124 protein-coding genes, 1 tRNA gene and 4 pseudogenes (1 of these 129 running past the window's edge) are annotated in these 107,436 nt (G+C 68.3%); 67 read left to right on the plus strand and 62 right to left on the minus strand.

The window, feature by feature from the left end; genetic code table 11:
* From LCY71_RS13460 to LCY71_RS13470, 3 genes are all read left to right on the plus strand, one after another.
* Positions 1-221, plus strand: the end of a protein-coding gene (locus LCY71_RS13460; RefSeq protein WP_225333663.1) for a beta-CASP ribonuclease aCPSF1. The gene continues 1,684 nt to the left of window position 1, outside the view; the window shows 221 of its 1,905 coding nt (coding positions 1,685-1,905); the start codon falls outside the window, past its left edge; it ends in the stop codon at positions 219-221.
* 348 nt (positions 222-569) lie between these two features.
* Complete coding sequence (locus tag LCY71_RS13465) at positions 570-974, plus strand: disulfide bond formation protein B (RefSeq protein ID WP_373325170.1); 405 nt, start codon at positions 570-572, stop codon at positions 972-974.
* 45 nt (positions 975-1,019) lie between these two features.
* A complete protein-coding gene (locus LCY71_RS13470; protein WP_225333665.1) occupies positions 1,020-1,997 on the plus strand; it encodes an aldo/keto reductase in 978 nt (325 codons plus the stop codon).
* A 148-nt stretch (positions 1,998-2,145) separates the two neighbouring features.
* On the opposite strand, the gene LCY71_RS13475 is transcribed toward LCY71_RS13470, so the two are convergent.
* The 6 genes from LCY71_RS13475 to LCY71_RS13500 form a co-directional block, all read right to left on the minus strand.
* Positions 2,146-2,457 carry a HalOD1 output domain-containing protein gene (locus LCY71_RS13475; RefSeq protein WP_225333666.1) on the minus strand — a complete coding sequence of 104 codons (312 nt, stop codon included), beginning with the start codon at positions 2,455-2,457 and terminating at the stop codon, positions 2,146-2,148.
* A gap of 43 nt (positions 2,458-2,500) precedes the next feature.
* Positions 2,501-3,262, minus strand: a complete 762-nt coding sequence (locus LCY71_RS13480) for a helix-turn-helix domain-containing protein (RefSeq protein ID WP_225333667.1) — start codon at positions 3,260-3,262, stop codon at positions 2,501-2,503.
* 70 nt (positions 3,263-3,332) lie between these two features.
* Complete coding sequence (locus tag LCY71_RS13485) at positions 3,333-3,854, minus strand: PAS domain-containing protein (protein ID WP_225333668.1); 522 nt, start codon at positions 3,852-3,854, stop codon at positions 3,333-3,335.
* A gap of 134 nt (positions 3,855-3,988) precedes the next feature.
* Positions 3,989-4,840 (minus strand): endonuclease III domain-containing protein, encoded by an 852-nt coding sequence (locus tag LCY71_RS13490; RefSeq protein ID WP_225333669.1) that lies wholly within the window; start codon positions 4,838-4,840, stop codon positions 3,989-3,991.
* Between the two features lie 37 nt (positions 4,841-4,877).
* Positions 4,878-5,294 carry a DUF371 domain-containing protein gene (locus tag LCY71_RS13495; RefSeq protein ID WP_225333670.1) on the minus strand — a complete coding sequence of 139 codons (417 nt, stop codon included), beginning with the start codon at positions 5,292-5,294 and terminating at the stop codon, positions 4,878-4,880.
* A gap of 26 nt (positions 5,295-5,320) precedes the next feature.
* Positions 5,321-5,488 carry a hypothetical protein gene (locus LCY71_RS13500; protein WP_225333671.1) on the minus strand — a complete coding sequence of 56 codons (168 nt, stop codon included), beginning with the start codon at positions 5,486-5,488 and terminating at the stop codon, positions 5,321-5,323.
* 104 nt (positions 5,489-5,592) lie between these two features.
* On the opposite strand from LCY71_RS13500, the gene LCY71_RS13505 reads away from it, so the two are divergent.
* The 4 genes from LCY71_RS13505 to LCY71_RS13520 all read left to right on the plus strand — a co-directional run bounded on the left by LCY71_RS13505 (position 5,593) and on the right by LCY71_RS13520 (position 9,617).
* The gene (locus LCY71_RS13505) at positions 5,593-7,422 is read left to right on the plus strand and encodes a glycoside hydrolase family 2 protein (protein ID WP_225333672.1); all 1,830 of its coding nucleotides are present in this window, start codon (positions 5,593-5,595) and stop codon (positions 7,420-7,422) included.
* A 250-nt stretch (positions 7,423-7,672) separates the two neighbouring features.
* On the plus strand, positions 7,673-8,563 hold the full coding sequence (locus LCY71_RS13510; RefSeq protein ID WP_225333673.1) for a coiled-coil protein: 891 nt from the start codon (positions 7,673-7,675) through the stop codon (positions 8,561-8,563).
* A gap of 109 nt (positions 8,564-8,672) precedes the next feature.
* Positions 8,673-8,906 (plus strand): DUF8066 domain-containing protein, encoded by a 234-nt coding sequence (locus LCY71_RS13515; protein WP_225333674.1) that lies wholly within the window; start codon positions 8,673-8,675, stop codon positions 8,904-8,906.
* Between the two features lie 39 nt (positions 8,907-8,945).
* Positions 8,946-9,617, plus strand: a complete 672-nt coding sequence (locus tag LCY71_RS13520) for a LysE family translocator (protein WP_225333675.1) — start codon at positions 8,946-8,948, stop codon at positions 9,615-9,617.
* Here LCY71_RS13520 and LCY71_RS13525 read toward each other — a convergent pair.
* Positions 9,614-10,321: an HD domain-containing protein gene (locus tag LCY71_RS13525; protein WP_225333676.1), complete on the minus strand. Its 708-nt coding sequence runs from the start codon at positions 10,319-10,321 to the stop codon at positions 9,614-9,616. The two genes, LCY71_RS13520 and LCY71_RS13525, sit on opposite strands and share 4 nt — an antisense overlap.
* A gap of 554 nt (positions 10,322-10,875) precedes the next feature.
* On the opposite strand from LCY71_RS13525, the gene LCY71_RS13530 reads away from it, so the two are divergent.
* Positions 10,876-11,598: a GNAT family N-acetyltransferase gene (locus LCY71_RS13530; RefSeq protein WP_225333677.1), complete on the plus strand. Its 723-nt coding sequence runs from the start codon at positions 10,876-10,878 to the stop codon at positions 11,596-11,598.
* Here LCY71_RS13530 and LCY71_RS13535 read toward each other — a convergent pair.
* The 9 genes from LCY71_RS13535 to LCY71_RS13575 form a co-directional block, all read right to left on the minus strand.
* Positions 11,589-11,750, minus strand: coding sequence for a hypothetical protein (locus tag LCY71_RS13535; protein ID WP_225333678.1), 162 nt, complete (start codon positions 11,748-11,750; stop codon positions 11,589-11,591). The genes LCY71_RS13530 and LCY71_RS13535 overlap by 10 nt on opposite strands.
* Before the next feature lie 189 nt (positions 11,751-11,939).
* Positions 11,940-12,056: transfer RNA gene (locus tag LCY71_RS13540), tRNA-Gln, on the minus strand.
* 29 nt (positions 12,057-12,085) lie between these two features.
* Entirely contained in the window at positions 12,086-12,268 is a 183-nt protein-coding gene (locus LCY71_RS13545) for an HNH endonuclease signature motif containing protein (RefSeq protein WP_225335918.1), read from the minus strand.
* 36 nt (positions 12,269-12,304) lie between these two features.
* A complete protein-coding gene (locus tag LCY71_RS13550) occupies positions 12,305-12,736 on the minus strand; it encodes a metal-dependent transcriptional regulator (protein ID WP_225333679.1) in 432 nt (143 codons plus the stop codon).
* A gap of 120 nt (positions 12,737-12,856) precedes the next feature.
* Positions 12,857-13,339, minus strand: coding sequence for a ferritin-like domain-containing protein (locus LCY71_RS13555; RefSeq protein WP_225333680.1), 483 nt, complete (start codon positions 13,337-13,339; stop codon positions 12,857-12,859).
* A gap of 187 nt (positions 13,340-13,526) precedes the next feature.
* A complete protein-coding gene (gene sufD, locus LCY71_RS13560; RefSeq protein ID WP_225333681.1) occupies positions 13,527-14,735 on the minus strand; it encodes a Fe-S cluster assembly protein SufD in 1,209 nt (402 codons plus the stop codon).
* A gap of 15 nt (positions 14,736-14,750) precedes the next feature.
* Positions 14,751-16,181, minus strand: coding sequence for a Fe-S cluster assembly protein SufB (sufB, locus tag LCY71_RS13565; RefSeq protein ID WP_225333682.1), 1,431 nt, complete (start codon positions 16,179-16,181; stop codon positions 14,751-14,753).
* 55 nt (positions 16,182-16,236) lie between these two features.
* On the minus strand, positions 16,237-17,151 hold the full coding sequence (locus LCY71_RS13570) for an ABC transporter ATP-binding protein (protein WP_225333683.1): 915 nt from the start codon (positions 17,149-17,151) through the stop codon (positions 16,237-16,239).
* A 123-nt stretch (positions 17,152-17,274) separates the two neighbouring features.
* The gene (locus tag LCY71_RS13575; protein ID WP_225333684.1) at positions 17,275-20,004 is read right to left on the minus strand and encodes a DNA-directed DNA polymerase; all 2,730 of its coding nucleotides are present in this window, start codon (positions 20,002-20,004) and stop codon (positions 17,275-17,277) included.
* Positions 20,005-20,112: 108 nt separating this feature from the next.
* Between LCY71_RS13575 and LCY71_RS13580 the strand changes: the two genes are divergently transcribed.
* From LCY71_RS13580 to LCY71_RS13590, 3 genes are read left to right on the plus strand one after another with little or no spacing between them, the layout of a single operon-like run.
* Positions 20,113-20,295, plus strand: coding sequence for a DUF7331 family protein (locus LCY71_RS13580; protein ID WP_225333685.1), 183 nt, complete (start codon positions 20,113-20,115; stop codon positions 20,293-20,295).
* A gap of 60 nt (positions 20,296-20,355) precedes the next feature.
* Positions 20,356-20,718 carry a DUF7322 domain-containing protein gene (locus LCY71_RS13585; RefSeq protein ID WP_225333686.1) on the plus strand — a complete coding sequence of 121 codons (363 nt, stop codon included), beginning with the start codon at positions 20,356-20,358 and terminating at the stop codon, positions 20,716-20,718.
* Between the two features lie 54 nt (positions 20,719-20,772).
* Positions 20,773-21,195 carry a DUF7346 family protein gene (locus LCY71_RS13590; protein ID WP_225333687.1) on the plus strand — a complete coding sequence of 141 codons (423 nt, stop codon included), beginning with the start codon at positions 20,773-20,775 and terminating at the stop codon, positions 21,193-21,195.
* 21 nt (positions 21,196-21,216) lie between these two features.
* Here the strand turns inward: LCY71_RS13590 and rad50 are convergent, their stop codons facing one another.
* The 4 genes from rad50 to LCY71_RS13610 form a co-directional block, all read right to left on the minus strand.
* Complete coding sequence (rad50, locus tag LCY71_RS13595; RefSeq protein WP_225333688.1) at positions 21,217-23,892, minus strand: DNA double-strand break repair ATPase Rad50; 2,676 nt, start codon at positions 23,890-23,892, stop codon at positions 21,217-21,219.
* A 13-nt stretch (positions 23,893-23,905) separates the two neighbouring features.
* A complete protein-coding gene (gene mre11, locus LCY71_RS13600; protein ID WP_225333689.1) occupies positions 23,906-25,264 on the minus strand; it encodes a DNA double-strand break repair protein Mre11 in 1,359 nt (452 codons plus the stop codon).
* Between the two features lie 133 nt (positions 25,265-25,397).
* Complete coding sequence (locus LCY71_RS13605; protein ID WP_225333690.1) at positions 25,398-25,715, minus strand: DUF7966 family protein; 318 nt, start codon at positions 25,713-25,715, stop codon at positions 25,398-25,400.
* A gap of 86 nt (positions 25,716-25,801) precedes the next feature.
* Positions 25,802-26,071, minus strand: coding sequence for a MarR family transcriptional regulator (locus LCY71_RS13610; RefSeq protein WP_225333691.1), 270 nt, complete (start codon positions 26,069-26,071; stop codon positions 25,802-25,804).
* A gap of 188 nt (positions 26,072-26,259) precedes the next feature.
* Here LCY71_RS13610 and pan1 point away from each other — a divergent pair, with 188 nt between their 5' ends.
* Complete coding sequence (gene pan1 / locus LCY71_RS13615) at positions 26,260-27,474, plus strand: proteasome-activating nucleotidase Pan1 (RefSeq protein ID WP_225333692.1); 1,215 nt, start codon at positions 26,260-26,262, stop codon at positions 27,472-27,474.
* Between the two features lie 221 nt (positions 27,475-27,695).
* Here the strand turns inward: pan1 and LCY71_RS13620 are convergent, their stop codons facing one another.
* On the minus strand, positions 27,696-28,484 hold the full coding sequence (locus tag LCY71_RS13620; protein ID WP_225333693.1) for an SIMPL domain-containing protein: 789 nt from the start codon (positions 28,482-28,484) through the stop codon (positions 27,696-27,698).
* Between the two features lie 155 nt (positions 28,485-28,639).
* Complete coding sequence (locus LCY71_RS13625) at positions 28,640-29,053, minus strand: winged helix-turn-helix domain-containing protein (RefSeq protein WP_225333694.1); 414 nt, start codon at positions 29,051-29,053, stop codon at positions 28,640-28,642.
* A gap of 139 nt (positions 29,054-29,192) precedes the next feature.
* Here LCY71_RS13625 and LCY71_RS13630 point away from each other — a divergent pair, with 139 nt between their 5' ends.
* Positions 29,193-29,741 (plus strand): DUF8170 family protein, encoded by a 549-nt coding sequence (locus LCY71_RS13630; protein WP_225333695.1) that lies wholly within the window; start codon positions 29,193-29,195, stop codon positions 29,739-29,741.
* 27 nt (positions 29,742-29,768) lie between these two features.
* On the opposite strand, the gene LCY71_RS13635 is transcribed toward LCY71_RS13630, so the two are convergent.
* Entirely contained in the window at positions 29,769-30,050 is a 282-nt protein-coding gene (locus LCY71_RS13635) for a DUF7111 family protein (protein ID WP_225333696.1), read from the minus strand.
* Between the two features lie 217 nt (positions 30,051-30,267).
* On the opposite strand from LCY71_RS13635, the gene LCY71_RS13640 reads away from it, so the two are divergent.
* From LCY71_RS13640 to LCY71_RS13690, 11 genes are all read left to right on the plus strand, one after another.
* Positions 30,268-30,741: an HTTM domain-containing protein gene (locus LCY71_RS13640; RefSeq protein WP_225333697.1), complete on the plus strand. Its 474-nt coding sequence runs from the start codon at positions 30,268-30,270 to the stop codon at positions 30,739-30,741.
* Positions 30,672-31,337 (plus strand): HTTM domain-containing protein, encoded by a 666-nt coding sequence (locus LCY71_RS13645; RefSeq protein WP_225333698.1) that lies wholly within the window; start codon positions 30,672-30,674, stop codon positions 31,335-31,337. Before LCY71_RS13640 ends, LCY71_RS13645 begins: the two co-directional genes overlap by 70 nt.
* A gap of 88 nt (positions 31,338-31,425) precedes the next feature.
* Positions 31,426-31,704 (plus strand): PadR family transcriptional regulator, encoded by a 279-nt coding sequence (locus LCY71_RS13650; protein ID WP_225333699.1) that lies wholly within the window; start codon positions 31,426-31,428, stop codon positions 31,702-31,704.
* A gap of 77 nt (positions 31,705-31,781) precedes the next feature.
* Positions 31,782-32,033, plus strand: coding sequence for a hypothetical protein (locus LCY71_RS13655; protein WP_225333700.1), 252 nt, complete (start codon positions 31,782-31,784; stop codon positions 32,031-32,033).
* A 54-nt stretch (positions 32,034-32,087) separates the two neighbouring features.
* Entirely contained in the window at positions 32,088-33,074 is a 987-nt protein-coding gene (locus tag LCY71_RS13660) for an aldo/keto reductase (RefSeq protein ID WP_225333701.1), read from the plus strand.
* Between the two features lie 273 nt (positions 33,075-33,347).
* Positions 33,348-34,136 carry a class I fructose-bisphosphate aldolase gene (locus LCY71_RS13665; protein WP_225333702.1) on the plus strand — a complete coding sequence of 263 codons (789 nt, stop codon included), beginning with the start codon at positions 33,348-33,350 and terminating at the stop codon, positions 34,134-34,136.
* Positions 34,133-35,008, plus strand: coding sequence for a class 1 fructose-bisphosphatase (locus tag LCY71_RS13670; RefSeq protein WP_225333703.1), 876 nt, complete (start codon positions 34,133-34,135; stop codon positions 35,006-35,008). The genes LCY71_RS13665 and LCY71_RS13670 overlap by 4 nt, the downstream gene beginning before the upstream one ends.
* A gap of 178 nt (positions 35,009-35,186) precedes the next feature.
* Positions 35,187-35,555, plus strand: a complete 369-nt coding sequence (locus LCY71_RS13675; RefSeq protein WP_225333704.1) for a DUF5658 family protein — start codon at positions 35,187-35,189, stop codon at positions 35,553-35,555.
* A 217-nt stretch (positions 35,556-35,772) separates the two neighbouring features.
* Positions 35,773-36,252, plus strand: a complete 480-nt coding sequence (locus LCY71_RS13680; RefSeq protein WP_225333705.1) for an SRPBCC family protein — start codon at positions 35,773-35,775, stop codon at positions 36,250-36,252.
* Positions 36,253-36,352: 100 nt separating this feature from the next.
* Complete coding sequence (locus tag LCY71_RS13685; protein WP_225333706.1) at positions 36,353-36,907, plus strand: NAD(P)/FAD-dependent oxidoreductase; 555 nt, start codon at positions 36,353-36,355, stop codon at positions 36,905-36,907.
* 48 nt (positions 36,908-36,955) lie between these two features.
* Positions 36,956-37,840, plus strand: a complete 885-nt coding sequence (locus LCY71_RS13690) for a DMT family transporter (RefSeq protein ID WP_225333707.1) — start codon at positions 36,956-36,958, stop codon at positions 37,838-37,840.
* 72 nt (positions 37,841-37,912) lie between these two features.
* Here LCY71_RS13690 and LCY71_RS13695 read toward each other — a convergent pair whose 3' ends face one another.
* Together LCY71_RS13695 and LCY71_RS13700 are read right to left on the minus strand one after the other, a co-directional pair.
* On the minus strand, positions 37,913-38,710 hold the full coding sequence (locus tag LCY71_RS13695; RefSeq protein WP_225333708.1) for an RIO1 family regulatory kinase/ATPase domain-containing protein: 798 nt from the start codon (positions 38,708-38,710) through the stop codon (positions 37,913-37,915).
* A gap of 83 nt (positions 38,711-38,793) precedes the next feature.
* Positions 38,794-40,248, minus strand: coding sequence for an RtcB family protein (locus tag LCY71_RS13700; protein ID WP_225333709.1), 1,455 nt, complete (start codon positions 40,246-40,248; stop codon positions 38,794-38,796).
* Between the two features lie 218 nt (positions 40,249-40,466).
* On the opposite strand from LCY71_RS13700, the gene LCY71_RS13705 reads away from it, so the two are divergent.
* Positions 40,467-40,991: a DoxX family membrane protein gene (locus LCY71_RS13705; protein ID WP_225333710.1), complete on the plus strand. Its 525-nt coding sequence runs from the start codon at positions 40,467-40,469 to the stop codon at positions 40,989-40,991.
* A gap of 15 nt (positions 40,992-41,006) precedes the next feature.
* Positions 41,007-41,300, plus strand: coding sequence for a hypothetical protein (locus tag LCY71_RS13710; protein ID WP_225333711.1), 294 nt, complete (start codon positions 41,007-41,009; stop codon positions 41,298-41,300).
* Between the two features lie 152 nt (positions 41,301-41,452).
* Here LCY71_RS13710 and LCY71_RS13715 read toward each other — a convergent pair whose 3' ends face one another.
* Positions 41,453-41,977 carry a GNAT family N-acetyltransferase gene (locus LCY71_RS13715; RefSeq protein ID WP_225333712.1) on the minus strand — a complete coding sequence of 175 codons (525 nt, stop codon included), beginning with the start codon at positions 41,975-41,977 and terminating at the stop codon, positions 41,453-41,455.
* Positions 41,978-42,083: 106 nt separating this feature from the next.
* Here LCY71_RS13715 and LCY71_RS13720 point away from each other — a divergent pair, with 106 nt between their 5' ends.
* Complete coding sequence (locus LCY71_RS13720; protein ID WP_225333713.1) at positions 42,084-42,551, plus strand: redoxin domain-containing protein; 468 nt, start codon at positions 42,084-42,086, stop codon at positions 42,549-42,551.
* Between the two features lie 77 nt (positions 42,552-42,628).
* Complete coding sequence (gene nth / locus LCY71_RS13725) at positions 42,629-43,315, plus strand: endonuclease III (protein ID WP_225333714.1); 687 nt, start codon at positions 42,629-42,631, stop codon at positions 43,313-43,315.
* A gap of 834 nt (positions 43,316-44,149) precedes the next feature.
* Here the strand turns inward: nth and LCY71_RS13730 are convergent.
* Complete coding sequence (locus LCY71_RS13730) at positions 44,150-44,638, minus strand: DUF7321 family protein (protein WP_225333715.1); 489 nt, start codon at positions 44,636-44,638, stop codon at positions 44,150-44,152.
* Between the two features lie 84 nt (positions 44,639-44,722).
* Positions 44,723-45,181 carry a DUF7344 domain-containing protein gene (locus LCY71_RS13735; protein ID WP_225333716.1) on the minus strand — a complete coding sequence of 153 codons (459 nt, stop codon included), beginning with the start codon at positions 45,179-45,181 and terminating at the stop codon, positions 44,723-44,725.
* Positions 45,182-45,400: 219 nt separating this feature from the next.
* Between LCY71_RS13735 and LCY71_RS13740 the strand changes: the two genes are divergently transcribed.
* The 8 genes from LCY71_RS13740 (at position 45,401) to LCY71_RS13775 (ending at position 50,530) form a co-directional block, all read left to right on the plus strand.
* Positions 45,401-46,195 (plus strand): DUF7319 domain-containing protein, encoded by a 795-nt coding sequence (locus tag LCY71_RS13740; RefSeq protein ID WP_225333717.1) that lies wholly within the window; start codon positions 45,401-45,403, stop codon positions 46,193-46,195.
* 61 nt (positions 46,196-46,256) lie between these two features.
* Positions 46,257-46,925, plus strand: coding sequence for a halocyanin domain-containing protein (locus tag LCY71_RS13745; RefSeq protein WP_225333718.1), 669 nt, complete (start codon positions 46,257-46,259; stop codon positions 46,923-46,925).
* Complete coding sequence (locus tag LCY71_RS13750) at positions 46,925-47,359, plus strand: DUF7318 family protein (protein ID WP_225333719.1); 435 nt, start codon at positions 46,925-46,927, stop codon at positions 47,357-47,359. Before LCY71_RS13745 ends, LCY71_RS13750 begins: the two co-directional genes overlap by 1 nt.
* Positions 47,360-47,361: 2 nt before the next feature.
* A complete protein-coding gene (locus tag LCY71_RS13755) occupies positions 47,362-48,213 on the plus strand; it encodes a Rieske (2Fe-2S) protein (protein ID WP_225333720.1) in 852 nt (283 codons plus the stop codon).
* Positions 48,214-48,216: 3 nt separating this feature from the next.
* Entirely contained in the window at positions 48,217-49,020 is an 804-nt protein-coding gene (locus LCY71_RS13760; RefSeq protein WP_225333721.1) for a cytochrome b, read from the plus strand.
* A 2-nt stretch (positions 49,021-49,022) separates the two neighbouring features.
* Positions 49,023-49,790, plus strand: a complete 768-nt coding sequence (locus LCY71_RS13765; protein ID WP_225333722.1) for a cytochrome b family protein — start codon at positions 49,023-49,025, stop codon at positions 49,788-49,790.
* Positions 49,791-49,968: 178 nt separating this feature from the next.
* The gene (locus LCY71_RS13770; RefSeq protein ID WP_225333723.1) at positions 49,969-50,265 is read left to right on the plus strand and encodes a DUF7315 family membrane protein; all 297 of its coding nucleotides are present in this window, start codon (positions 49,969-49,971) and stop codon (positions 50,263-50,265) included.
* Complete coding sequence (locus tag LCY71_RS13775; protein ID WP_225333724.1) at positions 50,258-50,530, plus strand: DUF7314 family protein; 273 nt, start codon at positions 50,258-50,260, stop codon at positions 50,528-50,530. Before LCY71_RS13770 ends, LCY71_RS13775 begins: the two co-directional genes overlap by 8 nt.
* Before the next feature lie 411 nt (positions 50,531-50,941).
* On the opposite strand, the gene LCY71_RS13780 is transcribed toward LCY71_RS13775, so the two are convergent.
* From LCY71_RS13780 to LCY71_RS13790, 3 genes are all read right to left on the minus strand, one after another.
* A complete protein-coding gene (locus LCY71_RS13780) occupies positions 50,942-51,403 on the minus strand; it encodes a DUF7313 family protein (protein ID WP_225333725.1) in 462 nt (153 codons plus the stop codon).
* Positions 51,404-51,445: 42 nt separating this feature from the next.
* Entirely contained in the window at positions 51,446-52,183 is a 738-nt protein-coding gene (locus LCY71_RS13785; RefSeq protein WP_225333726.1) for an NAD(+)/NADH kinase, read from the minus strand.
* Between the two features lie 127 nt (positions 52,184-52,310).
* A complete protein-coding gene (locus LCY71_RS13790; RefSeq protein WP_225333727.1) occupies positions 52,311-53,540 on the minus strand; it encodes a digeranylgeranylglycerophospholipid reductase in 1,230 nt (409 codons plus the stop codon).
* Positions 53,541-53,699: 159 nt separating this feature from the next.
* Here LCY71_RS13790 and LCY71_RS13795 point away from each other — a divergent pair, with 159 nt between their 5' ends.
* A complete protein-coding gene (locus tag LCY71_RS13795; protein WP_225333728.1) occupies positions 53,700-54,860 on the plus strand; it encodes a hypothetical protein in 1,161 nt (386 codons plus the stop codon).
* A 30-nt stretch (positions 54,861-54,890) separates the two neighbouring features.
* Here the strand turns inward: LCY71_RS13795 and LCY71_RS13800 are convergent, their stop codons facing one another.
* Positions 54,891-55,544 carry a hypothetical protein gene (locus LCY71_RS13800; protein WP_225333729.1) on the minus strand — a complete coding sequence of 218 codons (654 nt, stop codon included), beginning with the start codon at positions 55,542-55,544 and terminating at the stop codon, positions 54,891-54,893.
* Positions 55,545-55,666: 122 nt separating this feature from the next.
* Positions 55,667-56,068: a carboxymuconolactone decarboxylase family protein gene (locus LCY71_RS13805; protein ID WP_225333730.1), complete on the minus strand. Its 402-nt coding sequence runs from the start codon at positions 56,066-56,068 to the stop codon at positions 55,667-55,669.
* Positions 56,069-56,395: 327 nt separating this feature from the next.
* On the opposite strand from LCY71_RS13805, the gene LCY71_RS13810 reads away from it, so the two are divergent.
* A complete protein-coding gene (locus tag LCY71_RS13810; protein ID WP_225333731.1) occupies positions 56,396-56,671 on the plus strand; it encodes a hypothetical protein in 276 nt (91 codons plus the stop codon).
* Between the two features lie 345 nt (positions 56,672-57,016).
* On the opposite strand, the gene LCY71_RS13815 is transcribed toward LCY71_RS13810, so the two are convergent.
* Positions 57,017-57,880 (minus strand): 2-oxoacid:ferredoxin oxidoreductase subunit beta, encoded by an 864-nt coding sequence (locus LCY71_RS13815; RefSeq protein WP_225333732.1) that lies wholly within the window; start codon positions 57,878-57,880, stop codon positions 57,017-57,019.
* Positions 57,877-59,640 carry a 2-oxoacid:acceptor oxidoreductase subunit alpha gene (locus tag LCY71_RS13820; RefSeq protein WP_225333733.1) on the minus strand — a complete coding sequence of 588 codons (1,764 nt, stop codon included), beginning with the start codon at positions 59,638-59,640 and terminating at the stop codon, positions 57,877-57,879. Before LCY71_RS13820 ends, LCY71_RS13815 begins: the two co-directional genes overlap by 4 nt.
* 168 nt (positions 59,641-59,808) lie before the next feature.
* Here LCY71_RS13820 and LCY71_RS13825 point away from each other — a divergent pair, with 168 nt between their 5' ends.
* Positions 59,809-60,453: an FAD-binding oxidoreductase gene (locus LCY71_RS13825; protein WP_225333734.1), complete on the plus strand. Its 645-nt coding sequence runs from the start codon at positions 59,809-59,811 to the stop codon at positions 60,451-60,453.
* A gap of 172 nt (positions 60,454-60,625) precedes the next feature.
* Positions 60,626-60,916, plus strand: a complete 291-nt coding sequence (locus tag LCY71_RS13830) for a transcriptional regulator (RefSeq protein WP_225333735.1) — start codon at positions 60,626-60,628, stop codon at positions 60,914-60,916.
* A 26-nt stretch (positions 60,917-60,942) separates the two neighbouring features.
* Here the strand turns inward: LCY71_RS13830 and LCY71_RS13835 are convergent, their stop codons facing one another.
* The 7 genes from LCY71_RS13835 to LCY71_RS13865 form a co-directional block, all read right to left on the minus strand.
* A complete protein-coding gene (locus tag LCY71_RS13835; protein ID WP_225333736.1) occupies positions 60,943-61,392 on the minus strand; it encodes a Rieske (2Fe-2S) protein in 450 nt (149 codons plus the stop codon).
* Between the two features lie 28 nt (positions 61,393-61,420).
* Positions 61,421-62,101, minus strand: coding sequence for a DUF420 domain-containing protein (locus tag LCY71_RS13840; protein ID WP_225333737.1), 681 nt, complete (start codon positions 62,099-62,101; stop codon positions 61,421-61,423).
* 54 nt (positions 62,102-62,155) lie between these two features.
* A complete protein-coding gene (locus LCY71_RS13845; RefSeq protein ID WP_225333738.1) occupies positions 62,156-63,031 on the minus strand; it encodes an aminotransferase class IV in 876 nt (291 codons plus the stop codon).
* Positions 63,016-63,663 carry an anthranilate synthase component II gene (locus tag LCY71_RS13850; RefSeq protein ID WP_225333739.1) on the minus strand — a complete coding sequence of 216 codons (648 nt, stop codon included), beginning with the start codon at positions 63,661-63,663 and terminating at the stop codon, positions 63,016-63,018. Before LCY71_RS13850 ends, LCY71_RS13845 begins: the two co-directional genes overlap by 16 nt.
* On the minus strand, positions 63,660-65,135 hold the full coding sequence (gene pabB, locus LCY71_RS13855; RefSeq protein WP_225333740.1) for an aminodeoxychorismate synthase, component I: 1,476 nt from the start codon (positions 65,133-65,135) through the stop codon (positions 63,660-63,662). The genes LCY71_RS13850 and pabB overlap by 4 nt, the downstream gene beginning before the upstream one ends.
* Positions 65,136-65,233: 98 nt before the next feature.
* Positions 65,234-65,872 (minus strand): helix-hairpin-helix domain-containing protein, encoded by a 639-nt coding sequence (locus LCY71_RS13860; RefSeq protein WP_225333741.1) that lies wholly within the window; start codon positions 65,870-65,872, stop codon positions 65,234-65,236.
* Positions 65,873-65,897: 25 nt separating this feature from the next.
* Positions 65,898-66,704, minus strand: a complete 807-nt coding sequence (locus LCY71_RS13865) for a shikimate dehydrogenase (protein ID WP_225335919.1) — start codon at positions 66,702-66,704, stop codon at positions 65,898-65,900.
* Positions 66,705-66,844: 140 nt separating this feature from the next.
* On the opposite strand from LCY71_RS13865, the gene LCY71_RS13870 reads away from it, so the two are divergent.
* The 5 genes from LCY71_RS13870 to LCY71_RS13890 all read left to right on the plus strand — a co-directional run bounded on the left by LCY71_RS13870 (position 66,845) and on the right by LCY71_RS13890 (position 71,670).
* Positions 66,845-68,230, plus strand: coding sequence for a calcium:cation antiporter family protein (locus tag LCY71_RS13870; RefSeq protein WP_225333742.1), 1,386 nt, complete (start codon positions 66,845-66,847; stop codon positions 68,228-68,230).
* Positions 68,230-69,666, plus strand: coding sequence for a D-aminoacyl-tRNA deacylase (locus tag LCY71_RS13875; RefSeq protein ID WP_225333743.1), 1,437 nt, complete (start codon positions 68,230-68,232; stop codon positions 69,664-69,666). Before LCY71_RS13870 ends, LCY71_RS13875 begins: the two co-directional genes overlap by 1 nt.
* Before the next feature lie 108 nt (positions 69,667-69,774).
* The gene (ftsZ, locus tag LCY71_RS13880; RefSeq protein WP_225333744.1) at positions 69,775-70,941 is read left to right on the plus strand and encodes a cell division protein FtsZ; all 1,167 of its coding nucleotides are present in this window, start codon (positions 69,775-69,777) and stop codon (positions 70,939-70,941) included.
* Positions 70,942-71,049: 108 nt separating this feature from the next.
* On the plus strand, positions 71,050-71,229 hold the full coding sequence (locus LCY71_RS13885; RefSeq protein ID WP_225333745.1) for a protein translocase SEC61 complex subunit gamma: 180 nt from the start codon (positions 71,050-71,052) through the stop codon (positions 71,227-71,229).
* A 3-nt stretch (positions 71,230-71,232) separates the two neighbouring features.
* A complete protein-coding gene (locus LCY71_RS13890) occupies positions 71,233-71,670 on the plus strand; it encodes a transcription elongation factor Spt5 (RefSeq protein ID WP_225333746.1) in 438 nt (145 codons plus the stop codon).
* Positions 71,671-71,957: 287 nt separating this feature from the next.
* On the opposite strand, the gene LCY71_RS13895 is transcribed toward LCY71_RS13890, so the two are convergent.
* Positions 71,958-72,263, minus strand: a complete 306-nt coding sequence (locus tag LCY71_RS13895; protein WP_225333747.1) for a DUF7565 family protein — start codon at positions 72,261-72,263, stop codon at positions 71,958-71,960.
* A 113-nt stretch (positions 72,264-72,376) separates the two neighbouring features.
* Between LCY71_RS13895 and LCY71_RS13900 the strand changes: the two genes are divergently transcribed.
* Complete coding sequence (locus LCY71_RS13900; protein WP_225333748.1) at positions 72,377-73,156, plus strand: PHP domain-containing protein; 780 nt, start codon at positions 72,377-72,379, stop codon at positions 73,154-73,156.
* Here LCY71_RS13900 and LCY71_RS13905 read toward each other — a convergent pair.
* Complete coding sequence (locus LCY71_RS13905; RefSeq protein WP_225333749.1) at positions 73,153-73,656, minus strand: metal-dependent hydrolase; 504 nt, start codon at positions 73,654-73,656, stop codon at positions 73,153-73,155. The two genes, LCY71_RS13900 and LCY71_RS13905, sit on opposite strands and share 4 nt — an antisense overlap.
* A gap of 87 nt (positions 73,657-73,743) precedes the next feature.
* Positions 73,744-74,256, minus strand: a complete 513-nt coding sequence (locus LCY71_RS13910; protein ID WP_225333750.1) for a CinA family protein — start codon at positions 74,254-74,256, stop codon at positions 73,744-73,746.
* 134 nt (positions 74,257-74,390) lie between these two features.
* Between LCY71_RS13910 and LCY71_RS13915 the strand changes: the two genes are divergently transcribed.
* From LCY71_RS13915 to LCY71_RS13925, 3 genes are all read left to right on the plus strand, one after another.
* The gene (locus LCY71_RS13915) at positions 74,391-74,534 is read left to right on the plus strand and encodes a hypothetical protein (RefSeq protein WP_225333751.1); all 144 of its coding nucleotides are present in this window, start codon (positions 74,391-74,393) and stop codon (positions 74,532-74,534) included.
* A gap of 69 nt (positions 74,535-74,603) precedes the next feature.
* The gene (locus LCY71_RS13920; RefSeq protein WP_225333752.1) at positions 74,604-75,722 is read left to right on the plus strand and encodes a pyridoxal phosphate-dependent aminotransferase; all 1,119 of its coding nucleotides are present in this window, start codon (positions 74,604-74,606) and stop codon (positions 75,720-75,722) included.
* A gap of 202 nt (positions 75,723-75,924) precedes the next feature.
* A complete protein-coding gene (locus tag LCY71_RS13925) occupies positions 75,925-76,749 on the plus strand; it encodes a DUF4397 domain-containing protein (RefSeq protein ID WP_225333753.1) in 825 nt (274 codons plus the stop codon).
* Positions 76,750-76,951: 202 nt separating this feature from the next.
* Here the strand turns inward: LCY71_RS13925 and LCY71_RS13930 are convergent, their stop codons facing one another.
* The 3 genes and pseudogenes from LCY71_RS13930 to LCY71_RS13940 form a co-directional block, all read right to left on the minus strand.
* On the minus strand, positions 76,952-77,965 hold the full coding sequence (locus LCY71_RS13930; RefSeq protein ID WP_225333754.1) for a hypothetical protein: 1,014 nt from the start codon (positions 77,963-77,965) through the stop codon (positions 76,952-76,954).
* Between the two features lie 83 nt (positions 77,966-78,048).
* Positions 78,049-78,678: pseudogene (locus tag LCY71_RS13935) on the minus strand (IS6 family transposase).
* 115 nt (positions 78,679-78,793) lie between these two features.
* Positions 78,794-79,180: a hypothetical protein gene (locus tag LCY71_RS13940; RefSeq protein WP_225333755.1), complete on the minus strand. Its 387-nt coding sequence runs from the start codon at positions 79,178-79,180 to the stop codon at positions 78,794-78,796.
* A 161-nt stretch (positions 79,181-79,341) separates the two neighbouring features.
* Between LCY71_RS13940 and LCY71_RS13945 the strand changes: the two genes are divergently transcribed.
* From LCY71_RS13945 to LCY71_RS13955, 3 genes are all read left to right on the plus strand, one after another.
* Positions 79,342-81,759: an ATP-dependent DNA helicase gene (locus LCY71_RS13945; protein WP_225333756.1), complete on the plus strand. Its 2,418-nt coding sequence runs from the start codon at positions 79,342-79,344 to the stop codon at positions 81,757-81,759.
* Positions 81,760-82,056: 297 nt separating this feature from the next.
* A complete protein-coding gene (locus LCY71_RS13950) occupies positions 82,057-82,212 on the plus strand; it encodes a DUF7563 family protein (RefSeq protein WP_225333757.1) in 156 nt (51 codons plus the stop codon).
* Between the two features lie 58 nt (positions 82,213-82,270).
* Positions 82,271-83,332, plus strand: a complete 1,062-nt coding sequence (locus LCY71_RS13955) for an ArsA family ATPase (RefSeq protein ID WP_225333758.1) — start codon at positions 82,271-82,273, stop codon at positions 83,330-83,332.
* 7 nt (positions 83,333-83,339) lie between these two features.
* Here the strand turns inward: LCY71_RS13955 and LCY71_RS13960 are convergent, their stop codons facing one another.
* The 3 genes from LCY71_RS13960 to LCY71_RS13970 form a co-directional block, all read right to left on the minus strand.
* Positions 83,340-84,182, minus strand: a complete 843-nt coding sequence (locus LCY71_RS13960; RefSeq protein ID WP_225333759.1) for an SDR family oxidoreductase — start codon at positions 84,180-84,182, stop codon at positions 83,340-83,342.
* A gap of 161 nt (positions 84,183-84,343) precedes the next feature.
* Complete coding sequence (locus tag LCY71_RS13965; RefSeq protein ID WP_225333760.1) at positions 84,344-85,162, minus strand: endonuclease V; 819 nt, start codon at positions 85,160-85,162, stop codon at positions 84,344-84,346.
* Positions 85,163-85,246: 84 nt separating this feature from the next.
* A complete protein-coding gene (locus tag LCY71_RS13970; protein ID WP_225333761.1) occupies positions 85,247-86,206 on the minus strand; it encodes a rhomboid family intramembrane serine protease in 960 nt (319 codons plus the stop codon).
* A 171-nt stretch (positions 86,207-86,377) separates the two neighbouring features.
* On the opposite strand from LCY71_RS13970, the gene LCY71_RS13975 reads away from it, so the two are divergent.
* The 3 genes from LCY71_RS13975 to LCY71_RS13985 are packed head-to-tail and all read left to right on the plus strand — an operon-like array spanning position 86,378 to position 89,018.
* On the plus strand, positions 86,378-86,830 hold the full coding sequence (locus LCY71_RS13975) for a DUF5788 family protein (RefSeq protein WP_225333762.1): 453 nt from the start codon (positions 86,378-86,380) through the stop codon (positions 86,828-86,830).
* Positions 86,830-88,566 (plus strand): DNA polymerase/3'-5' exonuclease PolX, encoded by a 1,737-nt coding sequence (polX, locus tag LCY71_RS13980; RefSeq protein WP_225333763.1) that lies wholly within the window; start codon positions 86,830-86,832, stop codon positions 88,564-88,566. The genes LCY71_RS13975 and polX overlap by 1 nt, the downstream gene beginning before the upstream one ends.
* Positions 88,566-89,018: a Mut7-C RNAse domain-containing protein gene (locus LCY71_RS13985; RefSeq protein WP_225333764.1), complete on the plus strand. Its 453-nt coding sequence runs from the start codon at positions 88,566-88,568 to the stop codon at positions 89,016-89,018. Before polX ends, LCY71_RS13985 begins: the two co-directional genes overlap by 1 nt.
* A 43-nt stretch (positions 89,019-89,061) precedes the next feature.
* Here the strand turns inward: LCY71_RS13985 and LCY71_RS13990 are convergent, their stop codons facing one another.
* Positions 89,062-90,162 (minus strand): LolA family protein, encoded by a 1,101-nt coding sequence (locus tag LCY71_RS13990; RefSeq protein ID WP_225333765.1) that lies wholly within the window; start codon positions 90,160-90,162, stop codon positions 89,062-89,064.
* 106 nt (positions 90,163-90,268) lie between these two features.
* Here LCY71_RS13990 and LCY71_RS13995 point away from each other — a divergent pair, with 106 nt between their 5' ends.
* From LCY71_RS13995 to LCY71_RS14005, 3 genes are all read left to right on the plus strand, one after another.
* Positions 90,269-90,961 carry an ABC transporter ATP-binding protein gene (locus LCY71_RS13995; protein ID WP_225333766.1) on the plus strand — a complete coding sequence of 231 codons (693 nt, stop codon included), beginning with the start codon at positions 90,269-90,271 and terminating at the stop codon, positions 90,959-90,961.
* A 64-nt stretch (positions 90,962-91,025) separates the two neighbouring features.
* Positions 91,026-92,255, plus strand: a complete 1,230-nt coding sequence (locus LCY71_RS14000) for an ABC transporter permease (protein ID WP_225333767.1) — start codon at positions 91,026-91,028, stop codon at positions 92,253-92,255.
* 76 nt (positions 92,256-92,331) lie between these two features.
* Positions 92,332-92,805, plus strand: coding sequence for a DUF5797 family protein (locus LCY71_RS14005; RefSeq protein WP_225333768.1), 474 nt, complete (start codon positions 92,332-92,334; stop codon positions 92,803-92,805).
* A 26-nt stretch (positions 92,806-92,831) separates the two neighbouring features.
* Here the strand turns inward: LCY71_RS14005 and LCY71_RS14010 are convergent, their stop codons facing one another.
* Positions 92,832-93,887, minus strand: a complete 1,056-nt coding sequence (locus LCY71_RS14010) for a DUF5787 family protein (protein WP_225333769.1) — start codon at positions 93,885-93,887, stop codon at positions 92,832-92,834.
* A 107-nt stretch (positions 93,888-93,994) separates the two neighbouring features.
* Between LCY71_RS14010 and LCY71_RS14015 the strand changes: the two genes are divergently transcribed.
* Positions 93,995-94,450, plus strand: a complete 456-nt coding sequence (locus LCY71_RS14015; RefSeq protein ID WP_225333770.1) for an RDD family protein — start codon at positions 93,995-93,997, stop codon at positions 94,448-94,450.
* A 30-nt stretch (positions 94,451-94,480) separates the two neighbouring features.
* Here the strand turns inward: LCY71_RS14015 and LCY71_RS14020 are convergent, their stop codons facing one another.
* Positions 94,481-94,912 (minus strand): bis(5'-nucleosyl)-tetraphosphatase, encoded by a 432-nt coding sequence (locus LCY71_RS14020; protein WP_225333771.1) that lies wholly within the window; start codon positions 94,910-94,912, stop codon positions 94,481-94,483.
* 214 nt (positions 94,913-95,126) lie between these two features.
* Here LCY71_RS14020 and LCY71_RS14025 point away from each other — a divergent pair, with 214 nt between their 5' ends.
* The 4 genes from LCY71_RS14025 to LCY71_RS14040 all read left to right on the plus strand — a co-directional run bounded on the left by LCY71_RS14025 (position 95,127) and on the right by LCY71_RS14040 (position 97,906).
* Positions 95,127-95,453, plus strand: a complete 327-nt coding sequence (locus LCY71_RS14025; RefSeq protein WP_225333772.1) for an uS10/mL48 family ribosomal protein — start codon at positions 95,127-95,129, stop codon at positions 95,451-95,453.
* Between the two features lie 335 nt (positions 95,454-95,788).
* Positions 95,789-97,063, plus strand: a complete 1,275-nt coding sequence (locus tag LCY71_RS14030) for an amidohydrolase (RefSeq protein ID WP_225333773.1) — start codon at positions 95,789-95,791, stop codon at positions 97,061-97,063.
* A gap of 37 nt (positions 97,064-97,100) precedes the next feature.
* Entirely contained in the window at positions 97,101-97,460 is a 360-nt protein-coding gene (locus LCY71_RS14035; RefSeq protein ID WP_373325135.1) for a DUF7967 family protein, read from the plus strand.
* 71 nt (positions 97,461-97,531) lie between these two features.
* Positions 97,532-97,906, plus strand: a complete 375-nt coding sequence (locus LCY71_RS14040) for a CBS domain-containing protein (protein ID WP_225333774.1) — start codon at positions 97,532-97,534, stop codon at positions 97,904-97,906.
* Positions 97,907-98,025: 119 nt separating this feature from the next.
* Here LCY71_RS14040 and LCY71_RS14045 read toward each other — a convergent pair whose 3' ends face one another.
* Positions 98,026-99,435 (minus strand): geranylgeranyl reductase family protein, encoded by a 1,410-nt coding sequence (locus tag LCY71_RS14045; RefSeq protein WP_225333775.1) that lies wholly within the window; start codon positions 99,433-99,435, stop codon positions 98,026-98,028.
* Between the two features lie 121 nt (positions 99,436-99,556).
* Here LCY71_RS14045 and LCY71_RS14050 point away from each other — a divergent pair, with 121 nt between their 5' ends.
* Both LCY71_RS14050 and LCY71_RS14055 read left to right on the plus strand, forming a co-directional pair.
* The gene (locus tag LCY71_RS14050) at positions 99,557-99,892 is read left to right on the plus strand and encodes a 2Fe-2S iron-sulfur cluster-binding protein (RefSeq protein WP_225333776.1); all 336 of its coding nucleotides are present in this window, start codon (positions 99,557-99,559) and stop codon (positions 99,890-99,892) included.
* A 197-nt stretch (positions 99,893-100,089) separates the two neighbouring features.
* Complete coding sequence (locus LCY71_RS14055) at positions 100,090-100,689, plus strand: DUF7110 family protein (protein WP_225333777.1); 600 nt, start codon at positions 100,090-100,092, stop codon at positions 100,687-100,689.
* A 184-nt stretch (positions 100,690-100,873) separates the two neighbouring features.
* Here LCY71_RS14055 and LCY71_RS14060 read toward each other — a convergent pair whose 3' ends face one another.
* The gene (locus tag LCY71_RS14060) at positions 100,874-101,365 is read right to left on the minus strand and encodes an AAA family ATPase (RefSeq protein ID WP_225333778.1); all 492 of its coding nucleotides are present in this window, start codon (positions 101,363-101,365) and stop codon (positions 100,874-100,876) included.
* 39 nt (positions 101,366-101,404) lie between these two features.
* Positions 101,405-102,007 carry a stage II sporulation protein M gene (locus tag LCY71_RS14065; RefSeq protein ID WP_225333779.1) on the minus strand — a complete coding sequence of 201 codons (603 nt, stop codon included), beginning with the start codon at positions 102,005-102,007 and terminating at the stop codon, positions 101,405-101,407.
* A gap of 157 nt (positions 102,008-102,164) precedes the next feature.
* Between LCY71_RS14065 and LCY71_RS14070 the strand changes: the two genes are divergently transcribed.
* Positions 102,165-103,133 carry a phosphoadenosine phosphosulfate reductase family protein gene (locus LCY71_RS14070; RefSeq protein WP_225333780.1) on the plus strand — a complete coding sequence of 323 codons (969 nt, stop codon included), beginning with the start codon at positions 102,165-102,167 and terminating at the stop codon, positions 103,131-103,133.
* A 12-nt stretch (positions 103,134-103,145) separates the two neighbouring features.
* Here LCY71_RS14070 and LCY71_RS14075 read toward each other — a convergent pair.
* A pseudogene (locus tag LCY71_RS14075) lies at positions 103,146-103,559 on the minus strand (RNA-guided endonuclease InsQ/TnpB family protein); the annotation flags it as partial.
* Positions 103,560-103,600: 41 nt separating this feature from the next.
* Between LCY71_RS14075 and LCY71_RS14080 the strand changes: the two are divergent.
* A pseudogene (locus LCY71_RS14080) lies at positions 103,601-104,377 on the plus strand (transposase).
* Positions 104,378-104,398: 21 nt separating this feature from the next.
* Here LCY71_RS14080 and LCY71_RS14085 read toward each other — a convergent pair.
* From LCY71_RS14085 to LCY71_RS14100, 4 genes and pseudogenes are all read right to left on the minus strand, one after another.
* Positions 104,399-105,232: pseudogene (locus LCY71_RS14085) on the minus strand (RNA-guided endonuclease InsQ/TnpB family protein); the annotation flags it as partial.
* Positions 105,233-105,376, minus strand: a complete 144-nt coding sequence (locus LCY71_RS14090; protein ID WP_225333782.1) for a DUF2080 family transposase-associated protein — start codon at positions 105,374-105,376, stop codon at positions 105,233-105,235.
* Positions 105,377-105,871: 495 nt separating this feature from the next.
* Positions 105,872-106,606, minus strand: a complete 735-nt coding sequence (locus LCY71_RS14095; protein ID WP_225333783.1) for a hypothetical protein — start codon at positions 106,604-106,606, stop codon at positions 105,872-105,874.
* A 102-nt stretch (positions 106,607-106,708) separates the two neighbouring features.
* Complete coding sequence (locus LCY71_RS14100; RefSeq protein WP_225333784.1) at positions 106,709-107,236, minus strand: hypothetical protein; 528 nt, start codon at positions 107,234-107,236, stop codon at positions 106,709-106,711.
* Between the last annotated feature and the right edge of the window lie 200 nt (positions 107,237-107,436).

Genomic DNA, 107,436 nt, shown 5'->3' on the forward strand with positions numbered 1-107,436 from the left:
TCGACCTCGAGATGGACGTCCAGACGCTCGACGGCTTCTCCGGCCACGCCGACCGCCAGGGCCTGGAGAACTTCGTGCGCACGATGAATCCCCGTCCCGACAAGGTCCTCTGCGTCCACGGCGACGAGTCCGCCACGCAGGACCTCTCCTCCGGCCTCTATCACGAGTTCAACATGCGCACGTTCGCCCCGCAGAACATGGAGACGTTCCGCTTTATCTAGCTACCACCTTTTTCCTGCGTCGGGTGTCCTCGCTCGCTTCGCTCGCTGCGGGCACCATTCCTTGGAAAAACGTGGGCGAAAAACTGCTCGCGAGCGGCGACGCCGCTCGCGAGTGAACCGCGCTCGCTGCGCTCGCGCGGATGCTTGAATGCAGCCCTGCCCGTCCCCGTCCACGCGAACGAAGTGAGCGTGGGCTCGGGAGACGAGCGAAGTGAGTATCCCGGCGTCTCGCGCGATTAAACGCGCTCGCGGCCAGAACGACGTGGTTGTTATACTACCACAGCTCTGAGGGGAAAAACCAAGGCCCAGTCCGTCGAACCCGCGCCCGTGAGCGACGCGCTGAACGGGGTGGACCGGGTGACTGAGCGGCGGCTGCTGGCGTTCGGGACGGTCGTCGCCGCGGTGGCGACGGCGGGGAGCCTCTACTTCTCGGAGGTCATGGGACTACTGCCGTGCGAACTGTGCTGGTACCCGCGGATCCTGATGTACCCGCTGGTGGTCGTGCTGGGAGTGGCTGCCCTCGAGGGACGAACGAGCGCCTACCGGACGGTCCTGCCGCTGTCGGTCCTCGGCGCGGGGATCGCGGCGTATCACTCCTGGCTCCAGGCGTCCGGTGCCTCGTCCTCGTGCTCGCTCGGCGGGTGCGCGAGCGTCCAGTATCGTCTCGCCGGTCTAACCATTCCGAACCTCGCGCTGATCGCCTTCCTGCTGGCCAGCGCAGCGGCGCTGGCCGCGTGGCGGTTGGAATGGTAGCTTCGGTGACAGTGGAGTTATGTGGTCGGCGAGAGCACCGCCGGTATGGACTACGTCCGACTCGGGACGACTGGTCTGGAGGTATCGCCCATCTGCCTCGGAACCTGGCGCTTCGGCGAGGTTTCCAGTGGCGTGATGGAGACCGACCGCGAGGAGGCCCACGAACTGCTGGACGCCTTCGCCGAGCGCGGCGGGAACTTCATCGACACGGCCAACGGCTACGGCGAGGGCCGCAGCGAGCAGTGGATCGGCGAGTGGCTCGAGGACCGCGACCGGGAGGACTTCGTGATCGCCTCGAAGTGCTACTGGTCGGACGTCTCCCGCTTCCAGGAGAACCTCTCGCGGAAGAACGTCCGCGCCGAGGTCGAGGGATCGCTGGAGAAGCTCGACACAGACTACCTGGACGTTCTGTACCTGCATCGCTTCGACGACGAGACGCCGATCGAGCGGACCCTCCGCACGGTCGACGACCTCGTCAGCGAGGGGAAGGTCCACCACGTCGGCATCTCGACGTGCGACGCCTGGAAGCTCACCAAGGGCCTCTGGCAGGCCGACGTGAACAACTACGAGGCCTTCACCGTCACTCAGCCCCAGTACTCCGCGGTCCACCGCGAGCCCGTCGACGAGTACCTCGATGTCTGCGCCGACCAGGACCTCGCGGTCTGCCCGTACTCGCCGCTGCACGGCGGTCTGCTGACCGGCAAGTACGAGCGCACCGCCGAGGGCGACGTCGAGGCGCCGGACGGCTCCCGGGGCGACCTCGAGGAGCACTTCGAGGACTGGTACCTCTCGGAAGATGCCTGGGACGTCGTCGAGGAGATCGAGGCCGTCGCGGAGGAGGCCGACGCCACGCCCGCGCAGGTCGCCCTGCGCTGGCTGATGGACGAGGAACAGTTCACCTGCGTGCCCATCGTCGGCGCCCGGACGGTCGACCAGCTCGACGAGAACCTCGGCGCCGTCGACGTCGACCTCTCCGAGGACCAGCGCGCGCGGATCGACGAGGCGGGCGCGAGCGGGGACTGATACGGACTGTCGTAGCTGTTTGCCGGTACGACTGTCCATCGTCGGGCAGTCGTACCGGTACTGACCTGCAACAGTCCGTACGAGGCGGTCAGCCCGGCCGGCGGCCTGCGTGTTTACACGTCCCGGGGGAGAGCGCCGTCGGCCTCGCTCATCGTTCCAGACCGACGCTCACCTCGCCGTCGTCCGCGACTCTGACGGTACAGTCATCGAGCAGGAACGAGATCGAGACGCCGCTGTCACGCGAAGTGGACAGGAGGGTCTCGAGCGCGTCCGGGTCGAGGACCGAATACAGGGGCTCCATCGCGATCGGTTCCGTCTCGGTGACTGCAGAGACCGTCTCGATAACGGTGAGATAGAGCGGCTCGACGTCCGTCCAGTCGTGCTGGCTGACGTACGTGTCCGTCTCCGGGTCGTACCCGATGCCGTCGTGTTCGTCGGCTGGATTCGTGGTAGAACTCATCAGTCTGGGGGAGGGGCGTCGACGGGGTAAGGGGTCAGACTGACTAGTCAGCCTCTCCTTTCCCCGACGCTTCGAACAACTGCTCGAAGACGGTCTCTTCGGCCTTGCGAAGGTGCTGGTTGAACGTCTGTCGCGTGACGCCCAGCCGGGTCGCCACCTCGTCGCCGGAACTCCGTCGGGGGAGATCGAAATAGCCTCCGTAGTAAGCCGCTCGCAGGGCCGTAAGCTGTCGGTCAGTCAGTTCCTCCTCGATAACGTCGTACAGGAGCCGGGGCGTGTAGCGGAGCGCCTGGGACTGCAGTTCCACGTCCGGAAACGCTTCTCGCACCTCCCGAATCGCCGTCCGGGGATCGACGTGCCCCGGCAGTTCACCGGTAAGCCTGGGCCTGCCATCGGCCCCGTACCGGAGCAGCGATCGCACCGCTCCGCCGAGGCGATCGAACACGAGCGGCACTGTCGGGCCCGCCACGTGGACTTCGACCCGGCTGTGTTCCGCGGTCGAACTGAGCAATCGCACGCCGAGAACGCCGGACTGGCCCTCGAACGCGTCGACGAGTGCCCCGGCCGGGATGTTCGTCGCGGTGACGTACTGGAGCGCCGTCCCGTCGGGCAGCGTCACCACCTGATCGACGTCGATCCGGACGCTCCCGTCAGCGGCATCGAGAAACGGCTGGAACAGTTCTTCAGAGGACAACTCGATCGAGCGCCACTCGTCGCTGGTCAACTTGTCCTCGCGCTCCTTCAGCGGGGTCGCGTCCTCGAAGCCGACGACGACGTACTCAACACCTCCCTCCTCGTTCAGCACTGGAGCGGAATTACTCGAGAGCCACCGCTCCGTTCCGTCGGGGAGTTCGATCCAGTGTTCGAACCCGTAGTCAGGATCTCCTGTTTCCAGAACGCGAGTGACGGGGTGTTTCGACGGGTACGGGCGTCCCGTCCTCGTAAGAGATCTTCCAGTCCGGTTGGCGGTACGTCCGGCTGGTAATCTCATCACGTTCGAGGCCGAGCGTCTCTTCGGCGCGCTCGTTCGTGAAGGCTATCTCGCCGGACGGTTCGACGACGACGATACTCACGGGACTGGCCTCGAGGATCCGCTCGATCCGGTCCCGCTCCCCGCTTCTCGGCGACTTCGACGGCTCGCTCTCGTTGGGCCGCTCCGGAGCTGTCCGACCGGCGGCCGACAGCGGACGCCACCAGACCCGCGCTCGGGGGCCGATTCGCTTCCAGTCGACGTCGCCACGCTCGGCCAGTGCATCGAGGCGCTCGAACGCAGTCCGGTACTCACAGCCCACCCGCGCCGCGACCTCACTCGTCGCGAGTGGCTCGCACGGGTCGTCTACTCCGCCGAAGACGGCGAGAACGTCCTCCGGCGTCGTCCGGGGCGTAGAACCGCTCATTGACCCGATTGTTGGCGGGCAGACTACCTATGGGTGACGCCCTCGGCTCGCCCGGGGTGAGAACGCGTTGTCTGTCGCCCCTCAGCGGCGGGAGCTACCGATCCAGCGCCCGGACCTTGCGTCGGCGGCTCCAGTCAGGATCGAGCGTCGTCAGACGCCCGGTCCGCGGGATCCACGACCGAACCGGATTCGAGGTCGACGCCGACCTGGTCGCAGAGGTCCGCCATGGGACAGGCCTCCGGGTCGTCCAGGCAGGCGGGTTTGCGCGCTCTGCAGTACTCCCGTCCGAACTGGATCATCGCCGTGTGGCCGAACCCGCACTTCGCTTCGGGGACCGCCCGCTCCAGCGCGGCCCGGACGCCCTCGTGGTCGGCGTCGGCGGGCGCGACGCCCAGCCGGCGGGCGATGCGATGGACGTGGGTGTCGACGGGGAAGACGCCCTCGCGGCCGCCGGCGAACAGCAGCACGCAGTCGGCGGTCTTCGGCCCGACGCCGCTCATGTCCATCAGGGTCTCACGGACCGTCTCGGGGTCCGCCTCGCGGACGAACTCGTCGAACGCCGCGGCGGAGCCGTACTCCTCCAGCACCCGCTTCGAGAGCGCGATCAGCGTCTCGGACTTCTGGTTGTACAACCCGGCCGGCCGGATCGTCTCGGCCAGCGTGGACTGGTCCGCCTCGGCGAGCGCGGCGGCGAGGTCGCCGCCGTCGTCCTCCTCGTCGGCCTCGCCGCCGGGAGCGTACCGCTCCATCAGCGCGTCGTGGGCGGGCTGGCTCGCCTTGTCGGAGGTGTTCTGGCTGAGGACGGTCCGCACGAGACACTCGAGGGCGTCCCGGCCGCCGTAGGTCTTGGTCCAGTACAGTTCCCCTAGTCGGTCTACCACCGCCTCGGCGCGAGTGCCGGCGGTCTCCGGGTCGAACTCGGCGGCGCTCCCCCCGCCGGCCGCTCCGCCGCTGATGTTACGGGCCGGCTCCGGATCCTCGCTCATGGGCGTACCGACGCGGGGAGCGGAGGAAAAGGGCTCGCTATCGCCTGACGGCGAGCGTGAACGTGGCTTCGGCGCCGTCGGCCAGTGTGGCCACGAGGTCCCGGTCGAGGTCGGCCGCCGCGGCGTCGGCCCCGACCATGACCGTGCGGTCGTCGACGTAGTCGCTGGTCCGACAGACGTGGCTGCGCTCGCTCTCGAAGGTCAGGTCGGGATCGCCCCGGCCAGTCACGGTCGCACGCTCGCCGCCGGCCTCGATCGTGGCCGTGATGGTGGCGTCGGGGTCCCGACAGGCCGCGACGAACTCCGGATCGAAGTCGGCGGGGACGCGGTCGGCCTCGACGGCCAGGATGCAGTCCCCGGCCGGCGTCAGGTAGTCGTCTCCGGTCACCTCGAGCGTGCTCGCGTGCTCGGCGCTGACGTGTTCGTGGCCGCGCGCGCGGACGGCTTCTTCCATACCACGCCCTTTCCGACACCCGTACTTCAACGAGTCGACTCGGACGCGACGGTCACCGTGACAGCGCCGCAGGGGCACTCGTAGGCCCGGCGCTCGCCGGCCGCCGTCCGGTAGACGAGCGCCGGTTCGTCCAGGGTGCGGTCGCAGCCGGCCGCCTCGCACGTGATCGCCTCGCCGCCGAGTTTCTCGATCATGGTTCACCGTCCGTGCCGGACACACGTCAAGGCGAGCCAACCGCGCGGTGAAAGTGAAAGTGGCGGGCGCAAAGGATTTGACGACGGAGCACACCCGGGTACACATGTCGCTTTCGTGGCGGGGAGCGGCGGTCGATCCGGGGAACGGTATCCCGACGGCCGCCGAGTGGCAGCCCGTGGAACTGCCGGGCCGACCGGCGGCGTTCGCCGGCGCGGACGCGGTCGCCTACCGGACCGAATTCGCCGATCCGCGCGGGCCCAGGGAGGACCACGCCGCGATCGAACTCGACGGCGTGTACGCTCACGCGCGCGTGTGGTGTAACGGCGAGCAGGTCGCCGAGCACGACGCCTACTTCGAGCCGCTCCGCGTGGACCTCCCCGTCGAGGACGACAACGAGGTGATCGTCGAGTGCCGCCGCCCGGAGGACCGATTCGGCGGCGTCCACGCCACCGACGAGGTCCCCGATGCGGCTGCAGTTCCCGGAGTCTGGTGGGGTGCGAGCCTCGAGACGTATCCGGACCCGTACGTCGAGTCGCTGACGGCGGCTCCGCGCATCGACGACGAGGACGACGCGTCCGTGGACGTGGCCGCCACGGTCGTCACCGACGAACCGCTCGACGACCGGCTCACCCTCTCGCTCCGACCCGAGGGCGACGCCCGCGGCGGCGGTACGATGAACCGCGCGAGCGTGGAGACGGACCCGGGACGCGCCACCGTCACCGGCAGACTGGACGTCCGGAACCCCTCGCTGTGGTGGCCCCACGACCTGGGCGACCAGCCGCGGTACGCCGTCCGGGCCAAGCTGGACGACGCGGTCCGGACGACCGTGACGGGCCTGCGGTCGGTCGAGTGGGCGGACGGCCTCGCGATCAACGGACAGCGGGCCCCCGCCCGCGGCGTGAACCTCGTGGACGGGACTCCCGCGGACGTCGAGCGCGCCGTCGAGGCCAACGCGAACCTCGTCCGTGCACACGCGCACGTCCTCTCACCGGCCGTCTACGAGGCCTGCGACGAGGCGGGCGTGCTCGTCTGGCAGGACCTCCCGCTGACCGGTCCCGGCGAGTTCGACGCCGAACGCGGCCGTGAACTCGCGGAGCGCCTCGAGCGGACGCGGCGTCGTCACCCGAGCCTGGCGGCCGTGTCGGTTCACGACGACCCCGTGCCGGCCTACGCGGAGGGACTGGGGTCGGGGCTAATCGACCGGCTCCGCTTCCGGTGGCGCGCCTGGCGGGCCGGCTACGACCACGAACCGGCCGAGTCGGTGGCCGACGCCGTGAGCGAGGTGCCGACGGTGCCCGTCGTCGGTCGGCCGGGCGTCGAGCCCGACGCCGCGACGCTGTACCCCGGCTGGGAGTTCGGCGACGTCGGTGACCTCGACTGGATCCGCGACCGCTACGGACTGGGCGCGGTCGTCGCCGAGTTCGGTGCCGGCGCACCGGCCGACGAGAACCCCCCCGGGGACGCCGCCGACGGAGAACCGCGCCCGGCACGCGCCGACGGCGGGGTCGGGGCGGCACAGTCGACGCAGGCGACCGTCGTGGGGCGGACGGCGGAAGCGCTGCGCCGGCGCGACGCCGACGCGCTCGCAGCCTACGCGCTCCGCGACGTCGGCGACTCCGAGATGGGTCTCCTCGGGCCAGACCGAGCGGACAAGCCCGCTTTCGAGCGCCTTCGACGGGCATACGAACCGGTCCAGGCGGTGTTGGCCGACCCCACGCCGGGCGAGAGCGACCTCGTGGTACTCCACGACCGCCCCACCGGGTCGACGCTGACCGTCGAGTGGGACGTCGATGGCGAGCGGGAACAGACCGAAGTGGCCGTCGACGCCTACGGCCGGGCGACGGTGACGACCCTGTCGCTGTCGGCCGGCGACGACGTGACCCTCGCCGTGGCCGTCGAGGACGACGTCGCCCGCAACAGCTACGCTATTTAAGTCGCCTCGGATCCATGTTACTATCTCACGTCCCACCGTCAGGGCGTGTGACACCGATCCACGCGTTCAGGGTGACCGGAACGTTTAAAACACTCCCGCTCCAATCAGTAGTCACCAGAACGCTTCGGCGTTCGGGCAGTATCGCTTACGCCCAGCATGACAGGGAACCCTTGTTATCGGTGGCAGCCCATCATCGGTAGGCACCCGACTGTTCCGCGCCGGGGCGGCATGGCATAGAGGCTTGACAAACATGGCAGACTCGATAGACGAATCAAAGAACGTAGAACTCACCGAAGAGGACCTCGAAAACAAGTCGAAGGGCGAGCTCATCAAGCTCGCCGGGCAGCTCCGCGATCGACGAAACGAGCTGAACCAGCTCGCGTCCGAGCGGGCGTCCGATCGCGACGACCTGAACGCAAAGACTCGCGAGAAGGTCGACGAGGCCCAGGAACACCGCGAGCAGCGCGACGAGCTCAACGAGCAGGTTCAGGAGCACAAGGAGAGCCGCAACGAGCTCAACGCCGAGGCCAACGAGCTGTTCGACAAGGTCGACAAGCTCAAGAACGACCTTGAACTCGACGAGGGCAAGTCCATCGAGGAGCTCGAGGACGAAATCGAAGACCTCGAGTTCAAGCAGCAGACCGAGGTCCTCTCCAGCGAGGACGAGCGCGAGCTCATCGAGAAGATCGAGACCAAGCGCGAGAAGCTCGCCGAGAAGAAGGAGAAGCTCGATCAGACCGACGACCTCGAGGAACTCAAGGAGGAGGCCGAGGAGGTCCGCTCCGAGGCGAGCCAGCACCACCAGAAGGTGACGGAGCTGGCAGACGAGGCCCAGAAGCACCACAACCAGATGATCGAGGCCTATCGCGAGGCCGACGAGATCCGCGACGAGGCCGACGAGATGCACGAGAAGTTCGTGGAGGCCCAGGAGGCCGCCGACCGCCACCACGAGGACTTCGTCCGCGTCCAGAAGCGCCTGCGCGAACTCGACAAGAAGGAGGAGGCCGAAGAGCGCTCCCAGCGCGAGGAAGAGCAGGAGGCCGCCCGCGAGGAGGCCGAGGAGATCTACCAGAAGTTCAAGGAAGGCGAGACCCTCGACACCGAGGACCTGATGAAGCTGCAGAAAGCCGGCAAGCTCTAAGTCGGCGTCTCTTCTCCCCGTTTTCTCCGTTCTCTAGCGGCTGCACCGTCGGTTCTCGTACGTAGCGGTAACCGCAACAGCTTTGTCGCGGGACTTTCCCGCGTGTACTATGACAGGCTGGTCCCCGCCTCGCCCCTCCCCGCGAGCGGTCGCGGCCGCGGTCGCGCTGTACGCGCTCGTGCTCGCCTACGCGCTGCTCGTCGTTCAGCAGGTACTGCTCGGCGTTCTGTTCGGAGTCTTCTTCGTCGGTCTCTACTTCGCCTGGCGGCTCCTCCGCGCGGTGGAGGCCATCGCCGACGCCCAGCAGCGGATGGCCGACCGCCGGGAGTACCGCGACGGATAGCCGCGACCTATATGGCGGTCCGACACAGAGACGCCACCGATGGGACTGGTCGCGACGATAACGGGCGGTGTCGTCTTCGGACTGGCGCTGGCTGCCCCGCCGGGCCCGATGAACGCGGTCATCGCCGAGGAGAGCGCACTCCGCGGGTGGGGGGCCGGCTTCCGAGCGGGGCTCGGCGCGATGGTCGCCGACGCGTGCTTCTTCGTACTGGCGCTTCTGGGTGTCGTCGCCGTCGTGGATCGGACGCCGGCGCTGCGGACGGCGATGGTCGCCGTCGGCGGAGTGCTCATGCTGTACTTCGCGGTCGACGCGGCCCGCGCTGCGGGACCGTTCCTCGGCGACGGCGTCGATGCGACCGGCGAGTCGAAGGGATTCAGGAAGGCGTTCGCGCTGGCCATCACGAACCCCTACCAGATCGTCTTCTGGCTGGCCGTCGGCGTCAAACTGCTCGAACCGGGGCAACTCGACGTGCTGGCGCCGCTGCCGGTCGTCGGCGATCAGGTGGCGGGCGCGTTCGTCGTCGAGACGGGGAGCCCGGCGCTACTCGGCGGCCTGTTCGGCGGGATCGGGCTCTGGATCGTCGGGTTCCCGGCGACGATCGCGGTCGCCAGGCGCCGCGTCGAGGGGGCCGCACAGCTGATCGCGTGGCTCTCCGCGGCCGTCCTCGCGGCCTTCGGCGTGCTGTTCCTGTGGGACGCGCTTCCGGTCTAGGGACCGGTGGGCGCGTCGTCGAGGTCAGTGCCGGCGTCTATCTCGGCGACCTCCTCCTCGAGCCACTCCCGGAACCAGCGAACGCGCTTGAGGCGCCGGTGGACGATGGAGTGCGCCGCGTCGCTGACGATCCGCTCGCGCGCGTCCTCGCCCCGCTCGACGACGCGACCGACCATGTCGGCGGCGTCCATGTGCGAGCGAGCCTCGTAGCCCATTCGCAGGAGCATCAGAGCGGTCCCGTTCGCGCCGACCTTGTCGAGGATGTCCGCCTCGATGAGACACTGAGTCTCAAGGGGAAGGTCGCGGAGGTCGCCCTGATAGGAGTGGTCGCTGACGGCCTGGTGGACCTGCTGGACGAACGACTCGGGATAGTCGCCGTGCGTCTCGAGGTACTCGCGGGCGATGGTCGCCCCCGCCTCGGCGTGGGCGTCCTGTTCGGCCTCGAGCTTGGCGATGTCGTGAAAGAGGGCCGCAACTCTGGTGACGTCCACGTTGGCGCCCTCCTTGCGTGCGATCGTCTCGCCGAGTTCCACGACGTTCAGGATGTGGTTGAACCGGTACTCGGCGGAGTGCCAGGGGTACCACCGCATTCGACCGCCTTCGTCCTCGTTCTCGACGCTGGCCGCGAGATAGTCGTGGACGAACTCCTTCATAGCCTCGAACTCCCCGTCCGAAACCGGTGACTCACGGATCTCGACGCCCACGGAACCACCTCCATCGTCGCGATTCGATATTCATCTTACGGATAAGATGGTTCGTTCGGGCCTTTAGCGTTACGACGCACCGAACGTCGAAACTACCCGGAAAAACGATCCAGCGCGACAGACGTCCCGTCGCTGAAGCGGAGTAACGCTCGGTTCAGATACGCTAATCGTGGCTTACGATACCGTTAAACATAGTTTACGCGAATTTAATTGCGATCGATCGCGCGTCGGGAGGAGAACACGGTCGGTGATCCGGAGTGGTTGAGCGACGGATCCGACCGCGCGCCAGGGGGTAGTATGCCCGTGCGAGTGACGACCGCGTCGGGCAGCCGCTGCGGTCGCCGAGCTGTACGGACAACCGGGAATCTTCCGTGACATCCGATTCCTCGGCGATATAGTGGACGATATCGTCATTATTAAGAGTTTGTCCGAACGTCCTTAAAGAATTGATACGGTTTGGTGGATACACATCAAATGATATTCGAACTGGACGCACGTCCGATTCGTGACATTCGAGTGAAGTATTAAGGCACTGGTCGTCGTCCACTGCGCGTATGGACGTCAGACCAGCCGAACACGCTGATCGACCCGCGATCAGGGACGTGGCGCGGCGCTCGCTGCAGGCCTCCTACTCTCTGGAGCCGCGTGCGATCACCACCGCTATCGAGGAGTGGTACGACGAGGACCGGCTGGCGCAGACGCTGGAGGACGAGAACCGCTCCCTGCTCGTCGCAGAGTGGGACGGACAGGTCGTGGCATTCACGGAGAGCACCCTGACCGGTGACGACGTCGGAACCATCCTCTGGATCCACGTCGACCCCGCCCACCGCGGCCGCGGCATCGGAACCGACCTCTTCGAGGCGACCCGCGACCACCTCGCCGAACGGGGTACGACCCGACTCCAGGGTCGGGTCCTGGCCGACAACGCGGTCGGCAACGCCTTCTACCACGAGCAGGGCTTCGAGGAGGCCGGCCAGCAGGAAGTCGACATCGCCGGCCGCACGTACGTCGAGAACCGCTACGTCGAGAGCGACTCCGGCCGCGAGGCCATCCCCGTCGACGACCGTACCGTCTACGTCGACCACGACGTCACCGAGGAGGGCTCCATCGCCCCCTTCAAAGTGGTCTACGCCGACGACGACGGCGAAGGGAAGTACGGCTTCTACTGCTCGAACTGCCGGACCGTCGCTAACGCCATGGACGCCATGGGCCGCATCGAGTGCGACGAGTGCGGAAACGCCCGCAAGCCCACGCGATGGGACGCGTCCTACCTCTGAGACCCGGCCCGCCGCAGTACCAGCGCGTAGTAGAGGGCGAACAGCACCACTGCGATCGTCACTCCGACGACCGTGTCCGCCACGAGGGTCTCGATGGACGTCGCGTGCGCCAGGTAGGCACCACTCGAGAGCAGTGTGAAACCTGATTCCATCGTCACGTGTTTATTCGCCGCCTGTCACTTAAAGCGAACCGGGCGTTCCCAGCAGGTGGGAGCGGTCGAAACATGCAAGATGTTTTATATAGTCCCGGGCGGATTCGAACCTCGAAGGCTCGAATCCTCTCGCCTTCTGCTTCGAATCCGCGGGGATACCTGCTGCTCACGGATTTGTTCGCAGCAGGATAGTCCCGGGCGGATTCGAACCGCCGTCATGGGCTTTCCTCGTGGCAAACTCATTACAATTGGTGTCGAGTATGTCACTCCAAAGGCCCATATGATTGGCCACTACACCACGGGACTTCTCACTACGGCATTGCAGTCACGCTGTTTTATTGGTTTCGGGACTCGTCGGCACTCCTCGGTTTGATCTCAGAGTCCGGGATATTTCCCCACTCTGCGTTGCTGTGGCACTTCGGACATAGCGCTACCAGATTATCCATTGTGTGTGCCTCTTGCGGGTCGTCAAACTCCCGAACCAGTGTGATGTGGTGAACGTCCGGTTCTTGTCCGATGTTCCCCTTATATTATCGGCCGCTGCCGCGAAGAAATCAGTCCGAGGCTTCCAGCTCCGGTTCGAGTAGGCCGCAGACGTCGCCCTCGGCGTCGAAGCAGTCGGGACACTGAGGTTCGCGGTCGATGATGGTGTCCAGCCGCTCGGCGACCGTCTCGTCGATGACGCCCTCAAGTTGCTTGGCCTCCTCGCGGAACTCCTCGACCTCCAGGACCTCCAGCAGGAAGCGCTCGATGATGCAGTAGTTCTGGAGCGCCTCGCGGGCGCGTCGGATGCCCTCGTCGGTGAGGTCGACGCCCTTGTACTTCTCGTGATCGAGCAGCTCCTCCTCCTCGAGCTTGCCGATCATCTCGTTGGCGCTGGCCGGGCTGACCTCGAGCATGTCCGCGACGTCGCCGGTCGAGGCGGGGCCGTCGTCCTGTTCCTGCACCAGATAGATCGCCTTGAGATATTGGTCTGCCGTGTTCATGCGAGGGACCTCCCGATGACGAGCGTGGGCTCGTCGCGCGCTTTGCGCGCTACGGTGGTGAGTCGAGCGCTGCGAGACGAATCTCGTCGGAACGGTGTTTCGACGGCGTTCATGCGAGCATCACTCCCGGTCCTCCATCAGTCGCGTCACGTCCTCGGCGCCCTCGGCCTCCTCCTCGCGAATCTCGGAGAGCGTCTCGATCAGTCGGTCGCGGTCGACGCCGAACTCGACGTCCGACGCCCGGATGGCGCCGATCAGGTCGTCGTAGAACTTGTAGGCCGTCTCCTCGTTGGCCAGCTGGTCGTACAGCACGCCGTCCGTGTCGCGGTCGGTCTCGTACTGGGCTGCCACGAGCGTCTGGATCTCCTCGAAGGGCACCGTCTCGGCGTCGAGTTCGTCGATGAGCGACTCCAGACGGTCGCGGTGCTCGGCCGACTCCTCGACGGCCTCGTCCAGCAGGTCCCGCAGTTCGGGGTCGGCGACGTCGTCGGTGAGCTGGGCGTGCTGGTCGGCCCGCGCCTCGACGACTTCCTCCAGGACGACCCCGATCTGGAGCAGGCGGGCGAGCTGGTGATCCGATCCCACCGGCCGCTGGAGGCTCACCGGCGACACCCCCGACAGTCGCGGCCCGCTACAGTCATGGTGCGTTCTCGGGGAGGCGTCGACTTAAGCGGTTCCCTCCTCCTCGTCGGGTTCGTCGTATTCGTGCCGCCGGCCGGGGAAGGCGACGGGCGCCGCTCGCGCGACATCGAAGAGAGGGAGAAACTGCGAAACCGAGGCTACCGCGCTGCTACCGGAGCCGCGCGGCGATCAGCTCTTCGAGGTCCTCGCGGAGTTCGTCGACCGCGACTTCCTCGAGGACGGGGCGGAAGAAGCCTTCCACGAGCATGTTCTCGGCGCTCTCGGGGTCGACGCCGCGGGAGGTCATGTAGAACATGTCCTCCTCGGAGACCTGCCCGACCGTCGCGGAGTGGGAGGCCTCGGTGTCGTGGTTGTTGATGATCAGCTTCGGGGAGGCGTCGGCCTCGGACTCGTCTGAGAGCATCAGCGTGTTCTCCCGCTGATAGGAGTTGGTGTCCCACGCCTCGCGGCCGACGTCCTGGACGCCCTCGTAGACGGAGCGGGCCTCGTCGTCGAGGACGCCGCGGGTCACGAGGTCGGCCGTGGTGTGTTCGGCCTCGTGCCAGACGCGGCTGCCGAGGTCGAAGTGCTGATCCTCGTGGCCGAAGAAGGCGCCGACGATCTTCGATTCCGAGGAGTCGCCCAGCAGGCGTGTCTCGACGCTGGTCTTGCTCAGTCGGGAGCCGATGTTGCCCTCGATCCAGTTGATCGTCGCGTACTGGTCGGTGTGGCCGCGCTTGACCTGGAAGTTGTAGGTGTCCTCGGCCAGGTTCTGCAGCGCGCCGTACTGGACGTGGGCGTTCTCGCCGGCGACGGCCTCGACGACGCCGGAGTAGTACTGGTCGCCATCGACGTTCTCGCCGGTGGACTGGCGCTCGAGGATGGTCACCGAGGACGATTCCTCGGCGACGACCAGCGTGTAGTTGAACAGCGACCGGCTGTTCATCGTCGTCCGGATCTTCACGTCCTCGGCGTCGACGCCCTCGGGGACGTAGACGAGAGTACCGGCCGAGAACAGCGCGGTCGACAGCGCGGTGAGGTAGTCGCGCTGGGGGTCGACGACGCTACCGAAGTGCTGCTCGACGATGTCGCCGTGCTGCTCGACGGCCTCGTCCCAGGCGAGGACGTCGACGCCCTCGGCCTCGACGCGGTCCTTCTCCTGCTCCCACTCGAGGGGATCGACCAGCGCCTCGTAGTCGAGCGCGTCGAGGTTGGTCCACTGGCGCCCGGGCGTCCGGATGACCTCGGGCATGTCCAGGTCCTGGAGCGCGTCGAGCGCTTCCAGCCGGGTCTCGAGGAGCCACTCGGGCTCGTCGAGCTCGTCGCTGATCTGCTGTACCTGCTCCTCCGTGAGGTTCGCGTGTACCTGCGTGCTCATGGTAGTCACCGGGGGTTACCCGAGCGAGCCCTCCATCTCGAGTTCGATGAGGCGGTTGAGCTCGACGGCGTACTCGATGGGCAGTTCCTCGGTGATCGGCTCGATGAAGCCGGCGACGATCATCTGCTTGGCGTCGTCGTCGTCCAGGCCGCGGCTCTGGAGGTAGAAGACGTCCTCGTCGCCGATCTTGCCGACGGTCGCCTCGTGGGCGACGTCCACCTGGTTCTCCTGGATCTCCATGTACGGCATGGTGTCCGACGTCGACTCGTTGTCGAACATCAGCGCGTCGCACTCGACCGACGTCGAGGAGTCCTCGGCGCCGTCGGAGATGTGGACGAGACCGCGGTAGTTGGTGCGGCCGCCGTCCTTGGAGATGGACTTGGACTCGATGGTCGACTTCGTGTCGGGCGCGTTGTGGTAGACCTTCGCGCCGGTGTCGATGTTCTGGCCCTCGCCCGCGAACGCGATGGTGATGTGGTTGTCCGTCGCGCCGGGGCCCTTGAGGACGGTGGAGGGGTACAGCATCGTGGCCTTCGATCCCATGCTGCCGGAGACCCACTCCATCGTGCCGTCCGCCTCGACGATGGCGCGCTTGGTGTTGAGGTTGTATGTGTTCTTCGACCAGTTCTGCACCGTCGAGTACTGGACGTGCGCGCCCTCGCCGACGAACACCTCGACGCCGCCGGAGTGGAGGTTGTGGGTGGCGTACTGGGGCGCGGAGCAGCCCTCGATGTAGTGCACTTCGGAGTTCTCCTCGGCGACGATGAGCGTGTGCTCGAACTGGCCCATCCCCTCGGAGTTCATCCGGAAGTACGCCTGGATGGGCATCTCGACCGTGACGCCCTCCGGGACGTACACGAACGAGCCGCCCGACCAGACTGCGCCGTGCAGCGCGGCGAACTTGTTGTCGCTCGGAGGGACGCACTTCGTCATGAAGTGCTCCTTGACGATCTCCTCGTGCTCACGGACGGCCTCGTCCATGTCGCAGAAGATGACGCCCTTCTCCTCCCACTGCTCCTGCATGTTCTGGTAGACGATCTCCGACTCGTACTGGGCGCCGACGCCGGAGAGGGCGTTCTTCTCCGCCTCCGGGATGCCGAGCTTGTCGAAGGTGTCCTGGATCTCCTCGGGGAGATCCTCCCAGGACTCGGCCCCGCCGCGGGTCTCGATGTCCGGGCGGATGTAGGGCACGATCTGCTCGATGTCGATCTCCGAGAGGTCCGGCTGGCCGGGCCAGTCGGTCGGCATCGGCATCTGCTGGAACTGTTCGAGCGCGCGGAGGCGGCGCTCGAGCATCCAGTCGGGCTCGTCCTTGTCTTCCGAGATGACCCGGACGGTCTCCTCGGTCAGGCCGGCCTCGGTCTCGAAGGCGGAGCTCTCCTCCTTCTTGAACTCGAAGCGGGCCTCGGTGTCGGTCTCTTTGAGGTGGTCTTGATCGGAACTCATAGTTCGTTAGGTGTCGCTTGACGCTCTGTGGTTATACGGGTTGGGACGGCCGGGGTCACGCTGCCTCGTAAACCTCCTCGCGGACCCAGTCGTAGCCCTCGTCCTCGAGCTGTTCGGCCAGTTCGGCGCCGCCGGACTTGGCGATCTCGCCGTCGAGCATCACGTGGACGTGATCGGGCTCGACGTAGTCGAGGATCCGCTGGTAGTGGGTGATCTGGAGGATGCCGGCGCCCTGCTCGTCGCGCAGCGCGTTGATGCCGTTGGAGACGTCCTGCAGGCGGTCGATGTCCAGCCCGGAGTCGATCTCGTCGAGCACGGCGATCGAAGGCTCCAGGATCGCGGCCTGGAGGACCTCGTTTTGCTTCTTCTCGCCGCCGGAGAAGCCGGCGTTGAGATAGCGGTTGGCGAACTTCTCGTCCATGTCCAGCTGCTCCATCTTCTCCTGGAGGATCTGCTGGAACTCGGCGACGCCGATCTCGCCCTCGTCGGCGGGGCCCTCCATCGGGGAGGTCTCGTAGCCCTCTTCGTCGTCGGCCTCAGTCTCCTCCTCTTCCTCGTCCTCGAAGAGCTCCTCGCGCTCCTCGAGCTTGGCGTTGAGCGCCGTGCGGAGGAAGTTCACCATCGTGACGCCCTCGATCTCGGCGGGGTACTGGAAGCCGAGGAAGACGCCGAGCGCGGCACGCTCGTTCGGTTCGAGGTCCAGCAGGTCCCAGGTACGCATGTCGTCGGGGATCTCGACGTCCTCGCCGAACTCGTCGTCCTCGAGGTGGATGAGGACCTCGCCCTCGGTGACCTCGTAGGCGGGGTGACCCGCGATGACCTTCGCGGTCGTCGACTTGCCCGATCCGTTGGGACCCATCAGCGCGTGGATCTCGCCCGACTCGACCTCGAGGTCGACGCCCTGCAGGATCTGCTCACCGCCCTCTTCGGCCACTTCAGCGTGTAGATTGTTGATTTCGAGTACTGCCATGGTAGTTACTTCAGTCATGAGAAAGGAGGGTAGTTCCACCCATGAAGCTTTCGCATTCCTGTGTCAACGTTTTGCGAACCCAGAACGAAAGTTTTCGCTACCGGAACGTCCGCCGAGCGGCGGTCACGTGAACTGGCCGAGGCCGGTCTGCTCCTGGCCGGCCTTGACCTCGTCCCAGGAGACGCCCATGGCCTCGAGGATGCGAGCGATCGGGCCCTTCAGGGTCTTGTCGAGCATCTTGTCCCAGTCGACCTCGAACTCCTCCGGGATCTGGTCGGCGAACTCGAAGCAGATGACGTCCGGGTCCCGCCGGAACTCACTGTACAGCGGGTCCTCGGCGGGGTCGAGGCCCTTCTCTTCCTCGACCCGCTGGAAGAAGTCGTCGTGGACCCGCTTCAGGTAGAGCCGCTTGGGCTTCGATCCGCTCTGGAAGTTCGTCCCCAGCAGGAGGTTGGCGTACTTCGCGCCGCGGACCTGCGCGGTGTCCGTGTCGTAGTTGTCCAGTTTCTTCCCGATGCCGCCGGGGATGCCGACGTCCTCGGGGTCGACGTTGCCCGCCTGGAAGTCCTCGATGACGTCGTGGACGTAGGTCTTGACGTCGTCGATGTCCTCGCCGTGGACGATCATCTCGATGACGCGGTGCTGGACCCGCTTGGTGATCGGCGCGATGTCCGAGCGCTGGTACTCGAAGCCGGTGATGTCGATGTCGTCGACCTTCTTGCCCTCCGACCAGACGATGTGGCCGGCGTAGCGCTTCTTTTTGCCCGCCTGGAAGAACCGCCGGTAGAGCTTCTCGAACTCGATCTGGAAGCGGTGCTCCTCGGCGTTGAGCTCCTCTCGGGCGAAGTCGTCGTACGACTCGTTGATGTGTTCCTCGAGCTCGAAGGACTGCTCGATGGCCTCCTCCTTCTCGACGTCGGGGCCGAGTTCGAGCATGACGCTGTCGGTGTCGCCGTAGACGACCTCGTGGCCAACCTCGTTGGCGGCCTGCTCGGTGAACTCGATGACCTCCCGGCCCGTCGCGGTCACGGCGGCGCCCATCTCCTTGTCGTAGAGGCGGAAGCGGTCCCATCCCAAGACCCCATATAAAGAGTTCATAATTACCTTGACAGCTGCTTGCTGCCGGTCGTAGCGCTCGTACTCGTCGGAATCAGGGTCGTTATCGTTTCGGAGGGACTTCTTCTCCTCGCGCTCGGAGAGGAGTTCGTCGACCATCTCCCGGATGACGCCGTCCGGTTCCTTCCGGAAGTGGGTCCCGTTGGGCGCGCGGTAGGTCTCGCCGTCGTAGGCATCGGGGTCGACCTTGGTCTCCGGGCTGGCGTTCGTGGTCACCATGCACATCGGGTACAGGCTCTTCAGGTCGAGCACGGTGACGTTCTCCTTGACGCCGGTGATGGGGTCGAAGACGGCGCCGCCCTCGTAGTCCTCGCCCTCCTGCTGACCCTTCGAGGGGAGGGCGAACTCCCCGTGGAGCTTGTGGAGGACGTACATGTCCACCGCGTCGCCGGGCGTGGTGGCGTCCTCGAGTTTGCAGCCGACGAACGTGCGGACCTCGTCCCAGAAGGGGATGATGTTCTGGTCGCGGTCCAGTTCGACGCACAGCTCCACGTCGCGGAGGTTGTACTCCAGCAGGCGCTCGGGGTCGTCCTCCCAGAGGTCGCCGATGTCGCCGGGGTAGCGCTCCTTGCCGACGCCGAGTTCCGCCTCGCCGACGGCGTCCAGCCGGTAGGAGTCCAGTTCGCTGAACTGCGTGCGCTGGTAGGCGTACAGGAGGTCGAAGACGACCCGGCCCTTGATGTCCGGGCCGCCCCAGCCGCCGTCCCAGACCTCGTTCACGCGGGAGAGCCGGTCGGCGTCGAGGTCGTAGTCGTGGTGCGGGCCGGCCAGTTCGTCGAGGCGGTCGACGAGGTAGGGGGCGTCGAAGTCATCGAAGTTCCAGCCAGAGAGAACATCTACGTCGGTTTCTTCGATGTAATCGAGGAATGCGTCGAGCATCGCTTCCTCCTCCTCGAAGACGCGGACGTCGGCCTCGAAGTCCTCTCGAATCGGTTCGTAGCGCTCCAGTGCTTCCGGACCGTTCACGCCGTCGGGCGACTCGTAGAGCCAGGCGACGTACTCGTCGCGGTAGGAGTCGTGGGAGGTGAGACAGACGATCGGCTCCTCTCCGTCCTCGGGGAATCCGTGCCGGTCGTCGACCTCGATGTCGAAGATATTGATCCGGGGTTCGGCGCTCATCTCGACCGGTTCGACCTCGCTGTGGTGGACCCGCAGGGCGTCGCCGTCGTCGTCGTCGGCCTCGCGGACGGGCAGGCGCACGCCGCTGGTGATCCCCTTGTCGATCAGGAAGCGGTTGGGGAAGAGGATGTCAGCCTCGTAGTGGTCGAAGTCGTCGCGGATCCGGCCCACGTCGCGGGGCGTCTGCCCGAAGATCTTGACCAGGCGCTCCCCGCGGATGGACTCGTAGGGCTCGCCGTCGTCGTCGCTTTCCTCCCAGCCCGTGATGCTGTCGTACTGGCGGAGGCGGTCGGCATCCACGTTCTCGGCAGGCGCGTAGAAGTAGGGTTTGAAGTCGTACACGCGCGCGTGGACGGCCTCCTCGTCGTCGGTCCGCCCGAAGACGTGCATGACGGGGTACTCGTCGTCCCCCGAGCCCTCGATGGTGTAGTCGACCTGCGTGACTGCGATCTCGACGCTGTCGTCGACCTCCGGGAAGAGGTGGTCGCTGGCGTCGACGACGTCGGCGGCGCCGCCGCCGTCGCCGGCCACGGCACGGGCCTCCTCGGCCACGTCCCGCCCGTCGTCCCCGCCGTCGTCGACGAACGCGTCCAGGCCCTGCTGGCCCTCGTCGGTCATAACGTGGCGTCGTTCGGGATGCCCGATAAAAACAGCGACGGTCCGGCGAGCCCCGCCGAAGCCAGAAGGTATTTGGTAACTCATGTCATACCATCGGTCGACGTCCCCATGTCGAACCACGCACGAGCCGACGACGAGGCGGAGGAACTGCGCTCCGAACCCAGCCTGCCGAGCGCGGTCGAGTCGACCGAGACCTACGAGACCGACGAGGGGACAGTGTTCTACGACGCCGAGAACCCGATGGCCTGGATCCAGGCCGAGTCGCCGGTGGCGCTGGACGACGTCGCCTGACGGCGTCCGTGCGGCCGGCGGAACGTGACGCCTTTGCCGCGAGGGCACATACCGGCGGACGTGCTTCCAGATGGCGACGGGGACCGATCGCCCCACGAGCCCGAGGAGTTCGATCCGAACAGCCTGGGGCCCGACGCGCCGTCCGCGCCGGGGACCGGGTCGCCCGCCGACGACGTGGCGCCCGAGGTCCCGTCCGCGCCGGAGCTCGACCCGAGCGCCGCGGACCCCGACACCGCTCGCCTGTTCTGGTCGCTCGTCGCCCTGTTCAACGTCGCGCTGCTCGGGCTCTCGATCGGACCCATGATCGGCGTCTTCCTCGGCGACTGGGACCTCGGCCTGCGCGTGTTCCTCGTCGGCCTCCTGACAGGGGGGTACGGGGCGATCAAGTACTATCGGTTCAGGGAGGACGATGCGGCCGACTGAGCCGCCCCGGCGGCATCGGAACGGCTAACCGCCGTCGCCCGTTACCCGGACTCGATGCGAACCGTCGAGGGCCCCGACGGCGACCGATACTTGCTCGTCAAGGAGTCCGGCGAGTCCAGTCTCGTTCGCGACCCGGAGACCGGCGCGGAGCGACATCTCCCCAACGACGACCTCGAGCCCGTCGCCGGCGAGTCGCCGCTGGTCACCGCCGCGGGCGCCGTCGACGAGCCGCTCCGGCGAGTCCTGACGGCCGTCCCCGACGAGCGGGCGCTCGGACTCCTGCTCGAACTCGACGAGCGGGGGCCGCTGGACGTCCACGTGCTGCTCGACGCCTACGACCTCTGCGAGAGCGACCTGCACGGCCTCGTGGCCGAGTTCCGGGCCGCCGGGCTGGTCGCGGAGGCCGACGTCGCCGGGCGACGCGGCTACCGGACGACCGACGAGGCCAGCGAGGCGCTGGACCGGCTGCGGGAGTAGCGGCCGGGAAAATAGCCGCGGTCAGTCGGCCAGTTCCGCCAGGGCGCCGGCCCCGACGCGCTCGACCGACGAGCGGTTCGTAGTCGCGTCCTTCTCCACGCGGACCAGGGCGTCCGCCGCGCCCACGAGCTCCTCGTCGTGACTGACGACCACGATCTGCTCGACGCCGACCTCGTCGCGCATGTACTCGATCAGGTCCAGCAGCTGCGAGACGTGGCCGGAGTCGAGGAAGACCGTCGGCTCGTCGAGGATCAGCGGCGGCATCGGTGCGGACCCCTCGATCCCCTCCGCGAGCAGCCGGTAGATGGCGCACCGCAGGCTGAGGTTGAACAGGGCGCGCTCGCCCCCGGAGAGCTGCTCGGGGTCCAGCTCCTCGCCGTCCTTCTGGTAGACCGTCAGCCGGTACTCCCCGTCCAGCTCGATGCGGGCGTAGGAGTCGTTCTGGTACACCAGATCGAACGTCTCGTTGAGCATCCGCTCCAGCGTCTCGACGTTGCGCTGGCGCAGTTCGGCACGGAGGGAGCCGTACATCCGCTCTAAGTCCTCCGCCTCCTCGTACAGCGAGTCGAGGCGCTCGACGGCGTCGGCCAGCGCGTCGCGGCGCTCGCGTAGCTCCTCCAGCTCCTCGATCTCGTTCTCGACGGCGCCGTGCTGGTTCTGTAGCTCGTTGCGCCGCGCTTCGAGCTCCTCCAGCTTCTCGTCGGCCTGCGCGACGTAGTTCTCGGCGCGTTCCTTCTCCTGCCGGGCCTGGTCGATCTTGTCGTCGTCGAACTCGTCCTCGAGAGTCTGTTTCCGCTCGCGCTTGTCCGCCAGCCGCTGGCGGCGCTCGTCGTTGACCTCGCCCTTTTGCTCGCGCTGCTCGCGCAGGCGCTCGAGGGCGTCCTCCAGCGAGTCGACGGCGTCGATCAGGTCGTCGACGCGCTCCAGCCGGTCGCGGCGCTCCCGGAGGTCCTGGAGCTTCTGGTTGCACTCCGCGACGGTGCTCCGACAGTCCTCGGCCTTCTCTTCGGCCTCGGCCGCGGACTCGCGCTTCTCCTCGGCCACCGCTTCGCGCTCTTCGGCCTCCTCGCGGAGCCGCTCGATCCGCTCCTCGTCGTCCGCCAGCCCGGACTCGCGCTCCTCGATCAGCTGCTCGACGTTGTCGCGGTTGCTCTCCAGCTGGTCGAGCTTCGTCGCGGCCTCCGCGAGTTCCTCGGCGCGTTCGAGCCGCTCTTCCGCCGCCTCGACCGCCTCGCGGGCGTCCGAGAGCTCGGATTCGAGGTCCTCGATCTCGTCCGTCAGGTCGCCGATCCGATCGACGTGGGGCGACCCGTCGACGTCCTGGCCGCACTCCGGGCACCTGCCCTTCTCCCGAAGCTCCGTCGCCTCCTGCAGGCTTTCGCGCTCGTTGTCCAGCTTCGCCTCGAGTTCGGTGACGTGCTCTTTCGCCGCCTGGAGGTCCGCGGCGGCCTGCTCGCGGAACTCGGCCACGCCGTCGCGGTCGATCGGCGCGTCCTCGAAGCGTGCCTCTAGCTCCGCTATCTGTTCGTCGAGGTCGGACAGTTGCTCGCGGCGCTCTGCGAGGCTCTCGCGGGTCTCCGTCAGATCATCTTCCGTCTGTGCCGCCTCCTCGCGCTCGTCCTCGGCGCGCGACTCGAGGTCCTCGGCGCTCTCGCGGAGGTTCTCGGCCTCGCCCTCGTGTTCCTTCGCCTCGACGCTGGCCTCCCTGATCCGCTCCTGGAGCTCGTCCTCGCGCTCGTCGAGGTCGTCGATCCGCGTCGCGACGGCGTCGGGGTCGGCCTCGTCGAGGTCGCTCTCGGCGACGGCCGACTCGAGTTCCGACCGCCGCTCCGAGAGCGTCTCGCGCCTCTCGCGGACCCGTTCGTCGAGCTGGTCGCGTTCCTGCTCGGTCTCGGCGATAGTCTCGCGGAGGTCGGCGATCTCCGCGTTCAGGTCGTCGAGCTCCTCGCGCTTCTCCTCGTACTCCTCGAGGACCGACTCGGCGTCTGAGAGCGTCGAGACGGCGCGCTCGCGCTGCGCTTCGATGCGTTCGATATCGGACTCCACCTCGTTGATCTGGCCGCCGAGCGCGTTGAGGCGGTCGTGGAGGTCCTTCTCCTCTTTCTCCTCGATCTGGTCGTCCAGTTGCGAGAGGGCGCCCTGTTTGTCGTCGCGCACGCGACCGACGCCCACGCGGGCGTCGCTGGCTCGCTCGCGGTACTCCTCCAGTCTGCCCAGCTGGAGGAGGTCGTCGAGCATGTCCTGACGGTCGCCCGGCGAGGCGTTGATGAGCTTGTTCACCTCGCCCTGGCGGACGTAGGCGCAGTTGACGAACGCCTCGTGGTCCATCCGCAGCAGGTCGGTCACGTGGCTCCGGACGGCGCGTGCGCCCTCGACGGTGCCGTTGGGCGTCTCCAGGACGCACTTGGCCGTCGTGGCGCGCTCGCCCGTCGCGCGCACGCGCCGTTCGACGTGGTAGTCCGCGCCCGCGTGCGTGAACCACAGTTCCACCTCGGCGTCGTCGGCCCCGAGCGAGACGACCTCGTCGAGCGTCTCGTCGAGCGCCTTCGCACCGTAGAGGGCGAAGAAGCAGGCCTCGAGTAGCGTGGACTTGCCGCTGCCGTTCAGCCCGTGGATGACGGTCACGCCGCGGTCCAGTCGCAGGTCGGCGTCGGCGTAGCACTTGAAGTTCTCGAGCCTGACGCGCTCGAACCTCATCGTCGTCCCTCCATCAGAAGAACTCCTCCATGGTCGACTGGTCCTCCGGGTCCTCGGCCGGCGCGTCGCCGGCGCTCTCCGGGCCGCCGTCGCCGGCGACCGACTGTTCTGTCTCGTCCGGGCCGTCGTCCGTCGACTCCGTCCCGCCGTCGGCGGCCTCCGCCGCGTCGCCGCCAGCGTCGATCAGTTCGTCGCCGGTCGCCGTCGCGGCCTCGTCTCCAGCCGTGTCACCGCCCTCGTCGATCCCGTCCTCCGCCGGAGCGGGCTCGAAGGCGTCGGCGTCGCCCTCGTCGACCAGCTCCCGGACGCGGTTCTCGACGGCGTCGGCGACGTTGGCGTCGGCGACCTTGGAGGCGCGGATCGTCTCGTCGAGGTCGCGGGCGGCCTCGCTCAGGCCGAGTTCGCGGACGCGCTCGCGGACGGCGTCGTCGGGGTCGGCGAAGCTCACCTCGGTGGCGCCCTCGTCGGCGAACTCGCGGTGGTCGGTGACGCGGGCGACCAGCGCGCCCCGGTCGAGGGCGAACTCCTCGACGGCGGCGGGGGTGATCGGGTCGCCCGCGCCGTCGACGTGGACGATCACGACGGCGTCCTCGAGGTCGTATTGGCCCACGCGCTCGCGCACGCGATCGACGCCCTCGCCCTCGGCGAGGTCGGCCTCGACGTAGACGAACTCGCGGGTGTCTAGCCCGCGGCGGGCGATGGCGACGTCGCCCTCGAAGGTGACGACGTTGTACCCGCGGTCGTCGCGCTCGTCGGCGCTGGCCCGCTCGGTCGACCCGCAGTAGGTGAGCCAGGTGTCCTCGACCTGCTTCGTCTCGGCGGCGTGCTCGTCGCCCAGCAGGAGCGCGTCGAAGTCGACGGTCGCCTCCGCGACGATCGCCTCGGCGTCCCAGGTGCCGTAGTCGAAGGGCTTGAACTGGCCGTGCGTCACCAGCGCCGCGTGGTCGGCATCGTGGGGCGCGAAGTCGTACGCCAGCGCGTCCCGCTGGGAGCGGGGCACGTAGTCGAGTCCGTAGAAGGCGACGTCGCCGACGACGGTGGGCTCGTCGTCGAGTCGCGTCGCCAGCCCCATCGAGGCGAAGAGGTCGAGCCACTGGGCGTCGCGCTTGGCCTCGTGGTTGCCGACGACGGCCAGGAAGGGCACGTCGGCGTCGTCCAGCGTCCGGAGGACCTCCAGCGTGTCGAGGACGTCGGTCAGCGTCGGCCGGCGGTCGTGGAAGAGGTCGCCGGCGTGGACCACGGCGTCGACGTCCCCGTCGGCGGCGTCCGCCGCCACCTGTCGAAACGCCGCCATGAAGTCCTCGCGGCGCTCGGGGACGTGGTACTGCTGGTACCCCAGGTGCGTGTCCCCGGTGTGTATCACCCGCGTCATTTTCCTCCCGCTTGGTCACCGCCGCCTAAAGAGGTTCCGCGACCGCGGTGAAACTGTAGCGGCGGCTGAATCCGAGGTCGGATCGGATCGTTCGCGGCCCGCCGGGCGACGCGAGGCGGCGGAAACCCCGTCATCAGTCTCTGCTCGCGGCTCGCGTGTCGTTCGCGCCACCGCTGCCGGCGACCTCGCGGAACTCCCGGAACGCCGACAGGGCAGCTCTGCCGTCGCTCGCGGTCGCGCTGAGGTCCGTCTCTGCTCGCGCCACCGCTCGTTCGAGTTCGGCCAGCCCGACGTCCTCGACGAAGGCGGCCGCCGCATCCAGGTCGTCGACGGCGGCGTCGGCACGCTCGATCGTCTCCCGGTACTCGCCCCCGTCGTCGTCCGTCGACGGTTCCTCGCGGCCGCCGGCCAGAGATCGCAGGGCCCGCTTGACTGTCGCTTCGTCAGGCACGGGCGCGACTGTCGCCCGATGGGTTAAAAACGTCAGCGTCGACGGGGCGGTGGCGTGGCGGCGAGGCGACGAGAACTAGAGTCGCGCTACGACTCGATCGTTAGCGTGTAGACGCGCTTGCGGGCGTCCGCGAAGGAGAATCGCGAGTCGACGACGCCGACCTCTTCGAGGCGGTTGAGGGCGTACCGGACCGTGCGGGCCGGCAGCAGCGTCTCGTCGGCAAGCTGGCTCTGGGTCAGGGTGTCCTCGTACTCCAGCACCTTCGCGACGAGCTTCGCGCTCGGGGGCAAGTCGCTGACGGCGTCCCAGCCGTCCTCGGGCGCCTCGGACGTACCGGAGAGTTCGGTCGCGCTCATGGTACCTCCCCGTACCGGATACAGACTAATAATATTTCCCGTTCTAGAATATGCACCCCAAGAATCTCTCGGCAAAGTACGTCACCGTTTCCGTCCGATTCAGCCGACCTTTATTGCCGGTAGTTCGGTCGAGACAGAAACTGACCCCACCCGAAGCCTCATAACGACTCCCCCGCTAGCCGGGTGTAATGACTGACACCGTCGACGACGTCGATCTGCCGTACGACGACGACGCGTCGCAGCAAGAGAAAATCGAGGCGTTACAGGAACGCCTCGAGGTGCTGGAGGATCAGAACGAGGAGATGCGGGACAAGCTCCTCGACGCCAACGCCGAGAACAACAAGTACCAGCAGAAGCTCGAGCGGCTCACCCACGAGAACAAGAAGCTCAAGCAGTCGCCGCTGTTCGTCGCCACCGTCCAGGAGCTGACCGAGGACGGCGTCGTCATCAAGCAGCACGGCAACAATCAGGAGGCCCTGACGGAGGTCACCGACGAGATGCGGGACGGCCTCGAACCCGACGACCGCGTCGCGGTCAACAACTCCCTCTCCATCGTCAAGAGCCTCGACGACGAGACGGACGTCCGCGCCCGCGTGATGCAGGTCGACCGCAGCCCCGACGTCACCTACGCCGACATCGGCGGCATCGAGGAGCAGATGGAGGAGGTCCGCGAGACCGTCGAGCTCCCCCTCAAGAGCCCCGGGATGTTCGAGGAGGTCGGCATCGACCCGCCGTCGGGCGTCCTGCTGCACGGCCCGCCGGGCACGGGCAAGACGATGCTGGCCAAGGCCGTGGCCAACCAGACCGACGCCACCTTCATCAAGATGGCCGGCTCCGAGCTGGTCCACAAGTTCATCGGCGAGGGCGCCAAGCTCGTCCGCGACCTCTTCGAGCTGGCCCGCCAGCACGAGCCCGCCGTCATCTTCATCGACGAGATCGACGCCATCGCGGCCAAGCGGACCGAATCGAAGACCTCCGGCGACGCCGAGGTCCAGCGGACGATGATGCAGCTGCTGTCGGAGATGGACGGCTTCGACGAGCGCGGTGAAATCAGGATCATCGCCGCCACCAACCGCTTCGACATGCTCGACCGCGCCATCCTGCGTCCGGGCCGCTTCGACCGCCTCATCGAGGTCCCCAAGCCCGACCGCGACGGTCGCGTCCAGATCCTCAAGATCCACACCCGCGACATGAACGTCGCCGACGACGTCGACTACGAGGTCCTCGCCGACGTCGCCGAGGAGGCCTCCGGCGCGGACATCAAGGCCCTCTGCACCGAGGCCGGCATGTTCGCCATCCGCGACGACCGCACCGAGGTCGCGATGCAGGACTTCGAGGACGCCTGGGAGAAGATCCAGGACGAGGAGTCCGAGGACGAGGACGTCTCCAAGACGTTCGCCTGACCACCTTTTTACTTCGAGGGGTCGCCTGCGGCGACCCCTCTCGCAAAAACGTGGGCGAAAAACGCTCTTCTCGCTCGGCTTCGCCTCGCGAGAAGTGAACCGCGCTCGCTCCGCTCGCGCGGATGCTGGGTCACCTCATTCTTTCCTGTCCTACCGACTGAGCTATTGCGCCCTCGTTCCGCAGTAACTGGAATCGCTACAGTCCAGCAGTCACCCGACGATCACTCCTCCTCGGCCTCGTAGGTCACCTGGACGTCGGCGCGGACGGTGATCGGGCCGCTGTCGATGGTCGTGCCGGCGTCGGCCTGCTCGAGGGCGACGGCTCCGCCGCCGTCGTAGAACTGCTGGCTGGTCGAGATGGACTCGACGCCGGTGATGGTGAGGCCCTCGGTACCGGCGAGCGTCTCGGCCTCGGTGCGGGCCTGCTCCATCGCGCGCTGGAGGGCCTGCTGGCGGAGGGCCTCGCGGTCTTCGTCGGCGAGGCGGAACTGGACGCCGCCGATGGAGGTGGCGCCGTTCGCGACGGCGACGTCGACGAGTTCGCCCACGCGGCTCCTGTCGTCGACGACGAGTTCGAACGACTGGCTGGCGCGGTAGGTCACGGCCGACCGGTTCGTTCCGTTCGCCGGCTGCTGGATCACGGGTCGGTCCGGTTCGTCGGGACGGATTCGCTGGAGATTGTATCCCGTCGTCCGGAACTGGTCCTCGCTGACGTTGGCGTCAGTAAGCGCAGCGCGCAGTTCAGTGACGTTCTGCGCGAGCGCGGTCGTCGCTTCTGCGGGCGTGTCGCCGGTGGCGGCCGATTCGACGTACACCACTGCGGTCGTCGGCTCGCCGGCGGCCTGGCCCGGCGCGGAGACGGAGATGGCCGTACCGGAGACGTTGGCATCGGTACTGGCGTCGTTACCGGCGTCCTGCGCGACCGCGGGCGCCGCGGGAGCGACCGCGAGGACCGCGACGGCGACGGCGGCAAGTACGAGTCCGAGAAGTCGCTGACGGTGGACGTCCATACAGCCGTACCGGCGGCCGGGGGCTTTGTTACGCGGCGGCCGCTCGGCGGTAATCGCGACTAGTCTCGGCCGTGATCTGGTAAGCTCGTGTTACCGATCGAGTCCGGCCGAGCGAAGCGAGGCTGCCGGTGGTGCGGACGAGGACCGGGAGGGGTTCACTCGCGGGCCGGGCGAGGCGCGTTCTCGTACTTGACCATCTTGTCGGGCTTGTCGGAGATGGTGTCGTAGATCTGCCGGAGCGTCTCCTCCGCGGCGAGGAGGTTGTGGTCCTCCAGGAACGCCCGTCCCTCGTCGGTGAGGCCGTAGAACTTCCAGGGGTAGCCCTGTCGCCGGCCGTCCTCGTCGAGCGCGACCTCCTCGACGACGCCGGCGTCGATCAGCTTCTGGACGTGCTTGTAGACGGTGGCGTCGCTGACGCTCGGGTTGAGCTGTTCGAGTTCGTACATCGAGGGGAGCTGCTCGGGGTGCTGGAGGATGTTGCCCACGATGGCGAAGCGCGTCTCCTGGGTGACGAAGTGGAGCAGTTCCCGCGCCGCCGTCCCCTCGGCCGTCCGCAGGTCGGTGCTCATATCGCTCTCTATGCGACGAGGAGGCAAGTAGTTTACCTCTGAGTAAACTACTCCAGAGTGAATTACCACAGGGTAAACCGCTGGCACGAGGTGCGGTCCGGACACAAACCATTTCTTCCGGAGGGCAGATGGGAACAACATGGAAGGCGAGACGTCGCCAGTTCCGGACGAGGTGCTGACCAGCGCGAAGGAGCGACTGGAGGGGGAGGACGTCTCGCTGGCGGACAACGAGGAGATACTACACGCCCTGAGCGAACTCACGCCGGTGTACGAGAACGACCGGTCGTACTTCGTGCTCGGGAACTACGACAGGGGACCGATCCGTCGGCTGAACATCGTCGTCGACCGGTTGAACCGCCGGACGGACGCCTACGCCTTCCGGATGGTGGACGTCCGCGGCGAGTGGGACAACAGCATCCAGAAGTTCTGCCTGATCGCGGACGTCGTGACGTACCTCGTCGGAGTGGCTGAGAAGGAACCCAGCGACTTCCTCGTCGAACAGGGCCTGCTCGTCGGGACGGTCGAGTACTTCTCGAAGAGCCACGTCCTCAAGCGGGAGTACGAGGACGAGGACCACCCGTTCGGATGGATGCAGGACGGCGTCTTCGACCTCTTCGAGCGCGAGGGCCGCCTGTACCGCTGGCGGGCGGAGGCGGACCTCGTCGAGGCGACCGGCGAGTTGCCGTAGCCGGTCGCTCGCGTGCTGTCCGCCGGGCTACATCCCCATGTCTTCAGCTGGCTCCGGGACGGGGAGGTCGTACTGGCTCACCCCGAGCAGTTCGGCGGCGTGATCCATCGCCATGTCGAACCCGTAGTACCGCTCCAGTTCGTCCCCGTCAGGTTCGGGGCGGACTTTCAGCATCGCGTACCCCTCCCGGTTCTGTGCGACGGCGGCCGTCGCGCCGTCCCGTTCGAAGGCCAGCACGCGCTCGGTCTCGGTCTCGTAGTAGCGGGCCGTGATCCCGTCCTCGGTCAGCGTGACCTCCTCGTCGGTCATCGGTCGGGGTTCGGAGTGGCGACAGTCGAAGGTGTCGATATTCGCGTGAGCGGTGTCCTCCGATGAGCGTTCGCGCTCCTCGTGATGACGAGAGAGCTTTGGTCTCTCGAACCGTGAGGACGGGCTCGGTGACACGCGACGGGGGCGGTGTATCACTTGCAACTGTGGTGGGGGCTCCAAAGCTTATGCCGGCGACGACGAAACCACGACGCAACCGATGGGGCGGCGGGGGGACGAGAGCGGAGTGGGCAAGCGCCTGACGAGCGCGCTCGCGGATCGACTGGGCGTCGACATCCGCGCTCTGGCGGCGTTCCGCGTCGCGCTGGGAGCGACGCTGCTGGCCGACTACCTCCGCCGCTCGGCCGACCTGACGGCGTTCTACTCGGACGCCGGCGTCCTGCCGCGGGACGTCCTCGCGGCGCTGTATCCGTCGCTCGCCGGGCTGTCCGTCCACGCGCTGTCGGGATCGTCACTGGTCCAGGCGCTCCTGTTCGTCACCGGGGGCGCGTTCGCCGCAGCGCTGCTGGTCGGGTACCGGACGCGGCTCGCGACCGCCGGCCTCCTGCTGCAGGTCGTCCTCGTCTACGCCGCCAACGCGGCGTTCAAACTCAGGCACGACGCGTGGCTCTCGGGCGAGGCGCTCCAGTACGCCCTCTCGCTGGACCGGTACGTGACGGATTCGGGGCGCTGATCGCCGGATGGCCGGCGCTGACCGCGCTGCTGACCTGGGGGTGGCTGGGACTGGTCGTCTGCTCGCCGCTCCTGCTCGTCCTGACGGACACCCGTCGCGCGGCCCTGACGGGCGCGTTCGCGGCGGTCCGCCTCGGGATGGTCCCGGCGATGAAACTGGGCGTCTTCCCGCTGGTCTGCCTGACGGGCCTCCTCCCGTTCCTGTCGGCCGTCGTCTGGGACCGCCTCCCGGTACCGGACTCGGGGATCACCGCTCGCCTCGCGTCGCGGCTCCCGACGGCGACGTTCGGGTTCGTCGCGATCCTCCTCGTGAACGCGATGAGCCTCGGCTACGTCGACACCCCCGACGGGGTGCCCGACGCGGTGGCGGAGAAGTCCTGGAACATGTTCTCGAACCCGCCGCGCGACGACGGCTGGTTCGCCATACCGGTCACGCTGGAGTCAGGCGAGCGCGTGGACGCGCTCCGGGGGACCGCCGCTCGCTCGCGGCCTACCAGTGTCGGCGCTGGAACGGGGCGCGCGAGGACGGCGCGGTCAGCGTTCGCCTCGTCTGGGTCGAACGACCGCTCGACGCCCCGGGGACCGGTGACAGGGTGACGCTGGGGACCTACGACTGCGGCAGGGTGACCCGCTGACGTCGGCCGGCACCGAAAGCGGCAAGAGCGCCCGCCGCGCCGTCTCGGACATGGCGAAGTGGTTCCAGAGCGGCCGGCGGCGGGACCTCAGCGTGATCCTGGCCGGCGAGGGCGAGCTATCGGGTCAGAAGCTCAAGACGCGGCTGGAGCGCCGCTACGACGAGCGCATCGAGCCCCGGAGCTTCTACGGGGCGCTGTCGTCGATGAAGGACGCCGGTTTCGTCGAGACGCGGACTGAGGGCGTCGCGGACCTCTACTCGCTGACGGAGGCCGGGAAGGAGCGCGTCCGCGAGCAGTTCGAGTGGATGCGCGAGCACGTGGAGGAGTGAGGAACGGGCCGCGGACGGCCGCCCGTGGGCGTACCGGCCGGGACAGGCTTTTGTTCGCGCGCGCTGAGCGGGAACGCGTGAGCGCCCGAAGCGCCCTCATAGCCTGCCTCGATGCGCTCCCGTTCGCCGTCCTCGCGGCCGTCGCCGCGGTCGCCTCCGGTCGCGCCGGCGGTCTGGCGACGACGCTGATCGGCGCGATCGCTGCGGCCGTCGGAGTCGCGGTCCTCACGGTGCTGGCGACGATGAGCGCGAACCGGTACCGCGAGGACGGACGGGCGTTCTACTTCACGCGAGCGGTCGTCGTCGAGGGCCTCCTCTCGCTCCCCTGAGTGTGGCCTGCCGCTAGACCGACCTTTTTCGCTGTGGAGTCGCACCGGTCCAGTATGGAACAGCGACCGCTCGGTTCGACGGGGTACGACGTATCGGCCATCGGGCTGGGAACGTGGAACGTGGGGCCGGTGTGGGCCGACGCGAGCGACGAGCAGGCCCGCGAGGCCATCCGCACGGCGCTGGACGCCGGCGTGAACCTCGTGGACACGGCAGAGGTGTACGGCGAGGGCCGCGCCGAGCGACTCATCGGCGACGTGCTGGAGGGGCGCGACGAGCGGGTCTACGTGCCCACGAAGGCGGCGCCCGACGAGGACGAGCGCCACTCCGAGGAGGGGCTGCGCGAGTCCGTCGCCGGCTCGCAGGAGCGACTGGGCGTCGACTCGCTGGACCTGATCCAGCTGCACTGTCCGGAGACGGCGGCCTTCTACGAGCCGGAGACCTTCGACGTGCTGGAGGACCTGAAGGCGGAGGGGGAGATCGATCACGCCGGCGTCAGCGTCGAGAAGGTCGAGGAGGCCCGCAAGGCCATCGAGTACGACGTCGTCGAGACGGTCCAGATCATCTTCAACCCGCTGCGCCAGCGCCCGGCCGAGCGGTTCTTCGACGAGGCCGAGCGCGAGGACGTGGGGGTCATCGTCCGCGTCCCACTGGCCTCGGGACTGCTGGCCGACGCCTTCGACGGCGACGAGGAGTTCGACGACGACGACCACCGAAAGTGGGCGGTCGAGGACGGCGTCGAGGCCGGCGTCGGCCGCAAAGGTGGCGAGACGTTCGCCGGCGTCCCCTTCGAGGACGGCCTGGCCGCCGTCGACGACATGCGCCGGCTGGTCCCCGAGGACGCCACCATGGCGCAGTTCACGCTGCGGTGGATCCTGGACCACGACGCCGTCTCGACGGTCATCCCCGGCTCGACGTCGCCCGAGCACGTCGAGGAGAACGCGGCGGCCGCGGATCTGGAGCCCCTCTCGCACGAGACCCACGGGGCCGTCCGCGACGCCTACGAGGCCCACGTCGCCGACTACGTCCACCACCGCTGGTGAGCGAGGCTGCGGGGGCGTCGGGCCCCGCCAGTCGGACTCGAAGCACCTGGACCCCGTCTTCTCGCCGAAGTCGCCGACGACGGGTGCGCGACACTTTCCACATCCAACACGTCCGACAGCCCGCCAGCGGTGCCACTGGTCGCTACCTGGTACCGAACCGCGCCCCGGCTCGCCCGTTCCCGGCAAGTCCGTCCCCTTCGAGCGACGATTTACTCGGTTCGTAGTAAGTGTCAGGAATAAGATACTTATGGGTGCCACGGGTACGACAATCCGATGCGGCCCATCGACGCGACACCACTGGCGCGGGACGGCAAAGTGCTCATTCTGGCCTACGATCACGGCCTCGAGCACGGCCCGACTGACTTCACCGAACGGCCGGAGAGCGCGGACCCCGAAGAGGTCTTCCGGACAGCGACGCACGACGCGGTGACCGCGCTGGCGGTCCAGAAGGGCGTCGGTGAGGCGTACTACCCCTCCTACGAGGACGAGGTGACGCTGCTCGCGAAGGTCAACGGCACGTCGAACCTCTGGACCGGCGAGCCCGACTCGTCGGTCAACTGCTCGGTCGAGTACGCCGCGACCGAGCTGGAGGCCGACGCCGTCGGGTTCACGGTCTACCCCGGCTCGAACCACGAAGTCGAGATGGCAGAGGAGTTCCGCGAGGTCCAGGAGACCGCGCGCGAGTACGACATGCCCGTCGTCCTGTGGTCCTATCCCCGCGGCCAGGGCGTCAAGAACGACACGAAAGACGACACCATCGCCTACGCCGCCCGGCTCGGACTGGAGCTGGGCGCGGACGTGACGAAGGTGAAGTACCCCGGCAGCAAGGAGGGCATGGAGCAGGCCGTCCGGATGGCCGGCAAGTCGAAGGTGGTCATGAGCGGCGGGTCGAAGGTCTCCGACGAGGCCTTCCTCGAGAGCGTCCGCGCGGTCATGGACGCCGGCGGCGCCGGACTCGCCGTCGGACGGAACGTCTGGCAGCGCGAGCAGCCCGAACGCCTCCTCGACGCACTGGACGACGTCATCTACGACGGTGCCTCCGTCGACGCAGCACTACAATGAGCAAGACGATAGACCTCTCGGTCGGCAGCACGGACAGGACGGTCAACGAAGTCGTGGACACCGTCGCCCGGGCGACGCCGGAGATCAGGCACGCCATCGCGAACCACCGCGACGCCGTCGACGGCTACAATCCCAGCGGCGAGGAGCAGCTGGCGGCCGACGTCCGGGCGGACCAGATCCTCGAAGAGCGGCTGCTCGCCATCGACGGCGTCGCGACCTACGCCAGCGAGGAGCGGGAGACCATCGCGACGACCGACGGCCGTCTCCACGTGGCCGTCGACCCGCTGGACGGCTCGTCGAACCTCAGTCCCAACGCGCCGATGGGGACGATCTTCGGCGTGTACGACGTTCGCCCGCCGACGCCCGGGCGGAACCTCGTGGCGGCCGGGTTCGTCGTGTACGGCCCGGTCACGTCGATGATCGTCGCCCGCGGCGACACCGTCAGGGAGTACGTCATCCACGACGGCGAGTCCCGCGTGGTCGACGACGACGTGACGCTCCCGGACGACCCCACCGTGTACGGGTTCGGCGGCAGCGACGACGCCTGGCCCGACGAGTTCGCTGCGTTCGCCGACGACACCCGCGAGGACCTGAAGCTCCGGTACGGCGGCGCCATGGTCGCCGACATCAATCAGGTGCTCTCCTACGGCGGCGTCTTCTCCTATCCCGCCCTGGAGGACCGCCCGCGGGGGAAGCTCCGGATCCAGTTCGAGGGCCAGCCGATGGGGTACGTCGTCGAGGCCGCCGGCGGCCGCTCCTCCGACGGCGAGCGGTCGCTGCTCGACGTCGGAACCACCGGCCTCCACCAGCGCACGCCGATCCACCTCGGCGACGAGGACCTGATCGACCGGCTCGAAGCGCACCTCGACTGATCGACGGGCTACCGTCGCCGACTCCGATACATCGCCGGACTCCGTCGCCGAGTTTGCACAAATACCGCCGTTTCACCGCACGAAAGAATGGGTAGTTTTTTTTGACTGATACGTTCGATACGCCGCCTGGACCACGCGACACCGGGGTGGGGGCCACGGTGGCTGTGGTCCGCGACACATGGACGTGCACGACGACGGGGAGCCGTACCAGTGGGTGGAGGGTTCCCTGCACGAGTGGGTGGACTCGCTCGGCATCGACGCGACCGCGGTCGAGTGCCAACTGTGGCTGCTCGCCGCGGTGGCGTTCGTCGCCGACGTACAGTTTACGCACGCCGGACTCCAGCACGGCCTCACCGAGGGCAACCCCCTCATGCGCTGGGCCATCGGTGTGGGTGGCATCACCGCGCTCGCCCTCGCGAAGGGGGCCGTGCTCGGCATCGCCGCGCTCGTACGCGCAGCGTTCCCGCGCTACGGGCCGGTCGTCCCCCTCGGCGTGGCGGTCCCGTGGCTCGCGGCGGTCGACATCAACGCCGCGCTCCTGGTCTGACCGCCCGCCGGGTACTGGCGGACGGACGGTGCGATCCCGCTCGCCGATGGGAGCGGGCGCGCTCGTACCGGCTCTCGTCCGCCAGTAACGACTCCCTCACGGTTTCGCTCGTCGACGAGCGACGGCGTACTCGGACGCCAGACCCGGTAGATTGCGCCCGGACAGCGACGGGTCAGTTCCCGGGGGAACTTTGTTCGGTCGCCACCACTTTCCGGACGTGCCACGCTACGAGCGCTCGGTCCGGGTCGCGGCGGACTTCGAAGACGTCTGGGAGTTCCACTCGCGGGGCGAGGGGCTGGTCGCGCTGACCCCCGACTGGTTCGATCTGCGGATCGAGGCGACCTACGGGCCCGACGGCGACCCCGATCCGGAAGTGCTCGAGGAGGGCGCGGTGATCCACTCGTCGGTGCGGCCGTTCGGCGTCGGCCCGCGCCAGCGGTGGACCTCGGAGATCGTCGAGCGCCGGCGGGAGGACGGCCGGGCGCTGTTCCGCGACCGGATGGTCGACGGGCCGTTCCCCCGCTGGGAGCACACCCACCGGTTCGTCGAGGAGGGCACGGGCACGCGAGTGGAGGACCGCGTCGAGTACGAACTCCCCGGTGGCCCGGTCGGACGGGCCCTCGGCCCCCTCGGCGTCGTGGGCTTCGAGCCGATGTTCCGGTACCGCCACCGGCGGACGCGAGACCTCCTGGAGTGAGAGTCACGCGGCCACCACGACTGTTCGGACCGGCGCGTCGTCACCCGGTTCGGTGCGTGTTACCACCCTCTTTTTGATCGATGCTTTCGTACCGGATGACATGACGGACGTCCTGGTCGTCGGCGGCGGTCCCGCCGGCCTCAGCGCGGCACTGTTCACGGCGAAAAACGGTCTCGACACCGTCGTCTTCGACGCGGACGAGACCTGGATGCACAAGGCCTACCTGGTCAACTACCTCGGAATCGAGGAGATCGACGGGACGGAGTTCATGGAGGTGGCCCGCGACCAGGTTGAGGAGTTCGACCCCGAGATGCGCGACGCCGAGGTGACCGGCGTGGAGTCGACCGACGACGGGTTCCGCGTCACGACGGACGGCGACGAGACGGAGGAGGGCCGCTACCTGATCCTGGCGACCGGCGCGAACCGGGACCTCGCGGAGGACCTGGGCTGTGAGTTCGACGGCGACGTTGTCGACGTGAACGTCTCGATGGAGACCAGCGTCGACGACGCCTACGCCACCGGGGGAATGGTCCGCGACCAGGAGTGGCAGGCGATCATCTCCGCCGGCGACGGTGGGGCCGCGGCGCTGGACCTCCTCTCGAAGGAGGAGGGCGAGCACTTCCACGACTTCGACGTGCCGGACGACTTCGAGTAGACTCGCCGAATCGGCGGCCCTTTTGCCGTCGCGTCCCCGTCACCGTCCGTGACGGAGCCACGCGTCAGCCCGCGCGTCGCCCTCGGGGTCGCCGTCCTCGCCGTCTCGACGAGCGCGATTCTCGTCCGGTGGAGCGAGGCGCCCTCGGCCGTCGCCGCCTTCTACCGGGTGCTGTTCACGACGGTGCTCGTGGCGCCCGCGGCGACGCTGCGGCGGCCGGGCTGGCACCGCCGCCTCTCGGGGCGACGATTCGCCGCGGCGACGCTGGCCGGCCTGGCGCTCGCGGTCCACTTCGCGGCGTGGTTCGAGAGCCTGTCCTGGACCAGCGTCGCCGCCAGCGTCACGCTCGTTCAGGCACAGCCCCTCTTCGTCGTCGCGGGCGCCGCGCTCGTGCTCGACGAGCGGGTCACTCGGTGGACCGTCGCCGGCGTCGCCGTCGCGCTCGCCGGGACGGTCGCGATGTCGCTGGGCGACCTGCTGTCCGGTGGCGCGGTGGGCCCCCGGCCGCTGTACGGGAACGGGCTGGCGCTGCTGGGCGCCGTGGCAGCGGCGGCCTACGTCCTCGCCGGCCGCTCGCTGCGCCAGCGCCTGCCGCTGCTCCCCTACGTCACCGTCGTCTACGCGGTTGCGGCGGCCGGCCTGCTTGCCGTCGTCCTGGCGAGCGGCCACCGACTCGCGGGCTACGCCGCGCGGGAGTGGGTGCTCTTCGCGGGCATGGCCGTCGGGCCCGGGATACTGGGGCACACGCTGGTCAACTGGTCGCTCGCGCACGTCCGGTCCAGCCTCGTGAGCGTGACGCTGCTGGGCGAGCCCGTCGGGAGCGCGTTGCTGGCGCTGGTCCTGCTGTCGGAGGTGCCGGGAGTCTGGACCGTCGCCGGCGGCGCCGTCGTGCTCGTCGGCATCGTCGTGACTGCGTCCAGCCGAACTGCGTGAGGCTGGGCTCGAAAGGCGAGCGTAGCGAGCCTTTCGGCGCGGAGCCGGCCGCAGTCGGGCGGCTGAGACGGCTCAGCTCGCCCGCTTCTCGATCTCGCCGCGGAGCGTCGCGGCGTCGAAGTCGTGGTCCGGTCGGATGTTGACGAAGTCGAGGAACTCCTCGGCGGACAGCAACTCCTCGGGCGAGTAGTGCTCCGCCGCCGCGTCGACGGCCGCCTTCGCCCCGACGATCGGCGTCAGCGCCCCCAGCGCACAGGCGAGGTCGTACGAGCGGGCGTCCTCGATGCCGTCCTCGCGGACGTTGGTCGCGTCGATGAAGTACAGTTCGCCGCCGGCGACGAGGACGTTCTCGCTGCGGAAGTCGCCGTGAGCGATGCCGGCGTCGTGCATCCGCCGGAGGTAGTCGAAGACTGTCGGTGCGTGGGCGGCGACCGCGCTGGGCGGGAGGTCGTCGAGCGTCTCGAAGTCGTCCAGATACTCCAGCACGAGTACGCCCAGCTCCTCGTACTCGAAGGCCTCGACTGGCTCCGGAGTCCTGACGCCGATCTCGCGCATCGACGCCAGCGCCTCCAGTTCGTGCTCGGCCATCTGGTAGGGCGTGCCGAAGTGCTCGAAGAAGCCCTCCCGGCCGGAGGAGAAGGCCCCGAGGTTCCGCCCGGCCGTCAGCAGCGCGTGGACCAGCGAGTTCTGCGGCGTGACGACCTTGATGAACCACCGGTCGTCGACGGACATCGGCGTCGAGAGCCAGTTGTCGGCGTCGAGGAATACCACGTGGGCGCGTTCCTCGCCGTAGCGGTCCAGCACCTCCGCGACGACGCCCTCCAGCGTTTCCCAGGGTACGCGCCCACGAAGCAGTCGACGAAACGCCATCCGCTAGACGGACGAGCGGGTCACTCATAGGAGTTCGGTACCGCGGCGGAGCGGTACGGTCGGCGCAGCGACTCCCGCCCGGCCTACTCCCGCGCCTTCAGGTTGTGGACGGGCTCCAGCCAGTCGACGACCTCGGCGGTCGGTTCGACGGCCTCGGCGATGGCCTCGGCGGGCTTGTACGCCATCGGGGCCTCGTCGCGGACGGACTCGACGACGGACTCGGAGTAGACGCCGTCCATGGCGTCCTCGAAGGCGTCCATGTCGACGGTCTCGTGGGCCTCGCGGCGGCCCATGGTGCGACCGGCGCCGTGCGGGGCCGTCTCGTGGTACTCACCGTTGCCCCTCCCGCGGGCGAGCAGCGACCCCTCAGCCATGTTGAACGGGATGACCAGGCGCTGGCCCTCGCGGGCGGGCGTGGCGCCCTTCCGGATCGTCAGGTCGCGGAAGTCGACGTAGTTGTGGATCGACTGGAACCGCTCGACGGGGTCGACGCCCAGCGCCTCGCAGATCCGGTCGGCCATCACGGCGCGGTTCCAGCGGGCGTACTGCTGGGCGAACAGCATGTCGACGAGGTAGCCGTGGGCCTCCCTGCCGTCGAGGTACGCCAGGTCGTCATCGGGCGCGTGCCAGTCGCCGCCACCGGGCCCGACGCTGGACAGCGCGTCGAAGGCGTCCTCGATCTCCGCCCCCTCGAAGTCCTCGCGGACGGCGTCCTTCCGAATGTGCGACTCGCCCTTGCCGCCGGTGACCCAGGCGTACAGGTCCCCGTCGTCGACCGTCTCGGGATCGAACTTCAGGTAGTCGGCGTACTCGTCGGGGATCCCCTCGCGGATGGCGTCGGTCGCGCGGCGGTCCGCGGCCGTCGACTGCCAGTACTCGGCGACGGACTTGCCGAGGTAGCGCGAGCCGCTGTGGATCACGAGCCAGTAGTCGCCGGACTCGCTGGCGCGGGCGAACTCGACGAAGTGGTTGCCGCCGCCGAGCGTCCCGACCGAACGGATGACGTAACCCATGCTCTGGGCCTGGTCGGCGAGCACGCGGTCGCAGAGGCCCTCGAAGTACTCGCCGTCGTAGCCGTCGAAGTCGAACTCGACGGGATCGATGGGCTCGCCGAACTGCTCCTCGTGGGCGGCGGCGAACTGCTCGAAGACGTCGTTGGCGCGCTCGAAGGGGAACTCGTCGACGAGGTGGACGCTGTCGTCGTACTCGTGGACGGTCTGGCCCATCGGGACGGCGTCGCGCACGCGCCGCTCGCGCTCCGCGTCCGCGAGCGGGAGGGCGTCGCCGAGGTTCGTCGCGCACATCCCGCAGCCCACGTCCACCCCGACGACGTTCGGGACCACTCGCTCCCCCAGCGGCATCGTGAAGCCGATGGGCGCGCCGGCGCCCCAGTGCGTGTCGGGCTGAACCACCACCGGCTCGGTGAACGCCGGGTGGTCGATCAGCTCCTGGATCTGGTCCAGCGCCGACTGCTCGACCAGCGACTCGTCGTCGACCATCACGCGCGCGTCGGTGTGCGCGCCCGTCAACTCGATCATGAGTGCGTGATAGCCGGAGCCGGCTGTTGAACCTCACGGTGCCGTGAGCGCCCGTCCCACGTCGGCGGAAGCGTATAAACCGCCAGTCGAACGCAGTCCGTCCCCGATCCCCGCGATTCTCGGCGTTCTCGGGCCCGTGGAACAGTTCCCGGCTCGCGGGAACGCGCTCCCGTTTATATCGGTATCCGGCACTCAGGTTCACGTGTGAGGTGACACAGATGGCATACCGAGCCGCGGACCCCACGGCGAACGAGTTCGACCTCGCGCCGCAGGGGACCTGGACGGGGTACTGGCTGGCGATCCTGCGCGTCGTCACCGGCTGGTGGTTCTTCCACGCCGGCGTGACGAAGCTCATCGAGGACGGGCTGGCGTACAGCTACGGGCCGATGTACCTCCAGGAGATGACGGGCACGGCGCTGGGCCCCATTCCGGTGTGGATGGGCGAGAACCTGGGCTGGGCGATCCAGGCGCTGGTCCCGCTGGGCGAGACCCTCATCGGGCTGGCGCTGATGGCCGGCGCCCTCGTCAGACTCGCCGCGGCCGCCGGGGCGTTCTTCATGACCCTGTTCTGGGTCGGGAACGCCGGATTCGGTCACGGCCTGGTCAACAGCGACCTGATGGGGCTACTGCTGTTCGTGACCATGATCGTGCTGGCGACCGGCCGCTACTACGGCCTCGACGCCATCGTCGAGAAGACGGAGTTCGTGAAACAGCGTCCGCGGCTGCGGTACCTGCTGGGCTGACCGAGGTGACAAACAATGGAACACAACGCCACCGTCGACCGCATCGCCGCGGGCCTGGGCAGCGGCCTCGTGCTGCTCGGGGTCGTCGTGCTCGGGCTCGTCGAGACCCTCGCGGGCAAGCCGTACGGCGCGGCACCGCTGACCAACGACGCCGGCGAGGTCATCGCCACGCCGCTGATCGACCCGACGCTGCGGACCGGGCTGGTGATCGCCGGACTGGTCGTGCTGGGGCTGTACGCGCTCTACCGGATCGCGACGCCCGAACCGGGGACCGGGGACGACGCGGCCGCCGAAGTCGTCGCTGACTGACCAGGCCGGGTCCGGCCGCCGGTGACGCCGGCGTCGGACCGCACCGTCCGTCGCGGCGCTCTCAGTACCCGAGGCGCGCCCGAAGGGCGGGCCTCGCCACGCGACGATTCCGTCGGCGCTTTGTTCGCACTCCCGAGTGAACGCACCGCCGCCTACTTCCGCCACTCGTCGACCAGCAGTCCGAACTCCAGCAGGTCGACGTACTCGCCGTCGACGAAGGCGTGGCTCCGGCGGCGGCCCTCCTGCTCGAACCCGACCTTCTCCAGCACGCGCTGTGACCCCTCGTTGGTGGCGAAGGCGTCGGCGACGACCTTGTTGAGCCGGCGCTCCTCGAAGCCGTGGCGGACGACCGCCCGGGCGGCGTCCGTCGCGTATCCGCAGTCCCAGTGGTCGGGATGGATCGAGTATCCGAGTTCGGCGAGTCCCCACGGGTGGTCGTCGAGGACGAGGCCGACGGTCCCGACGCGATCGCCGTCGGCCCGGACAACGAACGAGAGGTCGGCCTCGTCGAGGCCCTCGTACCACTCGCGCTCGTCGGCCGTCGTGAAGGGCCGGTAGCTCCCGACGCTCTCGCGCACCCGCGGTTCGTTCATCAGGTCCCGCAGGAAGGGGAGGTCATCCTCGTCGACCGGGTGCAGCGTCACCGCGTCGCCGCGGAGGAAAGCTCCGGGTGGCATGCCCGCGAGTGGCGACGGGCGGGAAGTTCACTGTTCCCCTGGTGTGCGACGAGTTATCGTGGCCGCGCTCCGCACGCTTTTTCAGCGCCGCTGCCGACGTGCCGGTATGCTCACCGAGGGCGATCCCGCGCCCGACTTCGACCTCCCCCGGCCGGCGACCGGCGGGGACGAGACCTATCGCCTCTCCGCCGCGGCCCGCGAGGGCCCCGTCGTCGTGGCCTTCTACCCGCTCGCGGACGTCGACGGCGCGGCCGACCTGCTGACGGTGCTGGCCGAGGCGGACTGGTCGGGCGCCGCCGACCGGCTGGCCGCGTTCGGCGTCGGCGTGGGCGAGCGCGCCGACCACGAGCGCCTCGCAGCGCGGGCTGACGTGGGGTTCCCGCTGCTGCTGGACCGCGACGGGTACTTCGCCGACCGCTACGGCCTCCTCGAACCGGCCGGCGGCGACGCCGTGGCGATGACGCCCGCGCTCTACCTCGTCGACGGCGACTGCGTCGTCCGGTTCGCCCGGCGACTCGACGGCGGCGAGTCACCGCCGATTGAAGCCCTCCGGGACGCACTGGCGTCGCTGTAGACCGGCAGCTAGCTGCGGTCGCTTCCCGCGCGCCTGGAGTCGAACCGCTCAAGCCCGCCCCGTCGTAACGACGGCCCATGGGAACGCCGCTGGACTCGCGCGAGGCGCAGGCCGAGGAAGTGATCGACCGCCTCCACGAGGAGTACCCCGACTCCACGATCTCGCTGAACTTCTCGAACCGGCTGGAGCTGCTCGTCGCCGTCGTCCTCTCCGCGCAGTGCACCGACGAGCGCGTCAACGGGGTCACCGCCGACCTCTTCGAGACGTACCAGTCCGCCGCCGACTACGCCGACGCGGACGAGGAGGAGCTGGCCGAGGACATCTACGGCATCACCTTCCACAACAACAAGGCCGGCTACCTGACGGAGGCCGGCCAGATCATGGTCGACGAGTACGACGGCGAGGTCCCCGACACCATGTCCGGGCTGACCGACCTCCCCGGCGTCGGCCGCAAGACCGCCAACGTCGTCCTCCAGCACGGCCACGATGTCGTCGAGGGCATCGTCGTCGACACCCACGTCCAGCGGCTCACTCGCCGGCTCGGGATCACCGAAGAGGAGCGCCCCGGGGCCATCGAGGCGGACCTGATGCCCGTCGTTCCCGAGACGGAGTGGCAGCAGTTCACCCACCTCCTCATCGACCACGGACGCGCCGTCTGCACCGCCCGGAATCCGGAGTGCGAGGAGTGCGTGCTCGCCGATCTGTGTCCCTCCGCGAAGATGGACAGCGACGTCGACCTCGCCGCTGGCGAACCCTGGGGCTAGGAACCGTCGTCTCGACGTTTTCGGTCGTCCCTGTCGCTCTCGGCGCTGTCACTGTCTGAGGCGGTCTCAAATCGCTCTCGAGAACGGGAGACAACGCCCAGAAAGCCCTCGGCCCGCTCTCCTGAACCGCTACTGACGGCGACAGCGAGACGCCGAAAGCCCTCGGCTCGCTCGCGGGATCTGTGCGGGATATCCTCGCCTCGCTCGGATAGTGCCCGCGCACATCCCGCGACCGTGCCTCGCCCTTTCATCCACCGAAAGACTCGCTTCGCTCGTCTTTCGAGCCCTGTGCTCGAAAATCGAAGATTTTCGGCATGACGAGAGAGCGAAGCTCTCTCGAACCACCTCGCTCCGCTCGGCAGGACGCCAGGTCGCAACCGCAGCCCTGCCTTTCCCCGGGTCGCGCGATGAACGCGCTCCCGGCCGACCGCAGGCGCGCGCTGGCGCTCGTTTCATCGAGCGCCTGAGTAGTGCGAGGTCTTCGCGAGCGCAGCGAGCGAAGGCTCGTCAGAGCTTGCTCTGACGGTGGACGACGGAGCGAACGGAGTGAGCGACGGAGTCGGCTGGGGAGGACGTGGGACGGTGCGGTCCTGGCGGATGAAAGGGCGAGGGCCGCTCGCGCCGGAGGGTCGTCGCTGGGCGACCTCTATCCGAGCGCAGCGAGGATATGTCGGCCAGCGGCCGCGAGCGGGCCGAGGGCTTTCTGGTCGTTCGAAGTCGTTGCGGTCGTTCCAGAGAGCGGACCGAGGGCTTGCTGGTCGTTCTGTATTCGCCACGAACGGTATTTAATACCGTAAATGGTGCGAAATGTAATACAATGGTAGAAAATACCACCTACAGCACGTACCGAATCCCGAATCGGATCACACCCACGATATAGGCCAGCAGCCAGAAGATGACGTAGCCGAAGACGCCGATGCGCAGGCGGGAGCGCCAGTGGCCCATGCGCTCGCCGCCGATCTCGTCGAGCAGGACGTCCTGGTCGTAGTCGTTGTAGAGGTCGTGCTCGTACTTCGCGCGGAAGATGCGGACGATACCGGTCATGGCAAAGAGCAGCATGGCGTAGGCCTGGAGTCCGAGGACGGCGTGGATGGCGGAGAGGCCGCCGAACTGGTCGGGGAGGCGGGGCGCCATCCAGAACACGACGGGGACGGTCGTCAACACGAGCCCGGTGAGGACGAACTTCAGGTGGTAGACGAGCACGTCCCAGGTGACCGGCTCGGTCTCGATGATGTACCAGGCACCGTAGAGGAAGCAGGGGAGGCTGAGGGTCACGGCGACGAGCGCGATCGTAGCGACGACACCCGTCGGCAGTCCCGGCATAGCGGACGCTAGGGAAAGGCGTCGCTAAAGCGTGCCGGACGCGACCGACGAGCGGGCGTCTCAGGCTGTACGGTCGCGTCACTGTCACTCCTCCAGATCCCGCCGGCATCGGCGGAGGAACGCACCGACGTCGAGCGGTTCGCGCTCCCGGGCGAACTCGAGGTAGGGCTCCAGCCCCTCGCCCGCGTCCGTCAGCGTCACCGCGCCGGAGTCGCTGTCGTAGGTGACCAGCCCGCGCTCGGCGAGCTTCGGGACGTCGGCGTGGTGGAGGCGCGCGCGGACGCGCTCCTCCGTCTTCGGCGTGAGCGACTCGCTGGTCGTCTCGTTCTCGATGGCCGCCAGGTGCGGGGCGAGCTCGTCGAGCGTCATCGTACCGCCGCGCTCGTAAAGCACGTAGAGGAGAAAGCGTGGCCGTCTGTCGGCCAGCAACCCGAAGATCGCGCTCGGCGTCAGCGGGACGTCGGGACGCTCCGCGGGACCGGACGACTCGCCGTCCGCCGGTTGCTCCCCGTCCGACCCCTCGTCGTGACAGTCGTTACCCATTACCATACAACAGGACAGGGAGCCAATTAATACTCCGGGTCGATCCGCGGGGTGGAACCGTATAGATACCTTCTAGATGGTCGTACGGCTGGGTTTCGAGCGATACAGTCCCGGCTTCGCGGGGAGCGGAGACAGTCAGTCGCATCCAGCGGGCGAGGGCGCGGACCGATCGGTACGACGTCGCGGCGCTTATGCGGCTCGCGGTATCAGTGTCGGACGATGAGCGACGCCGAGGACGAGCGGGCCGGCGACTCCCCGGGGGCGGACGGGGACGGCGAGTCCCTCCAGGCGCTGCGCGAGCGGGTCGAGACCGAGTACGACTTCGAGAACTTCGGCCCGGCGGACATGGCCGAGATGAGCGCCGACGAGTGGGAGGCCGCCTTCGATCCGGACACCTGGATCACGGGGCAAGAGCTGCTGGATCGGGTCGAGGCCGACCTCCGCTCCCGCGTGGCCGACCGGGACGTGTTCGCCCGCGTGGAGCGCCACGAGGACCCGCCGCGGGTCCTGGCCTACTCCGAGTCCTCCTACGCGCTGGTGTATCCCGACGGGAGCGTCGAGGGGGAGGGGACCGTGCTCCGCGACGTGAAGCCGACGGTGGCGCTGGCCTCGATGGAGTCCTACGACGTCCCCGACGCACCCGAGGGGCGGATCCTCCCGTCGCCGGGCGACGTCCCGGAGGGCGGCGGCGAACTCGGTAACACCGTCATCCAGGTCATCGCCGTCGCACAGGGGATCGCCGGCCTCCTGCTCCTCGGTGCCGGCGTTTTCAGCTACGGGGAGACCGGTTCGAACGCGGTCGGAATGGCCGTCGCCGGCCTCGCCTTCCTCGCGGTGGCCGTCGTCCTCTTCGTCGTCGTCGCCAACGCGCGGCTCTCCGACAAGTTCCGCGCCGAGGAGTACCGGGAGCGGCTCCGCGCCGTCGGCCTCGAGGACGGCGAGCGGCCCGACTTCTTGCCCCCGCTCGAGGCCGACGGCGAGAGCGGGGCGGACGAGGGCGAACGGGAGGCGTAGCGGTGCCTGCACGCGGTCTTCGGTGGGTTTATACAAACTCGGTCCTGAGTTCCGGACGTCTATGAACAGGCGGGAGTTCGTCCGGACCGCCGGCGGGGTCGCGGGTGGAACCGCGGCCCTCAGCGCCTCCGGCGCCGCGGTCGCCCAGGAGGGCGGCAACGAGAGCGGCGGCGGCGGTGGCGGCGGACAACCGGACTTCGGCGGGTTTCTGGACGACGTCGGTAACTACGACGGATCGGTCACGGACGCGACCGGGCAGGACTCGGTCACGGTGGCCGTCGGCGCCCAGGGCAACGGCGGCGCCTACGCCTTCGATCCGCCGGCCGTCCACGTGGACAACGGCGCGACCGTCCAGTGGGAATGGACCGGCGAGGGCGGCGGCCACAACGTCGTCTCCGACGGCGACGGACCGCTGGGGTCGGACACCTACAGCGAGGCCGGCGTCAACTACGAACACACCTTCGAGGAGGACGGCATCTACCCCTACATCTGCGAGCCCCACGTGGGCATGGGGATGAAAGGTGCCATCGTCGTCGGCTCCGACTACCCCACCGCCGACACCGGCGGTGAGGGAGCCGTCGAGACGCTGGCACCCGAGGAGGCCGGCGTGCCGATCCAGCCCCACTTCGTCGGCATCGCGACCGGGCTGGCCATCATCGTCTCGCTGATCTTCACGTTCTTCACGCTGAAGTACGGTGAATCGCCTCACACCAGCGGAGGGAACGACTGATGTCCTCGACAGGCTCCACGTACGGTGACATCCACCGCTACGAACAGCCCCGAGAGAGCACGGCCGCCGCGCTGGCCATCGTCGTGCTGACGATCATCGAGGTGGTGTTCGTCGGACTGTTCACCTACGGCATGCTGGCGGGCTGGGCGTCCGGTACCGGTACCGGGCTCACGCCGGGTCTCGTCAACGCCAACATGTTCCTCGGCGGCGTGCTGACGGTCATCTTCGTCGACCTCGCCTTCATTCTGCTACTGTACCGCAAGGAGTTCCTCCCCGACGTGATGATCGTCAAGAAGCGCCGCCGCAAATGGGAGGACCTCTACGTCCGCGAGGACGATGTCGACGGGACGTCGATCGCCGGCGGCGACGGCGACGGCGACGGCGGACCGTGGGAGAACTTCAAACACGCAGTGTACCCCTACTACAAGAAGTAACAATGCCAGTTGACGAAGACAAGTATCCGGCAGAATCGGGACGGCGTCGCTTCGTGAAGGGCGTGGTCGGCAGCGCGGCGCTCTCGAGCGTCGGCGCCGGCGGCGCAGCAGCGCTCGACACGGTCACTCAGGAGGCCGGGTCCGGCGGCGGACAGACGCAGTACGTCGCCATCGAGAACACGGCCGGCCCGGCACCTCGCGGGATGCCGCTCATCCCGCTGGAGATCCAGGACGGGGAACTGTACGGCGTGTGGCCCGAGTACAACTCCGAACAGGACCTCGCCGTCGCCGAGGACTTCGGCGGGAGCGGGATCACCTACTCGTCGGCCTGGTTCCAGTACTGCGGGCTCCAGTCGGCCCAGGGCGTCGATCCCCAGGCGGACGCGAACAACGCCTTCATCTCCTCGCCGTCCTACACCTGGCAGGAGGAGCAGGAGTCGGGCGTTCCGCTACAGGTCAGTTGGTTCGACGACTACGAGTCGTGGGGCAACGGCATCGGGACCGACGGCGTCGGCAAGCCCGCCACCGCCAACTGGCGGTCCGAGGAGGCGAGCACGAAGATCACGGTTCAGGTCCTCCGCTCGCCGCGGGTCACCCAGATGGCCAACGGAGAGGGTCCCTTCTCCGACCTGCCCGGCCAGGTCCAGCAGTTCATCGACGCTGCTACGGCGCAGGACTTCATGGCCTGGACGAACAAGTGCACGCACTTCTGCTGCGTGCCCGGCTGGAAGACGAACGAGGGCGCCGAGAACTACGACGCCGGCGACGACGTCTACTGCCAGTGTCACCAGTCCGTCTACGACCCGTTCAGTCCCGTCCTGAAAACCTTCACCGCGCTACCGCGCCCCAACTGACCCATGAGCCTGGAACGCAAGGAGGAACACGACCGCGACGCGTGGATGGAGTCCCGGGACCTGACGCCGCTGGAGTCCATCTACCTCACGACGCTGATGTGGCTCGACAAGCGGCTGCGGGTGGTTGACTACCTCGAGCTGCTCGAGGACATGTACTACAAGGTCAACCTCCAGATGCCCAAGAGCCACACCGAGCAGTACAACCTCGACAACAAGTTCTGGTACTGGTACCCGCTGTACGCGCTCGGGTCGTTCTCGACGCTGGCGTACATCGTCGCGGCCGTCTCCGGCGCGTTGCTGGGGTTCTACTACGCCCCCGCCGCGGCGGCCTCCGACGGCTCGGTCACCGTCGCCTACGAGTCGGTCCAGCTCATCATGGGCCAGCTCAACCTGGGCTACTTCCTGCGGTCGGTCCACCGCTGGGCCGCCCAGGTGATGGTCGCCGCCGTGTTCCTGCACATGCTGCGGGTCTACTTCACGGGCGCGTACAAGGAGCCCCGCGAACTCAACTGGATCATCGGGATCGTCCTGATCTCGCTGACCATGGTCTTCGGGTACACGGGCTACCTGCTGCCCTGGAGCCAGCTGAGCTACTGGGCGGGCCAGATCGGCGTCGAGATGGCGCTGTCGATCCCGCTGATCGGCGAGTGGGTCGCACAGCTCATATTCGGCGGCTTCACGCTGGGGCAGTCGACGCTGATGCGGATGTACATCCTGCACGTGTTCTTCCTGCCCTTCATCACCACCGCCATCATCGCGGTCCACATCGGCATCGTCTGGATGCAAGGCATCGCTGAACCCCACTAACCATGACCGACGACACAGACTCCGAGGACGTCCGCACCGACGGATCCGGTCCAGGCATCGTCCCGCCGGACGACGAGACCCCGACGTGGAGCGAGCGCAAGGAGCGCACGCAGGGGCTCTCCCGGCTGACCTACGAGTACTTCGAGCGGGCCCGCCGCGAGGATCAGGACCTGCGCCAGCAGTCCGACTACGTCGAGCGCGACGTGCTGGGCTTCCCGGCCTGGCCCCACGAGATGATCCGCAACCTGGCGCTGACGACGTTCTTCGTCGGGATGATCCTGTTCCTGTCGGCCGCGCTGCCGCCGGAGATGCCCGCCCCGGCCAACGCCAACACGACGCCGCAGATCATCCTGCCGGACTGGTACCTCTACTGGTCGTTCGGCCTGCTGAAGCTGTCGCCGCTGAACCCCCAGCTCAGCATCCTCGGCGGCCAGAAGCTGATGGCCGACCGGATGTACGGCGTGCTGGCGAACCTGGTCGTCGTCGGCGCCATCGCCATCGTCCCCTTCCTGAACAAGGGATCGGCGCGGCGCCCCGTCGAGAACCCGTTCTGGGCCGCCATCGGTATGGGCGGCGTGGTGTTCAGCATGACCATCGCCGCGCTGTCCGTCCAGAACCTCATCCCGATGAGCGCCTCGCTCCTGCTGGACATTACGTTCCTGCTCCCGCTGGTCTCCGGCACGATCACCTACGCCGTGCTCCGGACGATGCGGGAGGGGTACATGTTCAACCTCAACCGGCGGTACTACCGGCTTCGGCCACCGAAGTGACCGGCAGCCCCGAACCGCCCGAACCGCATCCAGCGTCGCTTTCCGCCCTCCGTTCTCGCCGCCCGTTATCGATGTCGCCGTCCGCTGACTCCCGCGTCTCGCTGCCCGTGCAGACCGTCGAGGCGGTCGTCCGTCCCGACTCGCTGCAGTAAAGTACGCCCGGTCGCTAGACCCGACGATGACAGACGACGGGCCCGGCGGGCGCGAGGTAGAGGTCCCGATGCGGGTCTACAAGGCCGTGACGGTCTTCTCGACGTTGTTCGCCGTGGTCTGCGTCGTCGGGGGCTTCGTGTTGCTCGACGAGGCGACGAACCGCGCGCGGCTCCCGGCGTCTGAAGTCGACCCCGTCGTGGCCCTGGCCGGCATCGCCGTCATTGTCCTCGGGGCGGCGACCTACGCCTTCTCGACTCGATTCCGGACTTCGGAAATGGGAAAGTCTAAAGACGACGCTGTCGAAGGATCCGACAATGGCTGACGAATTCATCAAGGGGCTGAGCGCCCTCATGGTCGGCGGACTGGGCTGGATGACGCTGGCCGGCTGGTACCGCACTCACCACTTCGAGGGGCGACAGCTGACGGCCGAGATCACGGTCGAGAACCCGACGGTGTACGACCAGATCGGCTTCTTCCTGATGGACGCCTTCTTCTGGTTCGCCATCCTCGGCGCCCTGACCTTCTGGGTGCTCCTCCCCGCGATCGAGGAGGCCCGCGAGGCGTGGGCCGCCCGCCAGTCGGAGTAACGCCGCGAGACCGAATCGGCCGCTTCTTCTTCGCGACCGGACAACTGTGAGTGCCGATAGCGTTCAGGCGGACACGCAGCGAGGAGCGTCAGTTCCGAATCGCCGGCCGTCTCCGGACCGACGGCCGCCCTGGATCGACGCCTATCAGTGAGCCATCCGCGACGGCGTGACGTCCGGAAGGAGCGTCGCGGGCCGGTTCTCCCGCGCGCCGCTGTCGGCTCAATGACGGCGTGAGAACGGCGTCGGGCGCGGAAACGAACTGGAACCGGTGACGGACGACGGCGTCCCCTCGGAGTCGCTCGGTCGAGACGTGCGCGAGAGGCGAGTGGGAGACGAGAGAGACTGGCAGGAGAGAGAGACGCGAGAGATCGACGGACAGGTCCGGACGGGACGAGCGGAGAAGGGCGGCGATCAGACGACCGCCGACCAGTAGCCCTGGACGAGCCAGAAGATGCTCTGGAAGGCGGCGTACATGAGCACGAGGACGGCGGCGACGAGCGACGCCTTCGGCCGCTCGAGGTCCAGCTCGCGGCGCGCCTCGACCTTGCGGGACTCGAACTCGAAGAAGTCGGTGAGGAACAGCCCCAGCACGAGCATCGAGAGCACGATGCCGCCGTGCTGCTCGACTGTCGTGTAGTAGAACGAGGCGAGCACGAGGAGCACGTTCATGACCTCGTGGGGGAGGTAGCGGCTGACCTCCGCGGCGCCGCCCTCGCGGTACTGCAGCACGTGGTTGTCGTGGGCGAGCTTCCGTGTCACGAAGTTCGCGAGCACGAGCGCGAGCAGGACGTACTCGATGACGCGGACGCCCCCGAACACCTCCGGTGCGAGCAGGGCATCGAGCGGCCCGAACAGATTCACGAACGCCTGCATACCCGACTCTGTGTTCGACGCCCATTAGTGTCTTTCCAATCGCTACGGGAAGCGCGGCGCGCTGGCGGCCGTTACCGCAATCTCGACGGCTCCAGTCGGCCGGAGGTCGATCGGATCGTCGACGCCGATCGAGGCCACGTCCTCGCCGTCGGCCACCAGCGTCACCGGGGCCTCGTCGCGCTCGACGCGCAAGCGCAGCGAGGCCAGCGGGAGGACCCACTGGTCGGGGTCGGTGGCGAAGGGCGCGATGGGCGCTACGGCGGCCACGCCGGTGTCGGGCGCGACCACGGGCGCGTCGATCCGGCGGGCGTAGCCGGTCGAGCCGGCCGGCGTCGCGACGACGACGCCGTCGGCGCGGACCTGGGCCACGTCGACGTCACCGGCGGCGATCGAGAACTCGGAGATGCGGGCGGCCTCCGCGGCGACCAGCGTCACGTCGGTCAGCGCCTCCGCGACGCGCTCGCCGCCCAGGTCGACAGCGAGCAGCGGGTGGCGCTCGACGTCCCACTCGCCGGCCGCGAGCGCGTCGGCGACGCCCGGCAGGTCGTCGACGGGGACCGAGCGGAGACCGCGGCCGGCGTCGACGGGGAGGATCGGCGTCCCCGGCGCCCGGTACGCGACGTCGAGCGCGGACTGCTCACCGACGGCCACGACGATCGACGGGTCCGCCGAGAGGACTGTCTCGGGATCACCCGTGACGACCGCGGCGCCCGCCACCTCGAGCGCGTCGGCGAGTCCCGGCGCTTCGCCGACGACGCCGACCACGGACTGCTCGTCCATACCACGGGGTCCGTCCCGGCGGAGAAAAAAGCCCCGACAGCGATCCAGACGGACTGTCGTAGGTCGGTGCCGGTATGGCCGCCCGTCATCGGGCGACCGAACCCGAACACAGCTACGACAGTCCGTATCACTCCCGCAGTCGCTGGCGGACGTACCGCGCGAGGATCGGCAGGTCGTCGAGGTGCAGCAGCTTCCGCATCGCCAGCTTGTTCCCCTTGTTGACCTCGGCGAGCGTGTCGTCGGCGGCGGCCCGCAGATCGGCCATCAACTGGTCGTAGCGCTCGTTGGGCGCGAGGTACAGCAGGTCGGTCATCAGCAGGCGCGTCTCGGCGCGCGGGGCGACGTCGCGGTGCCAGAGGTCGTCGTAGACGGACACCGCCTCCGCCGAGACGTCACGCTGGCCAGTGAGACAGGCGTCGACGGTCGCAGCCGCCGCGCGGGCCGACTTCATGCCCTTGTGGATCCCCTCGCCCCACAGCGGGTCGATCGACGGCACGGTGTCGCCGATGGCCATGAAGCCGTCCGTACTCAGCGACCCCGGCGGCTGGATGTGGGCCGAGCCGCGGTGCTGCTTGCCCGCCAGACGGGTCGCGTCGGCGAACCGGGGATCCCGGTCGAGCCAGTACTCGAGGTAGTCGTCGATGGCCATCCCGTCCCGGCCGTACTCGCGGTGGGAGTCGTTCTGGATGTAACAGATCCCGACCTTCGCCGTGTCGCCGCCGGTGTGGAAGATCCAGGAGTAGCCGCCCGGCGCGAGGTCGTGGTCCAGACGCAGCATCATCGCGTCCGTGAGGTCAGCGTAGTCGGGGTGGTCCACCTCGACGCCCTCCAGCTCGTACTCGATCCCGATGGCCTGGCGCTCGCGCCTGAGGTCGGTGACGCCCAGCTCCTTCGCCAGAGGCGCTGACGGCCCGGTGGCGTCGACGATGATATCGCCGTACACCTCCTCGTCCCCGTCGTAGCGGACGCCGGCGATCGACCCGTCCTCGACGATGGGCGCGGAGACGCGGGAGTCGAAGCGGTACTCGGCGCCCTCCGCGCGTCCCTCGGCGACGAGCCACCGCTTGAAGTCCGCGAACTCCAGGACGGCGCCGGGCTGTTCCCGGACGAAGTGGTTGTTGGGCGACTCGAGGACGACGTCGTCGGTGTAGTTCATGACGACGTCGTCGGGCACGTTGAACGCCGCCATCATCGACGGGAAGGTGCCGGCGGTCGATTTGTTGCTCTGACGTGGGAACTCGTCTTCCGGTTCGGTCTCGAGGACGACGACGTCGTACCCTCTCGCGGCCACGTCCCGGGCACACTGGGCCCCGGCCGGCCCGGCCCCGGCGATCACCACGTCAAAGCGGTCGCGCATACTCGCTGGTGGCACCTCCGCGTAATCAACCTTGCTGAACTAACCGCACCGGTGTGATGCGTTTCCGATACGTACCCGGCGACGAGTTGCCTCTCGAAAGGGTAAAGCCGCCCCCGAACACAGAACCGGGGGACGCGGGCATTCCCGCGGGTGGATCACATGCTCAAGACAGGTGCAGGGCGGCTCGCCGACAGCGGGCGGCTCCCGACGGCGCTGCGCGCGGTGCTGGGCTACTACGCCGACGCCGGCGTGTTCGACTACGGGAGCCTCGCGCTGAAACGCGCAGTCGACGACCGGACCGAGCGGATGATCGACGGCGTGTTCGCAATCGTCGAGGGAGCGCTGGCCGAGGAGTTCGATCGCGAGGCCGTCGACTTCGACTACGACACCAAGCTCGTCCTGCCCGCGCAACTGACGCTCGGCTACGTCTACCGCCAGGCCCGCCAGGACGCCGACGGCGACCCCGTGACCGACGGGATCGCCACCGGCGTCCCCGGGGTCAGCGAGGACGCCCTCGAACTCGGGCCCGACCAATCGCTGTCGCCCCGCGAGCGCGTCGTCCGCGCCGAGCAGATGACCCGCCTGTCGATCGAGGCGCTAATCGACGGCGACATGCGCGACGCCGTCAACGACGACGAGTTCGAGGACTTCGAGGTCGACTTCCGGGCCGACATGCGCCGCGTGGCCGAGACCGCTCAGCAGGCCCTGCAGGCCGACCTCCAGGCCACGCTGGATGGCCTCCCGCCCGTCGTCGAAGAGACCTACCAGTGGGCCGTCGACTACAGCGAGGCCCACCAGGATCGCGACGAGCACTTCCGGGCGCTGATGACCGCCGCGGAGAACGACGAGACGGACTCCCTGCCGGACGTCCGCGAGCAGTACAAGTTCGCCGACTTCGACGAGCCGCCGGAGGGCTTCTCCGATGCGGAGATCGACCTGCCCTACTTCAAGACGCAGTACGCTCGCGTCGGCGTCCTCTACGACGGCATGCTCGACCTCTACCGGTTGGCCGGCCTCGACGTCAGCGACGACTTCGCGAAGGCCATCGTCCTCGCGATCATCGGCGCCCAGATCTGGCTCGACGACGTCGACGACTACGCGGACGACCGTCGCGAGGGCCAGTTGACGCCCGTCACCGCCGAGTACCTGCTCGCGCCGGACGACGAGGCCGGCTACCGCCGCGTCGTCGACATCACCGAGCAGTACCTCGACCTCGCCAAGGAGTACGCCACTCGCGCGGACTCGCCGCTGACGGGGGTCGCGGTGGAGTACATCTACCGGTCCGGCGAGCCCGAGGTGTTGCCCGGGGCGCCGAAGTAGGACCGGTGGATATCGGAGGGTCGAGACGGGCTACGCCCGGCGTCGGTGATCGCTCCCCGGACGCCCGTCCGCGACGGGGCGCTCGGCGCCCGAGGCCGCCGGCGTCGCCCGCTTCGACGGCTCCGCGCCCGAGAGCCACACGAGCGCCTCCGGATTCTGGAACGGTTCGACGACGATTCGACCGTCGAGCCGCGCGTCCCTGACGAGGCTCGCCGCCGTCGGCTGGTCGAGGTCGCCGAGGACGACCATCGCCTCGACCAGCGTGGCCTTCGGGACCGCCGGCAGCGGTCCGTCCGGGCCGACGCTCCGGGCGGCCGCGAGGTCCTGCCTGATGACGTCGACGTACGGGGCCGGGTCGCGAACGCCGGCGAGTTCACGGTGCCACCGGGCCGGATAGACGCTCACCCGTCCGGGCGCGACCTCGAAGAGCGCATGGGGGACCCACATGTCGAGGTCCGTCACGCGCCCGTCGAGCAGTCGCTCGAAGCGCTGGAGCGTGTAGGGCGCTCTCGGACCGAGGCGCCGGAGCACTTCCGCGACGTACTCCGTGACGAGCGTCCGCGGCACGCCCGGCCCCTCGACGGTGTGGAAGCGCTCGATGACGTTGACGACGTCTGGCGGGTAGAGGTAGCGTCCGCGGTGGAGTAACTCGTGGAGCGTACGGTCGTGAAGTTGTCCACTCATGACAGGAATTGCTTCGGCCGGCGCGAAGATAAAGGACCGCCCGGGCCGCCCCGGAATCGGGAGTCCCCCCCCCCGCGTCAGTGCGTCACCGAAGGTCCGGGCAGCGGTAACACAGGAGGACGTCAGTCGTCCGCCGGTGCCGGTTCCTGGTCTCTGACGTAGTCGAAGACCTCGTCCGTCTCGGAGATGAAGTGATCCTCGTCGACCTCGTTGCCGTGGAGCAGCGTCGAGAAGTACGACGTCTCGCCGGCCAGGTTCACCGCCTCCTTGATCTCGTCGTCCGTCATCCCCGCCAGTCGCGCCTCCTCCTTGTGGAAGTAGGTGCAGTAGGGACACTTCATCACGGCCGCCGCGCTCACGCCGACGAGCGCCTTCTCCCGCGCGGACAGTTCCGTCTCGCCGAGCAGGAGGTCGCGGAAGATGCCCCAGCTGTGGTCGGCCGCCGGCTCACTGAGGACGCCCATCCAGTCGGGCACCTGCCCGAGTGTGTCCTCGATTTCTCGCTGTGTTTGCTCTGATACCATGGTTGTCTCCGCCTCTCCATCTGCACGCTCTGCGAAGATTCAGAGAGAGGCAATTGCGTACCTTCGCGACCGAAGGACAAAGCCGTAGTCGGAGGGTGTTGTCCACTCCACAGAGCTTGGTCACTGGCTGTACGGCTTCATGTGAAGTGACACTTTCATTATGGGTCCCATTTTGTGCAGTGATGACCAGAGGCAGCTGTCACTCGCGTATAATTACGATAGATTGTAACCGAACTTATCTTGCGCGCACCCTCTTTTTCTCGTACTAACAACCTCGACAGCTATGTCCGCCCAAACACTATTAGCCGGTGATAAGCGTTATCGGCTATGGCAGAGTGCGCTCGCTGCGGGGACTTCACAGATAATTCTGCGGAGGGAGAATACCATTACTGCGAGGATTGTCTGGGAAGGTTTGGTGAAGTAGAGTCTTCGGGTGTCGTGATAGAGCAGGGTAATGACGGTGAGCATCACGTGATAGTAACCGACGACACGGCTTCACTCGACGGAGGGACCGAACAGTCACAGGTCGATGCGCTTGCCCGTGGAAAATGTATTGTCGACGAATGTGGATTAGAGGCAGTGTTTAAATATGATAAAACGTGATCGAAGTGGATCCTCGATGAGTATCTCCACGCTCACCCCCGAAATCCGTCAAGACGTCCATAAGCGACTTCGTCGGGTACCGGAGCAGGCTTCTGGTGGGTTTCTGAGCCGAATTAAAAATCTGCTGTGAGATTGTAATCTGCGATACCATTAGGTACTGTAGTAGTTCCAAGTAGAACATTGGAGGCTGTCGTCTGTCACAAGCATCCGCGCGAGCGAAGCGAGCGCGGTTCACTGGACGCGAACGTGGTGAGCGTCCGGGTGTTTTTCGCCCACGTTTTTGCAAGCGGGGGTTCCCGCAGCGAGCGAAGCGAGCGAGGAAACCCCCCGCCGCAAAAAGGTGGTCTAGTAGAACTCGCGGACCAGGTCCATCGCGTCCTCGGGCGCGCCGTCGGGGATGTCGGCCATGCTCTCCTCGATGCCCTCGCGCTGCTCGAAGGGCACGGAGTTGTCGTCCCTGTAGAGGACGCCCTGGTACTCCTTGTCGGCCTCGAGGATCTTCTCCTTGGCCGCGTCGCGGTCGGTCGGGTCGTGGTCCTCTTCGTCGAGGTCGACGATGGTGTCGCGGAAGTAGTCGTAGGTGTCGACGTCGTTGAACGTCACGCACGGCGAGTAGACGTTCACGAAGCCGAACCCGTCGTGCTCGATGGCCTCCTGGACCAGTTCGGCGTGGCGCTGGGAGTTCGAGGAGAACGACTGGGCGATGAAGGTGCCGCCCGCGGCCAGCGCGAGCGCCTTGGGGTTGACCGGGGGCTGCTGGGGGCCCTCGGGCGTCGTCGAGGTCTCGAAGTCCTCACGCGAGGTCGGCGAGGCCTGGCCCTTGGTGAGGCCGTAGATGCGGTTGTCCATGACCACGTAGGTCATGTCGACGTTGCGGCGGACGGCGTGGATGAAGTGGCCGGCCCCGATGGAGTAGCCGTCGCCGTCGCCGCCGGCGACCATCACTTCGAGGTTCGGGTTGGCCATTTTGACGCCGATGCCGACCGGCAGCGCGCGACCGTGGACCCCGTGCAGCGCGTAGCTGTGCATGTAGGTCCCGATCTTGCCGGAACAGCCGATGCCGGCGACGACGAACGTGTCGTCGGGGCTGTTGCCGGTCTCGGCCAGGGCCTTCATCATGCCGTTCATCGTCCCGAAGTCGCCGCATCCGGGACACCAGGTCGGTTGCTTGTCGGACTTGAAGTCCGTGAATCTGACGTCTGAGCTCATGCTGTAACCTCCGCCTCGGAGATCTTCTCCTTGATTTCCTCTGCGAGTTCGTCGGCCTTGAACCGCACGCCGTTGTACTTGTTCACGCGGTCGACCCGCTCGAGGACGTCGTGCTCGATGACGTCGGCGAACTGGCCGGTGGCGTTACACTCGACGACGATGGTCTGCTCGGCCTCCTCGATCTCCTCGCTGAGGTCCGGGCGCGGGAAGATGTAGGGCACCGAGATGAAGCGGACGTCGATGTCCTCCTCCTCGAGGAACGCCAGGCCCTCGCGCATGGCGCCCTCGTTGGAACCCCAGGAGATGACGAGCGTGTCCGCGTCGGGGTTACCGTACTCGCGGTAGTCCCAGTCCTCCTCCTCGCGCGCAGTCTCGACCTTCTGCTGGCGCTTCTCGACCTGCTCCTGACGGATCTCCGTGTCCTCGGTCCGGCGGCCGAGCGCGTCGTGCTCCAGTCCGGTCGTCATGTGCGCGCCGTCGACGGTGCCAGGGAACGCGCGCGGCGAGATGCCGTCGGCGGCCGGGAAGTGCGGCTGGAACTGGCCCTTCTCGTTGGTCCAGGAGTCGAGTTCGTCCTCGTCGACGACCTTGCCGCGCTCGATCTCGACCTCGTCCATGTCGAACTCCTCGGGCGGGAACGTCTGCTCGGTGACCGCCATCGCGAGGTCCGAGACCAGGAAGACCGGCGTCTGGTACTTCTCCGCGTAGTTGAACGCCTCGACGGTCTTCCAGAAGCACTCCGAGACCGTCGTGGGCGCGACGACGAACCGCGGGATCTCGCCGTGGCCGCCGTACAGCGTCATGTTGAGGTCGCCCTGCTCCTGCTTGGTCGGCATCCCGGTCGAAGGACCGGAGCGCATCACGTCGCAGATGACCAGCGGCGTCTCGGACTGGGCGACCAGGCCGAACGTCTCGGTCATCAGGTCGATACCGGGCCCGGAGGTGGCCGTCATGGCGCGCGCGCCGGCGCGGGCCGCACCCAGCGCCATGTTGATCGCGGCGAGCTCGTCCTCGGCCTGGACGACCTTGCCGCCGTACTGGTCGATCCGGCCGGTGAGGTACTCCATCACGTCCGTTGCAGGGGTGATGGGATAGCCCGAGTAGAACCGGCAGCCGGCGGCGAGGGCACCCATGCCGATGGCCTGGTCGCCGTTGAGGAGGACGTAGTCCTCGTCGGTCGTCTCCATGTCGTAACCGAAGTCGTCCTGCTCGTATTCCTCCTGGACGAACTGCTGGCCCTTCCGGGCGGCCTCCTTGTTGTTCTCCACGATGGCCTCGCCCTTGTCGCCGAAGCGCTTCTCCAGCGACTCGTCGAGGTTCTCGATGGGGAAGTTCGTCACTTCGCAGGCGGCACCGAGCGCGACCACGTTGGCCATGATGGCACCGCCGGCCTCCTCGGCCAGGCGCTGGAGCGGCACCTCGAGGCCGATCATCTCGTCGGGGATTTCCACGTTCTGCATCGTGGTCCGCTCCCCATCGTAGATGATGACCGAGCCCTCGTGGAGCTCGTCCATGTTCTCGTCGATGGTCCGCTCGGTGAGCGCGATCAGCACGTCGAGTCTGTCGACGACACTCTCGACGCGGTCGACGGACGTCCGGACCTTGTACGCGGTGTACCCGCCGCGGATGCGCGACGCGAAGTCCTTGGACGTGAAGACGTGTCGACCTGCCCGCGAGAGTGCCTGGGCGAAGATTTTCCCGGTGGAGTCGATCCCATCGCCGGCCTCGCCGCCGATGGCCCAGTTGAGGTCGTCGGGCATTCTAGAGCGTGGTATCCGTCGCCGATGGAAAAACCTTCTGTATACCGGCCGAACCCCAGCAAAGAGCGGGTTTTGCCGCATTTTCGGCCACGGATTTACTCGCAACCCAGTACCAATTTTCAGGCGGTGACCGAAACCACCTTCCCCCACTTGACCCAACGGCCGAACATGGACGACACACCGTGTCGCGTCGCCGCGGTCCGCGACGTCGGCCCCGACGCCGTGGCCATCGACGTCGAGTCGCCCGTCGAGTTCGACGCCGACCCCGGCCAGTTCGTGAAGCTCACCTTCGAGGTCGACGGCGAGGCCGAGTCGCGCTTCTACACGATCTCCTCGCCCGACGTCGACGACACCTTCGAGATTACGGTCGGCATCGACCCCGACGGTACCGTGGCCCCGATCCTAGCCGACCTCGCGGCCGGCGACGAACTGACCGTCTCCGGCCCCTTCGGCAACGACTACTACGATGGCGAGCCCTTCGCCGTCGTCCTCGCGGGCGGCCCCGGCGTCGGCCCCGCCGTCGGCATCGCCGAGCGCGCTCTCGACGAGGGCAACGAGGCCGCCGTCGTGTATCGCGACGACGAGCCCATGCACGAGGCTCGGCTCGACGTGCTCGAAGACCGAGGTGCGTTCGTCCGCCTCCTCGACGCCGATCAGAGCCTCGACGCCGCCACCGCCGACGCGCTGGCCGCCGCCGACGCCGACTCCCAGCTGTTCGTCTACGGCTTCGCCGACTTCGTCGACGCCGCCACCGACGCCGCAACGGCCGCCGGCGGCGACGCCGAGGGCGCGAAGATCGAGAACTTCGGCTGAACCTTTTTACTTCAGGGGGTCGCCTCCGGCGACCCCCCCTCGCAAAAACGTTCGCGAAAAACGACCTCGCGAGCACCGACGGCGCTCGCGCGGTATGCTCGTGCTGGAACCGCACGGCGTCGCCGCACCGTCCCGCGACAAAACATATAGGCGAGCCCTGCCAACTGCTGGCATGCGCGAGGCAAGTCGGACGACGCGCCAGCGCATCGCCGACCGTCTGCGCGAGGAGGCACTCCCCGTCAGTGCCATCGCTCGCGAGTTCGACGTCCGGTCCGGCGAGGCGCTGAGCCACGTGGAGCACATCTCACAGTCCCTCGAGTCCACCGACGAGCAGGTGCTGGTGGCGCCGCCGACCTGCGATGACTGCGGGTTCGGGGACTTCGACGACCTGACGAACCTGCCCAGTCGCTGTCCGGAGTGCAAGAGCGAGAGCGTGAGCGAGCCGACCTACCGGATCGACTGAACCAGGGCCGACTTGACGGCGCGCGCTCAGACGCCGCCGAAGCCGATGCGGCCGCCGCCAGAGCGGTTCCCACGGCCGCCGTCGCCGTCGGGGCCGTGGTCGTCGTCCTCCGCGGGGCCGAGACCGGCGAACTCGTAGTCGTCGTCGGTCAGGTAGACGGCGCCGTCGACCGCCTCGACGTCGATCTCCGAGAGGACGGCCCCCTCGCAGGGACCGAAGTTGCAGTAGCCGCTGTCGGTCTCGAAGGTGGCGCCGTGCTTCTCGCAGACGATCTCGTCGTTGCGGACGGTTGCGCCGGAACCGGTGTCCAGGCGGACGTCGCGCCAGTGCGGACAGTAGTTCTCGAAGGCGGCGATGCCGTCGGCCAGGTCCAGCAAGACCGCCTCCTGTTCACCGTCGCAGTCAGTCACGGAGAACAGCACGGTCCCACCCTCGGGGACGTCTTCACGCCCGACGATCCGGCTGTCTGCGTCCATCTGCGCCTCCGTAGCGGCCGGCGTGGCTTCAATTCCGCGGTTTCCCCAGGTCCGGCACCACGTCGCTGATTCTGTCGAGTCCGGGGAGACCAGCGGCGCGTGGCGCTGCGACGAGCAGGAGCGCCGCGCCCCGCGGGTGCCACCCGTAGACGTGGTTCAGCATCACGTAGGTCACCAGTCCGAGAAAGAGGCTCACGCCCCAGGCGACGACGGCGATCCGGCCGACGCGGGCGTGGGCCGTCTCCCGGAGTTCTGCCGGCGTGTGCGTCAGACCGAGCACGACCGCGTGGAGGACGACGGGGACGGAGACGGCCGACAGGACGACGTGGACCGCCAGCATGGCGATGTACGCGCCCCAGACGAGGCCCGTCGCCTCGATCTCCTTCTCGAAGCCGCCGCCGACCTTCGTCAGGTACAGGGCGAGAAAGAGCAGGATCAGCGTGAACGCCGCCAGCATGGCCGTTCGGTGGCGCTCGACGTCGTCGTTGCGGATGAAGGAGACGCCGACCAGGATGGACGCCAGCGCGCAGGCGTTGACGACCGCGATGGCGTCACCGAGCAGGATCACCGCGTCGTCGCTGATCGTCGGGAGCGGGACGACGTCGGTGAACGCGACGACTACGAGGAGGTACCCCACCGCCGACAGGACTGCCGTGACCAGCCGCGGTCGGGCGCGAGCGCGCGACTGGAGGCGGTCTGCGACTGCCATTACAGTCTCTGTGCGGGCCTCCGTGTTTCGCTTTTCGATCCACGCACGGAGATTTCAGTCGTAGTGGCGCTCCTCGACGCGCTCGTCGAACAGCCGCGTGAGGAGCTTCGTCATCGGGCCGGCGCCCACCTCGATGCCGTCCACGGTCGAGATGGGTCTGATCTCCCAGATGGAGTTGGTGAGGAAGGCCTCGTCGGCCTCGCGGACGGCGTCGACGGAGTAGTGGCCCGTCTCGACGGGGAACTCCTCCTCCCACGCGAGGTCCATCACGACCGAGCGGGTCACGCCGGGCAGCAGGTCCAGGTCCTCGCTCGGCGTCCGGAGGCCGTTCTCGGTGACGAAGAAGAGGTTGCTCGTCGCGCCCTCGACGACGGTGCCGTCGACGTCCCGCATCAGGCACTCGTCCGCGCTGAACTCCGCAGTCGCGGCTCGTCGAAGTTCGAGGCGGCCGAGGATCCCGTTCAGGTAGTTGTGGGTCTTCGCGTCCGCCGGGAGCGCCTCGCCGGGGATCCGTCGGGTCTTGACCGTCTGGACGTCCGCCGGTTCGTCCCAGACCGACTCGCCGTCGCGGCCGCCGCGGGGGAGTGCTTTGACGACGACGACCACAGTCGGATCGACGTTCTCGTCCGGGGTGAGCTTCCCCGGCTGGACGCCCCGCGTGACAGACAGGCGGACGTACGCCTCCGAGAGGTCGTTGGCGGCCAGCGTCTCGTCGACGCGCTCGCGGAGGTCGTCCGGGACCGCGTCGCCGAAGCCCAGCGTCTCCGCGGTCCGCTGGAGGCGCGCGCGGTGGGCGTCCCACTCGAAGGGCGCGCCGCCGTACGCGCGCAGCGTCTCGAAGGCGGCGTCGCCGTACATGAACCCCCGGTCGCGGACGGACACCGTCGCCTCGTCGGCGGGCACGAGGTCGCCGTTCACGTGGTATTGCATAGCAGGCAGAAGTTCTCGACCAGCTGTTTGCCCGCGTCGGTCAGGATGCTCTCCGGGTGGAACTGGACGCCGACGTGCGGTCGCTCGCGGTGGCGGACGCCCATGACGACGCTGTCTTCGTCTTCGGTGTAGGCCGTCTCCGCCAGCGCGTCGGGCAGCTCCGCGCGCTCCACCGCCAGCGAGTGATAGCGCCCGACCTCTAGCGGTTCGGGGAGGCCCTCGAAGACGCCCTCGCCGTCGTGAGCCACCTGCGAGGACTTGCCGTGGACGACCGCCTCGGCGTGGCCGACGGCGGCCCCGCTGGCGGCGCACAGCGCCTGGTGGCCGAGACAGACGCCCAGCGTCGGATAGGTCAGCTCCTCGAAGACGGGCATCGAGACGCCGGCTTCCGCCGGCGTGCCGGGGCCGGGCGAGACGACGACGCCGTCCGGATCGAGATCCCGGATTCCGCCGACGTCGACGGCGTCGTTGCGGTGGACGACCACGTTCTCCTCGCCGCCGCCGAGTCGCTCGACCACCTCGCCGACGTACTGGACGAGGTTGTACGCGAACGAGTCGTAGTTGTCGACGACCAGGATCGTCGGGGCGAGGTCAGGGCCGGATGCGGCGCCGGAGCCGTCCGTACCGTTCATCGCTGTCCCTCCACGGTCAGGTCAGTCCGCTCCCCGAGCGCCTCGTCCACCGCGGCGATCAGCGCCCGGCCCTTCGCTAGCGTCTCCTCGTACTCCCGCTCCGGGACGGAGTCGTGGACGATCCCCGCGCCCACGCGGAGGTAATAGCGGGACTCGTAGCGCACGAGCGTCCGGATCAGGATGTTCAGCGTCGCCCGGTCGTCGAAGCCGAACAGGCCGACGGAGCCGGTGTAGGGGCCGCGACGGGTCGACTCGAGTTCGTCGATGATCTCCATCGTCCGGGGCTTTGGCGCGCCCGTGATCGTGCCGCCCGGGAAGACGGCGGCGACGGCGTCGGTCAGGTCCGCCCCCTCGCGTAGGCGGCCCTCGACCTTCGAGACGAGGTGCATCACCTCCGAGTAGCGGTCGACGCGGCGGTAGTCGGTGACCTCGACGGAGCCGAACTCGGAGACCTTCCCGAGGTCGTTGCGCTCCAGGTCGACCAGCATCGCGTGCTCGGCCCGCTCCTTCTCGTCGTCCAGCAGTTCCGATTCGAGTCGCTCGTCCGCTTCGGACGTCTCGCCGCGCGGTCGCGTCCCGGCGATGGGCTCCGTAGCGACCCGGTCGCCCTCGCGCTCCAGCAGGAGTTCCGGGCTCGCGCTGACGAGGTCGACGCCGGGGAACTCCACGAGCGCGGAGTACGGCGCGGGATTGACCTCGCGGAGCGCGTCGAACGCCTCGACGGGGTGGACTGCGGCGGGGGCGACTAGCCGCTGGGAAACGTTCGCCTGGAAGGTGTCGCCCTCGCGGACGTACTCCCTGACCGCCCGGACGCGGTCGGCGTAGGCCTCGCGCGTGCAGTCGCTCTCGAACTCGGCGGTCTCGGCGTCGACCGGCGGGTCGTCGACGACGGGGTCGCCCTCGACCGCCGCGCGGGCGAACTCCAGCGCGTGTTGCTTCCCGAACTCGTAGGCGACGCCGGGACGGTCGAGCTCGTCGACGCGCGGACAGGCCGTCACCCGGAGCGTGACTTCGTCGCCCCGGGGCTCCTCCCACGCGGCCATCCGGTCGTAGGTGGCCAGTTGCAGGCGGGGGAGCGCCCGGTCGTAGACGGCCGACTCAGGCAGGTCCTCGAGTTCGCGTGCGACGTCGTAGGAGAGCCACCCCACCGCGCCGCAGGGGTAGGGCACGTCGCAGTCCCCCCGCACGAGCGTCTCGTCGGCGACGGCGTCGGCCAGCGTCGCGAGCGTCCCGCCCTCCGCGGAGCGCACCTCCGTGAACGACGCCGGTGCCGTCGCGAAGTACCCCCACCCGGACTGGTCTCCGGTCGTGGCCAGGTAGACGCCGCCGGCCCCGTCCCCGTCGCGGGCCCGGCGGTAGGCGGCGAAGGGGTCATCGACGTCGACCCGAACCTCGACCGGCACGCGAGCCCCGACCGGGGCGCCCTCGACGGCGTCGAGGAAGGCGGCCCGCTCCGTGACGACTGTCGGCATTACGCGACCTGTAGCGTGCCGCGACTAATTCCCTTGCGGTTAAAACCCGCAGCGACCGGCGACGCCGATCGACGAGCGGTCGAGACGGGAGAGGTCGGTCAGAACTCCTCGGCCTGTTCGATCCAGCCGGAGATGCGCGTCTCGGAGAGGTCGGTCTGGGACGCGAGCTCCGCCGCGTCGGCGGCGGCCAGCTCGGCGACGGTCTCGACGCCGACGTTGTTCAGTCGGTCGCCGTAGGCCGGTCCGATGCCGTTGATCTCCGTGACCGGCGGGCTGTCCGACGCCTCGTCGGCGTCGGATTCCGGTTCCGCTTCGCTTTCGGATTCGGATTCCTCCTCGTCCTCGGATTCCGGTTCCGCTTCGTCCACGAACTCGGTTCCGGCGGTCGACTCCGGTTCGGCGTCGGTCTCGGACCCGTCGTCAGTATCGGCCGCCGCGTCGGACTCGCCCTCCTGAACGATATCGGCACCGGATCCGGCCGACCCGGCGTCGGAGTCGGTCTCCGCGCCGACCGACCCGGTGGCGGGTGCGGCGGTCGGTTCGTCTCCCGTCTCCGAACTGGTCCCGACGGTCGACCCCGACGCCCCCGCCTCGGTTCCCTTGACCGCGTTCTCGGACTCGGTCGAGGGTTCTCGCTCGACGGTGACCCCCGTGTCACCGGTCGACGAGCCCCCCGAGCCCGCCGACCGCTCCCCGTCGAGTCCCAGCGCGGCCTTCAGTTTCTCAAGCAGACCCATACCGTGACCTATTTGGCGCCGACACTTAATGTTGTTTCAGTCCGTCGCGTAGGGCGTCGTTCATGGCCGCCACCGGGGCCTCCTGGCCGGTCCAGATCTCGAAGGCCTCGACGCCCTGGAAGAGCAGCATCCACGCGCCGTCCACCGTCCGGGCGCCAGCAGTCTCGGCGTCCCGGAGTAATCTCGTCTTAACGGGCGCGTACACCGCGTCCAGCACCGCGAGGTTCCCGTGAAGCGCGTCCGCCGGCACCGGCGATCGATCCTCCTCCATGCCCACGCTCGTGCAGTTGACCAGCACGTCGGCACCCGCCAGCAGGTCCGGCAGCGCGTCCAGCCCGTGGCCGGTCGCGCCGGGGACCTCCTCCGCGAGGGATTCGGCCGTCTCGACCGTCCGGTTGGCAACGGCCACGTCCATCCCCTCGTCGGCGAGGCCGAAGGCGACCGCCCGCCCCGCGCCGCCGGCACCGACCACGACCGCGTCGCCCTCGACGGCCGCGTCGTGGTGCTTCAGCGCCCTGACCGCCCCGACCGCGTCCGTGTTGTACCCGCGGGGCTCCTCGCCGGTCAGGTCGACCGTGTTGACCGCGCCGATGCGCTCGGCCAGCGGGTCCAGTTCGACCGCGTCGAGCACGGCCTGCTTGAAGGGGATCGTCACGTTGAGGCCGGCGACGCCCAGCGTCGCAGCGCTCTCGACTGCCGCGGCGCCGGCGTCTTCCGCGGGTTCGAGCGTGACGTAGCGCGCGTCCAGTCCGAGTTCCTCGTAGGCCGCCTCGTGCATGGGCGGCGACAGCGAGTGTTCGACCGGGTTGCCGATGAGGCCGTAGACGTCCATGTCCGGCAGGCCGGCCGCCGCCGACATTAACACGTCGGCTCCCGCCGGACGGCCGCTCGGGGACTGAACGACGGATACGGCGCGGTTACTTTGACGACTTCGCAAGATTTTCACCCCGACCGGTGCTGCGACACCGCATAGTGAGTCGCCTTAGCCACCCACTTACGTTGCTCGGCGCGGCGTTCGCGCTGACGGCCGGCTGGGTCGCCGTCTTCCTGTCGGGCACGACCCTCGGGGCCGTCTCGACCGTCGCCGTCAGTGGCATCGCCGTCCTGGGGGCATCGTTCCTGCTCGCGTGGGGTGCCGAGACGGCGGAGAAGGACGTCCCGCGAGCGTTCGCCATCGCCGTGCTCGCGGTGCTTGCGGTCGCCCCGGAGTACGCCGTCGACGCCCTCTACGCCTGGAATGCCGGTGCCGGCGGTGCAACGATCGAGGCCTGTTCGCAACTGACGCCCGCGGAGATCGAGGCCGGGGCGACGCCGCTGGCTGAGGCCTGTCACAGCGCCAACCTCGCCGTCGCCAACATGACCGGCGCCAACCGCATCCTCATCGGGATCGGCTGGGCGGGCATCGCCCTGTTCACCGTCTGGCGGGCGGCGCAGACACGGGATCCCGCCGTGATCGACCGCGACGGCGTGCTCGCCGACGCCGTCCGGCTCGACCGGGACATCGCCACCGAGGTCGCCTTCCTCTTCCTCGCGACCGGCTGGGCCTTCCTCGTCCCGCTGGGCGGCGGCATCGGGGCCGTCGATACGGCCTTCCTCGTCGGGCTGTACGTCGCCTACATCGGGATCATCATCAAGGGCGACATCGAGGCCGGCGAGGAACACGTGGGCGTCCCCCACTACCTCCAGTCGTGGGAGACGCCGCTGCGCCAGTTCGCGGTCCTCTTCCTGTTCTTCTACTCGGGCGCGATGATCTTCACCGCCGTCGAGCCGTTCGCGCACGGCCTGGAGGAGATCGGCCTCCAGGCGGGGATCCCCTCCTTCTTCATGATCCAGTGGATCGCGCCGCTGGCCAGCGAATCCCCGGAGCTGATCGTCGTGGTCGTCCTCGTGAACAAGGCCCGCTCGACGGCCGGGTTCAACGCCCTGATCTCCTCGAAGCTCAACCAGTGGACGCTGCTGATCGGGACGCTGGCGGTCGTCTACTCGCTGTCGCTCGGCAGCTACAGCGTGCTCCCGTTCGACGCGAGGCAGTCCGCCGAGATCTGGATTACGGCTGCACAGTCGTACTTCGCGCTGGCGCTGCTGGTCAACTTCGAGATCAGCGTCCGCGAGGCCGTCGTCCTGTTCGTCCTGTTCGTCTCGCAGGTCCTGCTCGAGTTCCTGCTCATACGGGATCTGATCGTGTTGCCGCTGTCCTCTCACGATCTGCTGCTCGCGTACGCCGGTCTGTACGGCGTCCTCGGGACGGCCCTGTTCGTCGCCCGTCGTGACGCGCTGAAGACGATGCTCGGGCTCGCCGCCGACGCCGCGCGGACGGCGTTCGGCCGAGAGCCGGTCCACGAGGAGTTCGCCGACTGATGCTCGCCGTCGTCGTCTCCGAGGCGGACGAGGCCTCCGAGCGCATCGGCGAGCAGTTGCTCGACGTCGCCGACTGGCGGGAGGGGACCGACGACGACCGACCGCCAGCCGACGGCGGCGGGACCGTCTACCGCCGCGACGGCGTCGAACTGCGGACCTTCGAGAAGCTGCACATCTACCTCGACGACCCCGCAGACGCCTTCTCGGACCCGGACTTGCTGGTCTTTGCGTCGCGCCACGCCGGCGAGACCGGCCCGCTGCTGACCGCCCACCACACGGGGAACTTCGGACCGGCCGAGTACGGCGGCGAGGACGGGGCGCTGGCGCGCGCCTGCCCCTACGCGCATCGGCGCGTCGTCAACGCGCTGGCCGAGCACGCGCCCGACGGCTACGAGGTCGGGATGGAGGCGACACACCACGGCCCCAGCGACGTGGGCGTCCCGTCGATGTTCGTCGAGGTCGGCAGCGGCGAGGACGAGTGGCGCGACCCCGGAGCGGCGCGAGCCGTCGCCCGAGCCATCCTCGACCTCGCGGACGTCCCGCCCGACGCGCCCCGAGAAAACGCCGTGGGACGGAGTCCCACGAGCTCTCGTTCGGGGGCTCACGAGAACGGGTCCCGCCGCCACCTCGTCGGCCTCGGCGGCGGCCACTACGCGGCGCGCTTCGAGCGCGTCGTGCGGGAGACCGACTGGTCGGTCGGCCACGTCGCCCCGGACTGGGGGCTCGACGACATGGGCGACCCGCGTGAGAACACCGACGTGATCGAGCGGGCCTTCGAGGCGAGTGCGGCCGACCGCGCGCTCCTCGACGGCGACGGGTCGGACCTCCGGGAAGTCGTCCAGGAGCTGGGGTACGAGGTCGTCGGCGAGACGTGGGTGCGGGAGACGACGGGCGTCCCGCTGGGCCTCGTCGAGCGACTGGAGTCGGCCGTCGCGCCGGTCGACGAGGGCCTGCGGTTCGGCGAGCGCGCTCGCGTAGACGCAGCGGACTCCGATGGTATCGGACGCGACCCCGACGCGCCGGAGGAGTTCGCAGTCGTCCCCGCTGACGGCGACCTCCTCGACGAGGCGGCGGGGATCGACCGGGACGCAGCCCGCGACGCGGTAGCGGAGACGGCGCTCGCCTTCGTGACGGACGACAACGGGACGCGTCCGGTCGGTCCCCTCGCGCTCGCGGACGAAGGCGACGTCGACGACGTGGTCGACGCGCTCGCCGACCTCCTCCGGCGGAAGTACGACGCCGTCGAGCGGGACGGCGACGCCGTGCTCGCCCGCGAAACCGCGTTCGATCCGGACCTCGCACGCCAGCGCGGCGTCCCGGAGGGACCGAAGTTCGGCCGGCTCTCCGCGGGCGAACCGGTCGAGGTCGACGGCGAGGCGGTCCGGCCGGCCGACGTGACCCGCGAGCGGGAGCGCCGTTTTACGCTCCGGGATTGAACGGGTAATCGATCGTTACCCGCACTCCGGCGCGGTGACGGAGTCAGACGGTCGTCAGACGAGCAGGGGAAAGCTCTTAATGGTTCGTCCGTTATCGGCGGTTAAATTATGGACTCGATTATAGACGACGCCATCGACGAGGCCGAGGAGGAGCGAGGGGAGCCGGCCTCGTCGCCGGAGAAAGGCGAGGCTAGCACCGACGACGCGCGCGAGGACGTCAACACGTCCGGGACGATGACCGACGACGAGCTGGCGGACGTCGTCAAGGACCTCGAGACGAAGATCACCGTGGTCGGCTGTGGCGGCGCCGGCGGCAACACGGTCACCCGGATGATGGAGGAGGGCATCCACGGCGCCAAGCTCGTCGCCGCCAACACTGACGCCCAGCACCTCGCCGACGAGGTCAAGGCCGACACGAAGATCCTCATCGGCCGCAAGCGCACCGGCGGCCGCGGTGCGGGCTCGGTCCCGAAGATCGGCGAGGAGGCCGCCCAGGAGAACATCGAGGACATCCAGCAGTCCATCGACGGCTCGGACATGGTGTTCGTCACCGCCGGGCTCGGCGGCGGCACCGGCACCGGCGCCGCCCCCGTCGTCGCGCAGGCCGCCCAGGAGGCCGGCGCGCTGACCATCTCCATCGTCACTATCCCCTTCACCGCCGAGGGCGAGCGCCGCCGCGCCAACGCCGACGCCGGCCTCGAGCGCCTGCGTGCCGTCTCCGACACCGTCATCGTCGTGCCCAACGACCGCCTTCTCGATTACGCTCCCTCGATGCCGCTGCAGGACGCCTTCAAGATCTGCGACCGCGTCCTCATGCGCTCGGTCAAGGGCATGACCGAACTGATCACCAAGCCCGGCCTCGTCAACGTCGACTTCGCCGACGTCCGCACGATCATGGAGAACGGCGGCGTCGCCATGATCGGCCTCGGCGAGTCCGACTCCGAGAACAAGGCCCAGGACTCCATCCGCTCCGCGCTGCGCTCGCCGCTGCTGGACGTCGAGTTCGACGGCGCAAACTCCGCGCTGGTCAACGTCGTCGGCGGTCCCGACATGGCCATCGAGGAGGCCGAGGGCGTCGTCGAGGAGATCTACGACCGGATCGACCCCGACGCCCGCATCATCTGGGGCGCCTCCGTCAACCAGGACTTCGAGGGCAAGATGGAGACGATGATCGTCGTCACCGGCGTCGACAGCCCGCAGATCTACGGCCAGAGCGAGGCCGAGCAGGAGCAGGCCGCCCAGCAGCTCGGCGACGACATCGACTACGTGGAGTAACGCCCGTCGCGGTTCTTCTCCTTTCTACGTTCTCTGAGACGCGTCGCCGACCGCACCGGGCAGTCAGCCATCACAATATAGAAAAGCCCGGGTCGCAAACCGGGTCGCATGGACGTACCCTACGACCTGACCTCGTACGTGCGCGTGCTCAAGCTGGCGAGCACGCCGTCCTGGGAGGAGTTCTCCCGGGTCGCCCTCATCGCCGGCGCCGGTATCGTGCTCGTCGGCCTGATCGGTTTCGTCATCTTCGTGCTGATGAACTTCGTCCCCGGCAGCACTCCCGCGTAACCCATGGGCATCTACGCAGTCAAGACCACGGCCAGCCAGGAACGCACCGTCGCGGAGATGATCATCAACCGCGAGGAGCCGTCGATCCACGCCGCCCTCGCGCCGGACTCACTGACCAGCTACGTCATGGTCGAGGCGGACGACGAGAGCGTCTTCGAGCGCATCCTCGACGAGATCCCCCACGCCAACGGCGTGGTCCCCGGCGAGTCCTCCATCTCGGAGGTCGAGCACTTCCTCTCGCCCAAGCCCGACGTCGAGGGCATCGCCGAGGGCGACATCGTCGAGCTCATCGCCGGCCCGTTCAAGGGCGAGAAGGCGCAGGTCCAGCGCATCGACGAGGGCAAGGACCAGGTGACGGTGGAGCTGTACGAGGCGACTGTCCCGATTCCGGTGACCGTCCGCGGTGACCAGATCCGGGTTCTGGACAGCGAAGAGCGGTAGCATTCGCGCGACCGAAGGGAGCGCGGTTCACGGAACGCGCCTGTGGCGCGTTCCGCCTTTTGGCCACCGGGAGAGCTTCGCTCTCCCGAACCGTCGTTCGCTTCCCTCACGAGGACCGCGTTTTTCGAGGAGGGGTTCCCGCAGCGCGCTCTCCGAGCGCGCGAGGGGCCCGATGGAGGTAGCAGCGTGACTCCTGATAGAACGGGCTCTACGAGGACTACAGCGGAAACGGAGAACCGGACTACGCGGACCTCGTCCGGCTGTTTCAGTGGATCTGAGAGAGCGGGTCAGATGGATCCGTCGCCGCCCTCGAGCCGGTCGATGACCTCCCGGATGTCGGCGACCTCCTCGATGGTCTCCTTGGCGTTCTCCCGGCGACGGACCTCCGAGGCGTCGGCGTCGTAGGCCCGGACGTACTCCGCGCGGCTGTGCTCGTCGAAGGCGTGCCGGATGGCGAAGTAGCCGTCGGGGAGGACCGCACCGCAGACCTTGCACTCGATGCGGTCGTGGTCGGTCGACTGGTGGACGATGAGGTCCTCGACTCTGTCGAATACCTCCCCGTCGCCGTCTATCGCGCACTCCCAGCGTGGCATCGTCAGTTGGCAGGATAGGGCGGGTTAAAAGCGTTCTCCCCGCGGCGCAGAGCGTCGGCGCGTCCGTCGCTAGAATGGAAACCACTAACTCCGCTGTGGGGATAGAGGCTGGCGTGAGCGACGAGCAGTCCGGGACCGACGAGGGTTTTCGCGTCGACGTGCACGCGAAAGTGCTGGACGAGTCCGTCGTCGAGCGGGCCAAGGCCCGGGGCCTCGACGCGCTGGTGTACGCGCCCCACTTCACGCGCCTGCCGGAGATCCGGCGTGAGGCCGAACGGCACTCCGACGACGAACTGCGCGTGTTCCCGGCCCGGGAACTGTTCACGGGGTCGTGGCAGCACCGCCGGCACGTCCTCGCGGTGGGGCTGGACGACCCCGTCCCCGACTTCCTCACCCTGGACGCGACCATGGACGAACTGGAGCGGCAGGGCGCCGCCGTCCTCGTCCCGCATCCGGAGTTCCTGACGGTCAGTCTCGACACAGGTGAGATCAAGCGACACCGGGACCGGATCGACGCCGTCGAGGTGTACAACCCGAAGCACTTGCTTCACCACAACGAGCGGGCGAAGTCGCTGTCCGCGGCGTTCGACTTACCGCCGTTCGCGTCGTCGTACGCGCACCTGCGCGGGACCGTCGGGGAGGCCTGGACGACGTTCGAGGAGTCGTTCGAGACGGTCGGCGACCTGGCGGCGGCGCTGCGGGCCGACGCGCCCCGGCGCGTCTTTCACCGCGGGGGCGTCGAGCACCGCCTTCGCTGCGCGCTGGAGTTCGGACACCTCGGCTACGAGAACTCCTGGGAAAAGATCGACCGCCTGTTCCTCCAGGGGACCGAGGCGACACACCCCGACCACGTCGCCTACCAGGGCCGGTTCGACGACGTGAAGGTGTACTAGGCGAGGAGGCTCTGGAGGGTCTGGAACGTCTGCGCGGCCTCGGGCGGGACGTAGGCCGGGAGGACGTGGATCAGCACGGCCAGGCCGGCCAGTTCGAGTCCCGTGATCAGGACGGTGACGGTCTCAGCGCGGTCGCTGGAGGTGGTGACGCCGGTCGGGAAGCCGTACTCCTGGTCCCAGAGCGGGTAGAACAGCGCGATGCCACGCCGAGAGCCGACGATGTCGAGGACGTAGTGGGTGAGCACGCCCAGCCACACCCACTCGAGGTTGCCGAAGTAGTAGGGATAGGCGGCCACGATCAGCAGTACCGGCAGGTTGTGCAGCGTCTTCCGGTGGCGGCCGAAGGCGGTGTCCACGTCGGGGAACAGCGCCCCGAGGACGATCGGCACGAGGACCTCGGCGATCGTGACGAAGGTCACGACGTCGCCGGACGGTTCCAGGACGTACCCCACCCCGACGCTCAGGAGAACGGCGTTGAGGACGTGCCCGCGTTTGTTCATCACCGGAAGCGTGGCACTCGGTGGTGAAAACGCTACCCACTCGTTGCCTGACGGCGGTGTGATGCGACCGAGTTCGTCGCCGTCCGGCTACCAGTTCTCGACCGCGTCCAGCAGGTCGGACAGGGCCTGCCGTGCGATTCGCTCCTTGACCGTCGTCCGGTCGCCGTCGAACTCGTAACGCTGGACCGCCGTCCGCGAGTCCCCGCTGCCCCAGGGCGCGGCGTGCGCGACCGCGACGTACGCGGTCCCCACGGGCGTCTCCTCGGTCCCGCCGGTCGGACCGGCGATGCCCGTCGTCGCCACGCCCCACGTCGCGTCGGCCGTGTCCCGCACGCCGCGAGCCATCTGGCGGGCCACGGGTTCGCTGACGGCGCCGTGGTCGTCCAGCGCCTCCCGGGCGACGGCCAGCAGGTCGCGCTTGGCGTCGTAGGAGTAAGTCACGACCGAGCGGTCGAAGTAGTCGCTCGATCCCGGGACGTCGGTCACCAGCGACCCGATCAGCCCGCCGGTACAAGACTCGGCCACCGCGAGCGTGTCGTCGGCCTCGCGTAGCGCCACCCCGACGCGCTCCTCGACGGGCGCGCCCTCGTCGTCGGTCATGTGCGCCGGTAGGGAACGGGCCGCCATAACGGTTCGCGGGATCGGTCAGTAATGGGAAAGCGCGGGTTCCGGCCGTCGGCGGCGGGCGGGCGCGTCGGCCAGCAGTTATCCGGCCTGAGCGCGAACGTGTCGACATGGCAACTCGAACGACCCTCGGCTGGTCTCTCTTCACGTCCGGCATCGTCACTCTCCTGCTGATCGCCCTCCCCGGCGACTCGCTGTGGTGGGGACTCCTCCTGCTCGCGGCCGGGGTCGTCCTCCTGTACGAAGGAGTCTAACCCTGGACGCAGTCGGACGCGCACTGCCCGAGGCGAAAGACAGACGGACCGCTGCGTCCAGCGACCGATATGGACTACGAGACGCCGCAGTTCTTCCGGGTCATGCAGTACGCCCGGAACGCGGACCGGGACGTCGTCGACATGGTCTCGGGGAACCCGGACTGGGGTCCGCCGGAGGGGTTGCGCGACGGCCTCCGGGACTACGCCGAACTCGGCGCCGACGCGTACCAGTACCCCCCCAGCGTCGGCCTCGCGGAGCTCAGGACGGAGATCGCGGCGCGCCGGGACGTCGACCGGGACCGGGTCGTCGTCACCAACGGGGCCGGCGAGGCCAACCACCTGGCGATGGTCGGCGGCCTCGAACAGTTCCCCGGCGAGGAGATCCTGCTCACCGACCCGGTCTACCCGTACTACGCCGGGCGCGCGAACTTCGTCGGTGCGGACACCTCGTTCGTCCCGGTCGACGACGACGGCCGCCTCAACCCGGAGCGGGTCCGCGAGCGCGCCAGCGACGAGACGGCCGTCATCGTCGTCAACTCGCCGAACAACCCCACGGGCACCGTCTACGGCGCCGACGCGATGCGCGAGTTCGTCGCCGTCGCCGAGGAGTGCGACGCGCTGCTCGTCTCCGACGAGGTGTACGACCACTTCGACTACACCGGCCGGTTCGCGTCCGCACTCGAGTTCGACTCCCCGAACGTCGTCGCCACCAACTCGTTCTCGAAGACGATGGCGATCACCGGCCTGCGCGTCGGCTACGCCGTCTTCCCCGCCGAGGACGGGCCGAACGGCGACCTGCTCGACCAGGCTAGAACGCGGCACATGCTGACGAACGTCACGGGGTCCCGCCCAGCGCAGTACGCCGTCTTCAGAGCGCTCCGGACGACCCCGCCGGAGTACTACGCCGCCGCGCGCAACCGACTCGTCGACCGCGTCGACGCGTTCTGCGAGGCGCTGGACGCCGTGGGCGCCGAGTACAATCGCCCCGAGGGGAGCTTCTACGTGATGGCTCGCTTCGACGGGTTCCCGGGCACGTTCGAGAACGTGTACGAACTGATCGACGAAGCCGGCGTCGCGGGGATGCCCGGGACGGCGTTCGGCGAGTCCCGAAGCGAGTGGGTCCGCTTCGCTCTCGTCACGCCCCGCGTCGAGACGGCGGCGGACAGGCTGGCCGAGTACTTCGACTGAGAACCGACGGTCGGTCCACTGCGGACCGTCCGTTTCCGGACCGATTCTGGCGGCTCTCGCGGCTGTCTTCGCGTAGATGCGGGCTGGACGGCAGGTACGCCCAAATATGTAATTTACCCAACTAGTTAGGCAGACATCGCTTCGGCGTTCCCTCCGAAGTAACTGGCGGGTCACACAGATGAGACACCCAACGCGACGAACGATGCTCGCAACGGTCGGTGTTAGCACCCTCGGACTGACCGCGGGTAACGGTGCGGCCTCGGAGCACGAGGCCGACGACGAAGACGGCGACGGAGCGGACGACGAGGCGAACGGCGAGGCGGAGGCGATGGTCCGGGTCGCGCACCTCTCGCCGGACGCGCCGGCGGTCAACGTCTACGTGGACGCGCAGCCGGACGGAAACGAGCCCGCGGTCGCGGGCCTGGAGTTCACCGACGTGACCGGGTACCTCCCGCTCCCGGTCGGCGAACGCGAGGTGATCGTCACCGCTGCGGGCGACGACGAGCCGATATCGCCGACCCCGCTGACGCTCGAACTGGGCGAGGCGGCCTACACCGTCGCGGCGATCGGGAAGCTCGAACCGGACTGCGGCGTCCCCGCCTTCACGATCGACGTGCTCGTCGACGACCTCTCCCCGCTCGAGGACGGTACCGGTCGGGTCCGCGTCTACCACGCCGTTCCGGACGCGCCGGCCGTCGACGTCGGGGTCGGCCCGGTGGACGACCCGGAGCTGTTCCTCGCGAAGAGCCTCGTCTTCTCGAACTCGGGGCCGGACGCGAGCGTCGACGCCGGGACCTACCCGGTCACCGTCTACCCCGCCAACTGCCTCGACCCGGTGGCCGGACCGCTGGACGTCGAGGTCCGGGACGGGCAGGTCCTGACGGTCTTCGCGACGGGAACCTTCCAGACGGAGAGCGGCGATCCGTCGATAGAACCGGTACTCGCCTACGAGGAAGCCATGGCGGAGAACGGCGACGACAGCGACGACTCCGGTGACGGTTCCGACGAGGACTCCGGCGACCACTGACGGCGGTTTCGCAGACTGGGCGACCGCTCGCCGTCGGCTCGCTGGCCGTCGCTGTTCGCGCGGCCGGATTCGGACGACAGGCCACGCGGGTCGGGCTGTGCTCCGTCCTCTGGTCCCGCGTTGTATTTCATATTCGTAACCGAAACGCGGTGCCGCCGAGTCGGTCGACGGCGACGCTGACGGCCGCCGACCGTGCGCCGAGTCAGTTCGTCCGCTCCTGATGGGCGTGTATCTCGTCCAGATACGCAGACCACACCGCCTCCGGCTCCTCACAGGCGATGGAGGAGATGGACTCGCAGGCCTCGTAGCCCCACATGAACACGCTGTCGACGCCGGAGTCGAGGGCCGTCCGGGTCGCGGCCCGGACCTCGTCCTCCACGTCCGGCCCGAGCCGGAACCCCTGGATCCAGATCTGGCTCCGGAGGCCATGCTCGTCGGCCATGCGGGCCACCTTCTCCGAGAAGTAGCCGACGAACTCCTCGGGGCCCTCGGCCTCCTCGAAGACGCCCCAGTAGGGATCGGTCGCGAGCACGTCCAGGTCGTCGCTGCGGGCCAGGGGCTCCCACTCCGAGAGCCCGTGGTCGGCGTCCTCGCTGGGCAGCAGGCAGACGGCGTTGTCCGCGCCCTCCGCCTTGGTGATGCTCATCATCTCCTCGAGGAACGCCAGCAGTTCGTCGGCCTTGAACTCGCGCACCTCGTCGGTCTCCTCGCGGGGCATCTCGTGGCCGTATCGCTCCTCGAAGCGGTCCCGGCAGTGCTCGCAGCGACACCCCCAGACGCCGTCCTCGAACTCCTCGTCGTGCCACGAGGGGAGGAACCAGTGGGGCTCGTCCCAGAAGAGGACGTCCGCGCCCAGGCCGGCGGCGTCGCGGGTCCACTCGCGCATGAACTCGCGGAACTCGGGGTGGTTGAAACACGCCGCGGCGACCCGCCGGTCGTTCGAGAGCGTCTGTCGGGCCGCGGGGTTGCGCCCGATGAACTCCGAGAGCGCCTCGCCGCCGAACACGCGTCCCACGGACCACGGGTTGACGTACACTTCGAACCCGCGGTCGTGGCTCTCGGCGACGATGTCCTCCATCGTCCCCTGGTAGTACATCTGGTCCCGCTCGCTGAACGTGTGGAGGACGGCGTTCAGCCCGTCCACAGCGAACTGGTCGAGGTCCTCGGTCGCGTGTCGTCGATTCCGGACGCCGAAGTAACTGGTTCCGTATTCCATGTGTGACTGGTCGTCGTGCCGGACGACTATGAGGAGATTTTGTGGAAAGTAGAAAAATCTTCGGCCGGCTACGCCGGTCGTGTTTAGTTAGAAGCATTGTGCCAGCGAGCGAAACTCTGGAGCCAATTTTCGGCTGTTTCCGGCTCAACGTGGCTGAAGCAATTCGAGAACGACGAGGTTCGGCGCTTGAGTTCTCGAAAAATCCGTTCGATAACATTCCGATTTCCGTGGCGAGATATCTGAAATCGGAGGCCTACTCGTTGCAGTGCGGTTTGGAGGTGTTGGGCACCATCAACGAGAAATTCGGCTGTTTCGATGTCGTGTTTCTGCTGGAGTTCGTGGAGAAATATTTCGGTGAGAGCGGTGGTCGTCGTCGAAAAAAGCCGGATGTGCAGTAGTTCGTTTCTAGCGGGATCGCCGGCGGCGTACAGCCAGAATTGCTGATCGTTGATCCGAATCACCGTTTCGTCGATTGCAATCTAATTCGGTGATTTCCCTGATTCTGGCTGTAAATCGGCTTTCTGCACCCAATCGTGGATCGCTTTCCGCGACCGCTCGACACCCAGATCCTCGAGCAAATCGACGGTATTCGACAGCCCCGCAACGTGCGATTGAATACCCAGCATCATCGCCGGCTCGGGTGTCCGCTCGCGCTCCACAAAACCCAAATCTATCCAGTCGCTACTGCCGTTGAGGCGGGCGATTTCTGCCATGAACCAGCAAGAAATTCTCCCGCCTCACTTTTTACGCTTAACTAAACACGACCGCTACGCCGACCGATCGACTACCGGAACTCGCGTCGCACCTGTCGTTCCGATCGGACCGCGATCAGGGGCCGGCCTCTCGCTCGCGGTCGCTCTCGGCCTGCTCCTCGACGGGAATCTCGTGGGGTTCCTGCTGGCTACCGCCGCGGTGTCTGGTCCGGCCGTCGCCGCCCATCGGGAGCTTCCGCTGGAGGTCCTTCGCGATGTTCTCGACCTGGTGGCGGACGCTCCTGGCCTCGTCCTCGAACGTCTGGACGTTGCGGCGGACGTGGTGGACCCGGTCCCGCGGGATCTGGTGCATGAGGTCGTTGCCCTGGTCGTCGGTGTCCATCTTGACCATCCAGTGGTCGCGAGCGTACACAAGCTGCTCGTTGTCGAGGGTCTCTTCGACGACGCCTTCCTCCGGGTCCTCGTACACGATCGTGGCCTGGCCGAGTTCGAGTTCTTCCATACGAATCGGTAGGACGTCCGGACCCGTAACACCTTCGCCTGCCAACATTTTTCGCCTGCCAACGTTTCCGCCCCGTCCCGTCGTTGGCGTTCGCGTGGCCGCCGTCGCCCGTCGGGCGGCGATCCGGGGGTTGAAATCGGGGGACGCCCAACCCCGGCGTGATGCCCGAGACGGGGGAGCGCTGGCGGGAGTACTTCGCCTTCGACGAGCCCTACGACAACCAGGCCGACGCGATACGGCAGGCGATCCGCGCCGGCGAGTCGCGGGGCTACCTCGCGATGGAGGGGCCCTGCGGAACCGGGAAGACGATGGCCGCGCTCGCCGCGGGCGCGACCCTGGTCCGGGAGACCGACCTGTACGAGCGCATCGTCGTCGTCACGCCCGTCAAGCAGCAGCTCCAGCAGTTCGTCGAGGACCTGCGAGCGACCAACGCACGACTGGAGGACCCGCTCGACGGCGTCGCCCTCGTCGGCAAGCCCGACCTCTGCCCGTACGGCCGCGAGGGCGTCTTCCCCGACGACGTGGGCGTCCACGACCGCTGCGAGGACCTCCGGGAGAACACGGCCCGCCTCGTGGAGGCCGACGACGGGACGACGGAGCACGCCGCCGCCCCCGCCGCCATCGAGGCCGAACTCGACGACGACCAGTGGTGGGACCCGCAGGTCGCGAGCGACCTCGCGAAGGCAGCCCGCCCCGACGCGGCCGGCCAGCGGACCATCGGCGAGGACGCGCTGTCGACGGCCGGGGCGACCTCCCCCTACCGCGACATCCAGGTGACGGCGCCAGAGGAACTGGCCGAGGGCGACGATCCGCCGCTGTACTGCCCCTTCGAGGCCGACTGGTACGCCCGGAACACGGGCTCGCCCGTGAACTTCGACGCCGGCGAGGACAACGTCGTCACGCTCGACGACTACCTCCCCGCCGCGACGGAGCGGGGCACCTGCCCCCACCGCGTGATGAGCGTCATGCTGGAGCGGGCCGACGTCGTGATCGGCAACTACAACCACCTGTTCGATCCCAACACACGCCCGCTGGTCTCCTCGATCCTGGACGAAGACACGTTCGTCGTCGTCGACGAGGCCCACCGCCTGGAGGAGCGCGTGCGGGACCTGCTCTCCGACCGCGTCGGCAGGCAGACGCTGAAGCAGGCCCGCAACGACCTGAACACGCTGCTGCACCGCGCCCGGCAGAGCGACGAACACAAACAGCAGGTCCGGGAGGTGCTGGCCGCCCGCGAGGTCCCGCTCGAAGCGGTGGAGCGAGCCGAGACGTTCTACGGCGACGTGATCGAGTGGCTGGACGACCGCGTCCGCGACTTTCTCGACGGGGAGCACGAGGGCTGGCGCGCCGACCCGACGACGCTGCCCGAGATGGACCGCGAGGTTCCGCTGCGGGACCCGGAGACCGTCGAGCGCGACGACCTGACCGAGTGGGCCGAGCGGGAGGGCTACGACGGCGGACTCTGGCGGTCGCTGTCCAGCGTCGGCGCCGCCGTCGAGGACGTCGTCGACGAGCTCGGCCTGACCCGGTCGCCCGTCTGCGCCGCCGTCGGCGCAATCATGGGCTCGTGGTGGGAGCGCGACCACGCCGGCCACTTCCGGACGGTCGAACTCGAGCACGCCCCCGCCGACGAGCGCCACGTCGACGCCGACTACGAGGCCGCGTACACCCCCGGCCTCCTGCTGTACAACTGCATGCCCGCGCGAGCGCTCCGGAACGTCTTCGACGGCCTCGGCGGTGGCGTGCTGATGAGCGCCACGCTGGAACCGCTCGACGTGTTCACGCACGTCTCCGGGCTGGCCTTCTTGGAGGAGGGCGGCGAGGACCGCGACCCGCGGCCCGTCAGCGAGACGACCTACGACCTGACCTTCCCCGAGGGCAATCGCGCGTCGCTCTTGGTCGACTGCGAGCCCTTCACGGCGCGCAACCGCGGCGACCCCGAGGAGATGCGGCCGCTCGGCGGGAACTGGAACCCCACGCGCGACGAGTACGCCCACGCGCTGCGCTCGCTGGCCCGCTCGCCCGGCAACGTCATGATCGCCATGCCCAACTACCGCGAGGCGAAGTGGGCCGGGGCCTACCTGGACGACGCCGTCGACAAGGACGTCCTCGTCGACGAGTCCTCCAGCAACGAGGAGACCGACCGCCGGAAGGAGCGCTTTTTCGCCGGCCCCGGGAAGGTGCTGGTCACGAGCGCACGCGGGACGCTCACCGAGGGCGTCGACTACGACGGCGAGAAGCTCTCGACCTGCGCCGTGGTCGGCGTCCCGCTGGTCAACATCGGGTCGCCGCGCGTCCGCGCGGTGCGGCGCGCCTACGGCGACGCCTTCGGCGAGGACGTCGCATTCGAGTACGCGCTGACCGTGCCGGCCGTTCGCCGGGCGCGGCAGGCCATCGGACGGGTCATCCGCGGCACCGACGAGGTGGGCGTCCGCGCGTTCGTCGGCCGGCGCTACTGCCCTGGCGCCCGCCACTCCGTCTACGACTTTCTCCCCGAGGAGGAACGCGAGGAGTTCACCCGCATGACGCCGGACTTCCTCTCGGACCAGCTCACCGCGTTCTGGTCGGGCCGGGACTGAGACGAGCCGCCGCGCTCGACGGGCGAGGCCGCCGCGTCAACCGTCGCTATCGTCCGCACAGGCCAGTCCGAGGCGGACGGGGTGCGTGCGTCGGGCGCTCCTGTACGCAATCTTTGATGGTGTTTCTGACACGTAATGCAGCCAATCGTTCGGGCGATAACGGCGTCCGCGCTCCGGATGCACCTCGCCGAATCCCCCGGCTACAGGCGGAGCGCCGAAGGTACCACCTGTCTTACAGTGTCGACGACGAAAAAGAATGCAGAAAGACTATATGGTGGCGTGTCAGTTAGCCAATGGATGCCCGAGTGCCAGAACTGCGGTGAGTTCGTAACGGAGCAGTACGTTCGGGTCTTCACGCCCGAAGGACACGAAGGGCCGAGGGTGTGTCCCTACTGCGAGGACAAGCTTCGCGACGGCGCCGACGTCCGCGAGGCCCGCTCGTCCCGTCAATAGCCCCCCGGTCCCCGCTCTTTTCGGGAAGTACACAAGCCGCGACCGCATAGCGGTGCGCATGACCGACATCGACGTCGAGGCGGTCGACGAGATCGACGCGCCGGCGGGAGTCGACGCCCCCGAGTACGTGCTCTACGGCGGCAAGGGCGGCGTGGGAAAGACGACGATGGCGGCGGCGACGGCGATGGCCAGCGCGCGCGACGGCACGCCGACGCTGGTCGTCTCGACCGACCCCGCACACTCCCTCTCCGACACGCTGGAGGTAGCGGTGCCCGCGGAGCCGGCCAGGGTCCGCGAGGACGTCCCGCTCTACGCGGCCGAGATCGACCCCGAGGCGGCCGTCGGGGACGGCCTGTTCGGCACCGACGCCGACCTCGGCGGCATCGAGAACCTGCTGGGCGGTCCGGAGAGCGAGGGCGCTGACCCCCTCTCGGGGTCGATGCCCGGCTCCGACGAGGCGGCCGCGATGCGGCTCCTTCTGGAGTACATGGACGACGAGCGCTTCGAGCGCGTGGTGATCGACACCGCGCCGACCGGCCACACGCTCCGCCTGCTGGAGCTGCCGGAGGCGATGGACTCGATGCTGGGGAAGGTCCTGATGCTCAAGGAGCGCCTCTCCGGGATGATGGACGGACTCGGCGGGCTGTTCGGCGACGAGAACGCCGACGTCGACGCCGACGCCGAGATGCGCGACCTGGAGGCGATGCGCGAGAAGATCGAGCGCCTGCGCGACGTCCTGCGGGATCCGACCAAGACGGACTTCCGGGTCGTGCTCGTGCCCGAGGAGCTGTCGGTCGTGGAGTCCGAACGCCTGCTGGACCGGCTGGACTCCTTCGGCGTGCCCGTGGGGACGGTCGTCGTCAACCGCGTCCTCCAGGACCTCGGCGACGTCGTCGACGCGGACGTCCCCGAGGGATACGTCGGGCCGAACCACGAGGACTGCGAGTTCTGCGCCCGTCGCTGGTCGGTTCAGCAGGAGGCGCTGGCCCGCTCGCAGGATCTCTTCCGCGGGCGCGACGTCCGCCGGGTCCCGCTGCTGGCCGAGGAGGTCCGCGGCGAGGACCTGCTGGCCGTCGTCGGGGCCTGTCTGGGGCCCGAGCGGGCGTCGGAGAATCGATAGCCGGACACTACTCGCTGCGACTGGTGCGGAACTCCGAGAGCTTCCGCGCGACGGAGAGCGCGGTGTCGCGCCAGCGCGCGGGCACGTGCCGGGCCAGCATGGCGTACTTCGCGAACTGCCCGACGGGATAGCGCGGCTCGGGGTTCGAGGCCTGGGCCGCGTCTCGGATGGTCAGCGCCACGTCCCGCGGCGGGATGGACACCGCCTCGCCCCCGATCATCTCCGCGTCGTCGTAGAGGTCGTAGAGCCAGTCGTAGTCCGGCGAGCGGTCGGCCTCGGCCAGCGTGCTCATGGCGCGGTCCTCGAACTGGGTGTCGACCGGACCGGGTTCGACGAGGACGACGTCGACGCCCTCGCTCTTGACCTCGGCCCGGAGGGCGTCGCTCATCCCCTCCAGGGCGAACTTCGAGCCGGCGTAGACGCCGTTGCCGGGCGTGGCGAGCCGTCCGGTGACGCTGGAGAGGTTGATGATCGTCCCCTCGCCGCGGTCCCGCATGTGCGGGAGGACCTCGCGGACCAGCCGGTGCGGGCCGTAGACGTTGACGTCGAACTGCTCGTGGACGACCCCCGTCGGAACGTCCTCGACCGGGCCGAACTGGCCGTACCCGGCGTTGTTGACGAGGCAGTCGAGGCGCCCCTCCTCGGCGAGCAGTTCGTCGACGACGGCCTCGACCTCGCGCGGATCGGTCACGTCCAGTTCCGCCGTCGCGCAGCCCTCCGCGGCGAGGTCCGACACGTCCTCCTCGTCCCGGGCGGTCGCCCAGACGCGCCACTCGTCTTCGAGAAACGCCGCCGCCGTCTCCCGACCGATGCCCGAGGAACAACCGGTGATCAACACCGTCTTCGTCATGTCAGTCTAGACGCACGCCAGGCAGGTAAAGCCATCCGTCGCGGCGAACCGCACGGCCGCCAGCGCGGCTAACCGCGCGGAACCGACGCGGCGGCTGTAACTTCGTCGACGTATCCGCAAGCCGGCGCGGGGACCCCCTCCGTCGCTTCCGGTCGGCGGCGTCAGTTACTCTCGGCCTTCACCTCGTCGGCGTAGCTGTCCGCGAGCCTGGTCGGCTCCGGGAGCTTGTAGCCGGCGGTACAGCCCTCGACGAGGTCGGCGGCCGTCTCGGCGCCGACGCGATGGCCTGGGCTGACGTACAGCGGGTTGACGTGACGGTTCCCGGACTCGTACTGGCGGGTCTGAACGGCGTAGCCGATGAGCGTCCCCGGGTCGGCCGTCTCGACGCCGTCGTCGGCCTCGATGCCGACGCGCGCGCCGACCGGGAGCTTCCGGTCCAGCGACGCCCGCGGCGTGCCACAGAGCAGGCTCTTGGCGACCCCGACCGCCGGCAGGTCCAGCATCACTCCGACGTGCGTCGCCAGCCCGGCCTCCCGGAAGTGGATCCGCCCGCTCCCGTCGACGAGCGCGAGGTCGGGGTCGCGCTCCAGTTCGTCGAAGGCCGCCAGGATCGCGCCGCCCTCGCGGAAGGACAGCAGTCCCGGGACGTAGGGGATCTCCGTCTCGACTGCGGCGTGGACCCGTTCGACGACCTCGTTCCCCTGCGAGACGACGATAGCGGAGACCGCGTAGTCGTCGACGAACGCCTGGTCGACGCCGGCGACCAGCGGCGACTCGGCGGCGGCCGCTCCGTCGCCGCCGTCGGCGGTATCGCCGGCCTGCCCGAGTCGTTGCTGGTCGGGGTCGCCGCAGACGGCCGCGGGGTCGACCGGCAGGTCGTCCTCGAAGACGGCGTCGGCGGCGAGTTCGCGCTGGAGGGCTTCCATCTCCTCGCGCGAGAGCGACGGGTCGGGGACGTACTCGGGGCGGACCGGCTCCATGGTTTACACTGCCGGCCGTGCGTCCGTAAAGCATTTCGACGCCACGGAGGGGCAAAGCGGATCAGGAAGCGGCGGTCGGCAATTTCAGAAGGGCCCGCGACCGCGACCGGGGCCGCCGGGGCCACCCGGACCGCCGGGACCGCGGCCGCCGCCGAACTCCAGGGACTGGGGCGCCCGACGCCGTCCCTTCACGCGGTTGCCGTACCAGAGTCCGATCAGGAGGCCGATGAGGTGGGCGCCGTCGGCGATGCCCTGGCCGGAGAACGGGGTCGCCAGGCCGAAGACGCCGCCGATGCTGAGCAGGAAGTAGAAGCCGGTGATGACCCAGATCGGCACGGGAATCAGGAAGTAGAGGTAGACGCGCAGGTCTGGGTTCAGCACCGTCAGGACCGCCATGATCGCCAGGCCGGCGCCGCTGGCCCCGACGACGCCCGCCCCGGGAACGTAGTCCGCCCCCAGCAGCGCAGGGGTCTGGGCAATCATGATTGCGATCTGGCCGAGCGACGCGAGGATCCCGGCACCGAGGAACAGCAGCGTGAACTGCTTCGTTCCGACGTAGCGCTCGACGATCCGGCCGAAGAAGAAGATCACGATGGCGTTCCCGGCCAGGTGGCCGATGCCCCCGTGTGCGAAGATGGAGGTGATCCACGTCCAGACGTACTCGGGGTGGGTCGCCTTGAGGACGAACAGGGCGTCGTGGACGCGGGGTCCGGCGACCGTCTGGACGACGCCCTGGAGGACGAACGTGATCCCCATCAGTGCGAGGAACACGTAGGTCATGTTCCCCCGGAAGTAGGCCGTGAGGCCGCCCGGCCCCGACAGGCTCGGAAGCCGATCGCCCAGTCCGGACTCCTGGCGCGGCTGGGTCGTCGAGACGCTGTCGTCGAAGCCGCTGTCGAAGACCCCGTCAGGGTCGCCCCAGTCGTTCAGCCCCGGGCAGTCGTGTGCCTCCGGCAGCCGGTGTTCGCCGCAGAAGGTCCCCCCACACCGGTCACACTGGTACGGCATGTTCTCTTCCCTGCCGCACACGTCGCACGTCGACATTGAGAGGGTCTAACGGAGGGCGGTGCAAAGGGATTGTGCTTGGCACGAGGACGCGAGCCGCGAGGCTCCGACCGCAGGGAGGGGCCACCGGGCGTCGCTCAGTCGATCGGGCGGAATCAGGGTTCGCTCGGCGGTCCGAACCCATAATACTCAGCGCGGCGAAGCGGGGGTGTGAAAGACTTCGAGCGAAAGCAGTTGCTCGAACGCGTCGAGCGGGAGGGCGCGATCGTCGGTGCGGAGATCCCCGACCGCATCGAGGTGCAGGGCGAGGAGGTGGACCTCCAGTCGTTCGTCTTCGAGATCAAGCGGCGAGACACCATCCCGCCGGGCGAGCGCGAGCGGGTCGACAGCGCCAAGAAGAACCTCCGGCGAGAGCGGCTTCAGCGCAAGCAGCTGATCGAGGACGGCGACGTCAGCTACGAGGAGGGCGAGCGGCTGGCGGACGCCATCGTCGGCATCGACCGCGCGCTCAACGCGCTCGAACAGCTGGGATCGGCGAACCTCGAACAGGAAGCCCAGGCGAAGGAGGCGGCCGACAAGAAGCGCTGGATGAAGTTCCTCAAGAAGGCGCTGGGCCACGAGGAGGCCGACTCCGGCACCGGCCGGGCCAGCCGGGGGCTGTAATGAGCCGGAACGACGAGGTCGCCCGCCGGCTGGAGGAGTTCGCCGACCTGCTGGCGGCCAAGGGCGTCGAGTACAAGCCCCGCGCGTATCGCCAGGCCGCCGAGAACGTCCGGGACTACCCCGGCGCGATCGAGGGGCTGGCCGACGAGGGACCGGATGGCGTCCAGCGGATCGACAAGGTCGGCGACGCCATCGCGAGCAAGATCGTCGAGTACCTCGACACCGGCGAGATGGCGGAACTGGAGGAGCTGCGCGAGGAGTACCCGATCGACATCGAGGCCATCACGGGCGTCGAGGGCGTCGGCCCGAAGACCGCCGGGACGCTCTACGAGGCGCTCGATATACGAGACCTCGACGACCTCGAAGCGGCCGCCGAGGCCGGCGAGATCCGCGAGGTTTCGGGGTTCGGCGAGAAGACCGAACAGAACATCCTGGCGGGCATCGACTTCGCCCGGCAGTCCCACGAGCGGGAACTGCTCGGCGAGGCCAGGCCCTACGGCGAGAGTGTCGTGGGCACGCTTTCGGCCGTGCCAGCGGTCGAGGAGGCCGAGCTCGCGGGGTCGCTGCGCCGCTGGCGGCGGACCATCGGCGACGTCGACGTGCTCGTCGGCAGCGACGACCCCGGGACGGTGATCGACGCGTTCACCGACTGGGAGGAGGCCGACGGCGTGATCGAGGCCGGCGAGAGCAAGGCCAGCGTCCGCGCCAGCGGCGTCCGCGTGGACCTCCGGGTCGTCGACCCGGCGGAGTTCGGCGCGGCGCTGCAGTATTTCACCGGCAGCAAGGAGCACAACCTCGCGGTCCGCAACCGGGCGATCGATCGCGACCTGAAGATGAACGAGTACGGCATCTTCGACGTGAGTGAGGTCGCCGACGACAGCGACCAGCGGGCCGGCGAGCGCGTCGGCGGCGAGACGGAGGCGTCGATGTACGAGCCGCTGGACCTGGAGTGGATGCCGCCCGAGCTGCGGGAGAACCGCGGCGAGATCGAGGCCGCCGCGGAGGGGACGCTGCCGGACCTCGTCGAGCCGGGCGACCTCGAGGGGGACCTGCACACCCACACGGAGTGGTCCGACGGGGAGCTGACCATCGCGGACCACGTCGCGGCGGCGGCCGAGTTCGGCCACGACTACGTTGCGATCACCGACCACGCGACCGGCCCCGGGATGGTCGGCGGCCTCGGTCTCGACGACGGGGAGCTCCGAACGCAGCTCTCGGAGATCCGCGAGGTCGCCGACGACGCCGACATCGAGGTGTTCGCCGGCGTCGAGGCCAATATCTCCGCCGAGGGAGAAATCTCCGTCGCAGACGACCTGCTGGCGGACCTGGACCTGGTGGTCGCCTCGCCACACGCGGCGCTGGACGGCGACGGCACCGACAGGCTGGTCGCCGCGGCCGAGCACCCGTCGGTCGACGTCATCGGCCACCCGACCGGCCGGTACCTGAACCGCCGTCGGGGCCTGGAGCTCGACGTCGAGCGGCTGGCGACGGTCGCCGCCGAGAACGAGACCGCCCTGGAGGTCAACGCGAACCCATCGCGGCTGGACCTCTCGGGGGAAGCCGTCAAGGTGGCCGTCGAGGCGGGCGCGACCGTCGCCGTCGACACCGACGCCCACTCGGCGGCGGACTTCTCGCTCCAGCGGTACGGCCTCCACACCGCCCGCCGGGGCTGGGCCGAGCCCGACGACGTCCTCAACGCCTGGGACGTCGAAGCGGTCCGCGCGTTCCTCGGGTGATGCGGCTCCTGCTCGACGCCATGTGCGGCGGGCTGACGGCGTACCTGCGGATGTGCGGCCACGACGCCGCCTACGCCCTCGACCGGACCGGCGGCGAGGACGTCCCCGACGAGGAACTCGTGGCCCTCGCCGCCGCCGAGGACCGCCGGATCGTCACCCGCGACCGGAACGTCGCCGCGCTGGCCGACGACGCGATTCTCCTCACCGAGCGGGACGTGGTCGATCAACTGCGAGAACTGGCAGCGGTCGGAGTCGAACTGGAACTGGAGGACGAGCCCACCCGCTGTGGCACCTGCAACGGCCCGCTGACGGCCGTCGATCCGACCGAGAGCACGCCCGACTACGCGCCCGATCCGGCTGACGAGCGGGCCTGGCGGTGCCGGGACTGCGGCCAGTACTTCTGGAAGGGGAGCCACTGGGACGACGTGGCGGCGACGCTCGCGGAGCTGTAACTCGGGGGCGCGCTCGGCGACGGGACGGAGCGAACGCGCGAGCTCAGTCCAGCGACCGCGCCAGCGCCAGCGCGCGCTCGCTCGACCCGTCGACGGCGACGGCCGTCGTCACCCCGTCCTCGGTCCACGCGACGACGGTCCTGCCGCGCACGGTCGTCACGTTCGCGGACCGCCCGTCGACGGTCGCGGCCGTCGCGTTCTCGACCGCGAAGCGGTCCGTCGCCGTGGTGGTGACGACGGTCACGTTCTCCTCGTCGGCGAGGTACCGCTGTGCGACGACGGTCTCGTTCCCCCGGCTCGCGACGGTGGCCTCCTCGAACGTCGCACCGCCGCCGAGTTGCGGGAGGGGCAGCGTTACGTTCGCCTGCGCGGCGTCGAACGTCCCGTACTCCTCGACCGTCGACACCGCGACGCGGTCGGTCGGGGGCTGGAACGTGCTCTCGTGGACGCTCACGTTGAACTGCGTCTCCTGCACGTCGACGACGGTCCGGTTCGTCCCGTCGGTCGACTCGGTGCGCAGCACTCGGTAGTCCTCGCGGGCGACCCACAGCGTCGCGTTCGCGTCACCGTTCTCCTCGGTCGGTTCGAGGGTCAGTCGGTACGCCGGCGTGCCGCCGACCGTCTCGGTCCCGGCCAGCGTGGCAGTCACGTTCTCGCCGGGCGTCCCGCGCGTGAGGAGGTCGGTCCTCGCGTCGGCGATCGCCGGTCTCGCGTCCGTGGTGTTCGGCCCCAGTCCCGGGGTCAGTGCTCCGGCCGGCCGGTCGACGCTGCGGTTGTCGGGCGCGTCGACGTCCCAGGCCCTCGCTCCGTCGGGACCGGCGACCCAGGCGACCGTCCCGTTGGTCCCCGCACGGTAGGTCCGGTTCTCGGACGACACGATCACTCGCGAACTGTTCGGGTCGGCCGCGGCGAACTCGAACGTCGCCGTCACCGTCGTCGATCCGTTCGTCGCGGTGATCTCGGCGGACCCGGTCACCGTCTCGGCGTGGTCGTAGCGCTGCTCGACGCGGTCGAGCACCTCGTCGCCGGACGGTTGCTGGAGGACGGCCAGCGCCGGTCCGGCGACCGTCGCCGCGACCGCCGCGACCGCGAGTCCGGCGGCGAGGAGCGCGAGCGTCCGTCGCCCGCCGGTGAGGTCGGTCATCGTCCGGACTTCGGGTCGCAGTCACAAGTGCGTTGGCGTCACACCGGCACGCGCCGAACTACTGTTGGCCAACGCTCATGTCCCCGCGGCCCGAACCAGTCGCCGAATGGGGACTGCCGATCCCGTGGTGGAACTCGCGGACGTCCGCAAGACCTACGACGTCGGCGGGCCGGTCGAGGCGCTCGCCGGCGTCTCGCTGTCGCTGCCGCGCGGGTCCTACACCGCCGTGATGGGGCCAAGCGGGTCCGGCAAGAGCACCCTGCTGAACCTCGCGGGCGGGCTGGACACACCGACCGAGGGGCGCGTCCTGATCGACGGGCGGGACCTCTCGACCGCCAGCGAGTCCGAACGGGCCGCCGTCAGGGGGACCGAGGTCGGCTTCGTCTTCCAGACGTTCAACCTGCTCCCGCGGCTCACCGCCGTCGAGAACGTCGCCCTGCCGCTCGTGTTCGACGGCTGGGACCGGGACCGCCGCCGCGAGCGCGCCAGCGACCTCCTGACCGAGGTGGGACTGGGCGACAGGCTCGACCACCGGCCGCCGGAGCTGAGCGGCGGACAGCGACAGCGGGTGGCCATCGCCCGCGCGCTGGCACCCGACCCCGCGGTGATCCTGGCCGACGAGCCGACAGGGAACGTCGACACCGACACTGGCGACCGCATCATGGACCTTCTGGACGACCTCCACGCGGCGGGCCACACCGTGTTGCTCGTCTCTCACGAGCGGCGGATCGCAGAGCGCGCGGAACGCATCGTGCACGTCCGCGATGGCGTCGTCGAGGACGTGGAGGTGCTCCAATGATCTCCGGAACGCGCACCGGACCGGCGACGGCCCCCGGAACGGGCCGCGCGAGGAGGGACGCCTGATGGAAGCACGCGAGACGCTCCGTATCGCCCTCCGATCGATCCGATCGCACAGACTCCGGTCGGCGCTGACCGTACTCGGCGTGGTCATCGGCATCGCCTCGGTCGTCACGTTCGCCACGTTCGGGGCCAGCGTCCAGGCCGACGTGATCGGGCAGATCGAGGGCTCGACCGCCGACAACGTCTACGTCTTCGGCTCCCCCGAAGGCGAGGGGTTCGACGTGGCCTTCCAGCCCATATTCACGGAGCGAGACGTCAGCACGCTCGGCGGAATCGACGGCGTCCGGGCGGTGATCCCCCGCGGCCAGTTGCCGATGCAGTCGATCGCTCGCGGGAACGACTCTATCGCGACCCAGCAGGTCACCGCTACGGTCCCGGCGACGGTCGACAACGACTCCCTCGTCGCGGGACGGTCGTTCCGGCAGGGGGCCAGCGAGGCGGTGCTCGACCGCCGGGCGGCGACGGCCTTCGAGGGGAACGTCACGGTCGGCGACGAGATAACCCTCACTCGTCAGTCCGGCGAAACCCATACGGTGACCGTCGTCGGAATCGTCGACGGGACCCGGGGCGAGTTACCGGTCAGCAACTTCGCGCGCCAGCCCCGCGTGCTCCTCCCGACCGACCCGTACTACGACACGGCCGCGGAGAGTCCGTCCGTCGGCGCGCGTCAGCTCGCGTATCCGCAGGTGACCGTCGTCGCGGACCCGGCCCGCGTGAGCGAGGTGCGCGCGGCCGTCGAGCGGTCGCTCTCGGACACCGACGCGAGCCAGTTGAAGGCCGACGACGTCGAACTGGTCGCGCGGACCGGCGGCGACTTCGTCGAGCGGATCGGCGACGTCATCGACCGGATCACCCGCTTCGTCACGGGAATCGCCGTCATCGCGCTCGTCGTCGGTGCCGTGGGCATCGCGAACATCATGCTCGTCAGCGTCACCGAGCGCACCCGCGAGATCGGGATCATGAAGGCGGTTGGCGCGCGCAGCCGCGACGTGATGCAGCTGTTCCTCCTCGAGGCGGCGCTGCTGGGCGGGCTGGGCGCCGTCCTCGGTCTGCCGCTCGGCCTCGTCGTGGGGTGGGCCGCGACGCGGTACGCCGAGGTGGGCTTCGCACTGGCCCCCGTCTGGATGGTCCTGTCGGTCGTCGTCGGCGTCCTCGTCGGCGTGGTCTCCGGGCTGTATCCGGCCTGGCGCGCCGCGCGGGTCGATCCCATCGACGCGCTGCGCCGGGAGTAACTGCGCGACGCCCGCACCCGTCGCTCGCGGGCAACTCCAGAACGGCCAAGTAGGCCGCTGGGCGTACCAGTACCAAATGACTCTCTCGGACGAGGCCCGGGACCGGCTGGCGGACGTCGTCGAACTCCAGCCCACCAAGAACTCGGAGCTCCAGGACCGGTGGGACATGGAGAGCGGCAGCGACGTCCACCAGTACCTCGAGTCGGAGCTGAAAGACTACTACTACCGGGACGACGACAGCCTCATCTGCGCGACGCCGGAGGGAATCGAGCTGGTCGGCGGCACCCCTGACGACGACCGGACGATCACCGTCAGCGAACTCCAGGCGGCGGTCGTGGACGTCGTCGCGGGCCCCGACGAGGAACCCCAGAGCGTCGTCTCCGTGCTCCAGGCCGTCCGCGACACCGGCCGCGACCCCGAGGTGGACGACGTCCGGTCGGCGTTGCGGACCCTGGAGGACCGCGGCGTCGTCGAGCGCGTCCAGAAGACCGTCCCCACTTTCCGGCTGGCCGTCGAGCGCGACCGCCTGACGATCGAGCTGACCGACTGACGACTCCGGCGGTCTCCCCGGCGGCGTCACAGTCCGGGCCGACGCCGCCGTCGCCGCTCCGCCAGCAGTTCCTTGATGCGCGTCCCCGGACCGCCCTCGATGGGCCAGCCCTTCGACCGCCAGACGGGCGGTTCGGGTTCGTACTCGTTGCAGGCCCCACTGCACTCCCCGGGTGTCGGCGTCCGCCCCTTCGCGGCGCAGTACGGGACGACGCCGTCGGACTCCGGCCGCAACTGGAAGTGCCGGCAGTCCGGTTGCATCGTGTCCGCGTAGGCGCGCCAGCCCCGCTCGTAGGCCCGCTCGGCGATCCCCAGGCGCTTGTCCGCCTTCCACTCCGGGTCGGCGTACTCGAACCGCGCCGCGCTGGGGCCGTCCGACGGCCGCTCGAGGATCCTCGTCCCGGGATCGTCGACGGCGAGCGCGCTCGGGTGCCAGCCGACCTCGGCCTCGCCCGCCCCGGCGTCTAACGTCAGCACGCCGGCCTCGACCGGCAGGTCCTCCAGCAGGATCGGTTCGACCCGCTCGCCGGTCGCCGCGGTGGCGACCCACACCTCGTCGGCCAGCGAGAGAGCCACGTCCCGCTCCAGTTGCGGCGCGAGGTCGCGCGCCGCGCTGGCCGTGAGGTCCGGCTTGTTCTCGACGGCGACCACGCGATCGACCCAGTCGGGGTACTCGTACTTCCGGCGGATCTGAATCCGGTTGCCCCGCTTGCGCCGGTCCAGGATACCCCGGTCGGCCGCCTCGTGGACCGCCTCGCGGACGTACCGCCAGGAGTAGCCCGGGTCCGGCAGGGCGTCCCGGTAGTAGGTCCACTCCGCCGGCGCCGACCGGACGACGTGCAGCAGGTCCGAGCCCAGCCGCCGCTCCCCGAACTGCGCACGCCGGCGGAGTCCCTCGGGGTCGCACTCCAGGACGATGGTGTCCCAGCGCCGCCGCTTCGTCCCCAACTGACGAGCGACGACGACCGGGTGCTCGCGGTCGCCCTCCGGCGGCCACTCCCGCTCGGCCCACGCGCAGACCCGCACCTCGAAGGCGAACTCGCTGTCCACGGCTCTGCCCAGGGCAAGGCCCCATGGGAACATAAGTCTCGCTCCCGAGAAGGCAAGACGGCGCGCTCATCCGTCAACGAGGAAGTTTGTTCGACAGTATGGAAACCTTTATTTTCGCAGCATATCGGTAGGCACATTGCATGAACACGAATTCGACGCTAGACGTGAATCAGAAGGCCGGACTCGGGAAGCGCGCTGTCGCACTGATCGTCGACAGCATCCTCATGGGGATCGTCGCGGCCGTCCTCACCATGGCGATCGGTTTCGCGGTTCCCATGGGCGGCGGTCCGGGTAGTAACGGCATGGCCGGCGTCGTGGTCGGTCTGCAGTTGCTTACGCCGCTCATCATGTTCGCCTACTTCATCGTTCTGGAGGCTCTCTACGGCCAGACGCTCGGGAAGATGCTCCTGAGCATCACCGTCGTCGGCGAAGATGGTAGCCCCATCGGCTGGGGCGAATCGATCATCCGCAACCTGCTCCGGATCGTCGACGCGCTGCCGTTCCTCTACATCGTCGGTATCATCGCCGTCGTGCTGACCGACGACGAGCAGCGAGTCGGCGACCTCGCGGCCAGCACGTACGTCGTCGAGAGCTAGAACCCGACGCACGATTTCAGGCCGACGCCCCTACTCCTCTTCGTCCTCGCGCTCGTCGAGGAACTCGTGTGCGTCCTCCAGGATCTCGCGGGGACCGTCCTGCGTGACCGTGTTGATCGCCTGCTCGTAGTCGCGCCACTGCAGGTCGCGGTGTTCGTTCGACAGTTCGGCCGACGCCTCGTATGACTTGGCGACGAACAGGTGGACCGTCTTGTGGATGGTCTTCCCGTTCGCCTCGAAGACGTAGTCGTAGTCTTTGCGAAAGCCGTCCAAGAGCCGGAAGTCGCTGATTCCGGCCTCCTCTTTCACCTCGCGGATGGCGGTCTGTTGCAGCTCCTCGTCGCCTTCGACCCCGCCCTTGGGGAACTCCCAGTCGCCGGGGCGGGACTTGAGCAGCAGGTACTCCCGCCGGCCACGCGTATCGCGAAAGAGGATGGCTCCCGCGCTCGTGGCCTCGATCATTACCACAGGCTACCGGCCGGATACTTAAGAGCATATCGGAGGACCGACGAGACCAAATCGCACACGAGACTCCCGCACGGCGCCGAAGTAACTGCCGTCTACGGCCCGTACGACGGGCTTACCGGTCGGTACGATCGCGTTATCACTCCGAGCGGTCGCGTCTGGCGAGGTCGAAAGCGAGCCCTTTTGAGGGTCGCCCGTTCACCCGACACTGATGCCGTTCGTCACCAAACTCACGCTCGAGAGCGGGGACCGCCGCCGACTCGACGACGTCGTCGACGACATCAAGGACCGGGCGGCGCGCAAGGGCGTGGAACTGAAAGGGCCACATCCCCGTCCGCCGGAGCACCACCGCGTGCCCCAGTCCAAGTCGCTGGCCCCCGACGGCGGCCGGTTCGAGTCCTGGGACTACACCGTCTACACGCGCACCGTCGAGATCGTCGACCACCAGGAGTTCGCCCGCGACGTCACCGAACGGGAGTTCCCCCAGGGCATCCACGTCGAGGCCGAGATCGAACAGCGCAGCCACCTGGGCTCCTAGGTGTACTCGACGGGTCTTCCACTGTTCCTGCGCCGCTCATGGCAACTGTCCACAACAGCCAGAAAGCCTCCGCTCGTCGACTCGGGGGGCTCGCTGCGCGCTTCGTTCCCTACGGTCACTCCAGTGCTTGCTTCGTCCGCCATCGCCGAGCGAGCGGCCCCTTTCAGTCCCACCCACACCGGTGGATCAGCCTGTTGAACGGGACTGAAGGGGCGGTCGAACGCCCGGGGACTTTCTGGTTGTTCTCGGCACCTCCACTGGCGGTCGAACCGTCGAGAGCACCTTCCGCCCCTGGCTCGCCGCGCATATAAGTCCCGCCTGCTCCAGAGACGGGTATGGACGCGGAACGGTACGATCGACTGGTATCGCTGCGGCGGGACCTCCACCGGCATCCCGAACCGGCGTGGCGGGAGTTCTACACGACGGCGCGGCTCGTCGAAGAGTGCGAGCGGATCGGCGTCGACGACGTCGTCCTGGGACCGGACCTGCTCGCGTCCGGCGAGCGGCTCTCGGTGCCCGACGAGGACGACCTCGCGGAGTGGTACGAGCGGGCCCTCGACGCAGGCGCGGACGAGGACGTGCTGGAGCGCCTGGCGGGGGGCTGGACGGGCCTGATGGCGACGCTGGAGCGGGGCGAGGGGCCGACGGTGGCGCTGCGGGTGGACGTCGACGGCCTGCCGCGGGAGGAGTCGACGGGTCCCCACCACTACCCGGCGGCGGAGGGGTTCCGCTCGGAGACGGGCGCGATGCACGCGTGCGGGCACGACGGCCACGCGGCTATCGGCGTCGGCGTCCTGGAGGCGGTCGCCGAGAGCGACTTCGAAGGGACGCTGAAGGTCGTCTTCCAGCCGGCCGAGGAGGTCGTCGGCGGGGCGCGGCCGGTCGCGGAGAGCGGCCACCTCGACGACGTGGACGTCCTGCTCGCGGTTCACCTGGGGCTGGACCACCCCACCGGCGAGGTCGTGGCCGGCATCGAGGAGATTCTCGCCGTCAGTCAGTTTCGGGCGGACTTCGAGGGCGAACCCGCGCACGCGGGCGGCCATCCCGCGCAGGGCCGCAACGCCGTCCAGGCGCTGGCGACGGCGGTCCAGAACCTCTACGCCATCCCGCGCCACGAGGCGGGCGCGACGCGGGTCAACGCCGGCGTCGTCGAGGGCGGTACCGCGACGAACATCGTCCCCGAACACGCCAGCATCGAGGGCGAGGTCCGCGGCGAGACGACCGAGCTGATGGAATACGTGCGCGAGCGTGCGGACGACGTAATCGAGAGCGCGGCCGACATGTACGACTGCGAAGTCGAGGTCGCCCGGACCGGCGAGGCGCCGGGCGGGAAGAACGACGACGCCGTCGTCGACCTGGGCTACGAGGCCGCCGGGCGCGTCAAGGGGGTCGACTCCCGGGTCCGGACGGCGGCGCTGGGCGGCAGCGAGGACGCCACCTACCTCATGCGCCGCGTTCAGGAGACGGGCGGCGAGGCCGCCTACGTCGGCGTCGGCACGGACCACCCCGGCGGCCACCACACGGCCACCTTCGACGTCGACGAGCCCTCCATCGCCGTCGGCGTCGACTGGCTCACCGAGACGCTGCTCGCTGCGGCCGAGGACCGGTAGACAGGGGATATATCGGATTCCCGCCCCAAGTCCACGTATGGACGCCAACGCAGACGCCGCGGGCGGCGCTGACACCGATGCAGACGCAGCGGATGGCGGGGACACCGACGCAGACGCAGCGGACGGCGCCGACGAGGTCCGCGTCTGGCTGGTCGAGCGGACCTACTCGGACGACGAGCAGAACATGATTATCCTCGTGTACGCCACGCCGGACGGCGAGCGGTACTTCCGGAAGGAGCGGGCGCTCACGAGCTTCACCGACGTCCGCGACACCACCGCCGCGCTGGACGTCGATCCGGGCGACCTCGGGGCGGTCGACGACCCCGACCAGCGCGAGCAGTACGCGACCGAGGCCGAGCGGATGGCCGACGTCCACGACCCCGACGAGCCGATCTGATCGCCTCGTCGATCGTGCGTCCGCCTCGTCCAGGGGGAACGCTCATTGTCCGTGGCTCGGTATCGCTTCGCATGAGTGACAGCAGTCAGACGCGCGTCGAGGCCATCATGTCGACGCCGCTCGAGACGATCACGCCCGACGCCACGCTGACCGAGGCGACGACGGCGATGCGCGAGGAGGACATCAGCGCGCTGCTGGTGACGACTGCGCCGCCGTCGATCGTCACCAGCACGGACGTCCTCGACGCCGTCGCCGAGGGCCGCGATCCGGACGACGTGCTGGTCGAGGACGTGATGACGGAGTCGGTCGAGACGGTGCCGCCAGACCTCCGACTGGGCGAGGTCGCGGCGATGATGACGAACTTCGGGATCAACCACCTCCCCGTGGTGGACGACGACTACCTCGGGATGGTCTCGTCGACGGACATCACCGCGCACATGGCCTGACACGGACTGTTGTAGCTGGTTCCGGTTCGACCGTCTCTGTTCGGACGGTCGTACCGGTGCTGACCTACAACAGTCCGTATGGGAGAAACCGGGCGGGTCTGACGGCCGCCCGGGACCGCTCAGTACTTCGGATCGGCGTCGACGACCTCGTAGATCTCGTCCATCAGGTCGTCCCGTCGGGCCTGCCACCGGTCGAACGCGCCGGGGTGGGTGGGGTACTCCTCGTAGAGGGCGAGCAGGCGATCGGCCAGCTGTTTCGTCTGGTAGAGGTCGTAGATGGTACCCCAGTGGCCGAAGCTCTTGATCGCCGTCCTGAGCTTCAGCCCGAGGCTCATGTCAGTCGACCCGGAGTACAGCGCCTCGGCGAGTTGCTCGCCGGGCAGCGCCGCGAGCAGGCCCATCAGGTCGTCGACGTCGTAGGCGGTCGTGAAGATGTTGTAGACGTCCAGCGCGGCGTAGCGCGCGCCGAAGTGGTCCATGACGCGCTCGTTGTACTCCCAGAGCACGGCCTCGTCGTCGACGCGGCCGTCCTCGATGGCCTCGACGGCCTGCTCGGCGGCGTACTGGCCGGCGTAGGCCGCGCCGGCGATGCCGCCTCCGGTGGTCGGATTGACGTGGCCCGCGGCGTCGCCGACGGCCATGAAGCCCGGCGCGACCGCGGAGTCGTAAGGCCGCCGGGTCGGCAGCGCGGCCCCGAGCTTGTCCGTGACCTCCGCGTCCTGAAACTCCGACCGGGCAGAGAGGTCCCGCTTGAGGTCGTCGACCAGCTCCATGGGTTCCTCGGTCATCTGGAAGCCCAGACCGACGTTGATCTCCGTCTCCGTGCGCGGGAAGTACCAGAGGTAGCCCGCCGACCGCTCCGTGGGCTTGAAGACGAGCGCGTCGTCCCACGGGACCGGTTCCTCGGTCTCGACGACCTCCCGGTAGCCCGAGCAGAACTGCGAGTAGGTGACGTTCGTGTCGAAGGTGGCGTCCTCGAAGTCGGCCTTGTCCTGGAGGATCGACAGCGCCCCGGCCGCGTCGATCACGACGTCGGTCTCGTAGGTTACCGGGTCGCCCTTCCGCATCGCCTTCAGGCCGGTCACCGTGCCGTCCTCGTCCTGGAGCACGTTCTGGACGACGGTGTCGTAGTGGAACTCGGCGCCGGCCTCCGTAGCACCGTCGATGATGCGGCGGCCGTACTCCCAGCGGTCGATGACGGCCAGTTCGCCCGGCACCGGGATCTCGAGGACGGTGTCTTCCTGGGGAATCTCGAACCGGCCGTGGTCGACGTCGGTGTTGGTGAACGCGGGTTCGATCTGGGACTTCGGGATGGCATCGGGGAAGTTCGAGGCGCCCTTCAGCGCGTCTCCGCAGGCGATGTGGCCCGCCTCCTGCTCGTCCTTGCGCTCGGCGACGACGACGTCGTAGCCCTCGCGGGCGAGCGTCGCGGCCGCGTAACAGCCCGCCGTCCCGGCCCCGACGACGGCGACGTCCGCCGACACGGTCCGTCCGTCGCCACCGGACCCGTCGGCTGCATCCGTTGTCATGGACGCCAGTGATTTCCCGAGGGAGAAAACTCTTTATTCCCGTCGCCAATATCGCCGCCCTCACTCCCGCTGACAGGCATCTGTGGCAAGAGTTTTGGCGGGCGATTCCGAACCCCGGGACATGACCGAGTACACGGTGGAGTTCGTCGGCACGGGCGAGGAGATCACCGTCGCCGACACCGACACGATCCTGAGCCGCTGCCTCGAGGAGGGCATCGCTCAGGAGTACTCCTGCCGGGTCGGGATGTGTCTGGCCTGTTCGGCGCGGATCGTCGAGGGCGAGGTGACCCAGCCCGCCGCCCGCGGACTGACCGACGAGGAGCGCGAGGAGTACGCGCTGACCTGCATGGCCCGTCCCGCCTCCGACCTGAAGCTGGACCGGGGCGAGTACCCCCCGAGCATCGAGGCCGAGCCCGCGGTAGGCGACGCCGACGGATCGGTGGCGGCCGACGACTGACGTTTCACTCCGTTTTTCAACATCTGCAAGAAACGGTATACGGGGGTTTCGATCCATAACACGCCGTTACGCGGCCCATTAGGAAGCGGATAGTCCACCCCCAGGAAGGACAGGTCATATAAGCTAGCGGCCCCTAGAAGCAACCGAACACCAGCCTCTGCGGTAGGGGACGGCTGCCGAGGTTCGCAACACCAACCATGACCAGCCGCGTATACAGACTCCACTCGACACTCGAACTGCCACTGGAAGACACGTACGACTTCTTCGAGGACGCCGACCTCCCACCGGAGATCGCGGACGTAGAGATCACCCGCCGCAACAACACGCTCATCATCAGCGCCGTCGCGGAAGACGAATCGATCAGCAAGTACACGCCGACCGCCCAGCTCAAGGCCAGCGTCACCGAGAACCGCGTCTACGAGGAGCTGCCCGAAGACGAGGAGCCGCCGGGATTCAACGGCATGAACGGCGGCGGTGGCGGCCCGCAGTGGGGCCAGCTCGAGGAGGAGGAGAAGCCGGACTCCGAACTCGTCGAATACGCCTGCTTCAAGGGCGACCGCGAGACCGTGCTCCAGAACACGGCGCTGCAGTATCCGATGTTTCAGGTCCTCTGCGACGTCGCTCGCAACGCCGAGAAAGGGACCCTTACCGCCATCGCTGCGGTCGACGACGACCTCGAGGCCGTCCGAATCGTCGACGGGGAGGACAAGCCCGCGCAGATCAACGTCGTTGAAGAGCCCCGAGAGGACGAGGACGAGGACACGGTCAACTGGCGGGACAACGAGTTCATCTCATAGTGGACCCGTAGCGGCCGACTGGCGGTCTCATTCCGACGCGCGTCGAACGGGGAGCCACTGCCGTAGCCTCCGGACCACACTTCGCCGGTGCCGTCCCCGGAACGTCGGCGGAGCTCGCGAGGGCGGACGGGCACGACGCGTCCGCCGACTCTGATACGTCGAATTACATCGTATACAGCCGACCTTACCCGTCGAGCCATCCGGCGACCGCCGCTTCCAGTCGGTCCAGCGACGCCTCGACGCGCAGTTCGTCGGTGTCGATCACCAGGTCCGCCCGGGGCGGGTCGAACTCGGCGGCGACGGACTCGACGCCCCGGTCCGGGACGGGGTCCTGACGTCGACGGTTCCGCGCGAGACACGTCTCCAGGGGCGCCCGGACCCACACCTCGCGGACGTCGTCGAGGCGGTAGAAGCGGTTGCGCCACTCGCGCCGGGCGAAGGTGCCGTCGAGCAGCCAGACGTCGGGCCTCGCGACGTCGTCCTCGACGCCCTCGGCCACGGCCTCGTACAATTGCTCGTACGTCCGCCGCCGGTAGTCGTCCGAGTGCAGGAGCGCGACCGCGCGGCCGCGGTCGGCGAGTCGGTCACGCAGTCCGGTCGCCAGCGTCGTCTTCCCGGACCCCGGGAGGCCGGACAGGATGACGATCACGGGCGGAAGTTGAGCGTGGCGACGCAATTGCGTTGCGCGCCGGGAAGACGACGGGCCGGCAACCGTTCACGCCCCGCCGGTCCCGCCGTCCGCGACGCGCTCGGCGACGGCAAGGGTCACCTCGGCCTCGATCCAGGCGGCCACGACGATCATGAGGGCGGCGACGACGTACAGCAGGCCGGCCTCCTTCAGATCCCGGCGTGTGAAGAGTTCGTCCTCTAGGCCGCGGACGTACCGGACCGTCCGGTGGCCGAACCGGTAGCCGATCGCCGAGACGATCAGCAGCGCGGGGATCTCGACGATTCCGTGCGGTGCGATGAGCGCGACGACGGTCAGCAGGTCCGTCTCGCGGAGGGCGATCTGGACCACCGCGCCGATGAGGACGCCGTTCAGCAGGAGCGCGAAGGCGGTCAGCGCGCCTGCCGACGCGGCCCCCAGCGAGATGACCGTGATGGCGAGCAGGTTGTTGGAGAGGAGCGTCCAGAAGGTTATCCGGTCGGGGAGAAACGCCGACGAACCGGTCCCCTGCTGTAGCCACTCGGCGGGCACCTGCGTCCCGAGCGCGTACCCGAGCACCACCCCGGCCGCGAGCGTCAGGAACGCCGCCAGTGCGTATCCCCGTAGCCACCGCCGCGCGACGGCGCGCGCGGCCCGAGCTCGGTCAGTCATCGTCGGCGGTGACGACGGGCGGCCGCTTAACGGTCGGGGGACCGGGCCTCCGGCGGGTCGACTCTCTGCACCGGTCTGACTGCCTCCGTGTGCCTGTGAACCACCCCCATAGTCGTCCAAAAAGTACTTACAACTAACCTAATTACATGTTATTACCATGTCCGAGTTTCCGGACTACCTCGACGTCGACTACAGCGACGGCGAGGGCGAGGACCCGGCGGATTACCCGACTATCAACCACAAGATCGAGAAGGCCATCGAGGTGACCAAGGAGGGCCTCGAGCAGTACGAGAACCCGGTCGTCATGTGGACCGGCGGCAAGGACTCCACGCTCACGCTCTACTTCGTCAAGGAGGTCGCCGATCGGTTCGACCTGGAGGTTCCTCCGGTCGTCTTCATCGATCACTACCAGCACTTCGACGAGCTCATCGACTTCGTCGAGCACTGGGCCGACGAGTGGGACCTGGAGGTCATCTGGGCCCGCAACGAGGACGTCGGCGAGTACGTCGAGGAGAACGACCTCGAGCCCGGCGACGACATCCCCGTCGACGCACTCTCCGAGCACAACCAGCACCACATTCGGAACATCCTCGAGTACGAGGACGAGGAGTTCCCGTTCCTGCTGGACACCTACGTCGGTAACCACCTGCTGAAGACGGTCGCGCTCAACGACGCGATCGAAGAGCACGACGTCGACGGCATCATCTCCGGCGTCCGCTGGGACGAGCAGGAGGCCCGCGCCGACGAGACGTTCTTCTCGCCGCGCCACGACCCCGACATCTACCCGCCCCACGACCGCGTCCAGACGATCCTCCAGTTCGACGAGCCCGCCGTCTGGGACGCGTTCTGGAACTTCGTCGTCCCGGACACCGTCGAGGAGTTCCCGGACGAGGGCTACGTCCCCGAAACGGACGACGACCTCCCCGGGAGCGTCGAGCAGGAGGACGTCCCCGTCTCGCCGAAGTACTTCGCCGGGTTCCGCTCGCTCGGCAGCGAGGTCAGCACCGACAAGGCCGCCGAGGAGCCCGCATGGCAGCAGGACCTCGAAGGCACGACCGAGCGCGCCGGCCGCGCCCAGGACAAGGAGGACCTCATGGAGCGCCTCCGCGACCTGGGCTACATGTGACTTCCTCCCAACCTACTCGCTCACCGCTGACGCGGTTTGCTCCGTGAGGGTGGGACTTCCTGCTTCCACGACGCGCTTTGCAGACACCGAATCAGTGTCCGTAGGGAGCGCAGTCTCCACAGGCGTTGATTCGGGACAGCCCGTCCCTACTTGTTCGAGGCCGCGAGAAAGGATGTTCCACGATGCATTCGCATCCCTGTCCGCTTCAAACCCACACGACGGACACGAATGCTCGCGCACCCACAGCGGTTTGTCCGTCTCTGTTCCGCACGACGCGCACTCTTTGGTCGTGCCATGAGGGTCCACGGCGGCGAAGTACGTGCCTTCCCGCTCGCACTTGTATTCGAGCATTCTGAGGAACGTCCCCCACGAGGCCCCGGCACGGTTCCGAGAATTACCGGGAAGTTCGACCAATCCCTTCATGTCTGCTTTATTGAATCCGGGGACGGCGGGCAGATAGCGTCGCTGTGAAGGTCGAAGCGAAGCGGAGAGGGGAATGTGCCTCAACTCCTTTCCGCTTCGTTACACAAGCGGCGTCGCTAGCTCAAAAGCGCTGTGCCGCCAGCCCCACGGCGGTGGTGAGCGACCCGGCTGGCAGCGGGTTTGCCGGCTGGAAGCATCTGACGCTGCACTTTCTGCGGGTTCACATGAGTGCGAGCGACGCGGAAATCGTCGACTGGGCCAGTGAGATAGACCGGGTGCGCGGTCTTGTAGTTGGCCCGCTTCGAGTTCCCGGCACCCTCGACGCTGTGGCATCCGGCCGAACGGAGTGCGGCCGGGCTCGTTGGACGAGCGTGCGAGTCCAACGGCGGTCGTTCGAGCGGGTGCCGACCCGCATCTGGCGCCAACTGCTCGACCGGTCAGCAGCCCGCTGCGATCCCGGCGACTCGGCACACTGGCCCCACGATACCCGGGTGGGCCGTCAGGTTGCGCTGCGCAACACCGACAAAATAGAGAGTCTCGCCGGCGACAACGGCTATGACGACCAATCACTGCGGGACGCACCCCGTTCAGACGGCGTCCGGCCAGTGATCAAACATCGGCTGTTCGCCCACTACGACCACGCCCACAACGCACGGTTGGACAGCGATCTTTACGGGCAGCGCTGGCTGGCCGAGAGCGCATTCTCGGCCATCAAACGCCGATACGGCTCCGCTGTCAGACCGGGCGTCTGGTACCGAGCGTTTCGTGAACTCGTGCTTACCGCCGCAGTCTACAACCTCGAGCAAGCAATCAAAGAGTGATCCCTACGCTGTCCGTGGATTCAATAGAGCAGTCACGTCCAAATCCTCGACCGCTACAAGGTCGTACTCGCGGGCGTAGTACGCCGAGAGTTTGTGCAAGAAGTCTCGCCGCTTGCGCCTCAGGTCGGCGTGGCATCGAGCGACCGTCTTGCGCTGTTCCTCCCAATTGTTTGAGCCGTGTTCCTTCCGTGAGAGGTTGCGTTGAGCGCAATCCAACCGCTCGCGTTCGTCGGAAAGGTCCGGCGACCCGACGGCGGTTCCATCGCTGTCGTGGACGTATTTGAGGATTCCCACGTCGATGCCAACTGCGTCAGTCACTTCGTCGGGCTTCTCGGGTGGGTCGTCGGGAGTTTCGATGCCAAAGATGGCGTACCACTTGCCGGTGGGTTCCCGTTTGACTGTGACGGTCTTGATGGTGGCGTCGTCAGGCAGGTCGCGGTGGAAAGTGATGGGAATGTCACCAATCTTCGAGAGCCATAGTCGAGTCCGACCACTCGTGTTTTTGAGCTCGAAGCCGGACTGACTATAGGTGAACGATTGGTACTCACTCGGCGCTTTCCACTGCAACTCCCCGACGCTGTAGCCGTTCTGCTTTCGGCCTTTGAGCGTCGAGAGGTTGTCGTACAACCGCTGGACGACTTTCTGCAACACCTTCGAGTGAACGTCTCGCAGGTCAGTCCACCAGTCTTTCAGGTCCGGTAGGCGTTTCTGCTCGGGGTACGCCGACGTATCGTCGTGTCTGTTGAGGCGGTGGAGGAAATGGTTGTAGACCTGCCTACAGGTATCGACAGTCCACGCTAATCGCTCGCGGAGATCGTCAGTCGGGTTCAATCGATACCTGTAGTTGTAGTTCATCTATTCGTCGTCGGGGTCAGAAGTACGGACGACCTTCACGTCCGCGCCACGCCAGCGTTTCGGGACATAGACGTGAGCGCCGTTGCCGGTGGCTTTCACGTCGCCGTTCACGACTTCATGGCCGTTGATTGTGAACTCATCCATGTACGATGTAGATACATTGTTGAGACTGATAAAAGTGTCTGTTGGCCTGTGGATCTGTCGTTGCAGAGTGTGCGTGAGATGATAACGGGCGTTGTCAGATTCCATCGGAATCTGACTGCCAATCAGAAATCTTCGATTTCTGATGACGTTGTATCCCCGCCCTACTGCGTCCTCAGAACGCTTCACGTTCTGACGTGCGAACGAGAGCTCCGCTCTCGTTAGCTACTCGGTCACTTCGTTCCCTGTGTTGTCGTCCGAAAATCGAAGATTTTCGTGATCACGAGAGAGCTACGCTCTCTCGACCGACTCCTTGAGGACGGGGCATTAGTGCCTGGTTTTCAGGTAAGCCGGCGAACGGCCGTTCTACTCGACGCCCGCTTCTCTTATTCTGCCGCTCTCGAAGACCGCCTCGCAGGCGCTCGTCTGGTCAGACGGTCGGGACCACCGCTGACGTCTTCACTGGCCGCCGAGTCACTGCCGTCGGCGGTCACCGAATCACTGCCGTCGACGGTCGCGGACGGCGACGGCTGCCTCCGCGGCGAACCACAGCGCGACGGCGGCAGCGGCCGCGAGGACGAGCGCCGCGTCGAGCGGGGACGCCCACGCCGGGAGCGCGAAGAGGGTACCGTGCAGGAGAAGCGGCGGGACCGTCGCCACGAGCCAGTGGGCGGGATCCACGTCGTCGAACGGCGACGCCCGCTGGGACTCGTAACCGAGCCGGGCCACGCTCGCGCCGCAGGCGCGCTCGTCGCCCGTCCCGAGCACCTCGACGTCGTAGCTCCCAGTGGGGGCGGGACGCGACCAGGCGACCGATCCGTCCGGGCGGACCGCCAGGACGCGCTCGCCGTGCGAGTCGGCGATCACCGTGGTTCCATTCGGGAGGCGGTCGGCGTCGCGGGGCCACAGGAGGCGCTCGTCGGTCCAGGTCCACGACTCGACCCACTTTCCGCCGGACTCGTCCGGCGACGTTCGGCTCGCGTTGATCGCCCCACTCCCGTCTTCACGCTGGTACTCGACGACCCGGTTGTTCTCGGAGTCGGCGACGAGGACGGCGGGACCGCCCCGCTCGGGCGGGATGTAGTCGGGGTTGTGCTGCTCGTACAGCTTGTCGTGGTCGCCGTCCTCCCCGAGCGTCCAGTCCTCGAGGAGCCCCCGTCCGGGCTCGACGAAGATCACCTGATCCTGGTTGCGCAGGCTGGCCATGACGACCTCGCCGCCGTCGATCTCCACCAGCTCCACGTCGTTGAGGTGCGTCCAGTCGGAGGGGTACGCGCCCCCGCTGTCGGGCTCGTAGACCTCGCTGACCCGCCACTCCCAGATGACTTCATCCGCCTAGGTGTCGATCATGTACACGCGGTCGGGGTAGCTGATGTCGGCGACCAGCAGGACCGACTCGTTCACGCGGTCGACGTCGTGGATCTGCGTCGATCCGTTCCGGCGGTGGTACAACTCGTGGACGGCCTCGCCGTCGCCGGTCGACAGGTTCACCCGGCGAACGACGTTCCGGAGGCAGTCCTCGCCGCCGCACCGGTGGTCGTCGACCGCGTCGCTCGCGACGAACTTGACCGTGCGAGCGCCGGTCGGCGTCGGGTCGACGTCGTGGTAGAGAGTCAGCGAGTCGTTCCGGTACGCGACCAAGCCGTTCGGTCCGTAGGCGACGATCTGTCCCGGCCCCGTTCCGTCGACGGTCGCGACCAGGGTCCGGTCGCGCTCGCCGTCGGGGACGGCTGCGGTCGCTCTGGCCGTGTCGCGGTCCGTCACGGCCGAGGCCGCCAGCGAGGCCACCGCGAGGAGGCACACCACCAGCGCGAGTCCGCGCAGGTGACGACGATCCAGCGGGACGAGAGAACCGTCGGGCATTCCTCCGGATGTTGGAGCGCGAACACTTAGAGGCCCGCGAAAGCGGGGGTACTCGTCGGTCCTCCAGTCGAAGCCGGAGGGAACCGCGGAGAACGCGGACTACTCGGTCGATCTCGCTCGTCTCCGATTCCGGGACCGGACGAACGGTGGTAGACCGCCGCCGTCGAACGGGCAGTTCTCGGCTGGTAACCGGCACAATT

Origin of the sequence: Halomicrobium urmianum, assembly GCF_020217425.1 — an archaeon.
In the GTDB taxonomy this organism is placed as follows: Archaea; Halobacteriota; Halobacteria; order Halobacteriales; family Haloarculaceae; genus Halomicrobium; species Halomicrobium urmianum.

Bases quoted from the DNA above. Each gene is read 5' to 3' on its own strand.
- LCY71_RS13470 (WP_225333665.1), top strand. From the start codon at position 1,020: ATGGACTACGTCCGACTCGGGACGACTGGTCTGGAGGTATCGCCCATC.
- LCY71_RS13475 (WP_225333666.1), bottom strand. From the start codon at position 2,457: ATGAGTTCTACCACGAATCCAGCCGACGAACACGACGGCATCGGGTAC.
- LCY71_RS13485 (WP_225333668.1), bottom strand. From the start codon at position 3,854: ATGAGCGGTTCTACGCCCCGGACGACGCCGGAGGACGTTCTCGCCGTC.
- LCY71_RS13490 (WP_225333669.1), bottom strand. From the start codon at position 4,840: ATGAGCGAGGATCCGGAGCCGGCCCGTAACATCAGCGGCGGAGCGGCC.
- LCY71_RS13495 (WP_225333670.1), bottom strand. From the start codon at position 5,294: ATGGAAGAAGCCGTCCGCGCGCGCGGCCACGAACACGTCAGCGCCGAG.
- LCY71_RS13500 (WP_225333671.1), bottom strand. From the start codon at position 5,488: ATGATCGAGAAACTCGGCGGCGAGGCGATCACGTGCGAGGCGGCCGGC.
- LCY71_RS13505 (WP_225333672.1), top strand. From the start codon at position 5,593: ATGTCGCTTTCGTGGCGGGGAGCGGCGGTCGATCCGGGGAACGGTATC.
- LCY71_RS13510 (WP_225333673.1), top strand. From the start codon at position 7,673: ATGGCAGACTCGATAGACGAATCAAAGAACGTAGAACTCACCGAAGAG.
- LCY71_RS13515 (WP_225333674.1), top strand. From the start codon at position 8,673: ATGACAGGCTGGTCCCCGCCTCGCCCCTCCCCGCGAGCGGTCGCGGCC.
- LCY71_RS13520 (WP_225333675.1), top strand. From the start codon at position 8,946: ATGGGACTGGTCGCGACGATAACGGGCGGTGTCGTCTTCGGACTGGCG.
- LCY71_RS13530 (WP_225333677.1), top strand. From the start codon at position 10,876: ATGGACGTCAGACCAGCCGAACACGCTGATCGACCCGCGATCAGGGAC.
- LCY71_RS13535 (WP_225333678.1), bottom strand. From the start codon at position 11,750: ATGGAATCAGGTTTCACACTGCTCTCGAGTGGTGCCTACCTGGCGCAC.
- LCY71_RS13550 (WP_225333679.1), bottom strand. From the start codon at position 12,736: ATGAACACGGCAGACCAATATCTCAAGGCGATCTATCTGGTGCAGGAA.
- sufD (WP_225333681.1), bottom strand. From the start codon at position 14,735: ATGAGCACGCAGGTACACGCGAACCTCACGGAGGAGCAGGTACAGCAG.
- sufB (WP_225333682.1), bottom strand. From the start codon at position 16,181: ATGAGTTCCGATCAAGACCACCTCAAAGAGACCGACACCGAGGCCCGC.
- LCY71_RS13570 (WP_225333683.1), bottom strand. From the start codon at position 17,151: ATGGCAGTACTCGAAATCAACAATCTACACGCTGAAGTGGCCGAAGAG.
- LCY71_RS13575 (WP_225333684.1), bottom strand. From the start codon at position 20,004: ATGACCGACGAGGGCCAGCAGGGCCTGGACGCGTTCGTCGACGACGGC.
- LCY71_RS13580 (WP_225333685.1), top strand. From the start codon at position 20,113: ATGTCGAACCACGCACGAGCCGACGACGAGGCGGAGGAACTGCGCTCC.
- LCY71_RS13590 (WP_225333687.1), top strand. From the start codon at position 20,773: ATGCGAACCGTCGAGGGCCCCGACGGCGACCGATACTTGCTCGTCAAG.
- rad50 (WP_225333688.1), bottom strand. From the start codon at position 23,892: ATGAGGTTCGAGCGCGTCAGGCTCGAGAACTTCAAGTGCTACGCCGAC.
- mre11 (WP_225333689.1), bottom strand. From the start codon at position 25,264: ATGACGCGGGTGATACACACCGGGGACACGCACCTGGGGTACCAGCAG.
- LCY71_RS13610 (WP_225333691.1), bottom strand. From the start codon at position 26,071: ATGAGCGCGACCGAACTCTCCGGTACGTCCGAGGCGCCCGAGGACGGC.
- pan1 (WP_225333692.1), top strand. From the start codon at position 26,260: ATGACTGACACCGTCGACGACGTCGATCTGCCGTACGACGACGACGCG.
- LCY71_RS13620 (WP_225333693.1), bottom strand. From the start codon at position 28,484: ATGGACGTCCACCGTCAGCGACTTCTCGGACTCGTACTTGCCGCCGTC.
- LCY71_RS13625 (WP_225333694.1), bottom strand. From the start codon at position 29,053: ATGAGCACCGACCTGCGGACGGCCGAGGGGACGGCGGCGCGGGAACTG.
- LCY71_RS13630 (WP_225333695.1), top strand. From the start codon at position 29,193: ATGGAAGGCGAGACGTCGCCAGTTCCGGACGAGGTGCTGACCAGCGCG.
- LCY71_RS13635 (WP_225333696.1), bottom strand. From the start codon at position 30,050: ATGACCGACGAGGAGGTCACGCTGACCGAGGACGGGATCACGGCCCGC.
- LCY71_RS13640 (WP_225333697.1), top strand. From the start codon at position 30,268: ATGGGGCGGCGGGGGGACGAGAGCGGAGTGGGCAAGCGCCTGACGAGC.
- LCY71_RS13650 (WP_225333699.1), top strand. From the start codon at position 31,426: ATGGCGAAGTGGTTCCAGAGCGGCCGGCGGCGGGACCTCAGCGTGATC.
- LCY71_RS13660 (WP_225333701.1), top strand. From the start codon at position 32,088: ATGGAACAGCGACCGCTCGGTTCGACGGGGTACGACGTATCGGCCATC.
- LCY71_RS13665 (WP_225333702.1), top strand. From the start codon at position 33,348: ATGCGGCCCATCGACGCGACACCACTGGCGCGGGACGGCAAAGTGCTC.
- LCY71_RS13670 (WP_225333703.1), top strand. From the start codon at position 34,133: ATGAGCAAGACGATAGACCTCTCGGTCGGCAGCACGGACAGGACGGTC.
- LCY71_RS13675 (WP_225333704.1), top strand. From the start codon at position 35,187: ATGGACGTGCACGACGACGGGGAGCCGTACCAGTGGGTGGAGGGTTCC.
- LCY71_RS13685 (WP_225333706.1), top strand. From the start codon at position 36,353: ATGACGGACGTCCTGGTCGTCGGCGGCGGTCCCGCCGGCCTCAGCGCG.
- LCY71_RS13695 (WP_225333708.1), bottom strand. From the start codon at position 38,710: ATGGCGTTTCGTCGACTGCTTCGTGGGCGCGTACCCTGGGAAACGCTG.
- LCY71_RS13700 (WP_225333709.1), bottom strand. From the start codon at position 40,248: ATGATCGAGTTGACGGGCGCGCACACCGACGCGCGCGTGATGGTCGAC.
- LCY71_RS13705 (WP_225333710.1), top strand. From the start codon at position 40,467: ATGGCATACCGAGCCGCGGACCCCACGGCGAACGAGTTCGACCTCGCG.
- LCY71_RS13710 (WP_225333711.1), top strand. From the start codon at position 41,007: ATGGAACACAACGCCACCGTCGACCGCATCGCCGCGGGCCTGGGCAGC.
- LCY71_RS13715 (WP_225333712.1), bottom strand. From the start codon at position 41,977: ATGCCACCCGGAGCTTTCCTCCGCGGCGACGCGGTGACGCTGCACCCG.
- LCY71_RS13720 (WP_225333713.1), top strand. From the start codon at position 42,084: ATGCTCACCGAGGGCGATCCCGCGCCCGACTTCGACCTCCCCCGGCCG.
- nth (WP_225333714.1), top strand. From the start codon at position 42,629: ATGGGAACGCCGCTGGACTCGCGCGAGGCGCAGGCCGAGGAAGTGATC.
- LCY71_RS13730 (WP_225333715.1), bottom strand. From the start codon at position 44,638: ATGCCGGGACTGCCGACGGGTGTCGTCGCTACGATCGCGCTCGTCGCC.
- LCY71_RS13735 (WP_225333716.1), bottom strand. From the start codon at position 45,181: ATGGGTAACGACTGTCACGACGAGGGGTCGGACGGGGAGCAACCGGCG.
- LCY71_RS13740 (WP_225333717.1), top strand. From the start codon at position 45,401: ATGAGCGACGCCGAGGACGAGCGGGCCGGCGACTCCCCGGGGGCGGAC.
- LCY71_RS13745 (WP_225333718.1), top strand. From the start codon at position 46,257: ATGAACAGGCGGGAGTTCGTCCGGACCGCCGGCGGGGTCGCGGGTGGA.
- LCY71_RS13750 (WP_225333719.1), top strand. From the start codon at position 46,925: ATGTCCTCGACAGGCTCCACGTACGGTGACATCCACCGCTACGAACAG.
- LCY71_RS13755 (WP_225333720.1), top strand. From the start codon at position 47,362: ATGCCAGTTGACGAAGACAAGTATCCGGCAGAATCGGGACGGCGTCGC.
- LCY71_RS13760 (WP_225333721.1), top strand. From the start codon at position 48,217: ATGAGCCTGGAACGCAAGGAGGAACACGACCGCGACGCGTGGATGGAG.
- LCY71_RS13765 (WP_225333722.1), top strand. From the start codon at position 49,023: ATGACCGACGACACAGACTCCGAGGACGTCCGCACCGACGGATCCGGT.
- LCY71_RS13770 (WP_225333723.1), top strand. From the start codon at position 49,969: ATGACAGACGACGGGCCCGGCGGGCGCGAGGTAGAGGTCCCGATGCGG.
- LCY71_RS13775 (WP_225333724.1), top strand. From the start codon at position 50,258: ATGGCTGACGAATTCATCAAGGGGCTGAGCGCCCTCATGGTCGGCGGA.
- LCY71_RS13780 (WP_225333725.1), bottom strand. From the start codon at position 51,403: ATGCAGGCGTTCGTGAATCTGTTCGGGCCGCTCGATGCCCTGCTCGCA.
- LCY71_RS13785 (WP_225333726.1), bottom strand. From the start codon at position 52,183: ATGGACGAGCAGTCCGTGGTCGGCGTCGTCGGCGAAGCGCCGGGACTC.
- LCY71_RS13790 (WP_225333727.1), bottom strand. From the start codon at position 53,540: ATGCGCGACCGCTTTGACGTGGTGATCGCCGGGGCCGGGCCGGCCGGG.
- LCY71_RS13795 (WP_225333728.1), top strand. From the start codon at position 53,700: ATGCTCAAGACAGGTGCAGGGCGGCTCGCCGACAGCGGGCGGCTCCCG.
- LCY71_RS13800 (WP_225333729.1), bottom strand. From the start codon at position 55,544: ATGAGTGGACAACTTCACGACCGTACGCTCCACGAGTTACTCCACCGC.
- LCY71_RS13805 (WP_225333730.1), bottom strand. From the start codon at position 56,068: ATGGTATCAGAGCAAACACAGCGAGAAATCGAGGACACACTCGGGCAG.
- LCY71_RS13810 (WP_225333731.1), top strand. From the start codon at position 56,396: ATGGCAGAGTGCGCTCGCTGCGGGGACTTCACAGATAATTCTGCGGAG.
- LCY71_RS13815 (WP_225333732.1), bottom strand. From the start codon at position 57,880: ATGAGCTCAGACGTCAGATTCACGGACTTCAAGTCCGACAAGCAACCG.
- LCY71_RS13820 (WP_225333733.1), bottom strand. From the start codon at position 59,640: ATGCCCGACGACCTCAACTGGGCCATCGGCGGCGAGGCCGGCGATGGG.
- LCY71_RS13825 (WP_225333734.1), top strand. From the start codon at position 59,809: ATGGACGACACACCGTGTCGCGTCGCCGCGGTCCGCGACGTCGGCCCC.
- LCY71_RS13830 (WP_225333735.1), top strand. From the start codon at position 60,626: ATGCGCGAGGCAAGTCGGACGACGCGCCAGCGCATCGCCGACCGTCTG.
- LCY71_RS13835 (WP_225333736.1), bottom strand. From the start codon at position 61,392: ATGGACGCAGACAGCCGGATCGTCGGGCGTGAAGACGTCCCCGAGGGT.
- LCY71_RS13840 (WP_225333737.1), bottom strand. From the start codon at position 62,101: ATGGCAGTCGCAGACCGCCTCCAGTCGCGCGCTCGCGCCCGACCGCGG.
- LCY71_RS13845 (WP_225333738.1), bottom strand. From the start codon at position 63,031: ATGCAATACCACGTGAACGGCGACCTCGTGCCCGCCGACGAGGCGACG.
- LCY71_RS13850 (WP_225333739.1), bottom strand. From the start codon at position 63,663: ATGAACGGTACGGACGGCTCCGGCGCCGCATCCGGCCCTGACCTCGCC.
- pabB (WP_225333740.1), bottom strand. From the start codon at position 65,135: ATGCCGACAGTCGTCACGGAGCGGGCCGCCTTCCTCGACGCCGTCGAG.
- LCY71_RS13860 (WP_225333741.1), bottom strand. From the start codon at position 65,872: ATGGGTCTGCTTGAGAAACTGAAGGCCGCGCTGGGACTCGACGGGGAG.
- LCY71_RS13865 (WP_225335919.1), bottom strand. From the start codon at position 66,704: ATGGACGTCTACGGCCTCATCGGCAACCCGGTCGAACACTCGCTGTCG.
- LCY71_RS13875 (WP_225333743.1), top strand. From the start codon at position 68,230: ATGCTCGCCGTCGTCGTCTCCGAGGCGGACGAGGCCTCCGAGCGCATC.
- ftsZ (WP_225333744.1), top strand. From the start codon at position 69,775: ATGGACTCGATTATAGACGACGCCATCGACGAGGCCGAGGAGGAGCGA.
- LCY71_RS13885 (WP_225333745.1), top strand. From the start codon at position 71,050: ATGGACGTACCCTACGACCTGACCTCGTACGTGCGCGTGCTCAAGCTG.
- LCY71_RS13890 (WP_225333746.1), top strand. From the start codon at position 71,233: ATGGGCATCTACGCAGTCAAGACCACGGCCAGCCAGGAACGCACCGTC.
- LCY71_RS13895 (WP_225333747.1), bottom strand. From the start codon at position 72,263: ATGCCACGCTGGGAGTGCGCGATAGACGGCGACGGGGAGGTATTCGAC.
- LCY71_RS13905 (WP_225333749.1), bottom strand. From the start codon at position 73,656: ATGAACAAACGCGGGCACGTCCTCAACGCCGTTCTCCTGAGCGTCGGG.
- LCY71_RS13910 (WP_225333750.1), bottom strand. From the start codon at position 74,256: ATGACCGACGACGAGGGCGCGCCCGTCGAGGAGCGCGTCGGGGTGGCG.
- LCY71_RS13915 (WP_225333751.1), top strand. From the start codon at position 74,391: ATGGCAACTCGAACGACCCTCGGCTGGTCTCTCTTCACGTCCGGCATC.
- LCY71_RS13920 (WP_225333752.1), top strand. From the start codon at position 74,604: ATGGACTACGAGACGCCGCAGTTCTTCCGGGTCATGCAGTACGCCCGG.
- LCY71_RS13925 (WP_225333753.1), top strand. From the start codon at position 75,925: ATGCTCGCAACGGTCGGTGTTAGCACCCTCGGACTGACCGCGGGTAAC.
- LCY71_RS13930 (WP_225333754.1), bottom strand. From the start codon at position 77,965: ATGGAATACGGAACCAGTTACTTCGGCGTCCGGAATCGACGACACGCG.
- LCY71_RS13940 (WP_225333755.1), bottom strand. From the start codon at position 79,180: ATGGAAGAACTCGAACTCGGCCAGGCCACGATCGTGTACGAGGACCCG.
- LCY71_RS13945 (WP_225333756.1), top strand. From the start codon at position 79,342: ATGCCCGAGACGGGGGAGCGCTGGCGGGAGTACTTCGCCTTCGACGAG.
- LCY71_RS13950 (WP_225333757.1), top strand. From the start codon at position 82,057: ATGCCCGAGTGCCAGAACTGCGGTGAGTTCGTAACGGAGCAGTACGTT.
- LCY71_RS13955 (WP_225333758.1), top strand. From the start codon at position 82,271: ATGACCGACATCGACGTCGAGGCGGTCGACGAGATCGACGCGCCGGCG.
- LCY71_RS13960 (WP_225333759.1), bottom strand. From the start codon at position 84,182: ATGACGAAGACGGTGTTGATCACCGGTTGTTCCTCGGGCATCGGTCGG.
- LCY71_RS13965 (WP_225333760.1), bottom strand. From the start codon at position 85,162: ATGGAGCCGGTCCGCCCCGAGTACGTCCCCGACCCGTCGCTCTCGCGC.
- LCY71_RS13970 (WP_225333761.1), bottom strand. From the start codon at position 86,206: ATGTCGACGTGCGACGTGTGCGGCAGGGAAGAGAACATGCCGTACCAG.
- polX (WP_225333763.1), top strand. From the start codon at position 86,830: ATGAGCCGGAACGACGAGGTCGCCCGCCGGCTGGAGGAGTTCGCCGAC.
- LCY71_RS13985 (WP_225333764.1), top strand. From the start codon at position 88,566: ATGCGGCTCCTGCTCGACGCCATGTGCGGCGGGCTGACGGCGTACCTG.
- LCY71_RS13990 (WP_225333765.1), bottom strand. From the start codon at position 90,162: ATGACCGACCTCACCGGCGGGCGACGGACGCTCGCGCTCCTCGCCGCC.
- LCY71_RS13995 (WP_225333766.1), top strand. From the start codon at position 90,269: ATGGGGACTGCCGATCCCGTGGTGGAACTCGCGGACGTCCGCAAGACC.
- LCY71_RS14000 (WP_225333767.1), top strand. From the start codon at position 91,026: ATGGAAGCACGCGAGACGCTCCGTATCGCCCTCCGATCGATCCGATCG.
- LCY71_RS14005 (WP_225333768.1), top strand. From the start codon at position 92,332: ATGACTCTCTCGGACGAGGCCCGGGACCGGCTGGCGGACGTCGTCGAA.
- LCY71_RS14010 (WP_225333769.1), bottom strand. From the start codon at position 93,887: ATGTTCCCATGGGGCCTTGCCCTGGGCAGAGCCGTGGACAGCGAGTTC.
- LCY71_RS14015 (WP_225333770.1), top strand. From the start codon at position 93,995: ATGAACACGAATTCGACGCTAGACGTGAATCAGAAGGCCGGACTCGGG.
- LCY71_RS14020 (WP_225333771.1), bottom strand. From the start codon at position 94,912: ATGATCGAGGCCACGAGCGCGGGAGCCATCCTCTTTCGCGATACGCGT.
- LCY71_RS14025 (WP_225333772.1), top strand. From the start codon at position 95,127: ATGCCGTTCGTCACCAAACTCACGCTCGAGAGCGGGGACCGCCGCCGA.
- LCY71_RS14030 (WP_225333773.1), top strand. From the start codon at position 95,789: ATGGACGCGGAACGGTACGATCGACTGGTATCGCTGCGGCGGGACCTC.
- LCY71_RS14035 (WP_373325135.1), top strand. From the start codon at position 97,101: ATGGACGCCAACGCAGACGCCGCGGGCGGCGCTGACACCGATGCAGAC.
- LCY71_RS14040 (WP_225333774.1), top strand. From the start codon at position 97,532: ATGAGTGACAGCAGTCAGACGCGCGTCGAGGCCATCATGTCGACGCCG.
- LCY71_RS14045 (WP_225333775.1), bottom strand. From the start codon at position 99,435: ATGACAACGGATGCAGCCGACGGGTCCGGTGGCGACGGACGGACCGTG.
- LCY71_RS14050 (WP_225333776.1), top strand. From the start codon at position 99,557: ATGACCGAGTACACGGTGGAGTTCGTCGGCACGGGCGAGGAGATCACC.
- LCY71_RS14055 (WP_225333777.1), top strand. From the start codon at position 100,090: ATGACCAGCCGCGTATACAGACTCCACTCGACACTCGAACTGCCACTG.
- LCY71_RS14065 (WP_225333779.1), bottom strand. From the start codon at position 102,007: ATGACTGACCGAGCTCGGGCCGCGCGCGCCGTCGCGCGGCGGTGGCTA.
- LCY71_RS14070 (WP_225333780.1), top strand. From the start codon at position 102,165: ATGTCCGAGTTTCCGGACTACCTCGACGTCGACTACAGCGACGGCGAG.
- LCY71_RS14090 (WP_225333782.1), bottom strand. From the start codon at position 105,376: ATGGATGAGTTCACAATCAACGGCCATGAAGTCGTGAACGGCGACGTG.
- LCY71_RS14100 (WP_225333784.1), bottom strand. From the start codon at position 107,236: ATGCCCGACGGTTCTCTCGTCCCGCTGGATCGTCGTCACCTGCGCGGA.